General features: G+C 39.8%; 107 protein-coding genes, 1 tRNA gene and 4 pseudogenes (2 of these 112 only partly in view). 55 read left to right on the plus strand and 57 right to left on the minus strand.

The annotated features are described in order from the left end of the window. A protein-coding gene (locus VCM39_RS15630; RefSeq protein ID WP_221648614.1) for an FAD:protein FMN transferase crosses the window boundary here: on the plus strand, nt 1-157 show its 3' end. 851 nt of this gene lie to the left of the window's left edge; 157 of the gene's 1,008 nt are visible here — the last part of the coding sequence; its start codon lies beyond the left edge, outside the window; it ends in the stop codon at nt 155-157. A gap of 246 nt (nt 158-403) precedes the next feature. Here the strand turns inward: VCM39_RS15630 and VCM39_RS15635 are convergent, their stop codons facing one another. Beyond that, nucleotides 404-775 carry a DMT family protein gene (locus VCM39_RS15635; protein WP_002562057.1) on the minus strand — a complete coding sequence of 124 codons (372 nt, stop codon included), beginning with the start codon at nt 773-775 and terminating at the stop codon, nt 404-406. A 21-nt stretch (nt 776-796) separates the two neighbouring features. Continuing rightward, the gene (locus VCM39_RS15640; protein ID WP_221648615.1) at nt 797-1,543 is read right to left on the minus strand and encodes an ATP-binding protein; all 747 of its coding nucleotides are present in this window, start codon (nt 1,541-1,543) and stop codon (nt 797-799) included. A 136-nt stretch (nt 1,544-1,679) separates the two neighbouring features. Between VCM39_RS15640 and VCM39_RS15645 the strand changes: the two genes are divergently transcribed. The 5 genes from VCM39_RS15645 (at nt 1,680) to VCM39_RS15665 (ending at nt 6,133) form a co-directional block, all read left to right on the plus strand. Continuing rightward, nucleotides 1,680-3,110, plus strand: coding sequence for a tetratricopeptide repeat protein (locus VCM39_RS15645; RefSeq protein ID WP_322932884.1), 1,431 nt, complete (start codon nt 1,680-1,682; stop codon nt 3,108-3,110). Nucleotides 3,111-3,117: 7 nt separating this feature from the next. Further along, nucleotides 3,118-3,588 carry an NfeD family protein gene (locus VCM39_RS15650; RefSeq protein ID WP_002562060.1) on the plus strand — a complete coding sequence of 157 codons (471 nt, stop codon included), beginning with the start codon at nt 3,118-3,120 and terminating at the stop codon, nt 3,586-3,588. A gap of 24 nt (nt 3,589-3,612) precedes the next feature. After that, nucleotides 3,613-4,614, plus strand: coding sequence for a flotillin-like protein FloA (floA, locus tag VCM39_RS15655; protein ID WP_007484590.1), 1,002 nt, complete (start codon nt 3,613-3,615; stop codon nt 4,612-4,614). 113 nt (nt 4,615-4,727) lie between these two features. Beyond that, on the plus strand, nt 4,728-5,606 hold the full coding sequence (locus VCM39_RS15660; protein ID WP_221648617.1) for a nucleoside phosphorylase: 879 nt from the start codon (nt 4,728-4,730) through the stop codon (nt 5,604-5,606). Beyond that, complete coding sequence (locus VCM39_RS15665; protein WP_221648618.1) at nt 5,606-6,133, plus strand: 3'-5' exonuclease; 528 nt, start codon at nt 5,606-5,608, stop codon at nt 6,131-6,133. Before VCM39_RS15660 ends, VCM39_RS15665 begins: the two co-directional genes overlap by 1 nt. Here the strand turns inward: VCM39_RS15665 and VCM39_RS15670 are convergent. Both VCM39_RS15670 and VCM39_RS15675 read right to left on the minus strand, forming a co-directional pair. Beyond that, nucleotides 6,117-6,767: an NAD(P)-dependent oxidoreductase gene (locus VCM39_RS15670; RefSeq protein WP_221648619.1), complete on the minus strand. Its 651-nt coding sequence runs from the start codon at nt 6,765-6,767 to the stop codon at nt 6,117-6,119. The two genes, VCM39_RS15665 and VCM39_RS15670, sit on opposite strands and share 17 nt — an antisense overlap. A gap of 86 nt (nt 6,768-6,853) precedes the next feature. Next, nucleotides 6,854-8,737, minus strand: coding sequence for an ATP-binding protein (locus VCM39_RS15675; protein WP_289293410.1), 1,884 nt, complete (start codon nt 8,735-8,737; stop codon nt 6,854-6,856). 123 nt (nt 8,738-8,860) lie between these two features. On the opposite strand from VCM39_RS15675, the gene mnmE reads away from it, so the two are divergent. After that, nucleotides 8,861-10,258 (plus strand): tRNA uridine-5-carboxymethylaminomethyl(34) synthesis GTPase MnmE, encoded by a 1,398-nt coding sequence (mnmE, locus tag VCM39_RS15680; protein WP_221648621.1) that lies wholly within the window; start codon nt 8,861-8,863, stop codon nt 10,256-10,258. A 449-nt stretch (nt 10,259-10,707) separates the two neighbouring features. Here the strand turns inward: mnmE and VCM39_RS15685 are convergent, their stop codons facing one another. The 5 genes and pseudogenes from VCM39_RS15685 to VCM39_RS15705 all read right to left on the minus strand — a co-directional run bounded on the left by VCM39_RS15685 (nt 10,708) and on the right by VCM39_RS15705 (nt 14,139). Further along, the gene (locus VCM39_RS15685) at nt 10,708-12,066 is read right to left on the minus strand and encodes an ATP-binding protein (RefSeq protein WP_322932883.1); all 1,359 of its coding nucleotides are present in this window, start codon (nt 12,064-12,066) and stop codon (nt 10,708-10,710) included. A gap of 243 nt (nt 12,067-12,309) precedes the next feature. Next, nucleotides 12,310-12,426: pseudogene (locus VCM39_RS15690) on the minus strand (type II toxin-antitoxin system HipA family toxin); the annotation flags it as partial. A 121-nt stretch (nt 12,427-12,547) separates the two neighbouring features. After that, nucleotides 12,548-13,555, minus strand: coding sequence for a type II toxin-antitoxin system HipA family toxin (locus tag VCM39_RS15695; RefSeq protein ID WP_167963295.1), 1,008 nt, complete (start codon nt 13,553-13,555; stop codon nt 12,548-12,550). Further along, nucleotides 13,552-13,875, minus strand: coding sequence for a HipA N-terminal domain-containing protein (locus VCM39_RS15700; protein ID WP_320970122.1), 324 nt, complete (start codon nt 13,873-13,875; stop codon nt 13,552-13,554). Before VCM39_RS15700 ends, VCM39_RS15695 begins: the two co-directional genes overlap by 4 nt. A gap of 3 nt (nt 13,876-13,878) precedes the next feature. After that, complete coding sequence (locus VCM39_RS15705; RefSeq protein WP_322932882.1) at nt 13,879-14,139, minus strand: helix-turn-helix domain-containing protein; 261 nt, start codon at nt 14,137-14,139, stop codon at nt 13,879-13,881. A gap of 171 nt (nt 14,140-14,310) precedes the next feature. Here VCM39_RS15705 and VCM39_RS15710 point away from each other — a divergent pair, with 171 nt between their 5' ends. After that, on the plus strand, nt 14,311-14,826 hold the full coding sequence (locus VCM39_RS15710; protein ID WP_167963291.1) for a DUF6155 family protein: 516 nt from the start codon (nt 14,311-14,313) through the stop codon (nt 14,824-14,826). A gap of 34 nt (nt 14,827-14,860) precedes the next feature. Here VCM39_RS15710 and VCM39_RS15715 read toward each other — a convergent pair whose 3' ends face one another. From VCM39_RS15715 to VCM39_RS15725, 3 genes are all read right to left on the minus strand, one after another. Beyond that, entirely contained in the window at nt 14,861-17,764 is a 2,904-nt protein-coding gene (locus VCM39_RS15715; protein WP_322932881.1) for a TOTE conflict system archaeo-eukaryotic primase domain-containing protein, read from the minus strand. A 23-nt stretch (nt 17,765-17,787) separates the two neighbouring features. Further along, on the minus strand, nt 17,788-18,600 hold the full coding sequence (locus VCM39_RS15720; protein WP_322932880.1) for a metallophosphoesterase: 813 nt from the start codon (nt 18,598-18,600) through the stop codon (nt 17,788-17,790). A gap of 225 nt (nt 18,601-18,825) precedes the next feature. Then, the gene (locus VCM39_RS15725) at nt 18,826-19,131 is read right to left on the minus strand and encodes a hypothetical protein (RefSeq protein ID WP_322932879.1); all 306 of its coding nucleotides are present in this window, start codon (nt 19,129-19,131) and stop codon (nt 18,826-18,828) included. A gap of 219 nt (nt 19,132-19,350) precedes the next feature. On the opposite strand from VCM39_RS15725, the gene VCM39_RS15730 reads away from it, so the two are divergent. Together VCM39_RS15730 and VCM39_RS15735 are read left to right on the plus strand one after the other, a co-directional pair. After that, on the plus strand, nt 19,351-20,466 hold the full coding sequence (locus tag VCM39_RS15730) for a Fic family protein (RefSeq protein ID WP_322932878.1): 1,116 nt from the start codon (nt 19,351-19,353) through the stop codon (nt 20,464-20,466). A gap of 428 nt (nt 20,467-20,894) precedes the next feature. Next, nucleotides 20,895-21,464, plus strand: a complete 570-nt coding sequence (locus tag VCM39_RS15735) for a YdeI/OmpD-associated family protein (protein ID WP_221648629.1) — start codon at nt 20,895-20,897, stop codon at nt 21,462-21,464. A gap of 290 nt (nt 21,465-21,754) precedes the next feature. Here VCM39_RS15735 and VCM39_RS15740 read toward each other — a convergent pair whose 3' ends face one another. Beyond that, nucleotides 21,755-22,561 carry a TrmH family RNA methyltransferase gene (locus VCM39_RS15740; RefSeq protein WP_289293394.1) on the minus strand — a complete coding sequence of 269 codons (807 nt, stop codon included), beginning with the start codon at nt 22,559-22,561 and terminating at the stop codon, nt 21,755-21,757. Between the two features lie 54 nt (nt 22,562-22,615). Further along, nucleotides 22,616-23,650 (minus strand): alcohol dehydrogenase, encoded by a 1,035-nt coding sequence (locus VCM39_RS15745; protein WP_407934703.1) that lies wholly within the window; start codon nt 23,648-23,650, stop codon nt 22,616-22,618. Between the two features lie 452 nt (nt 23,651-24,102). Between VCM39_RS15745 and VCM39_RS15750 the strand changes: the two genes are divergently transcribed. After that, a complete protein-coding gene (locus tag VCM39_RS15750; protein WP_221648631.1) occupies nt 24,103-25,107 on the plus strand; it encodes a beta-ketoacyl-ACP synthase III in 1,005 nt (334 codons plus the stop codon). A gap of 234 nt (nt 25,108-25,341) precedes the next feature. Here the strand turns inward: VCM39_RS15750 and VCM39_RS15755 are convergent, their stop codons facing one another. Further along, nucleotides 25,342-27,381 (minus strand): toxin-antitoxin system YwqK family antitoxin, encoded by a 2,040-nt coding sequence (locus tag VCM39_RS15755; protein WP_323673986.1) that lies wholly within the window; start codon nt 27,379-27,381, stop codon nt 25,342-25,344. 189 nt (nt 27,382-27,570) lie between these two features. Beyond that, the gene (locus VCM39_RS15760) at nt 27,571-27,807 is read right to left on the minus strand and encodes a YecH family metal-binding protein (RefSeq protein ID WP_221648632.1); all 237 of its coding nucleotides are present in this window, start codon (nt 27,805-27,807) and stop codon (nt 27,571-27,573) included. A 231-nt stretch (nt 27,808-28,038) separates the two neighbouring features. Between VCM39_RS15760 and VCM39_RS15765 the strand changes: the two genes are divergently transcribed. The 3 genes from VCM39_RS15765 to VCM39_RS15775 all read left to right on the plus strand — a co-directional run bounded on the left by VCM39_RS15765 (nt 28,039) and on the right by VCM39_RS15775 (nt 30,668). Next, a complete protein-coding gene (locus tag VCM39_RS15765) occupies nt 28,039-28,989 on the plus strand; it encodes a Dyp-type peroxidase (RefSeq protein WP_221648633.1) in 951 nt (316 codons plus the stop codon). Nucleotides 28,990-29,180: 191 nt separating this feature from the next. After that, entirely contained in the window at nt 29,181-29,618 is a 438-nt protein-coding gene (locus VCM39_RS15770; protein ID WP_221648634.1) for a DUF6078 family protein, read from the plus strand. A gap of 177 nt (nt 29,619-29,795) precedes the next feature. Then, nucleotides 29,796-30,668 (plus strand): SDR family NAD(P)-dependent oxidoreductase, encoded by an 873-nt coding sequence (locus tag VCM39_RS15775; protein WP_221648635.1) that lies wholly within the window; start codon nt 29,796-29,798, stop codon nt 30,666-30,668. Nucleotides 30,669-30,731: 63 nt separating this feature from the next. On the opposite strand, the gene VCM39_RS15780 is transcribed toward VCM39_RS15775, so the two are convergent. Then, complete coding sequence (locus VCM39_RS15780; protein WP_221648636.1) at nt 30,732-33,884, minus strand: ATP-binding protein; 3,153 nt, start codon at nt 33,882-33,884, stop codon at nt 30,732-30,734. Nucleotides 33,885-34,119: 235 nt separating this feature from the next. Here VCM39_RS15780 and VCM39_RS15785 point away from each other — a divergent pair, with 235 nt between their 5' ends. The 4 genes from VCM39_RS15785 to VCM39_RS15800 all read left to right on the plus strand — a co-directional run bounded on the left by VCM39_RS15785 (nt 34,120) and on the right by VCM39_RS15800 (nt 40,009). Continuing rightward, on the plus strand, nt 34,120-35,739 hold the full coding sequence (locus tag VCM39_RS15785; protein ID WP_221648637.1) for an RluA family pseudouridine synthase: 1,620 nt from the start codon (nt 34,120-34,122) through the stop codon (nt 35,737-35,739). 62 nt (nt 35,740-35,801) lie between these two features. After that, nucleotides 35,802-36,701 carry a GNAT family N-acetyltransferase gene (locus VCM39_RS15790; RefSeq protein WP_322932874.1) on the plus strand — a complete coding sequence of 300 codons (900 nt, stop codon included), beginning with the start codon at nt 35,802-35,804 and terminating at the stop codon, nt 36,699-36,701. 117 nt (nt 36,702-36,818) lie between these two features. Then, entirely contained in the window at nt 36,819-39,677 is a 2,859-nt protein-coding gene (locus tag VCM39_RS15795) for a hypothetical protein (RefSeq protein ID WP_322932873.1), read from the plus strand. A gap of 125 nt (nt 39,678-39,802) precedes the next feature. After that, entirely contained in the window at nt 39,803-40,009 is a 207-nt protein-coding gene (locus VCM39_RS15800) for a hypothetical protein (RefSeq protein WP_025867890.1), read from the plus strand. Here the strand turns inward: VCM39_RS15800 and VCM39_RS15805 are convergent, their stop codons facing one another. Next, the gene (locus VCM39_RS15805) at nt 40,010-41,164 is read right to left on the minus strand and encodes an HD domain-containing protein (RefSeq protein WP_322932872.1); all 1,155 of its coding nucleotides are present in this window, start codon (nt 41,162-41,164) and stop codon (nt 40,010-40,012) included. A 542-nt stretch (nt 41,165-41,706) separates the two neighbouring features. Here VCM39_RS15805 and VCM39_RS15810 point away from each other — a divergent pair. The 4 genes from VCM39_RS15810 (at nt 41,707) to VCM39_RS15825 (ending at nt 48,716) form a co-directional block, all read left to right on the plus strand. Continuing rightward, nucleotides 41,707-42,615: a DUF5655 domain-containing protein gene (locus VCM39_RS15810; protein ID WP_221648640.1), complete on the plus strand. Its 909-nt coding sequence runs from the start codon at nt 41,707-41,709 to the stop codon at nt 42,613-42,615. A 108-nt stretch (nt 42,616-42,723) separates the two neighbouring features. Beyond that, a complete protein-coding gene (locus tag VCM39_RS15815; protein WP_322932871.1) occupies nt 42,724-44,676 on the plus strand; it encodes an MrcB family domain-containing protein in 1,953 nt (650 codons plus the stop codon). Between the two features lie 14 nt (nt 44,677-44,690). After that, entirely contained in the window at nt 44,691-46,919 is a 2,229-nt protein-coding gene (locus tag VCM39_RS15820; RefSeq protein WP_221648642.1) for a restriction endonuclease-like protein, read from the plus strand. A gap of 51 nt (nt 46,920-46,970) precedes the next feature. Beyond that, complete coding sequence (locus VCM39_RS15825) at nt 46,971-48,716, plus strand: SWIM zinc finger family protein (RefSeq protein WP_322932870.1); 1,746 nt, start codon at nt 46,971-46,973, stop codon at nt 48,714-48,716. Between the two features lie 35 nt (nt 48,717-48,751). On the opposite strand, the gene VCM39_RS15830 is transcribed toward VCM39_RS15825, so the two are convergent. Further along, a complete protein-coding gene (locus tag VCM39_RS15830) occupies nt 48,752-49,534 on the minus strand; it encodes a GNAT family N-acetyltransferase (RefSeq protein WP_221648644.1) in 783 nt (260 codons plus the stop codon). Nucleotides 49,535-49,658: 124 nt separating this feature from the next. Between VCM39_RS15830 and rlmF the strand changes: the two genes are divergently transcribed. Continuing rightward, nucleotides 49,659-50,549: a 23S rRNA (adenine(1618)-N(6))-methyltransferase RlmF gene (gene rlmF, locus VCM39_RS15835; protein WP_221648645.1), complete on the plus strand. Its 891-nt coding sequence runs from the start codon at nt 49,659-49,661 to the stop codon at nt 50,547-50,549. A 313-nt stretch (nt 50,550-50,862) separates the two neighbouring features. Here the strand turns inward: rlmF and VCM39_RS15840 are convergent, their stop codons facing one another. After that, entirely contained in the window at nt 50,863-51,786 is a 924-nt protein-coding gene (locus tag VCM39_RS15840; protein ID WP_322932869.1) for a DMT family transporter, read from the minus strand. Nucleotides 51,787-51,916: 130 nt separating this feature from the next. Between VCM39_RS15840 and VCM39_RS15845 the strand changes: the two genes are divergently transcribed. The 7 genes from VCM39_RS15845 (at nt 51,917) to VCM39_RS15875 (ending at nt 56,111) form a co-directional block, all read left to right on the plus strand. Further along, a complete protein-coding gene (locus VCM39_RS15845; protein ID WP_413544844.1) occupies nt 51,917-52,168 on the plus strand; it encodes a nitrous oxide-stimulated promoter family protein in 252 nt (83 codons plus the stop codon). Nucleotides 52,169-52,233: 65 nt separating this feature from the next. Beyond that, nucleotides 52,234-53,364, plus strand: coding sequence for an AAA family ATPase (locus VCM39_RS15850; protein ID WP_322932868.1), 1,131 nt, complete (start codon nt 52,234-52,236; stop codon nt 53,362-53,364). A gap of 40 nt (nt 53,365-53,404) precedes the next feature. After that, nucleotides 53,405-53,809 (plus strand): FKBP-type peptidyl-prolyl cis-trans isomerase, encoded by a 405-nt coding sequence (locus VCM39_RS15855; RefSeq protein WP_289293294.1) that lies wholly within the window; start codon nt 53,405-53,407, stop codon nt 53,807-53,809. Nucleotides 53,810-54,225: 416 nt separating this feature from the next. Further along, nucleotides 54,226-54,957 (plus strand): SDR family NAD(P)-dependent oxidoreductase, encoded by a 732-nt coding sequence (locus VCM39_RS15860; protein ID WP_221648650.1) that lies wholly within the window; start codon nt 54,226-54,228, stop codon nt 54,955-54,957. A gap of 20 nt (nt 54,958-54,977) precedes the next feature. Beyond that, complete coding sequence (locus VCM39_RS15865; protein ID WP_221648651.1) at nt 54,978-55,256, plus strand: zinc ribbon domain-containing protein; 279 nt, start codon at nt 54,978-54,980, stop codon at nt 55,254-55,256. A 43-nt stretch (nt 55,257-55,299) separates the two neighbouring features. After that, nucleotides 55,300-55,629, plus strand: coding sequence for a hypothetical protein (locus VCM39_RS15870; protein ID WP_322932867.1), 330 nt, complete (start codon nt 55,300-55,302; stop codon nt 55,627-55,629). Beyond that, nucleotides 55,626-56,111 (plus strand): hypothetical protein, encoded by a 486-nt coding sequence (locus tag VCM39_RS15875; RefSeq protein ID WP_221648653.1) that lies wholly within the window; start codon nt 55,626-55,628, stop codon nt 56,109-56,111. The genes VCM39_RS15870 and VCM39_RS15875 overlap by 4 nt, the downstream gene beginning before the upstream one ends. Nucleotides 56,112-56,533: 422 nt before the next feature. Here the strand turns inward: VCM39_RS15875 and VCM39_RS15880 are convergent, their stop codons facing one another. Continuing rightward, nucleotides 56,534-56,809 carry a GNAT family N-acetyltransferase gene (locus VCM39_RS15880; protein ID WP_221648654.1) on the minus strand — a complete coding sequence of 92 codons (276 nt, stop codon included), beginning with the start codon at nt 56,807-56,809 and terminating at the stop codon, nt 56,534-56,536. Nucleotides 56,810-56,812: 3 nt separating this feature from the next. Next, nucleotides 56,813-58,138, minus strand: a complete 1,326-nt coding sequence (locus VCM39_RS15885) for a TIGR01777 family oxidoreductase (RefSeq protein ID WP_221648655.1) — start codon at nt 58,136-58,138, stop codon at nt 56,813-56,815. Nucleotides 58,139-58,258: 120 nt separating this feature from the next. Between VCM39_RS15885 and VCM39_RS15890 the strand changes: the two genes are divergently transcribed. The 3 genes from VCM39_RS15890 to VCM39_RS15900 all read left to right on the plus strand — a co-directional run bounded on the left by VCM39_RS15890 (nt 58,259) and on the right by VCM39_RS15900 (nt 61,135). Further along, entirely contained in the window at nt 58,259-59,113 is an 855-nt protein-coding gene (locus VCM39_RS15890) for an endonuclease VIII (protein WP_289293297.1), read from the plus strand. 91 nt (nt 59,114-59,204) lie between these two features. Further along, a complete protein-coding gene (locus VCM39_RS15895) occupies nt 59,205-60,182 on the plus strand; it encodes a lytic transglycosylase domain-containing protein (protein WP_221648657.1) in 978 nt (325 codons plus the stop codon). Between the two features lie 59 nt (nt 60,183-60,241). Then, on the plus strand, nt 60,242-61,135 hold the full coding sequence (locus tag VCM39_RS15900; RefSeq protein WP_221648658.1) for an ion transporter: 894 nt from the start codon (nt 60,242-60,244) through the stop codon (nt 61,133-61,135). Here the strand turns inward: VCM39_RS15900 and VCM39_RS15905 are convergent. Together VCM39_RS15905 and VCM39_RS15910 are read right to left on the minus strand one after the other, a co-directional pair. Further along, complete coding sequence (locus tag VCM39_RS15905) at nt 61,098-61,529, minus strand: DUF2809 domain-containing protein (protein WP_221648659.1); 432 nt, start codon at nt 61,527-61,529, stop codon at nt 61,098-61,100. The two genes, VCM39_RS15900 and VCM39_RS15905, sit on opposite strands and share 38 nt — an antisense overlap. Before the next feature lie 44 nt (nt 61,530-61,573). Then, complete coding sequence (locus tag VCM39_RS15910; RefSeq protein WP_289293298.1) at nt 61,574-62,389, minus strand: DUF4261 domain-containing protein; 816 nt, start codon at nt 62,387-62,389, stop codon at nt 61,574-61,576. 277 nt (nt 62,390-62,666) lie between these two features. On the opposite strand from VCM39_RS15910, the gene VCM39_RS15915 reads away from it, so the two are divergent. Then, the gene (locus VCM39_RS15915; RefSeq protein ID WP_195351169.1) at nt 62,667-63,335 is read left to right on the plus strand and encodes an MgtC/SapB family protein; all 669 of its coding nucleotides are present in this window, start codon (nt 62,667-62,669) and stop codon (nt 63,333-63,335) included. Between the two features lie 2 nt (nt 63,336-63,337). Here VCM39_RS15915 and VCM39_RS15920 read toward each other — a convergent pair whose 3' ends face one another. From VCM39_RS15920 to VCM39_RS15930, 3 genes are read right to left on the minus strand one after another with little or no spacing between them, the layout of a single operon-like run. Next, the gene (locus VCM39_RS15920) at nt 63,338-64,111 is read right to left on the minus strand and encodes a TIGR03915 family putative DNA repair protein (protein WP_221648661.1); all 774 of its coding nucleotides are present in this window, start codon (nt 64,109-64,111) and stop codon (nt 63,338-63,340) included. A 20-nt stretch (nt 64,112-64,131) separates the two neighbouring features. Then, a complete protein-coding gene (locus VCM39_RS15925; protein WP_221648662.1) occupies nt 64,132-65,394 on the minus strand; it encodes a putative DNA modification/repair radical SAM protein in 1,263 nt (420 codons plus the stop codon). A gap of 2 nt (nt 65,395-65,396) precedes the next feature. After that, nucleotides 65,397-66,290, minus strand: a complete 894-nt coding sequence (locus tag VCM39_RS15930; protein ID WP_221648663.1) for a helix-turn-helix transcriptional regulator — start codon at nt 66,288-66,290, stop codon at nt 65,397-65,399. Nucleotides 66,291-66,440: 150 nt separating this feature from the next. Here VCM39_RS15930 and msrB point away from each other — a divergent pair, with 150 nt between their 5' ends. Continuing rightward, nucleotides 66,441-67,544 carry a peptide-methionine (R)-S-oxide reductase MsrB gene (msrB, locus tag VCM39_RS15935; RefSeq protein ID WP_322932866.1) on the plus strand — a complete coding sequence of 368 codons (1,104 nt, stop codon included), beginning with the start codon at nt 66,441-66,443 and terminating at the stop codon, nt 67,542-67,544. A 211-nt stretch (nt 67,545-67,755) separates the two neighbouring features. Here msrB and VCM39_RS15940 read toward each other — a convergent pair whose 3' ends face one another. Further along, nucleotides 67,756-67,932 carry a histone H1 gene (locus VCM39_RS15940; RefSeq protein WP_002562150.1) on the minus strand — a complete coding sequence of 59 codons (177 nt, stop codon included), beginning with the start codon at nt 67,930-67,932 and terminating at the stop codon, nt 67,756-67,758. Nucleotides 67,933-68,082: 150 nt separating this feature from the next. Between VCM39_RS15940 and VCM39_RS15945 the strand changes: the two genes are divergently transcribed. The 3 genes from VCM39_RS15945 (at nt 68,083) to VCM39_RS15955 (ending at nt 71,829) form a co-directional block, all read left to right on the plus strand. After that, the gene (locus VCM39_RS15945) at nt 68,083-68,724 is read left to right on the plus strand and encodes a helix-turn-helix domain-containing protein (RefSeq protein WP_195450231.1); all 642 of its coding nucleotides are present in this window, start codon (nt 68,083-68,085) and stop codon (nt 68,722-68,724) included. A 159-nt stretch (nt 68,725-68,883) separates the two neighbouring features. Then, the gene (locus VCM39_RS15950) at nt 68,884-69,519 is read left to right on the plus strand and encodes a hypothetical protein (protein ID WP_002562153.1); all 636 of its coding nucleotides are present in this window, start codon (nt 68,884-68,886) and stop codon (nt 69,517-69,519) included. A 210-nt stretch (nt 69,520-69,729) separates the two neighbouring features. Beyond that, complete coding sequence (locus tag VCM39_RS15955) at nt 69,730-71,829, plus strand: KamA family radical SAM protein (RefSeq protein ID WP_289293299.1); 2,100 nt, start codon at nt 69,730-69,732, stop codon at nt 71,827-71,829. Between the two features lie 98 nt (nt 71,830-71,927). Here VCM39_RS15955 and VCM39_RS15960 read toward each other — a convergent pair whose 3' ends face one another. Beyond that, entirely contained in the window at nt 71,928-73,514 is a 1,587-nt protein-coding gene (locus VCM39_RS15960) for a SusD/RagB family nutrient-binding outer membrane lipoprotein (protein WP_323673985.1), read from the minus strand. Between the two features lie 20 nt (nt 73,515-73,534). After that, nucleotides 73,535-76,642 (minus strand): SusC/RagA family TonB-linked outer membrane protein, encoded by a 3,108-nt coding sequence (locus VCM39_RS15965; RefSeq protein ID WP_323673980.1) that lies wholly within the window; start codon nt 76,640-76,642, stop codon nt 73,535-73,537. 135 nt (nt 76,643-76,777) lie between these two features. On the opposite strand from VCM39_RS15965, the gene VCM39_RS15970 reads away from it, so the two are divergent. The 5 genes and pseudogenes from VCM39_RS15970 (at nt 76,778) to VCM39_RS15990 (ending at nt 78,872) form a co-directional block, all read left to right on the plus strand. Continuing rightward, on the plus strand, nt 76,778-77,359 hold the full coding sequence (locus VCM39_RS15970; RefSeq protein ID WP_322932863.1) for a uracil-DNA glycosylase family protein: 582 nt from the start codon (nt 76,778-76,780) through the stop codon (nt 77,357-77,359). A gap of 12 nt (nt 77,360-77,371) precedes the next feature. Then, nucleotides 77,372-77,725, plus strand: a complete 354-nt coding sequence (locus VCM39_RS15975; protein ID WP_322932862.1) for an arsenate reductase family protein — start codon at nt 77,372-77,374, stop codon at nt 77,723-77,725. Nucleotides 77,726-77,790: 65 nt separating this feature from the next. Further along, nucleotides 77,791-77,863, plus strand: a tRNA-Trp gene (locus VCM39_RS15980). Between the two features lie 277 nt (nt 77,864-78,140). After that, nucleotides 78,141-78,272: a hypothetical protein gene (locus VCM39_RS15985; protein ID WP_322932861.1), complete on the plus strand. Its 132-nt coding sequence runs from the start codon at nt 78,141-78,143 to the stop codon at nt 78,270-78,272. 34 nt (nt 78,273-78,306) lie between these two features. Beyond that, nucleotides 78,307-78,872, plus strand: a pseudogene (locus VCM39_RS15990) (ORF6N domain-containing protein). Between the two features lie 304 nt (nt 78,873-79,176). Here the strand turns inward: VCM39_RS15990 and VCM39_RS15995 are convergent. The 7 genes and pseudogenes from VCM39_RS15995 to VCM39_RS16025 form a co-directional block, all read right to left on the minus strand. Beyond that, nucleotides 79,177-80,355: an energy transducer TonB gene (locus VCM39_RS15995; RefSeq protein ID WP_322932858.1), complete on the minus strand. Its 1,179-nt coding sequence runs from the start codon at nt 80,353-80,355 to the stop codon at nt 79,177-79,179. After that, entirely contained in the window at nt 80,352-80,921 is a 570-nt protein-coding gene (locus VCM39_RS16000; RefSeq protein WP_025867424.1) for an RNA polymerase sigma factor, read from the minus strand. The genes VCM39_RS15995 and VCM39_RS16000 overlap by 4 nt, the downstream gene beginning before the upstream one ends. Nucleotides 80,922-81,120: 199 nt before the next feature. Further along, nucleotides 81,121-83,034 carry an FG-GAP-like repeat-containing protein gene (locus VCM39_RS16005; protein WP_322932857.1) on the minus strand — a complete coding sequence of 638 codons (1,914 nt, stop codon included), beginning with the start codon at nt 83,032-83,034 and terminating at the stop codon, nt 81,121-81,123. Between the two features lie 17 nt (nt 83,035-83,051). Further along, a complete protein-coding gene (locus VCM39_RS16010) occupies nt 83,052-85,328 on the minus strand; it encodes a glycoside hydrolase family 97 protein (protein ID WP_322932856.1) in 2,277 nt (758 codons plus the stop codon). A 358-nt stretch (nt 85,329-85,686) separates the two neighbouring features. Beyond that, nucleotides 85,687-86,637, minus strand: a pseudogene (locus tag VCM39_RS16015) (IS110 family transposase); the annotation flags it as partial. A gap of 338 nt (nt 86,638-86,975) precedes the next feature. Further along, nucleotides 86,976-88,547: a RagB/SusD family nutrient uptake outer membrane protein gene (locus VCM39_RS16020; RefSeq protein WP_322933992.1), complete on the minus strand. Its 1,572-nt coding sequence runs from the start codon at nt 88,545-88,547 to the stop codon at nt 86,976-86,978. 37 nt (nt 88,548-88,584) lie between these two features. After that, nucleotides 88,585-91,680 carry a SusC/RagA family TonB-linked outer membrane protein gene (locus VCM39_RS16025; RefSeq protein ID WP_221648672.1) on the minus strand — a complete coding sequence of 1,032 codons (3,096 nt, stop codon included), beginning with the start codon at nt 91,678-91,680 and terminating at the stop codon, nt 88,585-88,587. A 442-nt stretch (nt 91,681-92,122) separates the two neighbouring features. On the opposite strand from VCM39_RS16025, the gene VCM39_RS16030 reads away from it, so the two are divergent. Further along, nucleotides 92,123-93,967 (plus strand): vWA domain-containing protein, encoded by a 1,845-nt coding sequence (locus VCM39_RS16030; RefSeq protein ID WP_322933991.1) that lies wholly within the window; start codon nt 92,123-92,125, stop codon nt 93,965-93,967. Between the two features lie 133 nt (nt 93,968-94,100). On the opposite strand, the gene VCM39_RS16035 is transcribed toward VCM39_RS16030, so the two are convergent. The 6 genes from VCM39_RS16035 to VCM39_RS16060 form a co-directional block, all read right to left on the minus strand. Continuing rightward, a complete protein-coding gene (locus tag VCM39_RS16035; protein WP_195350416.1) occupies nt 94,101-94,973 on the minus strand; it encodes a pyridoxamine kinase in 873 nt (290 codons plus the stop codon). 93 nt (nt 94,974-95,066) lie between these two features. Further along, nucleotides 95,067-95,645, minus strand: a complete 579-nt coding sequence (locus VCM39_RS16040) for a LutC/YkgG family protein (protein ID WP_322933990.1) — start codon at nt 95,643-95,645, stop codon at nt 95,067-95,069. Next, nucleotides 95,642-97,027: a lactate utilization protein B gene (locus VCM39_RS16045; protein ID WP_122201308.1), complete on the minus strand. Its 1,386-nt coding sequence runs from the start codon at nt 97,025-97,027 to the stop codon at nt 95,642-95,644. Before VCM39_RS16045 ends, VCM39_RS16040 begins: the two co-directional genes overlap by 4 nt. Continuing rightward, nucleotides 97,024-97,764, minus strand: coding sequence for a (Fe-S)-binding protein (locus tag VCM39_RS16050; protein WP_221648676.1), 741 nt, complete (start codon nt 97,762-97,764; stop codon nt 97,024-97,026). Before VCM39_RS16050 ends, VCM39_RS16045 begins: the two co-directional genes overlap by 4 nt. 59 nt (nt 97,765-97,823) lie before the next feature. Continuing rightward, a complete protein-coding gene (locus VCM39_RS16055; RefSeq protein ID WP_221648677.1) occupies nt 97,824-98,369 on the minus strand; it encodes a 7-carboxy-7-deazaguanine synthase QueE in 546 nt (181 codons plus the stop codon). Then, the gene (locus tag VCM39_RS16060) at nt 98,356-98,688 is read right to left on the minus strand and encodes a 6-pyruvoyl trahydropterin synthase family protein (protein WP_221648678.1); all 333 of its coding nucleotides are present in this window, start codon (nt 98,686-98,688) and stop codon (nt 98,356-98,358) included. The genes VCM39_RS16055 and VCM39_RS16060 overlap by 14 nt, the downstream gene beginning before the upstream one ends. A gap of 114 nt (nt 98,689-98,802) precedes the next feature. Between VCM39_RS16060 and VCM39_RS16065 the strand changes: the two genes are divergently transcribed. Continuing rightward, entirely contained in the window at nt 98,803-99,165 is a 363-nt protein-coding gene (locus tag VCM39_RS16065; protein WP_221648679.1) for a YbaN family protein, read from the plus strand. Here the strand turns inward: VCM39_RS16065 and VCM39_RS16070 are convergent. Continuing rightward, nucleotides 99,132-99,698 carry a nucleosidase gene (locus tag VCM39_RS16070; RefSeq protein ID WP_221648680.1) on the minus strand — a complete coding sequence of 189 codons (567 nt, stop codon included), beginning with the start codon at nt 99,696-99,698 and terminating at the stop codon, nt 99,132-99,134. The genes VCM39_RS16065 and VCM39_RS16070 overlap by 34 nt on opposite strands. Before the next feature lie 242 nt (nt 99,699-99,940). On the opposite strand from VCM39_RS16070, the gene VCM39_RS16075 reads away from it, so the two are divergent. The 5 genes from VCM39_RS16075 to VCM39_RS16095 all read left to right on the plus strand — a co-directional run bounded on the left by VCM39_RS16075 (nt 99,941) and on the right by VCM39_RS16095 (nt 102,481). Then, nucleotides 99,941-100,249, plus strand: a complete 309-nt coding sequence (locus tag VCM39_RS16075) for a hypothetical protein (protein ID WP_322933989.1) — start codon at nt 99,941-99,943, stop codon at nt 100,247-100,249. A gap of 54 nt (nt 100,250-100,303) precedes the next feature. Beyond that, complete coding sequence (locus VCM39_RS16080) at nt 100,304-100,609, plus strand: hypothetical protein (protein ID WP_322933988.1); 306 nt, start codon at nt 100,304-100,306, stop codon at nt 100,607-100,609. Between the two features lie 41 nt (nt 100,610-100,650). Beyond that, nucleotides 100,651-101,154 (plus strand): hypothetical protein, encoded by a 504-nt coding sequence (locus VCM39_RS16085; RefSeq protein WP_322933987.1) that lies wholly within the window; start codon nt 100,651-100,653, stop codon nt 101,152-101,154. Next, on the plus strand, nt 101,096-101,647 hold the full coding sequence (locus tag VCM39_RS16090; RefSeq protein WP_322933986.1) for a hypothetical protein: 552 nt from the start codon (nt 101,096-101,098) through the stop codon (nt 101,645-101,647). Before VCM39_RS16085 ends, VCM39_RS16090 begins: the two co-directional genes overlap by 59 nt. 333 nt (nt 101,648-101,980) lie before the next feature. Then, nucleotides 101,981-102,481 (plus strand): hypothetical protein, encoded by a 501-nt coding sequence (locus VCM39_RS16095; protein WP_322933985.1) that lies wholly within the window; start codon nt 101,981-101,983, stop codon nt 102,479-102,481. Between the two features lie 39 nt (nt 102,482-102,520). On the opposite strand, the pseudogene VCM39_RS16100 reads toward VCM39_RS16095, so the two are convergent. Next, nucleotides 102,521-102,750: pseudogene (locus tag VCM39_RS16100) on the minus strand (hypothetical protein). 419 nt (nt 102,751-103,169) lie between these two features. Here VCM39_RS16100 and VCM39_RS16105 point away from each other — a divergent pair. Continuing rightward, nucleotides 103,170-103,400, plus strand: coding sequence for a hypothetical protein (locus VCM39_RS16105; RefSeq protein ID WP_322933984.1), 231 nt, complete (start codon nt 103,170-103,172; stop codon nt 103,398-103,400). Between the two features lie 137 nt (nt 103,401-103,537). Here the strand turns inward: VCM39_RS16105 and VCM39_RS16110 are convergent, their stop codons facing one another. From VCM39_RS16110 to VCM39_RS16130, 5 genes are all read right to left on the minus strand, one after another. Beyond that, nucleotides 103,538-104,047: a cupin domain-containing protein gene (locus tag VCM39_RS16110; RefSeq protein WP_221648683.1), complete on the minus strand. Its 510-nt coding sequence runs from the start codon at nt 104,045-104,047 to the stop codon at nt 103,538-103,540. Between the two features lie 116 nt (nt 104,048-104,163). After that, on the minus strand, nt 104,164-104,448 hold the full coding sequence (locus VCM39_RS16115; protein WP_002559717.1) for a winged helix-turn-helix domain-containing protein: 285 nt from the start codon (nt 104,446-104,448) through the stop codon (nt 104,164-104,166). Then, nucleotides 104,441-105,046: a hypothetical protein gene (locus tag VCM39_RS16120; RefSeq protein WP_002559716.1), complete on the minus strand. Its 606-nt coding sequence runs from the start codon at nt 105,044-105,046 to the stop codon at nt 104,441-104,443. The genes VCM39_RS16115 and VCM39_RS16120 overlap by 8 nt, the downstream gene beginning before the upstream one ends. A 13-nt stretch (nt 105,047-105,059) precedes the next feature. Beyond that, the gene (locus tag VCM39_RS16125; protein WP_221648684.1) at nt 105,060-105,839 is read right to left on the minus strand and encodes a hypothetical protein; all 780 of its coding nucleotides are present in this window, start codon (nt 105,837-105,839) and stop codon (nt 105,060-105,062) included. A 9-nt stretch (nt 105,840-105,848) separates the two neighbouring features. Beyond that, nucleotides 105,849-106,427, minus strand: coding sequence for a hypothetical protein (locus tag VCM39_RS16130; RefSeq protein WP_322933982.1), 579 nt, complete (start codon nt 106,425-106,427; stop codon nt 105,849-105,851). Nucleotides 106,428-107,046: 619 nt separating this feature from the next. Here VCM39_RS16130 and VCM39_RS16135 point away from each other — a divergent pair. The 4 genes from VCM39_RS16135 to VCM39_RS16150 all read left to right on the plus strand — a co-directional run bounded on the left by VCM39_RS16135 (nt 107,047) and on the right by VCM39_RS16150 (nt 110,115). After that, nucleotides 107,047-107,340 carry a hypothetical protein gene (locus tag VCM39_RS16135; protein ID WP_322933981.1) on the plus strand — a complete coding sequence of 98 codons (294 nt, stop codon included), beginning with the start codon at nt 107,047-107,049 and terminating at the stop codon, nt 107,338-107,340. A 12-nt stretch (nt 107,341-107,352) separates the two neighbouring features. After that, entirely contained in the window at nt 107,353-107,643 is a 291-nt protein-coding gene (locus VCM39_RS16140; protein ID WP_002559712.1) for a cell division protein ZapA, read from the plus strand. Nucleotides 107,644-107,755: 112 nt separating this feature from the next. Next, on the plus strand, nt 107,756-109,291 hold the full coding sequence (rny, locus tag VCM39_RS16145; protein WP_002559711.1) for a ribonuclease Y: 1,536 nt from the start codon (nt 107,756-107,758) through the stop codon (nt 109,289-109,291). A 71-nt stretch (nt 109,292-109,362) separates the two neighbouring features. Further along, on the plus strand, nt 109,363-110,115 hold the full coding sequence (locus tag VCM39_RS16150) for a copper homeostasis protein CutC (protein ID WP_221648688.1): 753 nt from the start codon (nt 109,363-109,365) through the stop codon (nt 110,113-110,115). 120 nt (nt 110,116-110,235) lie between these two features. Here VCM39_RS16150 and VCM39_RS16155 read toward each other — a convergent pair whose 3' ends face one another. The 7 genes from VCM39_RS16155 to VCM39_RS16185 form a co-directional block, all read right to left on the minus strand. After that, entirely contained in the window at nt 110,236-111,450 is a 1,215-nt protein-coding gene (locus VCM39_RS16155) for a sodium ion-translocating decarboxylase subunit beta (protein ID WP_221648689.1), read from the minus strand. Between the two features lie 15 nt (nt 111,451-111,465). Continuing rightward, nucleotides 111,466-111,900 (minus strand): LapA family protein, encoded by a 435-nt coding sequence (locus VCM39_RS16160; protein ID WP_289291094.1) that lies wholly within the window; start codon nt 111,898-111,900, stop codon nt 111,466-111,468. A 235-nt stretch (nt 111,901-112,135) separates the two neighbouring features. Beyond that, entirely contained in the window at nt 112,136-112,978 is an 843-nt protein-coding gene (locus tag VCM39_RS16165) for an FAD/NAD(P)-binding protein (protein WP_323674045.1), read from the minus strand. Next, nucleotides 112,971-113,984 (minus strand): 4Fe-4S dicluster domain-containing protein, encoded by a 1,014-nt coding sequence (locus tag VCM39_RS16170; protein WP_322933979.1) that lies wholly within the window; start codon nt 113,982-113,984, stop codon nt 112,971-112,973. The genes VCM39_RS16165 and VCM39_RS16170 overlap by 8 nt, the downstream gene beginning before the upstream one ends. 9 nt (nt 113,985-113,993) lie before the next feature. Further along, nucleotides 113,994-114,794, minus strand: a complete 801-nt coding sequence (locus VCM39_RS16175) for a 4Fe-4S binding protein (protein ID WP_289291099.1) — start codon at nt 114,792-114,794, stop codon at nt 113,994-113,996. Beyond that, nucleotides 114,778-115,248: a hydrogenase iron-sulfur subunit gene (locus tag VCM39_RS16180; protein WP_195350406.1), complete on the minus strand. Its 471-nt coding sequence runs from the start codon at nt 115,246-115,248 to the stop codon at nt 114,778-114,780. The genes VCM39_RS16175 and VCM39_RS16180 overlap by 17 nt, the downstream gene beginning before the upstream one ends. A 13-nt stretch (nt 115,249-115,261) precedes the next feature. Then, nucleotides 115,262-115,343: the 3' portion of a CoB--CoM heterodisulfide reductase iron-sulfur subunit A family protein gene (locus tag VCM39_RS16185; RefSeq protein ID WP_322933978.1), read on the minus strand. 1,919 nt of this gene lie beyond the right edge of the window; 82 of the gene's 2,001 nt are visible here — the last part of the coding sequence; its start codon lies beyond the right edge, outside the window — the gene reads right to left on this strand; it ends in the stop codon at nt 115,262-115,264.

Raw genomic sequence — 115,343 nt, forward strand, 5'->3', positions numbered from 1 at the left:
CGCTCTTGCCACTGCTTTTATGGTTATGGGACTAAAAGAAGCAGAAGCTTTTGCCAATGCAAATCCGGAGATTGATGCTTGTTTTATATACAGCGGTGAGAACGGAGAGTTCAAAACATTCTTCACAGAAGGGATGAAGAAGTATATAAGCAGATAGTTATTAAAAAAGCAATTACAGATACTTCAGGAAATAGATTTCGGAATAAAGAGGTATTATTTATCTACATATAACATACTGATTTTAAGCCAATAAAAGTACCCTACCTTAAGAGATGAAAGAGTGTACATTCTTAGTATATAAAGTTGTACACTCTTGTTATACTAAAGTGTACACTCTTATACTACAAATATGTACAATCTTGCAGCAATGGTTTAAAATGTTAAAGTCATATGTTAAACTGAGCTATTTCATAAAAACAAAATACACTGCTAATATCAGACAGACAAAAGCTGCTAAATGATTCCAATGCAATGACTCACCTTTAAACAAGACTGTAGTAAAAACGGTAAAAATAACCAAAGTTATCACTTCCTGTATAATTTTCAATTGCATCAAACTAAAAGGCCCTCCGTTTCCACTGAATCCCAAACGATTGGCCGGAATTTGAAAAGTATATTCAAAAAAAGCGATTGCCCAGCTAAAAGCAATAACACCAATAAGCGGAAGCGTAGCAAACCAGGAATACTCCTGTTTCATTTTCAAATGGCCATACCAGGCAAATGTCATAAATATATTGGATACTATTAATAGTAACACAGTATATAATCCTTTCATATCTATTTCTGTTTTAATCAGTTATTCTATTTTGTCGGGCAACAAATCTTCCTGTACATTCGTCATACTCCCCCATAAGCTATACCGTGCTTCTGGATTCATAGCTTCAAGCTGATGCAGTATTCCTTTCATATCGCTACGGCTTGACTGAGATTCATAAGGGCAATTTTTCACTTGCTTCTGGTAGGCGTGTAAAGCAGCCAGTTCTATTAAATCAGCCTCATGTACCAGGCACATCGGGCGTATAATTGTCATATCAAACTTCTTCATCACCAATCGTGGAGGCATCGTACTAAAAGCTCCCTGATAAGTAAGGTTCATCAACAATGTTTCCAGAATATCATCCATGTGGTGCCCTAAAGCTATCTTATTGCATCCCTGCTCTTTGGCAACCGTAAAAAGGGCTTTTCGCCTGTTCCAGGAACAAAGGAAACAAGGAGATTTACGGGTATCGGTAGAAGGATCGAACGAAGTTTCATATACCACCAAAGGTACTCCAAATGTTTCGGCATGTGCCCGCAAATATTCCAGATTACTCTGGTAAGGAATATTCTTCATCACGACGTGCACCGCTACCACCGAAAAGCGGGGTTTGAAGATACGTGCCCGCCTTCCCAACAGTTCGATCAAGGCCAGCGAATCTTTTCCTCCCGACAAACCGATAAGAATTTTATCGCCCTCCTCTATCAGGTTATATTGCACTACACCTTTATTAAACCGGCGCTCAATGCGGCGCAAAATTTGCTCTTCTTCTGTAAACTTTGTCATATCTTCAAAAATTGGCTGCAAAAGTAAGTGAAAAGAATGATTTAAAGAAGAATTAACATAATAGAATAACTTAAAAAAGGAATATTCGCGATTAATTTGTATTTTTGAACTTCTGAATAACAAGCCAAGACCCTATATGAAGAAAAAGCATATTTTATTCTTTCTTTTCTGTCTGATTCTCACAGGTATATCTGCACAGACGCTGGAGCAGGCAAAGACAATGTTTAATAAAGGACAATACGATCAAGCCAAACCTGTCTTTGAAAAATACGTCAAATCTCAAGCTGCCAATGGTAATTATAACCTATGGTACGGTGTCTGTTGTCTGAAAACCGGAGAACCGGACAAGGCGTTGAAATATCTGGAACTGGCAGTAAAAAAACGCGTTCCTACCGGCCAGCTTTATTTGGCCGAGAATTACAATGACCTGTATCGCTTTGATGAAGCTATTAAAAACTATGAAGCTTACATAGAAGATCTTACTAAGAAAAAAAGACCGATTGAAGAAGCTGAAAAATTATTGGAAAAAGCAAAATCCAACCTTCGCATGCTGAAAGGTGTGGAAGAAGTATGCGTGATTGACAGCTTTGTTGTAGATAAAGCGAACTTTCTTGATGCATATAAAATCAGCGAAGAATCGGGTAAACTGTTTTCATACAACAGCTTTTTCAAAACAGAGGGAGAACATCCGGGGACTGTTTACGAAACAGAACTCGCAAATAAAATATACTACGGCGAAAAAGATAAAAAAGGACTGCTCAATATTCTATCAAAGAATAAATTACTGAACGAATGGAGTAAAGGTATGGAGTTGCCGGGAAGTATTAATGCTTCAGGCAATACAAACTATCCATACGTACTGACAGACGGAGTAACGATCTACTATGCTTCGGACGGAGAAGGATCTATGGGTGGATATGACATTTTCGTGACGCGCTATAACACAAATACGGATACCTATCTTAGCCCCGAAAATGTAGGCATGCCTTTCAATTCGCCTTATAATGACTATATGTACGTCATCGACGAATACAACAACCTGGGATGGTTTGCCTCAGACCGTTATCAGCCGGATGGTAAGGTGTGTGTGTATGTATTCATCCCGAACGAATCAAAACAGGTGTACAATTATGAAGCAATGGACCCAAAACAAATCATAGCTCTGGCCCAACTTAAATCATTAAAAACAACCTGGAAAGACAAACAAGAGGTAAGCAATGCCAGAAAAAGACTGGAAGCTGCTATTAATCATAAGCCACAAGAACAATTTGTGGCCGACTTTGAATTCATCATTGATGATAACACAACGTATTATCACCTGGACGATTTCAAATCTCCACAGGCAAAAGAACAGTTTAAGAAATACCAGCAGAAGGAAAAAGACTATCGCCAGCAGGAAAGCAAACTGGACAGTCAGCGTCAGTGGTATGCACGTGCCAATAAAGAAGAAAAAACAAAAATGGCTCCATCTATCCTTGATCTTGAAAAACGGGTAGAACAAATGATCCGCGAACTGGACAAGGAGGCTATCGACATACGCAATACAGAAAAACAAAATCTAAAATAACAAAACTATGGATGTACTGATAATCGTTGTACTCATTATTGCCGCAGTAATACTTTTTCTGGTAGAACTGTTTGTTATCCCGGGAATTAGCGTGGCAGGCTTCGGAGCACTGGGTTGCATCATTTATGCCAATTATTATGCTTTCGCCTATATGGGTACGGGTGCAGGATTTATCACTTTGGTGGTATCAGGAATCGCATGCATCGGTTCTCTCGTATGGTTTATGCGATCAAAAACGCTGGACAAACTGGCTTTAAAAAAAGACATTACATCCAAAGTAGACCGAAGTGCCGCCAATAAAGTAAAAGTAGGTGACACAGGAATTACCACTACCCGACTGGCACAAATTGGTTATGCAGATATCGACGGTAACATCATAGAAGTAAAATCGATGGACGGGCTACTGGATGAAAAGACACCGATAGTAGTTAACCGAATCACAGACGGAACTATTTTTGTAGAAAAACAGAAATCATAATATTCACTTAATTCAAAACTCATTATGAACGTCGAACCAATGTATCTGACTATCTTACTGATAGCGGGAGGTATTATTCTCCTGGTTCTTTTCTTTCATTACGTACCATTCTTCCTTTGGCTGTCAGCCAAGGTTTCGGGAGTAAACATCTCGCTGGTACAACTTTTCTTGATGCGCATCCGTAATGTTCCGCCGTATATTATTGTACCGGGCATGATTGAAGCCCACAAAGCCGGCCTGAGTAATATTACCCGTGACGAACTTGAAGCCCATTATCTGGCCGGAGGACATGTAGAGAGAGTAGTTCATGCGTTGGTTTCCGCTTCTAAAGCAAACATCGAACTCACCTTCCAGATGGCTACGGCTATCGACCTTGCCGGACGTGATGTGTTTGAGGCTGTTCAAATGTCTGTTAATCCGAAAGTAATCGATACACCTCCTGTTACAGCTGTAGCAAAAGATGGTATCCAGCTCATAGCCAAAGCACGTGTAACCGTACGTGCCAGCATTAAGCAGCTTGTGGGTGGTGCAGGTGAAGATACAATCCTGGCCCGCGTAGGTGAAGGTATCGTTTCGTCTATCGGTTCTTCGGAAAACCACAAGTCGGTACTCGAAAATCCGGATTCTATCTCCAAATTAGTACTTCGTAAAGGTCTGGATGCAGGAACAGCTTTTGAAATCCTGTCAATTGATATTGCCGATATTGATATAGGTAAAAACATCGGTGCAGCTCTACAGATAGATCAGGCAAATGCAGATAAAAACATTGCGCAGGCAAAAGCAGAAGAACGCCGTGCGATGGCCGTAGCTACCGAACAGGAAATGAAAGCAAAAGCAGAAGAGGCACGTGCCAATGTGATTCAGGCCGAAGCGGAAGTTCCGAAGGCAATGGCAGAGGCTTTCCGTAGCGGAAACCTCGGTATTATGGATTACTATAAAATGAAAAATATCCAGGCTGATACATCCATGCGGGACAACATAGCAAAACCAATGGGTGGAAACAGTAATAAACCACTGAGCGATTAGCCTGCTCACAATAATGTACACGGAGTTCCATAGAGTTTCACTTTTAATAAACACTTTGTGGAACTCTGTGTTATTTTATTAAGAACTTGTTTATAACTAAATCTTTGAACAGCATGAAAAAGTATTTTCCTTCCTCAGAGTTGATAATCAACGAAGACGGTTCAGTATTCCATCTTCATGTAAAACCCGAACAACTGGCAGACAAAGTAATACTTGTTGGAGATCCCGGGCGAGTAGCACTCGTAGCTTCTCACTTCGACAAAAAAGAATTTGAAGTGGAAAGCCGCGAGTTTAAAACCATCACCGGAACTTATAAAGGTAAACGTATTACCGTTGTTTCCACCGGTATTGGTTGCGACAATATTGATATTGTAATGAATGAACTGGACGCATTGGCAAACATCGACTTTCAGACCCGTGAAGAAAAAGAACATCTCCGCTCACTGGAACTGGTACGTATCGGTACTTGTGGGGGCTTGCAACCCAATACTCCGGTTGGCACCTTTGTTTGTTCACAAAAATCAATTGGTTTTGATGGCCTGCTCAACTTCTACGACGGTAGAAATGCAGTCTGTGATCTCGCTTTTGAACGCGCCTTCCTGAACCATATGGGATGGTCGGGCAATATGTGTGCACCTGCCCCTTATGTGATTGATGCAAATGCGGAACTGATTGACCGTATTGCTAAAGAAGACATGGTACGTGGTGTTACAATCGCTGCCGGTGGCTTCTTCGGCCCTCAGGGACGTGAACTGCGGGTTCCTTTGGCTGATCCTAATCAAAATGATAAAATTGAAAAGTTTGAATACAATGGTTTCAAAATAACCAATTTCGAAATGGAAAGCTCTGCGCTTGCCGGATTATCCAGATTAATGGGACACAGAGCGATGACCGTTTGCATGGTAATTGCCAACCGCCTTATTAAAGAAGCGAATACGGGATATAAAAACACCATTGATACACTGATAAAAACCGTTCTTGACAGAATCTAATGAATTTATCATTTGCCGCCATCGACTTTGAGACAGCTACAGGCTATATGGAAAGTGCCTGTTCGGTAGGCATTGTCACCGTTACAGACGGAGTGATTACAGATGAGTATTATAGTCTGATCCAACCGCCCGAAAACGTATATTGGCGATCAAATATCCTTGTACATGGCATCACTCCGGATATGACCGAATCATTACCGGGGTTTCATGCCATTTATCCTGAAGTACGGAAACGGTTACAAGGTAAAACAGTTGTTGCTCACAATGAACAATTTGACCGCAATGTGTTGAAACGTACCATGCGTATGTACCAGCTTGATTATGATGAGTTATTACTGCCCGAACGTTGGGAATGTACTCTGCGTATCTATCGCTCTTTAGGCTATAAACCTGCCAATCTGAGTGCTTGCTGTCAACGGCAAAACATTGATCTCACCCATCACGAAGCCCTCTCTGATGCCCGGGCATGTGCCAGACTCTATCTAAACTTTCTGGAAAGCCATCGTCCGGTCAATACCCTATGGTAAAACGTTCCTGATGATGTGCCGGTTTCTCTAACTCGTCAATCATAGCTGCTGCATAATCCTGCACCGAAATATGACTATTACCCACTACATCTACAACCATATCATCTTTGCCTAAACGATATCTGCCTGTACGTACGCCTGGCGCCATATCAGCAGCCGGTGAGAAGAATACCCAATCTATTTCTTTTTCTTTTTTCAGGAAATTAAGATAAAAATCGCTCAAAGCTTTGACTCCCGGCAATAACTTCTCAGGAACTTCACCAGAATCGACCAGACGGAGACCCGGAGCAATAAACAACGAACCAGCACCACCTACCATCAGAAAACGGTTCACGCCTGATTTTTTTACTCCATCAATTATTGTCAGATAAACTTTAATTGTTTCATCATATATATTGGGATTATCCCATCCGGGATTAAAGGCACTGATCACAGCATCGGCTCCCTTACAGACTTCATAAACCTCATCGAGAGAAGAAACATCTGCTTTCTTGACTACTAAATGTTCATTCTCGATTTTTATCTTGTCCGGATTACGAACTACGGCCGTCACATGAAAATCACGATTCAAAGCTTCATTAAGGATAGCCGAACCTACAAAACCACTGGCCCCTATCAATACTATCTTCTTCATATTACAAATTATTTGAGTGTTCAATTTATTATTTTATCAATAGTATAACACGTTACATTTCAAATTGTTGTAATATAAAAAAGTAATCAGAGGTACTTTTCGATCGTACTTTTCAGCTGTTCTATTGAATAAGGTTTGGAGACAACCTCATTGCACCCCGCAGCAAGCGCCTGCTTCTGTTCTATATAGAAAGCATTTGCCGTCACGGCTATGATCGGAATATCAGCAGATACCGCACGGATTTTCTCTGTGGCTTTAATACCATTCATCACCGGCATACGAATATCCATCAGTATCAGATCTGGTTTCTCATGCAAGAAACGGTTCACAGCCTCTTCACCATTTGTCACCCACGAAAGAGTATAATCTTTCTTTAGCAAAGCATTGATCTGCATAAAGTTGGTTTCTACATCTTCTGCTACCAATATCCGCTTCCGTCCCTCCTGATAATCAGATTCAGTAATGGTTAAGTCTACCTGCTGGTAAGGTAAATACATAGCAAAGGTACTCCCCTCGCCTACTTCGGATTCTACATTTATTTTCCCGCCAAGACGCTCTACAAGACTCTGACAGATGGATAACCCCAACCCAGTACCTTGTACAAAATCATTCAGTTTCTCAAAACGGGTAAATATCAGGGGAAGTTTCTCTTTGGGAATTCCACATCCGGTATCACTGACAAACAGTTTCAGCCAATCTTTCTCCACACACATTCCGATTGTAATACATCCCTGCCTGGTGTTCTTAATGGCATTCGACAGAAAATTAAATAATATCTGAGTAACCCGGTTACGATCGGTTGTAATCCATATTTTCTCTTGCGGACGTGTAACTCTTAACTCAATTTCATCGCTGATTTTTAACCGGTGTACTTTCTCAACTTCATCAATCAGTGAAGTCATCTCCACCAGTTGAAAATGTATCTCTGATTTGCCGGACTCAATACGTGATAAATCGAGGATATCATTGATCAATTGGAGCAACACATTGCTATTTTTCCGAATGATACCAATGTATTCTTCTTTTTCCTCCTGAGCTTCTGTCAAAGCTATAATTTCGGCAAAGCCAACAATAGCATTCAAGGGAGTACGGATCTCATGACTCATATTAGCCAAGAAAACAGATTTCATACGATCTGCCTCTTCCGCTTTTCTTTTGGCTTCAATCAGTTCCTGGGCATGTTGCACCCGCTCTCCGATATCATGAATTAAAGCCAAGACTTTATTATCTTCAAATGGGGCGATACGAGCTTGGAAATAATGCCTGCCATCTTCAGCATCCAGCGGATACTCAATCTCTTTTAACCGCCCTTCTTTCAGGCACTCGTGTATATTACGAATAAATAAGTCACTTACTTCCGGATTGTAAATAGAACGTCCGTCAGCTCCTTTCAACACCTCTACCGGATGAAGTAACACAGTATCGGATGCCATCAGCACATCAGTGATGAAAAAGTTATCATCAAAAATAAATATAAACTCCGGCAAAGCTTCAATCACTTTCCGGTTTCTTGCTTCCAGACGTCTTATGTGCTGCTCTTTTTCACATTGCGAAGTAACATTGATAGTATAGGCTATTATCTTTTCCGGATATCCATCTTTATCTTTCTGATAAGAAAGGAAGTGGTCTTCCAGCCAAATAACTTGCCCTTTATTACCGATACAACGTACCCGTATCTGGGACGTTTTTGTTTCAGAATCGAGCATGCGGGAGAAAGCATTCCGGTAAGGAACAATGTCCTCCGGATAGGCATACCGATAGAAATCATCAATATCTTTAAAAATGATACCTGCCTCTTTTAATCCTAATATACGAAAGTAGTCATCTGTAAAACTACATTCACCTGTTGCAATATCATATTCCCACAGTGCAATTTGGTGTGCAGACAAAACAGAGGTCATTTTTTGAAATTTGTCTCTTAGTTTTTCAATATATTCTTCTTTGAAAAAAGAATCAGCTTCAGCTATCATAAAAGTACATTTTGTTTTGTTGTATGGATAGCAAAGATAAGAATAATAAAGAATAACTTGCATTAAAAGTTATTCCTTTTTTCTACAGAAAATCCTATCTTTGCCTTTCAAAATGAAAAAATAATGAATCAAGACACCATTTGTGCTATAGCCACCGCCCAAGGAGGAGCTATCGGAAGTATCCGCGTCTCTGGTCCCGATGCCATAACTATTACTGAACGTATTTTCACTCCAGCTAAAGTAGGGAAGCAACTATCTGATAAAAAGCCATATACATTAACTTTCGGACATATATACAATGAGAAAGAGATTGTGGATGAAGTACTTGTCAGCTTGTTTCGTGCCCCCCACTCCTATACTGGGGAGGACAGTACTGAAATTACGTGTCATGGCTCTACCTATATTCTTCAGCAGGTGATGCAACTGCTTATCAAAAACGGCTGTCGTATGGCTCAACCCGGAGAATATACACAAAGAGCTTTTTTGAACGGCAAGATGGACCTCAGCCAGGCAGAAGCTGTGGCAGACCTGATTGCTTCAACCTCTGCTGCTACCCACCGTTTAGCCATGAGCCAGATGCGTGGCGGCTTTAGTAAAGAATTAGCTGACCTCCGTGGAAAACTTCTCGACTTCACATCTATGATCGAACTCGAGCTGGATTTCAGTGAAGAAGATGTGGAGTTTGCAGACCGTTCCGCATTACGCCATTTAGCAGATGGGATAGAACAGGTTATCACTCGCCTGGTTCATTCGTTCAGTGTAGGAAATGCTATAAAAAATGGTGTTCCGGTAGCTATTATAGGTGAAACCAATGCAGGAAAATCGACCCTATTGAATGTTCTGTTGAATGAAGATAAAGCCATCGTCAGTGATATTCACGGCACAACCCGTGATGTCATTGAAGATACTGTAAACATAGGTGGCATCACTTTCCGCTTTATAGATACTGCCGGAATTCGTGAGACTAATGATACTATCGAGAGTTTGGGTATTGAACGTACCTTCCAGAAACTGGATCAGGCCGAAATTGTGCTTTGGATGATTGATGCAACAGACGCGAAATCACAAATGGAAGAGCTTTCAGGTAAAATTCTCCCACGTTGCCAAAATAAACATCTGATCGTAGTATTTAATAAATCTGACCTGATCAGAGAAGAACAAAAGAAAGATATAATTTCTCTTCTATCAAGTTTCTCCAAAGAAGACGTGAGTTCAATCTTTATTTCTGCAAGACAACGATCAGGTACTGACGAATTACAACAAACACTGATCGAAGCCGCCCACCTCCCAACGATCACACAAAATGATGTAATCGTCACAAATGTTCGCCATTATGAGGCTCTATCCCGTGCACTGGATGCCATACACCGAGTACAAAACGGATTGGATGCGAATATTTCCGGAGATTTTTTAGCACAGGATATACGAGAATGTATCTTCCACCTGTCGGATATAGCAGGAGAGGTAACAAACGATATGGTACTTCAAAATATATTTCAGCATTTTTGCATCGGGAAATAATTGGTGATTACCAACGATTAGCATATATTACTATTGATTGATAAGGCGTTCTGTAAAGAGCGCCTTTCTTTTTGCTCGTATTAGTGATGGTTATCGTTAATACTTGTTTTTCAGCTCATTTTTGTACCGTATTTGGGTCTCGGAGGTTTGCAACTGAAAACTGGTTGGAAAGGTCGTAGAGAAAGTTGACAATGGTTGACAATGGTTTACGATAGTTGACAGAAATCGGGAGAAATAAAGCGAAGTATAACATTAAAAATGAGCAAAAATGGCAAGTCTAACAATACGGAGTTGCCCGATCGCTTACGTTACACGAAAGAAGTAAGTATTTTTTCACACAAAGCATTTACAATTAACAGTACAAATATACAAATGAATGATAAGCCTTCTCTGCACATAATCAAACTGGAATGATTGTGTGCAAAATGGTGATTACAAGAATGAATATGCTACAAACAGAAAGTCATATAGGCAGGTAGATACACTACCCCTTCCCTTACACTTAGGTTTTTAGGATGAATCACATAGCTCCCTCCTATAGGCTGACGAAAACTCTCGTTGAACCGGGTAAGAGAACGGATGGAATATTTATCATTCGATTTCACCTCTATCGGAAATATTTTATATTTCAGTTTGCTGTGGTTCGACAGGATAAAATCTATTTCCATGTCGTTGCGATGCTTCTCTTGATTGTATCGCGTGTAGAAGTACAGTTTGTGCCCGGCAGCCACCAACATCTGGGCAATTACGTTCTCGTAGAACATACCCTCGTTCACCGACAGTTTTCCCAATAAGATTTCCCGGTAAAGTTCTCCGTCAGAGATCTCATTCTCATCAAACGTATGGCTGATAAGTAGTCCGGTATCTCCCATATAACATTTCACATATGTCCTGTCTTCATTCAGCGAAAGTCCCACGTTAGGGTCCGAGCAGTTAAAGCATTCATTGGCAATCATCGAATCGGAGAGCCAAAAGAAAGTATCATGATATTTTGGAAAGCTCGCCCCCTTTTCAATGCGATTCATCACTACACGTCTTTCGGAACGCGAAAGAAAAGCCGGAATCTGGTCAAATATACTTAGTACACTCGACCTGTAGCCAGACTTTATCTTCTTTATATCATTCCGGTACAGTGTCAGTATGTCTCTTTTTTCCATATCGGCCATTTCGAAGTTCCGGTTGTTCTCCAGATACGCCGACAGGCTTTTCGGCATACCGCCCACAATCATGTATTGGCGGAACAGCAGCATAGCCTTGGCGTGAATCCCCTGCTCCAAAGGTACCTTTTTAACAAAGCATTGGCGGATATATACCATCAATGGCTCTTCATTCATAGCCCAAGCAAACTCCTCAAAGTCCATGGGGTACATAAGCAGTGTCCTTTCTTCAGAAGGAATGGTAATATCATTTACATTCTCCTTTATGGAGATTAGCGAGCCCGTCTCTATATAGTCGAACCGTCCATCTGCGACCAGATACTTTATCGCTTGCCGAGCTTTCGGAAACTGTTGTATCTCATCAAATATGATAATGGATTCTTTTGGATAAAGCCTCACACCATATTCCGAAGAAAGAATAAGGAAAAAGGTGTCGAGATCATTCATATAATTGTTAAAGGCCGAAATAACCGAGTCACTAACTTTGTTGAAATCTATCATAAGATAGCTCCGATATTCATTCTTTGCGAACTCTTCCACAAGAGTGGATTTGCCTATCCGTCGGGCGCCTTCTATCAGAAGCGCCTTAGTGCCTGCCGCTTGCTGTTTCCAGACAAGCAGTTTGTCATATAATTTACGTTTGAATATCATACCATTCAATGTTTATCATCTCATTCATATACAAAATTAATGATTTTTTCTGCAATACGCAAATAAAAATCCATATTTACTACCTGCAATACGCACTTTTAAAAGGTGCCATTTCACCTGTAATGCGCATAAATCTATAATAAACTTGCCGTATAATAGTACTTTTAAATACAGCGAAAAATTCGGCTTTATGTATTATCCCTAATATAATGGTATTGATTACAACAGAGAAGACATAATGTAAATCAGCAATCCCCACCCATCAGGCAGACAATCATCAAAAACGCCGAAATCTCCTTCAAAAGGACGAGGTTTTGGCAAGTCAAACGGAGAAATAGAAAAATCCCGATTTGAGAGCCACTAAACAGGTATGTTTTTTGAGTTTAGAGTCGAAGATATTATTCGGGAAAAGTGATCTGTGCAGATAGAATACGATGCAGAAAACTACTTGGTTAGTAAAAAGAATGTAATTTCTAAATTCTCACTTCATATCTTTGAGCCTATTTCTACGTTGACGATAATCTGCCAAATAGGTTTCCTTGGTGCTAGGTAATAGAAATGAGGCTTCTATAAGTTGTTCGATTTGTGAGTATCGAGTAGTAAATTGAATTATTATCTCAGCCACCCGTTTTTCATTGATTCCAATACGCTTTCCAAACTCTTTGAAAGATCGCCCATTCGCCTTACCGTTAAATTTCAAGAATTCCGATTTATCTCCCTCGCGAAACAAACCGCGACTCAAAGCGAAATCACTATCATCAACATGCAGGTGCGTATTCAACAAGTCATAAGCCGGAGCCAATCGAAAATCACCTCTTGAAGTTTCGAGCACAGAGAAATTCTTCAAATGAGCATCACCGTTTGAGAACAGAAAGTTGAAAAGTACAACTTTAAAATACTTCTCAATTTCAATACGCCAAGCAGGGATATATCGCTGTATTAGCTCGGCCAGTTCTTCGTAGCTGTATTCATACTTATAGTTACTTCCACCATTTGCGGGCATCAAACCAGCCAACGAAGAAAAGTCTTCTTTGCGCAGCTTTACGCCTCCTACTCCAACATCAAAACGTTTAGTAATATAAGCTGACTCACCTGTTTGGAAAAAGCACAAGCCATTGGCAGCTGTCTCAATTCCGTAAACCTGTGAAGCAATTTGCATCGTCAGATTCTCGTTCGCGGGAATCTCCTTCACTCGTCGCAAACGACTGAGTGGGATCGGCTTTAAGATATGTGTACTTTGCTCTCCCTTTTGCGACAGACGTATCTTGCCTTTTTCAACAAGGCAAACCTCCTTATCTTGTACTCCTGAAATAGAGATATGTTCTATATTCTCTATAAACTTCTCATTATCCTCTTCGTTCTTCTCCGGAGAATCATAAGGAAGGATATGCGATACCTTTTTGCCTGCAAAAAGATTTCTCTGGGCAACAGGAGAATAGGTTTCATACCCTTCCACAAGAGTTGATGGGCAATGTGTCAGTTTCATCATTCAATCGGTTTTAGTGTTACTGCTCCTATTGTGTCGTGCGATGTGGTGGCGAGAAGAAGTCCAAAATAATCTTTCTCATCAATTTTCAACAATCGGCATTGAGCCTCTTTGTTTGCTCCTTCAGATAGTAAACTAAAGAAGAACGGAAATAGATAATCGCTCGTAAACTTTATCTCCGTTTTGGGCAATGTCAAGCTCACCTCCGGCATCAAGGTGTTGGCAAAATACTCCGATTCATACTCAAACGAATAACTCCCATTATCGTTCTCGGTTAGAGTTCCGGCTTCAATACCCTTCATATAGACTTTTGCACTTCGCATAATTTATCGATTTAGTTGTTTGACACCCACAGTAATTTCCAGTCCCAGCACATCTAAAATCTTACCCAGCACCTCAATGGTCGGGTTTGCTTGTCCACGCTCAATTTTGTATAGCGTATTAATACTGATACCTGCAATATCTGCCAAGTCAGGCTGCGTAATCATAAGTTCTTTTCTACGGAGACGTATCTGTTCCCCAATAGTGACCCGTAATGAGTTTATCTGATTATCCATATTCACACTATATTGTGATTTATACTGCAAAGATAGTGCATTTTTCTAAAAGCAACGCTTAAATCACATTTTATTATGATTTTAAAGATGCCAGGATACTATTAGTGGACAAGTTGGACTATAATCACATTATAATGTGATATACCTGATAGTATAAAAATAATGTGTATATTTGCAGAAATACGTAAAAACATAGCAATCATGTCAAAAGCTCAACTCAAAAAACACCTTTTCGCTCTGAATAAGGAGCAGATTATCGAAGTGATGCTAGAACTTTACGATGCTCGTAAGGAAGCAAAGGAATATCTGGAGTTTTACCTCAACCCAAATGAGGATGAGAAATTGGAAGAATACAAAAGAATCATCCGTGACGAGTTCTTTCCAAGACGCGGAGAGCCTAAATGCCGTTTCAATATTTGCCGCAAGGCGATATCCGATTTCAAGAAACTAAAGCCACATCCGGCTTGCCTGGCAGATCTAATGCTATATTACATCGAAACTGGATGTGAAATGACCAGTATGTACGGTGATATGTGGGAGCAATATTATACCACGTTAGAAACGAACTTCGCCAAGGCAATGGAGCTAATCGCTCAATTAGGATACACAAAGCAATTTAGTAAGCGGATTGAAAGGATGCTGAAATCAGTAGAGGATTGCGGATGGGGATTTCCTGATACCTTGTATGATATATACTATGAGTATAAAGTAGATTAGGGGTTGCAACCGGAGAAAAAAAGACTAGGCATTATCATTCATACAAGATTTTTATTACCTCTTCTGCAATAAAAGAATCCGCAATCTTTATTGCATTATCATCCTCCGCGTTGTAACCAAGATAGTTCACACTACCGTACCAAACAATGGATTTATCAATAATCGCAGCATGAAGCGACAACTTTTCTTTCATGTTTACTTGTACGCCATTTAGTAATATCTTATCCTTGTCTGAAAGTTGGCGCGTGAACACAATAACTTCTACACCCCGTGCAGAAAGATCGGCTAACAATTCAAGAATTGGAGCACGTTTCGCAAACCACAATTTAGTGGCCGATATAATGACAGACTTAGAGGCTTTTGATAAATCAGCAAAAAACAGATTCTGATAATTCTTTCCATTAAAAATAACGCCTTGACCGATACCAAAAAGATCTTTCGAATCATTCTGTTGAATCTTATACCCAACAGACGCATAGCCTTTCAACCGACGTTTGTACATCACATCGCACATAGGAACATGGATATCAATATAATCATAAACCTGAACGAGTTCCTTTCCCGGATAGTTACGATGCAAGCGACCGGCATATTGTGCTACTATCCCTTTCCACGAAATAGGTAATGCAAGAAATAAGGTATCAAGACGCGGACAGTCAAATCCCTCACCGACATATTTCCCTGTGGCTATAATCACGAGTGTCTCTTCTTTAGGTACGTTTTGCAGGTGTTCCATCTTCAACCGTTTCTCTTTCACCGATTCAGAGCCTATAAGCGTAATAACATTCTTGCAACAGTCAGCAAGCATAGCCGACAATATCACTACATGCGAAGTAAGACTGGTTAAAACAATTGGCGACCTCCCTTCATCCAATACTTTACACACATCAGCTGCTATAAGCCGGTTTCGATAATCGTCATCGACCATCCTTTGTAGTATTTGTATGTACATCGTTTTGTCGTCCGCCAATTCACGATAAGAAGTAAAACGTGGAATAAGCAGACGCTCAAATGTTTGTGAAGCCATCTGCATTTTAGCATCGGCAGAGTATCGAATGGGACCGCATTGCATAAAGATGATCGGTTGATGACCATCTTTACGGATGGGAGTTGCCGTTAATCCATACACATAACGAGCATTACAACGCTTCAAAACATGCTCAAAATTCACAGCCGAGACATGATGACACTCGTCTACTATCACCATCCCATAATCTCTTACAAATGGCCTTACCTCCTTATCGTCAAAACATGATTGTATCAATACTATATCAACCATCCCACGAAGCCTGTTTCCATTTGAATCGAGTGTACCAAAAGGAGAAAACGCAATCTTACGTCCACGCTTATGAGAAGTATGCTCCTCGACATAATCAATATCCAGAAACTCCTCCAAGCGAGATTTCCATTGTTCAAGCAACGCCTTCGTATGCACAAGAATCAATGTATTTACTTTACGCTTGGAGATCAGACCTATAGCAGTCACGGTTTTTCCAAATGCTGTCGTTCCATTTAACACACCTGTATTATGAGCCATCAAACTGGCTATAGCAGCATCTTGTTCTTCACGTAATTCTCCTTTAAACTTTACCGAGATAGATTTCCCTAGATTCGTCTCATCTTTCATGCGATAATGGACACGGTTATTCATTAATAATTCCACTACGACATCCTCGCATCCACGAGGCAATGCTACATATTCCTCTAAAATATCAGCACATGAAATGATACGGGGAATATTATAGGTGGACAATCTCATCCCCTGTTTGGCATAAAACTCCGGATTCTTGAAAGAAGCAATACGTTTAATGTGATTGAGCACCTTTCCCGAAAGTCCTACCAGAGACACATATAGCATATCCGATTTTACACAAACTACTTCTTTCGGGAAATCCTCATTTGTTATCTTTTGTGCCACGGGTGCTTCCCAAGGTTTGGATTCACTCGTTGTTGACAATTCGCCCAACTCTGAAGACAAGCCATGAAGAGCCAACACCTCATCAATAAAAGGCTCCGAAACTTTCTCCACATTCAATAAATACGCCCATTGCTCTTCAAACGGAGTAAAAGTCTCATCTACGAATACACTATTTCCATTCTTTCTGGCTTTCCCTTGAAGTGGCAGAGCGACTAAATTACCTAAACCACCTTCCGGAAGATAATCCTGACTGGGAAAAACTCTATCATAGGATTTCAAAGAAACCCTACCATCTCGATTCATCGCCTCTGTTAATATTGCATTACCTAATTTGCGCGCCTTAATAGCCACCAATGGTTCTTTAAAGAAAATCCACACATGGGCACCATTCCCAGAACGAGAACGTTCTATAGAACAAGGTATATCCCAACTTTTACAAACATCGACAAATACCAAGACATCATTCTTATAGCCATGAGCGCACTGTTTGTCATCAAAGTCTACACACAAGAAATTGCATTGATTGCCATTCAGAACAACATAGATCCCTATTACATCGCACCCGTCTGTATCCTTTCCTTCAAGATGCTTATAAATATCTTCATACTCCAAATTCTTAAAATGCCGGTTCGGACACTGTGCACACTTATATTTCTTCTTATTACAAAATTGACGATTCCACTCATTCAAACATACTGGCTGATATCCCGATTTTCCACTAGCCTTACTATACCATCTCTTTGCAAATACATCTTCCCGCCCCTTGAATAAGCTGCTGAATAAAGTGACTTTTTCTTCCAAAGACAAGCAAGATGTTACAATTAATTTCTTTTCCTGAAATACAGGTTTAGTGTCTTTAGAATCGGAATTTGTCTCTATGCTTTTCGTTTCTTCACCAACCTCTACAATGCTTTTAACCAACTCACCCAATTTCGCATTCTCTTTACGAAGCTGTTCGTTTTCAGCCACCAATTGTCTATTAATCGCAAGTAATTCTTGATATGTAGGCAATTTATCCATAGTTTACTTTAGCTTTTTTACAATCAGTACATTGAGCAGAACTCCATAATGTCGAGCATTCGAAACAATATTCCATCAATTGAGTTATGCCAACTCTGATGGAAGTGGCCATAAAACCAATGTGATACAGGGTGATGATCCCAGACGAGTTGTTCGTGTAGCTTATCCATAGCTGCCCGTTCTGCTTCTACGTCATCAAGCAGAGTATCATCGTTTTGTATCCAATGGTGAAGATTTCCTTTCGTGAATAGTTCACAGAAAGAGGGAGATGTGTGAGTAATCACCGTATCTATAGTAAATTGCGAACAAATAGCTCCCATTTTCTTTTCATCATAGAGTGGAGCTTCGTTCTTCCAATATATATTCCTTGCTAAAGCATCTGTTGCATTACCTCCTGCTTTTAAGTATTTCAACTTACCTTTCCATGTATTCATGCGGTATTGACGATCAATAGAGATAGCTCCGCCCACGCAAAGTATAGTGTGAGAGCAAGCTTGAATAATGGCATAGTCTGGCACAGCTACAAATCGTTTATATCTAAATGCACAACCGTCAAAATATGCCGGATTATCATGGTTACCACGCACAAACACAATCCAGTTGTTGGCTTCATTCATGCGCTTGACATTCCGTCTCACCATGTTCTCATAGCTTTCTCTCTTTTCAAAGCCAAATCCGCAATCACCAGCTACAATTAGCAGTGTGTCTCTCATCCGGTATTGCACACAGAGCTTAAAAACCAACTGATTAAAGTCTCCATACACATCGCCTGAAATGACGAGACCTTTTGCTTCAGGAAAGGAAAGTGTGAAGCACTCACTATCGCTTTTATTCATGCATTAAGTTTTCCTATAGTTCTTTATTTCTTCGCTCATAGCTTTATTTCGAGATATTTTTCAAGAGTCTTTGTAACACGTAGTTTGCTTGTATAGTCCATCAGGAGAATTTAATAGCATCACAAACAGAGCGTTCTTTATTATAGACTTTAATCTCATAGCCACTTACTACTTGCTCTTCAACACCTAGTTCCAATAGTGCCTCAGTGATGAAATGTAGTTCTATTAACGGGTATTCGAACAACCGTATCTTCCGTCCTCTTTTGATGGCCACATGGTAGGCCTAGGGCAAAAAGGTGGTAAGTCCATGGATATTCCATGCAGAAAACAAGCATAGGATACCATCAAGCACACGACATCAAGGTCTATCTTGGTATCGGCCAACTGTTCCATTGTAGCGTACACACCTCGCCGGATGCAGACCATATTTCCTTCACGGGCACTCTTGAGGAGCTTATAGTATGCACTACGGCTCTTTTCCTTTACTTCTGAAGAAGAGATGAATCTATTTTTACTTTCTTCTGCATTCATTTCTGCTATTCTTTTATTGCTGTATAAAAGTACTACAAATAATCAAACATACAGTATGTTTGTACAAAAATTCTGCACTTTCTTTGATCTATTGCTTCATTTTTCATATCTTTGAGCTTGCCAAACCATTTATACCCCCATAACTGTAACACTCACCAAGTCAACCTTCTAAAATTGATTTGAGACTTCAGCAAATGGGTTGAAAAATGAATAATTAAGATGGACATAGATTTTGAATCATACATCCGAGGTAGTGAACCTGACAAAAAGAAAAAGGCTTCAGCTTGGAAAACTGCTATTGGGCTTCAAGCTGTAGACGGCTTGCAAACCTCCGACTATCTGAAAAATACAGCGGTCAAGCATATTGAAGGCGATATTAATATTGATGAAGTAAAGAAACTCATCAACAGCTATTACCAGTCGAAAACGGCACGAACTCCCGAAGATGAAGAGACAGAAGAAGCGGATAAAGTGTCTGCCAATATTGCCAGAATCTTAAATGAACAGTCCTTTGCATTTTCAGTGGCAGGCTTTACATCCATTCACCGCAGACTCTTTGAAGGTATCTTTAAGTTTGCTGGTAAAATTCGTGACTATGATATAACGAAGAAAGAATGGGTACTTCGTGACGACACGGTGCTTTATGTCAACTCCGAGGATTTATGCAGAGCGTTAGAATACGACTTAGAACAGGAAAAAAACTTCTCATACAAAGGCTTATCGATGGATGATGTAGTGGCACATATTGCCAAGTTCGTATCAGGCATTTGGCAGATTCATCCATTCGGTGAGGGCAACACCCGTACTACGGCAGTCTTTACTATAAAGTATTTACGCAGCATTGGCTTTGACGTGAACAATGATTTGTTTGCCGACAAATCTTGGTTCTTTCGCAATGCATTGGTTCGTGCGAATTATAGAAATGTGCGAAAAGGGGTTGAACCGGATATGAGTTTTTTGATTTTGTTTTTCAGAAATCTGATGATGGGAGAAAATCATGAGTTAAAAAATAGATATATGATTATCAATGCCCCACAACAATCAACCGAACAAGCCGACCGTACAAGTACCGAACAAGTACCGAACAAGCTAACCGAACAACTCACCGCCCCACTTTTATCAATCGTAAAAGCTATTGGGATAGAACAATGTTCATTGAAAATGATAATGGAGAGAATAGAGTTAAAGCATCGCCCCACTTTTATTGCCAACTATTTGACACCAGCTATTCAAAATGGCTTTGTTGCTCCTCTCTACCCTAATAATCCCAAACATCCTCGACAAAAGTATCTGTTGACGGTAAAGGGGTTGGCTATTTTAAATTCAACAAAATGATATGCAACAACTAATAGGTATATACCACATTAAAAGTAGGATATATATTAAAGATAATTTCCAATAAGTATTAGAAGTAATAAAGAATATTTTTTATCTTTGCCTTTGCAAACCATTTGTAACCCCAATGCGGAAACACCCACCAAATCAACCCTCTAAAATTGATTGAAAACTTCCGCAAATGGGCGGAAAAAATGCGGTACAACACGTATATCGAAAAGTTTGAAAACCAGCACATTGAATTTCCCGGTACTTTCAATGTAATTGTAAAAATGAGGTTTGTACCGTTTAAAAGAGCAAAACGCTAACAATTAATAGTGCGAATATGCTGCATCGGGAAATAATTGGTGATTACCAACGATTAGCATAGATTACTATTGATTATATGACAGCTAAGAAACCGACTACATTATCACATATTCCTTGTTATGACAGCAGAGAATAAAATAAAGTATTTTGAGAATCGAGAAGATTGGCGAATATGGCTTGCTGAAAATTTTGAAACTGCCAATGAAATATGGTTTGTATTTCCCAGTAAATCTTCAGGCAAAAAAAGTGTTACATACAATGATGCTGTTGAAGAAGCCCTTTGTTTCGAGTGGATTGACAGTACAATAAAGTCGCTTGACAAAGAGCATAAAATTCAGCATTTCACGCCTCGAAATCCTAAAAGTACATACTCACAAGCCAACAAAGAGAGACTCAGGTGGTTGATGGAAAACAGGATGATACATCCCAAATTTGAGGATAAGATACGAAAGGCATTATCCGAACCATTTATATTTCCCAATGATATAATGGACAAGCTGAGAGAAGATAAAGGATTATGGCAAAATTATCAACGCTTTTCCGATGCATACAAACGTATCCGTATTGCATACATTGAAGCCGCAAGAAAACGACCGGAAGAATTTGAAAGGCGATTACACAACTTCATCGACAAGACGAAAGATAATAAAAGAATCACAGGCTTCGGAGGAATTGATAAATACTATTAAATCCAAACAAAATATCAGCATAGAAATTAGATCAGTGGTCATAAAAATACGATCACTTTATATGTGGTCACATTTTTGTAATGTAACCTATTAGTATATAGCAATAATCACTACCAATGAGTTATTCGACAGCTATATTCAGGTGACTAATTTCACCGTAAAATAATCTATTCCCCTCTTATAAGAAAGGCAATCAGCAAAGTATAGCTATTTGATTACTATCCTATTTGCAATAGTAATAATTTGTATCATCAGCAAATAATCAGAGATAACTTTGGAATGTACTAATCTCAAAATTGTGGAGCACGAAGCTGCCAGAAAGCTACAGCAGCCGCAGCGGCTACATTGAGCGAATCAACACCACGCGCCATGGGGATACGAACTACGTAGTCAGCCTCAGCAATCGTTTCACTCGAAAGCCCCTCCCCTTCGTTACCCATCACGATAGCCAATTTGGATTCACTCATCAAAGCAGGGTTATCAATGGAGATAGAGTTATCCGTGAGCGCCATAGCAGCCGTACGGAAACCCCATTTTCCCAAGTCACTGAGAGGACCATCCATCCAAGTCCATGGTACAAAGAAGACGGCTCCCATAGACACCCTGACCACACGGCGGTTCAACGGGTCGCAGGAATTACGCGTTAATAATACAGCATCAATTCCAAGAGCGGCCGCCGAACGGAAGATAACACCAATGTTAGCTGCATCAACAACACTGTCAATTACAACAATACGCCGGGCTTCCCGGCATACCTCTTCCATGCTACGTGGAGCAGGGCGGCGCATGGCACAGAGAACACCACGTGTCAGGACATAACCGGTCAGCGTAGCAAGCAATTCTCTGCTACCGGTATAGACAGGCACATTATCACAACGCTCAATAATTTCAGCAGCATCACCGACAATATGTTTGTGTTCACACAAAATGGCTAAAGGTTCATAGCCGGTATCCAAAGCTCGCTTGATAACCTTCGGACTTTCAACTATAAAAATCCCCTTATCAGGCTCGGTACGATTGCGTAACTGAGTTTCAGTAAGAGTGCTGAATACCTCAACTCCCGGATGAGATAAAGATGATATTTCGATAACAGGCATACTATTGCTTATAATTTTGAATTAAACATGCAATCGCTTCATTCACAAAACGATTCATTTATAAATGGCTACCTTAATAACTCCGTCCAACTTATTTTCAAATATACGATAGGCTTCCTCAATCTCCTTCAACGGAAATCTGTGCGTAATAAGAGGGGGTGTATCTATCTTACCTTCCTCAATCAGATTAAGAATCTCGGCACAGTCGCAGCCATCCACTCCACCTGTTTTAATAATCAAGTTCTTGCCATATATATCGGGCAAAGGAAGAAGTTGAGGTTTATCATAGAGAGCTACGATAGTAACAATGGCATTGGGACGGGCACACTCCCACGCCAAGCGGAAAGTATCTTCACTACCAGCTACCTCTAATACAACATCAGCACCACCATGGTCACTGTTTTGAATCACAAAGTCTTTGCAGTTTTCTGATTCCACTACCAACACATCAGGATAATGTTCACGCACGAACCGGATTCTTTCCGGAGACTTTTCACAGACAATAATACGCCGCGGCTTCTTCAACATCACACACAATAATGTACAGATTCCGGTAGGACCGGCGCCAATGATAAGAACAGTATCGTCCTCGGAAATCTCTGAGATACGGGTTGCCCAAAAACCTGTTGCAAGCACATCGCCAACAAACAAAGCCTGTTCATCACTGACTGTATCAGGAATACGGTTTAGCCCTTGGTCTGCATAAGGAACTCTGACATATTCTGCCTGACCGCCGTCAATGCGGCAACCTAAAGCCCAACCACCATTAGGGTCGGTGCAGTTGTTAACATATCCCCGCTTGCAAAAGAAACATTCTCCGCAGAAAGTCTCGACATTCACAGTTACTCTATCGCCGGGCTTGACTAAAGTGACATCAACCCCCACCTCCTCTACGATACCCACCATCTCGTGCCCAACTGTTGTCCCAGGGATGGCACGCGGCACACTACCATGTTTGATATGGAGGTCACTGGTACAAATGCTGCCAAGAGTCACTCGTATGATTGCATCCCGTGAATTTATTATTTCCGGTTTTGGCTTCTCCCGCAATTCAAATTTTCCATGTTCAACGTATGTGTAGGTAAGCATAATATCCTTTTCATTAATTAATTGTTCCATTCCATTGCAAAGATAGTGATTTCACAGTAAAACACCGACCTTATATCACAGTCAATAACATCAAATAGATCACTCACTTTCAACTATCATACCACCACTATTTCCAATCAGATAACATTTAGTAAAAGATTACAATCTTACCGAATATGATTCTATATCCATCATCATACAACCAAGGAAGATGAACCGGAAAAAAACTATATCCGGCAATTATAGCGATACAAATAGGATGCAACGAAACAAAAGTAAGCAGCCTCAGCTATTTAGTTAAAATTTGCCCAAAGTTTCCTTCGCAATGATAAAAGAACAAAGCGTTTATTGGACTACTATTGGAAATCCTCCTCTTTTCTGTATATTTACGCCCTTATTTTTAGTTCTCAAAATGAGCAAAACTATTCAAAACCTACTAAACAATAAAACCGATGCAGAAAATAAACGCAGTAATCACAGGAGTCGGAGGATATGTGCCTGATTATATCTTAACTAATGATGAAATTTCTAAGATGGTAGATACTACCGACGAATGGATTATGGGACGTATTGGTATAAAAGAAAGGCATATATTAAGAGAAGAAGGACTTGGAACTTCATATATGGCTCGCAAAGCTGCAAAACAATTGATGCAACGTACCCAATCTCACCCGGATGATATTGATCTGGTAATTGTAGCTACTACCACTCCTGATTATCGTTTACCTTCAACCGCCTCCATATTATGTGATAAACTGGAATTAAAAAATGCTTTTGCCTTTGATGTACAGGCTGTTTGCAGCGGATTCCTTTATGCATTGGAAACCGGAGCGAATTTTATACGTTCAGGAATATACAAAAAGGTTATTATAGTAGGAGCTGATAAAATGTCGTCGATAGTAGATTATACGGATCGTGCAACCTGCCCGATCTTTGCCGACGGTGCAGCCGCCTTTATGCTTGAGCCAACCACTGAGGAGCTGGGTGTTATAGATTCTGTTTTGAGAACAGATGGCAAAGGGTTGCCTTTTCTACATATTAAAGCAGGTGGGTCCGTATGTGCCTCCTCCTACTATACGCTGGATAACCATATGCATTATATCTATCAGGAAGGACGTACGGTATTCAAATATGCCGTAGCAAATATGTCGGATGCCTGTGAAGCTATTATTACAAGAAACAACCTGAATAAAGGTGAAATCGATTGGGTGATCCCACATCAAGCCAATCAGCGCATAATAAATGCTGTTACACAACGCCTGGATATGCCGGAAGAGAAAGTTATGGTAAATATAGAACGCTACGGTAATACAAGTGCCGCTACACTTCCTCTTTGCATATGGGATTATGAAAATAAACTCAAAAAAGGTGATAATCTGATTTTTACAGCATTCGGAGCAGGTTTTGCCTGGGGAGCCATTTATGTTAAGTGGGGATATGACGGCACAAGAAGATAATCTAGCGTTATTTAAGGCCTGTCTCTAATTTGATCAGAAATGAACTAAACTCACCACAAGTTTCATAGAATTCACAGAGTAGTATTTATCTGATGAAACGCGGATTAACACAAATGAACGCAGATTAAAAGACTGTAGTTCTTTATCTTTGATTTGTTTCCCTTTGCGAAAATCTACGTTAATCTGCGTTTCGATAAAAATTTAAAACTCTGTATTACTTTGTGGTGAAATCATTCAATATTTCTCTTTACGTTCAAACTCACCTTCTTCGGTATAATATTTCCATGTACCTTTGGGTTGGTTATTTGCATATTTCCCCCGGAATTTCAGCTTACCATTTTCATAATATTCACGATAACGCCCATGCCGTTTCCCTTCCTTGACTTCCGCTTCACTTTTCAATGCACCGTCGGGATAAAATTCCCGCAAGATATTTCCTTCAAACTTCTCGACATAAAAACGTTTTAGTTCGCTCATCTGTTCTTTCTCAGTGTCAGCATCTTCATTCATTTCTTCATCTTCTTCATCGGTGACAACTGCAACAACTTCTTCGGGTTGATACGGTTTATAATCCATCACATATTGCAAAGAGGCCGATTGGCTATTCCCTACAATCTGCATAGACCAGCAAGGAAACGAAAACAAAACATCTTTATTAGCCTGTATCTCATTCCACGTAGTAGCATTCATCATCGGTTTCAACTGAGAATAGAATTTATGCATATCCGTATATAGGAAAATGGTAGAATTTGAACTCAAATACGAAAACGCATTTTTAAATCCCGGATTATTTTTCAGTAGATTCTTTTGTTCGTAATCCTCTACAAAGGAGAGCAAAGATGAAGCCTTGTTACTGAAAACAACATAATCATCTACATACGTATAATATGGCTTTTCAAATTTATCAAATAATCCTCCAAAGAACAATCGGAAGAAGCCTTTCATTTCCACATAGTTAATTTCAAAATCCTTATAATTAACCGTTTTAATCTTAACCGGAGTACGTCGCTTAATCTTCTTTTCAATAAACTCCATGTTCTTACGGGCATCTTTCATGTTTTTAGCCCTGATAGCCAAAATTAATTCCGGTTCGTGCCCCAGCAAGCCTGGCTCGGATTGGGTAATGGCAAACTCTCCGGACATCCAACTCAGAAAATTCTCTTCCAAAGAGATACCAAATAATCCTTCGATCTTTTTACGGGAGCTTTCATAAGAACTATACAGCTGCTTATCATGGAGAGAAAGGGCGTTTTCTAACTCCTTGACAAAGGTTACAGGGTTATTGAAACCAATATTAGTATAAAGAGCCGTTCGCCCAGACAGAATCTCATGCGCTTTCATTTTGTGCCTTCCCGAATTCAGTAAAGCAGTTACATAAGGATCGGCTGTGTCTTTCCGGAATGTATACCCTTTTACCTCCATCCGGTCTTTATCCGTATTAAAAAAGAGTCCTGCAAAATTCATAGAGTTACTGAACATATCAACATACTCATTTTTGGCTCCCAGATAAATATTCATAAATTGTGGCAGATGTGCATAGTTTACAAAAACTCGGATAAGTCCTTTACCGGAAACCAGCTTTTCTGCTTCAATAAAAGCATGATCGAGTCCTATTTTAGGTTTACTACGTGAGTCAATGGCCGATTCAACAAGTCCGGACGTATAAGAAGCCACAAAATGATTATCTACAAAAGCACAATAAAAAATATCACGTGTATCCGGATCACGCATTTCGAGAATGTTAATGCCACTATATTGCCGGTTAGTAACCGTATTACCCGTCATTGCCAGCACCGTTTCAATCTGATCCTTTAATAAATCCATCTTAGATGCTTTCTGCATATCCAATATGATCAGAAAATCCCAGTCGGTTGCACGAACTTTATGGAGTGAAATAAGCATATCCCGTTTACCCACAAGTGACAGCAATACTTTGTTACTTTTAACTATTGAATCAAGCATTTCGACACTCTTTGTGACCTCTTCAAAAGATTTTGCTTTCTTCAGACATTTCCATGTTTCGCTTCCGCTGAATTTTTCCCAGTCGTTTACCGGAGCTGATGATTGAATGATAAACGCAGCGTCCTCCGGAACAAGATAGATTTGCTGAATATTATGATCGGGCGAGACAAATAGATGGACTATAGAATATACAATATATACTACCAATGCCAATCCTACCGTAACTAAAGTTCTTTTTACGATTTTTTGCGTGCTCTTTTTCTTTTCGGGTTCAGAATATTGTTCTTGCTGCCCGTTGTCCAATTCATTCATCATTAATATATTATTGACTTGATTGGACAAAACTACTAAAAAAAGACGAAAGATGAAATTATAGATACAGAAATACCGGGAAAACAATGTACATTTCAAAATTTTCCCGATATTTGCATTACATGAGTTCAGTGACTCAAAGATTGCGAAAGTATATAAAGTATATTTGGAATATTACTTTAATAAAGACTATTTATGATCGCAGACCTTACTTATATCGACAGTGAAACCATCTTCAGAAGGCATAAATTTGCCTTTTCTTTTAAGAAATTCTATCAATTCGTCAATATTCATATCGTCAGCAGAACAAGCGTAAAAATGTTGGTCTTTGCCAAACTTATTAATAATGGCTTCTTTTAAAGTGATTTCCGAATAACTGTTGCCTTCCATCATATGGAGGACTTCATGAGCATGTAACTGTTCCATAACTAATTTATTTTTGGGCAAAGATAACAGGATACACAGTTTAAAAGTAGTAACCTATGTTACAAAACCCAATATAAGTGAAGCAAAATAGTATTTTTTAAGATTATAAATACAGTTCTATAGATTTATAAGTTACCCAATAAGTAGAACAAACTTGTAACTATGGAGTTATATTAATAAAACAACTGTATCAAAATCAACTACAATAATAATAACTAATTAAAAAGAAGTATGAACACATATCAAAATTCATTTGATGGAAATATCCCGCAAGATGTAACTGCAAGACCGGGAGAGAACGCTATATTCATTGTCTACAGTCTAAAACACTCGGCAGATACAATCGAAAAAGTAAAAGATGTATGTGCCAACTTTTCTGCAATGATACGCAGCATGCGTAATCGTTTCCCTGATATGCAATTCAGTTGTACGATAGGTTTCGGAGCTGATGCATGGAGCCAATTATTTCCAGAAAAAGCCAAACCTAAAGAATTAAGTACCTTCAAAGAAATAAAAGGGGATAAATATACAGCAGTATCTACTCCAGGAGATATCTTACTACACATCCGAGCCAGACAAATGGGGTTATGCTTTGAATTTGCCTCTATTATTGATGAAAAGTTGAAAGGAGTTGTCGAATCTGTTGACGAAACTCATGGGTTCAGATACATGGACGGAAAAGCAATTATCGGTTTTGTAGATGGTACAGAATCTCCCGCCGTAGACGAAAATCCCTACTATTTTGCAGCCATTGGTAATGAAGATCCAGATTTTGCAGGAGGTAGTTACGTGTTTGTACAAAAGTACATTCATGACATGATTGCCTGGAATGCACTCCCGGTAGAAGCACAGGAAAAGGTTATCGGCCGTCACAAGTTCAATGATGTTGAATTGTCGGACGAGGAAAAACCGGAGAATGCCCACAATGCAGTTACTAACATTGGAGACGATTTGAAAATAGTACGAGCCAATATGCCATTTGCCAATACCTCAAAAGGAGAATACGGAACCTACTTTATTGGTTACGCCAGTACGTTCAGTACTACCCGGAAAATGCTGGAGAATATGTTTATAGGCAGTCCTGTTGGTAATACCGACCGCCTGCTGGATTTCAGTACACCGGTAACAGGGACACTCTTTTTCGCTCCCTCATACGATTTGCTTTCCGAACTTGGCGAGTGATTATTCCGGCATTATTGATTTTATAATAAGAACAAAGAGGATATTTATTTTTAAGTATCCTCTTTGTTCTTCATAACACAGTCCTATCGTTTTATTCATAATGATTCTCTGTCAGTTCTTTGTAGTTATAGAACTTTTGAGTACCTTTGTTAAGAAAGTCACTCAAATAAATTTACTTATCAAGAATATATATGAAAACCAATTTTGATTATAACTCAGTACCCGGTAACTTCACTCATTGCCTCAATAAGCAATGCTCACATGCAGCAGACTGTCTACGCCATCAGGTAGCGCTCCATATCCCATCTAAACGGGATACTATCAACATAGTGAATCCGGCATACGCAACTATTAACGGTGGAGAAAACTGTTCTTTTTTTAAGGTGGACCAGTTATTGCGTTATGCATCAGGTATCATACATTTACTGGATAAAGTTCCGCATAGTGATGCAGTCGTCATCAAACAACAGATGCTTGAACACTTCGGACGAAATGCTTATTACCGCTTCAGACGTAAAGAACAACTTATCACTCCCTCTGAACAAAAATACATCCGACAGTTATTCCGCAAAAAAGGGATAATGGATGAACCTGTATATGATGAATACGTAGAACAATATGAATGGTAAAACGAAATTTATTCTCAACCTATATGAAACAACTGTTTCAACATATTGAGAAAAGTTTCTCAATATGTTGAGAATAAATTCTCAATAGGTTGAAACTAGTTTCTCAACGTATTGAAATAGAATGAAACACTTTAAAAGCCCCTTTACTATATTTACTCATTGGAAGAAAGAACAGATATGGCAGATAATTATATAGAAAAGCAGTACGAACAATACGAAGCAAGAAAAGCAGCTTGGGAGAGAGCCCGGAAATATGGCAAGCCAACAAGTACAATGAACCGGAATAAACAGGTTAAGCCAGTCATGGAGAAGAAAAAAAAACGAGTATTCGTGACCGGAGGTGCCACAGGGATTGGTAAAGCTATTGTAATGGCATTTTGTACTGCAGAAAGCTACCAGGTGGCGTTCTGCGATAAAAATGAGACAGCAGGGCAACAAACTGCAAAAGAGACCGGAGCGACATTTTATCAGGTGGATATAAGTGAAAAAGAAGCACTCGAACATTGCATGCAACGCATTTTTATGCTCTGGGGCGATATTGATATTATTATCAATAATGCAGGTATCAGCGAATTTTCTCCCATTACCGAAACAAACATAGAAGATTTCGACAAGATACTCTCTGTCAACCTGCGTCCGGCATTTATCACATCTCGCCTGCTGGCTATCCACCGTAAAGCTCAAACCTCCTCGAATCCATTCGGACGAATCATTAATATTTGTTCCACCCGTTATTTAATGAGCGAACCAGGCAGTGAAGCTTATGCAGCATCCAAAGGTGGCATCTATTCACTTACCCACGCACTGGCACTCTCACTCTCTGAATGGCATATAACCGTCAATTCCATTGCTCCGGGTTGGATACAGAATCATAATTACGAACAACTTCGCCCGGAAGATCATGCACAACATCCTTCGGGACGCGTAGGAAAACCAGAAGATATTGCCCGGATGTGCCTGTTCTTAAGCCAGGAAGAGAATGACTTCATCAATGGTGAAAACATTACTATCGACGGAGGAATGACCAAAAAGATGATTTATATGGAATAAAAACATTCCACAACTTTTATTCTCCACTGAACGATATTAAACCTAGGCAGAAAAGAGTTTCAGCTACAATAGTACAATTCTTTTCTGCATTATGTCTTTTATCTGTGCCCGTAACTGGCGGGCATTAATCGGTTTGGGCATATATCCGTCGAAACCACTTTCCATCACACGTTGTTCATCCGAAGCATATGCAAATGCAGTAATAGCGATGATAGGTACTTTAGCCGAATATTTACGAATTTCCTGTGCAGCTTCATAGCCATCCATCACAGGCATATTGATATCCATCAGGATGATTTGCGGATCTTCTTTTCTAAACATATCTACCGCCTCTTGTCCATCCCAGGCATGAATCAACTGATAATCATTCTTCAGAATCGATTCAAAAAGCTTGTAATTACTATCATTATCTTCGGCAATCAGGATAGTCAGTTTATCCTTTTCCACAGATATAGGCTGATATTCCTTCTTTTCGCTTATTTCCTCCTGTCCCGCAGGCTTATAGGGCAATGTAAACCAAAAAGTTGACCCGTTACCTTCTTCAGATTCAACGCCAATACAACCTCCCATATGATTTACCAATGTCTGACAGATAGACAACCCCAGTCCTGTTCCCTGTGCAAAATTATTCAGCTTCACAAAACGCCCGAAAATACTCTCCTGCTTATCTCTCGGAATACCGCATCCGGTATCGGACACATAGAAGTATAACTCTTTTCCCTGCAATTCATAGCCAAAGCGAACGCTCCCTTCCGATGTGAATTTTATCGCATTTGTTATCAGATTGATTAACAATTGTGAAAGCCTGTTTTTCTCTATATGAACAGGGCATATATCCAATGACGGCACAAACTCCAGACAAACAGTATCCGATTTTAACCTCAACTGCAATACACTCTCCAGCTCCTTCATCACACTATTCAGTTCTACATTAGAATAATGAAACTCTAATGTTCCTGCTTCTATCTTCGACAAATCCAGAATATCACTGATTAGCTGTAGCAATAACTCATTATTATTCTCAATAATGCTGACATACTCCTGCTTTTCCTGTTCTTCTTCCGTAGAGGCCAGTATTCCCGAAAAACCGACAATTGCATTCAGCGGAGTACGGATTTCATGGCTCATATTGGCAAGGAAAGCAGATTTCAGGCGATTGGATTCTTCTGCACGGTTCTTTGCAGTAGTCAGTTCCAACTCCATCTTCTTACGATTGGTTATGACCTGTGACGAACCGATTAGTGTGACCGGGTTTCCTTCTTCATCACGTTCTTGCACGGCTGCCTGTGCTTCCACCCAATCTATCTTGTGCACATGGTTTTCTACATTTACCACCCTATACTCCTCTTTCACTTTATCCGATTTACCTTCTATCAGATCGTGATATGCCTGTTCTACCCTCTTACGGTCCTTTTTGTATATCTTCGAGAAGTATTGTGAATCGGGTACTGCCAACTGCTCTTCGGGCACATCACTTTCCACTGTACTCAATTCTATCGGCCTGTTGATATCACATAAAATAGTTTTGCTTATCAAATCCCACTTCCAGGGAACAATATTCGCCACATCAAGTGCCATCGCCAACTTATTGTTTGTAGTGCTCAGCTTCTGCTGTGCTTTATGCAAATCCGTACTATCCATACAAAATACATCGATTATCCCAGAATTACGAGTTCCTTTCAGCACCACATCATAAAATGTATCAATCTTCTTAAAATAATAAGGGAATGTGATTGCCCTGTTCTCAGTCAGTGCCTTCTGAGTAAAATGTAAAAACTCAGGAAGAGATTCGGGAAACAATTCACTTGCCTTCTTACCGACCGCATCTTCCCGACGAAAGAAGTTATTCTCAAAATGAGAATTTACATTCCGGTATATCATATCAACCGGAACTCCGGCCTTATTCAGCACCAATTCCTCCTGCATATAGAGTATAGGCATATTATTTACCAGATTCTTATAATCGGCCATCGTATCTATTTCTTTTTGCTGAATTTCTCTGAGTCTTTTTAATGTACGAATACGGAATGTAAAAAATAAAATGAGTACAAGAATACAAAATGAAGCCCCCAGAATGAAGTAATGATATTGTTCCCAAAAAGTAAGAGGTTTATTGAGAAAGTGCGTGTTTTCAGGACACAAAGAAGGCGATATATCCTTTCGCAGTAAGGCTTTGTAATTAATAACCGGCACGCCATCCACAGAACGATAAAAAGGAATATTACGCGGTTGTCTGCCTTCAAGCACTTCTGACAAAATACGTATAAGCTCTTTATCATAACGTTCCCAGTCGTGCACATAGCCACCAACCATTCCACCGTCGGCAGTAACGCCAATTGTATTAAGAACAAACAAAGGGGCAGCCACTGTAGTGATCACTTTATGAGCATTTGTAACAAGCGAAGTATTACCTGCAAATGTACGCTTATAATACCATGAAGAAAATAATATTCCAGTAGTCTTTGCATTAACACGATACAACGAATCAACCAACAGATTTATAGGTAGTATCTGAGGAGATAAATATTCATATTCAACAGAAGGATATTTCTCTTTTATAACCTCTCTGACTTCGACCTCATTGATTACATTAATAAAACGTTCATCTCCTATAAAAATAAACTTTTTCATATCAGGAATCATTTGAGATATCAACTCCACATTTTTCTCTATATACAAATCCGAATACAAAAGAACCAAATTATACGGGTCTGCCAACTGAGTAATGGGAATACGTTCTGCTTGTGGAATTACTTTCTTATGCAAATAATATTTGTCGGGGCCTGTATAATCTTTTTCGGCACAAAGCACCATCGGGATATCTCCCCATACTCTTTTAAAATCTTCTTTTAACAATAGAGCAGGATCCCCCAGTAACAGTAGCAGACGTGGAGGATAAGCACCGTATCTTTCAAAAAGAGCCGATTTGAATTCTTCCAGATCGGTCGCATCATCATCTATCAGCATCATATTCATATGCTCGGTATAAACAGCCAACTGAGGATCTTCTGCCACAAACCGAGTAGTTGCCGAAATCATACGACTACTCCAGGAGGTTGCTTCTGTGTATGCATTGATAACAAGAATATAACCTTTCTTGTAGGCTGTATCGTTCTGGGCAATTATTAAATTTACAGATAGCAGGCATAAAAAAAGAAGAAGGCATCGTTTGATTACGACCACAGGAAAAGATTTAATGCAAGAAATAAGTATCATAAAAAATTAATATATCAGTTTGTCAGCTTATGCAGCGACAAAATTATCAAAAAAGAAATGAACGATGCAATATTCTTCCAACAAAAGCACTATACAATATACATTTTATTAATAATAAACACCAATCCAAACTAATATGCAAAGTTTACCGTATTTTATTCGATGATACTTGCAATACTGCTTAAATAGAATTTATTTTGCAAAGCGTTATAACAACCCGGAAACAAGAAACCATATGCTGCATCCTTTCATTCACAAAGTTACCCACTTGCCCCTGCCGGAGCAATTTACATATCCGTTTCATTATACGCCACATCCGCTCTGCCTGATAGCCACAGAAGAAGTACAGTACTATATCAAAACCCAGAAACAATGGGAACAGGAATTGCAGCAAGGAAAAATGTTCGGAGTATTAGTGGCACAAACCCCTGATGGTGAGATAGGCTATCTGGCAGCTTTCTCCGGAAACCTTGCCGGCAAAAACCTACACTCCTACTTCGTACCTCCTGTATATGATTTACTCCAACCCGACGGATTTTTCAGAATAGAAGAAGAAAAAATCTCTGCCATCAACATTCAGATCAGACAGTTGCAGGAAGATAATTATTATCTGGCACTCAAACAGAAACTGAGCGAAGAAAACATTCTGAACCGACAAGCTATAACTCAGGCTAAGGCAGCTTTGAAAGCAGCCAAAGAAGCACGTGAACTTCGACGTATAAACAATCCCGATGAGGCAGAACAAGCAGCTATGATACGCGAAAGCCAGCATCAGAAAGCAGAGTTCAAACGACTGGAAAAGCATTGGAAAGTTCGCATTACTGCCCTGCAAAAGGAAACAGATGATTATACAGCAAAAATAGAAGCTCTCAAAAACGAACGCAAAATGCGGTCGGCAGCCCTGCAACAAAAGCTTTTTGAACAATTCAAAATGCTGAATGCCAACGGAGAAATAAAAGATCTATGTACTATCTTCAAACAGACCATACAGAAGACGCCTCCTGCCGGTGCCGGCGAATGTGCTGCTCCCAAACTATTACAATATGCCTATCTGCACCAACTCAAACCCATTGCCATGGCCGAATTCTGGTGGGGCAACTCTCCAAAAGCAGAGATACGCCACCATGGTTACTACTATCCAGCCTGCAAAGGAAAGTGTGAACCTATTCTGAAGCATATGTTACAAGGGCTGAATGTAGAGCCCAATCCATTATCGAACGATCTTCACAAGAAGACAACACTCGAAGTTCTTTTTGAAGATGAGCAGTTGCTTGTTGTCAACAAACCCGCCGGCATGCTTTCCGTGCCCGGAAAAGGAGAAATAAATTCTGTCTATCAACACCTGAGAACCCAATATCCTGATGCTACAGGCCCAATGATTGTACACCGTCTGGATATGGCTACTTCGGGAGTGCTGCTTGTTGCCAAAACCAAAGAGACACATCAGAATCTGCAGGCACAGTTCAAAAATCGTACAGTAAAGAAGCGTTATATTGCTTTACTGGACGGAATCATCGCACCGGATGAAGGCATTCTGAATCTTCCACTCTGTCCGGATCCTCTCGACAGACCCCGGCAGATAGTAAATAAAGAGTATGGTAAAACCGCCATCACCAAATATCAGGTTCTCGAACGCAATGAATCTCAAACACGTATAGCTTTCTATCCACTCACCGGACGGACGCATCAATTACGTGTTCATGCCGCCCACCCGCTTGGTCTTAACTGCCCTATTACGGGAGACGAGCTCTATGGAAAGCAAGCAGACCGGCTTTATCTGCATGCCGAATACCTGGAGTTTGTACATCCGGTTTCCGGAGAGATCATTCGTATTGAAAGAAAAGCGGATTTCTAACATTTTTTGATCTGGCAGGAAACCTCTATATTTACGCCACGTATTTATAAACGAAGACAATTATGGTAAATCAAGCTAATACACAAGAATACGATATCCTCCTCCAAATATGGGAAAGAGCAGTCCGAAGTTCTCACCACTTTCTATCCGAAGAAGATATACGGTTTTATAAGCCCTTAGTACGCCATGAATATTTTCCGGCGGTACAACTCTACACGATCCGTAATCATTCCGGACAGATAACCGCTTTCATGGGATTGAGTGACAGCCTCATCGAAATGTTGTTTGTAGATCCTGATGAACAGGGACATGGATATGGCAAACAATTAATAGAATTTGCAATACGCCAAAAACAGATACATAAAGTAGATGTGAACGAGCAGAACGGGCAGGCACTCCGATTCTATCAGAACAGAGGGTTTGAAATCATCAGTCGGGACGATCTGGACAGTACGGGAAAACCATTCCCAATTCTGCATATGCAACTGAAAAACATCCGGTTAAGAAAAGCAGAGCCTGAAGACATTTGTGCCATGCATGCTACGTTTGAACAAAGTGTTCTCAACACCTGTTCGCTGCACTACACCGCTCCACAAATCCGTGCATGGCTTGAAAGAGCAACCCCGGAACGTTGGAGGGAACTACTTCAAAGTGATTTGTATTTCATACTCGCCGAAGAGACGAAACACTTCCAGACAGTTGGTTTCACCTCTATCAATGCCAACGGCTATCTGCACAGTATGTTTGTTCACCCGCAATTCCAGCATCAGGGCATAGCTTCTCTCCTTTTACGTCAAGCAGAAGAGTATGCTCGTCTCCATCAGGCAGTGTCTATCCACTCAGAAGTCAGTATTACCGCTCACCTTTTTTTTGAAAAACAAGGATATATAACAGAAAAAGAGCAGATAGTATCTATAGGCGATATTAAAATGACTAATTTTGTGATGTATAAGAGTTTGTAAGTTTGCGAGTTTGTGAGTCACAATATGAGAGTATACAACTAAAAAACTCATAAACTAAAGAACTAAAAAACTTATTTTTTATAGTTTTGTGTCCTGATAATCCAATAAAGACTTTAAATGTCAAAATTAAAATACCTGCCTCTTCTCTTTGTCTGCCTGCTGGCCTCATCCGGTTTGCATGCCCAATTCATGGACTATGGTTCAGACCCCGCCCGGTTCAAATGGAATATAGTCCGATTGCCTCATTATAACCTGGTTTATCCGCAAGGAACAGACTCCATGGCCTACCGCTATGCCCTCTACCTGGAAAATGCTTATCCGCACATACAAAAAACAATCGGAAAACCCATAAAGGCTAAGTTTCCCGTTATCCTGCACCCTGCCAATATGATATCCAACGGCATGGTATCGTGGGCTCCCCGCCGTATGGAGCTCATCACTACTCCATCTTCTGATTTAGGTATTCAAAGGTGGGATAAACATCTGGTATTACACGAATCCCGGCACGTATTCCAGACAGGAAAAGTAATGCGTGGCATTTTCAAGCCATTCTATTATCTGATAGGCGAACAGGCTGCGGGAGTTGCTGCATTCTTCCTACCTGTGTGGTTTCTCGAAGGAGATGCCGTAGGTACAGAAACAGCCATGTCCAACGGAGGCAGAGGACGATTGCCCGAATTCAATATGGCTTACCGGGCACAAATGCTAGGAGGAAACAAATTCTACTCTTTTGATAAATGGCTGTTAGGTTCATACAAAAACTACACCGGTACATATTATGCACTGGGATATGATATGACTTCCTATGCCCGTCAGCGTTATGGAAGTGATATTTGGGATAAAAGTACAACCCGGTATACCGGTAATATACTTTTTGAAGGATCATTTAAACACTACACGGGAAGTAGTTTCAAACGACTCTATCACGACACATTCGACTTTTTAAGGGAAGGATGGAAAAAACAGGATACGGCTGTCATTGTTCCGGCATATCTGTCACCCGACAATAAAACCTACACATCTTACAGGTATCCTTTGGCTATCAATGACTCTGTTGTGATAGCTGTCAAATCGGGACTGAAAGATATTAATTCTTTAGTAGCCATCAGCAATGGAAAAGAAAAACGGTTGAGCTATATAGGCAGTATCAACAGCCGGTTAGATTTCCACAACAATCGTATCTACTGGACAGAAATAGTTCCGGGTATCCGCTGGACCCATGAAAACTATTCCGTACTGAAATACTACGATCTGGATAAAGACCGGATAAAAACGGTTGCTCCCCGCCAACGTTACCTCGCTCCTTCTATTGATAAAAACGGACAGATAGCCGCAGTTTCGCGAAGCACAATTGCCGGAAAGAATCAGCTTGTATTAGTCAACCTGGAAGATGGAAAAGAACTCCGGTCTTTTGACGTTCCGGAGAATGCGTTCATCAAGGAACTGACATTCGGAGCGGATGACAAGATTACTGCAATAACCGTTACGGATGCAGGAATCACTCTATTTCAATTTGATCCTTCCTCCGGTATGTGGAAAGAACTACTACAAACCACCTCTGTCAATATCACTTCACCAATCTGGAAGGACGGAAAAATCTATTTTGAATCGGGCGCCAACGGTACTAACAATATATATTGCTTTAACCCGGCAGATAATCAGGTATATCGCCTGACTAATGCACGATTCGGGGCATTCGATCCCTCATTTTCCGGATCGGACCATCGCTTATTCTTTGCCGACTATCAGGCAAATGGATACCGGATTGCTTCACTACCTGCAGACAGCCTGTTGTTTGAAAAGACCGATTTCGGGAAACCCGCTTCTATGCCTTTCACAGAGACACTGGCCGCACAAGAACAATTCAACCTTGACTCTGCACGCCTGGAGGCCGTCGATTTTAAACCGGAGCGTTATCGGAAAGGAGTACATACATTCAAAATCCATAGTTGGGCCCCATTCTATTATGATGTGGCAGAAGCGATGAATACCAGTGCTTCGGATCTCAGCACAATTGTTAAGCCCGGGGCTACAATCATGTCTCAGAATACGCTGAATACTGCCATCATGCAGGCAGGCTGGTATTATCACAAAGGGTATCATCACGGAAAATTATCTTTTACCTATCAAGGATGGTTCCCGGTCATCGACCTTGCTGCCGATTATGGCGACAAGGCTTTTAATATGGCCTGGAAAAAGAATGAAAAGGGACAGGCTGTGACCCAAGGATATTATACCAACCGCAATCTGCTGGAAGCTGAAGCTCGTGTCTATCTCCCCTTTAATCTGACACGAAATCAACGGATCAGAGGTATACAGCCAGCATTCACTTACTATTTTACCAATAATAAGTACCAGGAATACAGTACGCAGAAGTTTCGTAACTTTCAATACATCCTGCCGGAAGTCCTGTTCTATAATTACAGACGAAAGGCCCAGCGGGATATTCTTCCCCGGAACGGTTACCAGCTTCGGTTACAGTACCTGATGACACCCTTCAATACAGAAAATTATGGAAGTCTGTATGCTGCCCGGCTTACTACTTACTGGCCCGGCATTGTACGCAACCATGGCTTAATGCTCCGCTTCGGCTATCAGTATCAAGACCTGGACAACAAAGCATTGTATCTTCCCAAACACTTATTGGAAAAGCCACGCGGATATAATTTTCAATATCAAACCCAGCAACAATGGGCTTTCAAAGCTGATTATGCTCTTCCTCTCCTGTCACCGGATCTAAGTATCGGACCATTGATTTACATCCGCCGATTACGTGCTAACCTCTTCTACGATCTGTCACGCAATCAAGCCAGTCGTAAAAGTGCATGGACTACACAAAGTTCTTACGGAGCCGATCTTATATTCGACTGGAATGTATTGCGCATGAGCTATCCACTTACTACCGGAGTACGATTAATTAAACCGATTGATTATGGAAACTTCCAGGCTGAAATGTTGTTTTCAGTTAGTTTCTAACGGATATTCTTTTTGAAAGAGTAAAGTTAACCTCAACGACAGGAATCTACTTAAAGAAAATTAATGAAGCAATCCTGCAAAGATTAATAACCTATCTTTGCAGGCGTAAACCATAAGATAACAAAATGAGAAAATTACTTTGTCCCCAGTGTAAAATCGCTGGCATGTATGTTAAAAATGAACAAGGCGAACGCCTGTTAGTATATATTACCCAAGAAGGAACAGTGGTTCCCAAAGATGCAGAAGCTTCAACAGAAGGATTTGATATGACAGAAATATATTGCCTGGGATGTTCCTGGCACGGTTCTCCCAAGCGTCTGACTAAATTTTAATCACTTTCTTTTAGCTATAACTCTACAAGGCAAACCGCTCATCTCTGCAAAATTCATAGGATATGTATTGGCTATAAATTCAGCAGACTTCTCATCGCCAACCAATAACTGTCCCAAACGGCAGAGATTTTCTATGATAAAAACTCCTTTATCAGCACAATACTGGTCTTTAGGTGTATGCTCTTTCCCTCTTCTCACACCGGCAAAATCAATTCCTATTATAGAAATATGTCTGTCCAACAATCTCTCTATCAGTTCATCCGACAATTGCGGATGTTCTGAGAAATAGGCTTTACTACCATAACTTTCCCTTTCAATATATCCGCTATAAAAAGAAACAAACATATCGGGCCTCACTTTAGAAAGATCAATATCCTGCACCTCTATATCCCTGCCGGATATGGAACTCACATCAAAAACGATAGCTTTTCGTTCCGTATAGTTCAAAGGGAATTCTTTATTCATCACATCAAAATGAGTGCCTAAATGTCCTGTGAAAGCCTTGTTCTCATTACCCTGTGCATCTTTTATCATCTTCGGAGTGACCTTCAGTGTCAAATCAACCAATCTACTATTGTTACCTTCCCCCTGTTCAGGTACATTTTCAATCTTCCGAACCGAATCATTATAGAGTTCCTGCTTCAACCGTCTCAAATAAGGAGAAAACGCTACATTCTCTGCTCCATACTCCAAGTTGGCAGTATATTCCAAAGGAATCCAGGTAGAAATATCAGCTTCATTGTGTTGAAAGATAGCTTCCATTTTATCCAAGGCCTTATATATCTTTGCTTCCAGCGTTGCAAGTTCCCCCATCTCCCGAAACAACGGTAATAATTTATCCCGATAAAAAGGAGGTAGCGTATCAAACAACTCTTCAATCTTACGGTCTTCAACCTCTTCATCTTTCTGCGTTTTATAGAAAGCAGGAATATCTCCTGTAATAGCCTCGCCCAAATCATGAAGAATACACATCTGAATCACTTTATTCATATCAGCCTCAGGAAATTCATCCTGTACAAAATATGCCAGTAAAGTGAGTCGCCAGCTATGCTCAGCTACGCTCTCATGGCGATAGGTTGATGTCCACGAATGGCGTGTATTACACTTTAGTCTCTCGGCAATAGCCATAAAGTTGATAAGTTCTCTGGGCTCCATACGCATTTCTGTCTTTAGAAGGAACAAAAGTAACGTTTTTATGAGGTACAACAATAATTACTCCTATAAAATCACTTTTTTTATACTTCCTATTGAACAAAAAAAATCCCTTTGCGTTTATATTATGCAAATCAGCCTGAAGCTCTTTATGCATATGTGAATATCCATATCGCAGCATTCGCATGCCTCCCCGGCATAGACAGGTAAGATTGCATAGTAGTTTTGTCGTGTTTTATTTTGTGTTTGTGTTGTGACGGTGCTGCGATGTGAATCGGGGTACCGTTTTTTTATATGCTTTCCGTGAAAGTCCTCTTCTCTCAATAATGCTATATCTATCTTTAATATAAAAACGGACAAGCAAAAGAAAACGAATAAAATGTTTCATAACAGAAAAAATTCATAATATCGTATTTTCAACTCTCTTCTCACGATTAATCAGAAAAAAACTCTCACATCCTTTTATCAATAAAATCTTATACCTATATTTGTAATTTTAAGAAAACTAATCTCTAATATATAATTTCAGAAAATAGGATAAAGCTATGCCTTTATATAAAAACACCTCTACACAGTTATCCAATCTAAAAGAAAAACCTTTCAAATTGGAGCGTGAAATACAGCGATTATTTGAAAATAATCTATCTGCCATCATGGGACTTGAATTAGTAAAATCGGAATTTACGATCAAGAATAAACGTATTGATACGTTGGGATTTGATCCGCAGAGTAAGGGGTTTGTCATCATTGAGTACAAGCGAGAACGAAATAGTAGTGTTTTTGACCAAGGGCTTACTTATTTAAGTTTAATGCTCGCCAATAAAGCTGATTTTATACTAGAATATAACGAGAATAAACAAAGGAGTCTAAAAAGAACGGATGTGGATTGGTCGCAATCGCGCGTAGCATTTGTTACGCCAAGCTTTACTGAAAATCAAAAAGAGGCTGTAAACTTCAAAGACTTGGCTATCGAACTTTGGGAGATAAAACGATATGAAGGTGAACTCATTTTTATCAATCCCATCCACAAAACAAATGCTACAGAGAGTATCATGCCAATTTTACAAAGAAGCCCAAAGTATCAACAGATCTCTAATGAAATAAAAGCGTACACTGAAACAGAACATCTACAAGGAAAATCGGACCACATTGTAGAACTATATGAGAAATATAAAAACGCAATCCTTAATCTCTCAACAGATATTGAGGTAAAGCCACAGAAACTTTATGTTGCTTTTAAAAAGAACAATAGTAATTTTTGTGATATAGAAGTACAAAAGAATAGTTTGAAAATATTTATCAACATGAGCAAAGGCAAACTTGATGATAGTAAATCATTGGCGCATGATGTATCTACTGTAGGGCACTGGGGAAATGGAGACTATATGATAAAAATAGAGAGTGATGTGAATCTGGAATATATAATGAGTTTAGTAAAACAAGCCATTGTATAAAATAAGAAAATAACACACAGTACAATAATGAATAAGAGTTAGTTCTCCAAAAGTATGTCTGTTATTACTAAGATTATTACGTAAATTAAGGTCAACAATAAAAGAGCTATGGATTTCGACAAAGTCACCAAAGAAGCAGTAATACATGCTATATCAGATATTGATAAAAATGGCATTCCTAAAAATGCAAATTCATCTACGTACGACGTCCTATATGATAATAAAAGATATCCTCTCAAACTGATAATGGAATATGCATATAAACATTCTACGGGGACACAAATCAGCAGAAAAGATTTTGAAGGTGGAAATAAAACTATTTGTTTCAATAGGTTAAGAGAATTAGGATTTACCATTGTTTCTAAAAAAAATGACTTTAATTTCTATGACACCCTAATCAAGTTTATAGAACAGTCTAAGACCAATAACTTAAAGACTCAAGGTTACAGAAATGAGATAGAAGATTTGTCTATTGCAATCAGTTTTGGAAAAGGGAATATTGCCCGGATACCATGGATTTCATTTTTATATGATGGACAAACAACTAGCCATGGAATTTACCCTGTATATCTTTATTATAAAGAATATGATATACTTATTTTAGCATATGGTTTAAGTGAAACTATTCCACCAGAAATTAATTGGAGTTTCGATACACCACCTGAAACTATTTCTGACTTTTTCCAGAAAAAAGGAATTAAACCTAAACGTTATGGAAGTTCCTATATATTCAAGAGTTATAATATTAATGATTTAGATCCAACAATTATTAATGAAGACTTATTGGGAATCATACAATTCTATAAAAAACAAATGATTATACAGACAGAAACACCTAATACTAAAATGCAAAAGATTAATCTTCAGACCCACATAGACTATCATTCTATTCCAACTCACTTACGGCAATATATCACCGCTATCAAATCGAAGCCTTTTGTTCTACTTGCTGGAATCTCAGGTACAGGCAAATCTCGCATCATTAGACAATTGGCCTATGCAACTAGCAACGAAGATCCCGAAAAGACACAAAAACCGTTTAATTATGAAATTATATCAGTACGTCCTAACTGGCATGATTCCTGCGAACTATTAGGATATGTGACACGCGTATCTGGTCATCCTGAATATATAGTAACCGATTTTTTGAGATTTATAGCAAAAGCTTGGTTCTATGAGGAAACTCCCTTTTTTCTCTGTCTAGATGAAATGAATCTTGCCCCTGTAGAACAATATTTTGCTGAGTACTTAAGTGTGATAGAAAGTAGAAAATTAAGAGATAACAAAATAGTAACAGACACCTTAATTCCCCCTTTGATCACTTGGGATAAAACTGACCAGAAAACAAATGTATCAGATCAAATATTGAAGGAACTATTTCATAACTTCTGGACTAACGAAGGATGGAACGATTCTGCTGTAGCTACTAAAATAGAGAAACTGAAAAAACAATTTAAAGAACAGGGTATTTCGATTCCTCAAAACTTGATTGTGATGGGAACTGTTAATATGGATGAAACGACTTATAGCTTTAGCCGCAAAGTACTAGATCGTGCCATGACTATTGAAATGAATAATGTAGATTTAAAAAGTGGTCTCAGTAGAACAAAGGATACTATAATTCCTATCCCTGCAAAAGCATTTTTACCCGAAGCTGTTGAAGGATATGATGTATATGAAAATAATATAGAAGTATGCGATTCGATCATCGAATATCTCAAACAAATAAATAAGAAATTAGAAGAAAGTCCATTCCAAATAGCTTATCGCACACGCAATGAATTTCTGCTCTATATATTGGCTAACCTACCTTATCAAGGAACAAACACACAGGAACAGTGTATCGCTCGTGCACTTGATGAAATTACTTGTATGAAAATACTAAGTCGTATCGAAGGAGATAAGAACAAGATAGGTACAATACTTGATGATTTATACGATATCATACAAAAACAAATTGAAAAAGGAGGAATCAAACCAGAAGATTCTATCTCCTTGAAAAAGATAAAGAGAATGAAAAACAAGCTAGAAATGGCTTATTATTGCGATTTCTGGAGTTAATCTCTAAATACAAAATGGAAGAACTGCTTAGATTAGATCATCCCGACTATGAACTAATGGTTTATTGTCCTTCTTATAATAAAACATATAAGAAAGCACAGACTTGCATGCGAGTAGGACAAAATGATGAGGCACTTTACTCTATATATAAATGGGATAATAATGCCTCTTTGCAAATTAATGGAGAGCAGTTGAAGCAAGAGAAAAAATACCGTTCTATCTTTTTTGAAAATACTGATTATCAATTTTGGATAAGTTTTAAAAAGAAAGAAGTTGAAGATGCTTGGATTAATACTCCCTTAAAAAGTATTCAGGACAACTTTATGTTTAATCAGAATAATCGAGTACTTTTTGGACACCTAAACTATGGCAATGATATCGGTAAAGCAGAAATCAATATAGATTATAAACTAAAGAATGGGAAAATAAAACATTCACAACTCTGTTATGATGTTCTTTCCATTAAACTAAACTATCATAAAGATCTAAAGAAGATTATAAACGATATTGAAAAAGAATATCGAATGCTATCTATCGACTTTTTAAAGAAAACATATCATACTTTCGGAGTTGATAATACAGGAGAAACTCCAGATATTATTTGGTGGAATCTATTTAAAGATATTCAACATAACTTCATACAGGCAGTAAAAAGTATCATTGATAAGCCAAGGAATCAACTTGTACAACGAGAACTTTATTTAAGAGCTGATCAATTAAAACATCTAAGTCCACAACATGAAATGCAATTGGCAGAGCATCGCCAAAATCGAACCCATCTATATCGTACCGAAGTACCTTCAATTAGTATAAATACAGTAGAAAACCGTTTTCTGAAATATTGCGTAAACGTCATCTTAGAAAAATTCTCTGATTTAAAAAATAGAATTATTAAGGGATACAAGCAATTATCAGAAAAATATATTGCTAGTCTGAATGATCAAGAACATGAACTAAAGAGATTGGCTCATCATCCTTTATTTAGAACAGTAGGTGAATTTCATGGATTTACACAAGAGTCATTAGTTTTAAAGCAAGCTACTGGTTATTCTGAAGTTTATCATGATTGGATATTGCTTAGTTGTGGATATGATTTAAAAGAGGGAGCAAACAGTCTAGAACTAAAAGATATAGCCAAACTATATGAGATATGGTGTTTCATTGAACTTAAAAATATAGTCAAAGAATTACTTGGAAATGAGGTAGAAACCAATTATTCAAAAAAGCCAGAAAAGAAATTCATCACTCAACTAGGAAAGGGAGAATTATCAAAGGTAATATTTTCCAAGCATAATATTGAATTAGCCGAAATTTGCTATAATCCCAAAAACAATATTGAGAATCAAGATCAACAAGTAACTATCATTCCACATACTGCATCGTATACTGTATCTCAGCAACCAGATATTATACTGCAACTTACTAGACGTGATATAAAACAAGGTATAAAATTAACTTACCTATTTGATGCCAAATACAGAATAGAAAACACTAAAAATAATGTGGACACTCCACCAGACGATGCTATCAATCAATTACATCGCTATAGAGACGCTATTTTTTATAAGGATACAACTACAAATCAACTAAAAAAAGAAGTCATTGGAGGATATATTCTTTTCCCTGGAAATGGAGAAGATAGTGCTGTTGAAAAAATGAATTTTTATAAATCCATTGAAAAAGTAAATATAGGTGCATTTCCTTTACGCCCACAAGATAATGAGAGTAAAGAACTACTAAGAAAGTTTCTCAAAAAATTAATTTGGGAATGTCCAACCTATCAGATTCTAGAACAGACTTTTTCTCATAAAGAGATGATGTTAACTTTTAGTAAACCCGGAAGTATTTTATTAGTACCCATTTCTAAGGGACACTCCTATTTCAAAGATTTTAAAGAACGAAATACAGAAATACATTATTATTTTGGAAAGATCAAGATGGGAGGTGTTTATGAACATTTGAATTTTCAGAAATATGATTATTTTGTCCCAATAATCGAGGGAAAAATTAGAGACATGTATCGGATTGAATACGCATCTATAAGACATCGCAATGACATCCCAGGTATCAAAACAAAAGAAAATGTAAGTCCTACAGATTTTAGAGTTTACATGAAACTGACCTCTCCATCCTATTTAACAGGAGTGAAGCAGTTCGTTCCTATCCGATACTCCAATATTGATTATAAACTTTTCTTCAAAGAATATGATTCAATAACAGAGGTTATCAAAGAAATCTTATAGATTCAATCAAATAACAGAGCGATACGCTCTCAACTTAAAATTAGAATTATTATGATGACACTATCCAATTTTGAGAACTTTGTACCTCCACATATATGGATGCGAGGAGAGGAATACTTTGAAAGTGGTACAGTTACCGAACTGGAAGAAACAGAACCGGGTGAATGGATTGCGCAAGTAGAAGGAACGAAGGATTATGAAGTAGAGGTTTCTATAGAAGGCAAAGAATTTGTATATTGGGATTGTGATTGTCCGTATGATGGTGATATTTGCAAGCATGTAGTAGCCGTAATATTAGCAATTCGTGAAAACAAATCCAAAGAAAAACGTTTCCTGTCTGCTAAAGAAGTAAAGATCATGGAGAAACAAAAGAAAATATCGAAAGACACTAACGTAAAAGACATATTATCTTTCATTTCACCGAAGCAATTATCTAACTTCATATTGGAATATGCTTCCGGACATCCTGAATGCAAACAGGCGTTAATAGAAAAATTTCTCCCTGCACGGAACACAACGAATAAAACAAGTCTGGATTACCGGACAGAAATACAACAATGTTTCAACGTACCTTATAGAGAAACCGAAAATAGATACGGAAGATATCACGGACCAGAGACTGATTGGAACAAAGTGTCCTGTTACCTGGACGGTTATCTGAAAAAAGCAGAATTACTATGTGAACGACATAATTTTGCGGATGCTGCTTCAATTGCTTTGCAAATTTTACAATCTATTGGTGAAAACTATATAGAACAAGAATTACTGTATCATGACGGAATGGCTATTATTAATTTCTGTGACAGTTCAGGAAAAATACTAATGAATATAATCAAACACTCTGATGCATCCGCTACATTAAAAAAAGAAATTCTGAAGGAAGTCAGACTAATAGAAAAATTATCAGCTTACAGGGAGTATGACATTTATGATATAGAACAATTACTGGAACTGATAACATTAGAGACACAAACGAAAGAGGAGGCTTTATCATATGTGAATCAATTAATTGAAGAAAGAAAAGACAGTTGGGAACTTTATAAACTAATTGAACGTAAAGTCGATATTTTACGTGCACTGCATCGTGAAGAAGAGGCACAAGCCACCATAAAGTTTTATCTCTACCTACCGGAAATCAGGAAACAGGAAGTAGAACGCTACATTGAAAACCAACAATATGATGAAACGATAAAAACACTGAATGAGGGAATACAAATAGCGCAAAAGAAAGGAGAGTTGGGAACGATAAAAGAATGGCTGGAATATAAACTGTCGATTTACGAGCAGACAGAAAATATTCCAGACCTTATAGATGCATGTAAAGAGCTGTTTATATTAGAAAACGGTGATCTTGCCTATTATCGCAAACTGAAAAAGTACGTGGCAAAAGAAAAATGGAAAACATTTTTAAATGCAATGATGAAGCAAACGAAATTCATCAAATATTATTTTGGGGGACAATGTAATGAAGCAGATATCTACGCAGAAGAAGAAGATTATGAAAGTCTGCTAAATTTGTTGTCCGACACATCCCACAGATCAATAGAGGCATTGCTCCATTATGCCCACCATCTGACAGAAATCTACTCCGGTGAAATTCTGCAACTTCTCCATAAAAGTATTTGCAAATATGCAGAAGAGAATGTAGGCAGAAACCATTATGAATACATTGCCCGAATTCTGAAAGAAACGATAAAACTGAAAGGTGGTAAAGCACTGGTACAGGAGATTGTTGAAGAATTCAGAGTTACCTATAAACGACGCCCAAGTATGATGGAAGTTTTAAGAAACTTCTGAGAAGGAATTTGTCCATCGCAAATAAAGAGACACAATCATCCAGGTTGTGTCTCTATCTTTATTACTTTATCAAACCGCTTATCAATACACGCACTCAGATCGGTCGTGACAAACTTCCCATTATAAAAAAGAGAAAATATTGTGGCCGGTGTAGGAGCTGTCTGTGCTTGTTCCAGAGTTTGTAACTTCACTATTTTCAATGGGATTCCCTTACTTTCAGCTACGTTTACCAAGGAATTACGAACATGATATTCCGCAAACGGACAACGATTGGTATAATAAACGACTACCCCATCTTTATCCTCACATTCTCCGGTTGACACACACACTTTAAACGAAGGGTTCAATGCATCCGGATTTATCTTCAGGACTAAAAGACTAAATCCGTAAGGAAGTTTATCTACAGTCTCAAACCCTTGTTTCAAGAGCCATTTTGTATCACTCATAAAATGAAATTTAGATGTACCGGCTACGGTAACCAGACCATGTTTTCCCTGTTCTTTTGCATCGTCAATGGCCGATTGCAGCAAAGCCTTACCATACCCTTTTCCCTTGTATTGTCCTGACACCCAGAAACAGTTTATCATTAAATAACCGGGAGCATCAACAGGTATCCATGCTTTTTCGGCAGGCACATATTCTATAAACACTTTAGCACGCTCATCAAGGCGTCTGAAAACAAATCCATTATCAAACTCTCTTTTCAACCACTCTTTTTTCAACTCATAACTTTCTTTACATTTTTTATCAGAGAAGGCACAACAAATATGCTCAGTCTCTATGTTTTCCTTTGTTAGAGTAAGATATTTCGTTTCCATATTTATTCTATTTTATTGGTATATGCAAAAATACGCAATTCATAATAACATAGCATCATCCTACTTCGCCAATTTAATAAATTATTCCATAATAATAAAACAGATTCTCCGTATCTTTGCCGCCATGACAGAAAGAAACGAATTACATAAAAGAAACAGGCACAACGGGCAGTATGATTTTTCGAAACTGACAGAAAATTATCCACCGCTCAAGAAGTTTGTTTCACCCAATCCATACGGAACATTAAGTATCAACTTTTTCAATCCGCAGGCAGTAAAGGCTCTTAATAAAGCATTACTAATAAGTTATTACGGAATCCGGTACTGGGATATTCCAAAAGGATATTTATGCCCTCCCATTCCCGGCAGAGCAGACTATATCCATTACATTGCCGATTTACTTAACTCCGGAAATCCATTAGAGGAAGTACCCAAATACAGATGTCTGGATATTGGTGTAGGTGCCAATTGTATTTATCCGATCATTGGTTGTACTGAATATGGATGGACATTTGTCGGTTCGGATATTGATCCTGTCTCAATAGAGAATGCCAGGAAGATTGTTACCTGCAATCCGGTATTAGTCCATAAGATAGAATTACGATTACAAAAGGACAACCGGAGTATTTTCAAAGGAATAATACAACCGGATGAATATTTCGATGTGACCATATGTAATCCCCCGTTTCACAGTTCTAAAGAAGAAGCGGAAGAAGGAACACTACGCAAGCTTAGCAGTTTGAAAGGAAAAAAAGTATCCAAAGCCCAACTAAATTTTGGCGGCAATGCAAATGAACTTTGGTGCAAAGGTGGAGAACTCCGCTTTCTTTTGGATATGATTATCGAAAGCCGGAAATATCAGAGGAACTGTGGCTGGTTCACCAGTTTAGTTTCTAAAGAGAAGAATCTGGACAAACTATATACCCGACTAAAATTAGAAGATGTAGCTGAATACAAAACGATCCGGATGCAGCAAGGAACAAAAAGCAGCAGGATATTGGCGTGGAGATTTTAACAGGGAAGTAACTATATAAAAAAGCTGATTTTCATTAACGTTGTTAACAAGAAAATTAACATTCAGTTTTCTATCGACAAGAGTGTACAGTTTGGTAGCATAAGAGTGTACAATATTATATGATAAAAGTGTACAATTAACACATCCTTTATTGTACACTTTTGCAATGGAGATATGTACGCCTCTCTCCTATTGATTCTCAACTATTTACAAGACAATTATTATACAAGGATTTATCTTCCCCTATACATTCTGACAAAACAAACTTCCTGTTTTATCAACTATAAAGAAACACTCTAAAATCAGCCATTGATTATCGGCGATGTAGCAACTGTATAAACAGATGATTTATCTTCTCCATAACAGATTTACCTACAACAATAAAAGTTACGGCAACAAGAATCATCAGAATCCCCAGCATCAGACGAGGTGTGAGTCGCTCACCAAATATCATTACACCGAAAAAAAGAGCAGTTACCGGTTCGAGTGCCCCCATAATAGCTGTAGAGGTAGAACCAATGCTATGTATTGATATGGCAGTACAGATCAGAGAGATAACCGTAGGCAAAAAAGCCATTGCAAGAATATTCCCCCAGGCCGGAAGAGAAGGAATAGCCTGTAACTCTGTACAAAAGTTGGAACGAACAATATAGATAGAAAGTCCGAAAAGTAAGGCATAAAAAGTTAGCTTAGCTGTAGACATCAGTTTAAGGGTAGAGTGATTGACTCCTACAATATAAACAGCATATGACAACGAAGAGAGAATAACCAGCAGCATACCTATCAAACTAAGAGTTTCGCCACCATCCCCTTTGTAAAGCATACCAATACCCGAAAGTGCCATCAAGATACAAAAGACAGTCAACAGAGATATCCTTTCACGAAAAAACAGAAACATAATGACGGCAACCATCAACGGATAAACAAACAGAATAGTAGAAGCAATGCCCGCATCCATATGCTTGTAACTCATAAACAGAAGCAAAGAAGAGGCGGAAAAGAGTAAACCTCCCACCACCAACGGAAGTATTTCGTTCTTCTTCAAAGCAAATGATTGCCCTTGTATCTTCATCAGGATACCAAGAATAAGGACGGCAAAACCGTAACGATAAAACAATACCGAGTCCACACTCATCCCTTCTTTATATAACGGGAGAGTAAACAACGGATTCATGCCGTATGTAGCTGCCGCCACGGCTCCACAAACAAATCCTTTCGCTTTGCTGTTAATATTCATAGCAATCCTCTTATTTTCGGGGTGCAAAGATACGTATCTTTTAGATATGTTGGTTACATTTGTAGCCATCTAACAAATAATAAATTTGAGTAAGAATCGTATTGACCGGGAGAAACGAATCGTAGAGTTAATGATCCGACTCTATTGCCGGAAAAAAGAAAAGAATAAATACCTTTGCATTCAGTGCGAAGAGTTGTTGCGTTATGCCCATGCAAGACTGGACCATTGTCCGTTCGGAGAGAATAAAAGTTCGTGCAAACAGTGTACCGTACACTGCTATAAGCCTGTTATGCGTGAACGGATGCGACAAGTGATGCGTTTCTCCGGACCAAGAATGCTCCTTTATACACCATGGGAGGCCATAAAACATCTATTTCAATAAGATTATTATTATCTTTGCATTATTACTTTATAATAATTATCTTTGCATAATAAAGAAACAAAGTTATGCCAATCATCAGAAATCCTTTTATTACAAGTGGATATATATCCCCTGCTTACTTTTGCGACCGGAAGAAAGAGAGTGAAATCCTCATCCGGGAAGTAACTAACGGAAACAATATAGCTATTATCTCCACCCGTAGAATGGGAAAAACCGGATTAATCCAACATTGTTTTCAAAATAAAGAGATTCAAAAACACTATTATACATTCTTCATAGATATCTATGCCAGCAAATCCTTACGCGATTTTGTATTCGCTCTCAGCAAAGAGATTCTGGAAGGATTAAAGCCCGCCGGAAAGAAAGCACTACAGGCTTTTTGGGAGAGTGTCAAGTCTTTACAGACAAGCCTGACTTTTGATATTAACGGTACTCCTTCTCTAAACCTCGGATTAGGAGATATACAAGCTCCTCCAACTACGCTTGACGAAATATTTCAGTATCTGAATCGTGCCGAAAAACCCTGTCTTGTTGCCATTGACGAGTTTCAGCAGATAGCCGGATATGCAGAAGACAATATAGAAGCAACGCTGCGCACCTATGTTCAACGTTGTAATAACGCACACTTTATCTTCGCCGGAAGCCAACGGCATGTGATGGGTAACATGTTTCTTACCGCTTCGCGACCGTTTTATCAAAGTGTTTCGATAATGCATCTGGAAAGTATCCCTTTGACAGATTACACATTATTCGCCCAACGGCATTTCAATGAAGCCGGAAAGAGTATTACCAATGAAACCATCGAAACCATCTACCATCAGTTTGACGGTATCACCTGGTACATGCAAAAAGTGCTTCATACCCTCTATGATATGACAGCCCTAGGCACGATCTGTGAAGTAAAAATGGTGAGTGAAGCGATACGTCAAATTATAGATTCATTCAAATATACTTATTCCGAGATACTCTTCCGTTTACCGGAAAAGCAAAAAGAGTTACTCATTGCCATCACTAAAGAAGGAAAAGCCCAGGCAATCACATCGGGAGCATTTATAAAAAAATACAAATTATCTTCGTCAAGCTCCGTACAGTCTGCACTAAAAGGACTATTGGAAAAGGATTTTGTGACACAGGAACTGGGAACTTACCAGATTTATGATCAGTTTTTAGGAATATGGCTAAAAGAAAATTACTAAAGAGTTTTGTTTTTAATGACAGATTAACCAGATATAAATTATGAGTCTTAAACATAAAGAGTATAAAGAAGCAAACGAACGTTTTCTGAAAGAGAATCTCACCGAAGAAGAAGTAATGGAACTTCCCTGCGGAGTGCAGTATAAAATTCTGTTAAAGGGAAATGGCCCCGTGCCAACAGCCAAAAGTACCGTAAAAGTACACTACCGGGGGACCCTCATTGATGGAAAAGTATTTGATGACTCCTTTGCCCGCAAACGCCCTGAAATCTTCCGGGTGAAAGATGTCATTGAAGGTTGGCAGGAAGCACTGAAAGTAATGCCCACCGGTTCGCGTTGGATCATTTATATCCCTTACGAGTTAGGATATGGTACACGGGCCTGTGGAAATATCCCTGCTTACTCAACATTGATTTTTGAAGTAGAACTGCAAGGAGTCAAAGGATAAACCTCTTGCTCCTTGGAAAGATTATCTATTTTTCCAAAATCCCGGATAGAACAGTAACAGTACACTGACTGCTTTTGTTCTCAATACGTATATTCCCTGATAATACTCTACCATAAACAGATAAACATATCAGTATCAATGATATATTTTCTTCATAATGTAAAACAGTTCATCCACCATCCTACCAAAATGAAAAAGAAGCTTTCCAAAATGGGAAAAAGGCCATTTCATTATGATATTATATTCATTTTAGGGAAAGAGATGGATAGGTTACATTAGAAATAAATTTCTATATTTGCATTATTCAGTCCAAAGGTGGATTAAAAAGTCAGACTTTTAATATATCAGACTATTTTTCAAAAGTTTTATCTACCTTTGCTTCTGCCAATCAAAATACTAATCTTACAAACAAGGGAATGAAAAAAGCAATTATCATTGGAGCCACCTCCGGTATCGGACAAGAAGTAGCCAAAGGGTTACTGCTACAAGGATGGAAAGTAGGCGTGGCAGGGAGACGCCACTCTTCGCTGGAAGCATTTCGAACAATTGCGCCAGATAACATAGAAACCGAAGTATTGGATATAACTAAAGATGATGCCACCGAAAAGTTGCACAAACTAATCGAGAAATTGGGAGGTATGGATTTATTTTTACTCAGTTCGGGCATAGGACATCAGAATATGGAATTGAATCCGGACATCGAGCTGCAAACAGTTAGTACTAATGTAGAAGGATTCACGCGAATGGTTACTGCTGCCTTCCAATATTTCCACTTACATAGTGGGGGGCATCTGGCAGTTATCAGTTCCATAGCCGGAACAAAAGGGTTGGGAGTTGCACCTGCTTACTCTGCTACAAAGCGATTTCAAAACACATACATTGATGCCCTTGAACAGCTTGCACACATGCAAAAGCTAAATATTTATTTCACGGATATCCGGCCTGGGTTTGTATCTACCGCCTTATTAAATGACGGTAAGAAATATCCACTGTTAATGAATCCCAGAAAAGTGGCTACTCACATTATACGGGCACTCAATCGTAAGCAACGGGTGGTAGTCGTTGACTGGCGGTATGCCCTTATCGTATTCTTCTGGCGAATGATACCACGCTGGATATGGAAACGATTATCGATAAAAACCAAATAACTTAAATACAAAAACTAATTATGGAACAGAAATTTTGCCAAAGCTGTGGCATGCCACTGAATGACACCGCCGTACTGGGAACAGAAGTAGATGGTAGCAAGAATGAAGAATATTGCTGTTATTGCTATGCTGACGGACACTTCACTACAGATTGTACCATGGACGAGATGATTAATCATTGCGCCCAGTTTGTAGATGAATTCAACAATGACTCTGAAATAAAGATGACGAAAGAAGAAGCAATTGCAAATATGAAACAGTTCTTCCCACAACTGAAGCGTTGGAAAGCAAATAAATAATCGTCATTTATTTCACAATTATAATTTAACTATTGGCAGAGAAGTGAGAACAGTTAATATTGTAAATGAATTTGGAGGAGGAATATATTCTAAAACAGATAATACAATAGTTATAGCTCCAAGTGTAGGTACTGTAAATGTTACATTAGATCAAATGCAATTTGTAAATGGAGGAATAGGGTTTCCAACACAAAATGTCCTGCAAAATACCACTTCTACCTTGTTTCATGAAATCGGAGAACGGAATACATCTAATATCAATTTTAGGGGAGGTGTAATTGATTATGAAAACTATACAAGGAAGGTAATAGGACTTCCTGTTAGACCTTATGATTTAAATCATAGTAAAACGGTGAAAACTAACTATCGATGAAAACCTGTATTTATTTAATAATAATTTGTTTGAGTTTCCCATGTCATTTAAAAGCTCAAACAAATATTGCTGGACATGAAAAATATGACTCTTACAACCAGTACATTTATGTAGATAATTTAGATCAAAGATTAATTCCTGAAATCTTTAATACTACATATTATTCCAAACTAAAAGAAACAGATTATAGAGTTGATTCCCAAAAAATAGATACAATCCAACAAAAAAGGGAAATATATGTGTATACCAAATATGCAAAAGAGGGTTATTTATTTGTAAATAATAAAATTATGGATAAAATCAAAGAGTTGGATTGTTGTTTGAATGGGGTGAAAGTATCGTACATGTATAATGACAAGATTATATCCACAGAAAGCGATGTAAATAGGATTCTTAAATTGAAGCCAAAAAATATGGAAATCTCCGCTATTTTGTACGATAAAAAAATAAAAACTATATCTGTGTATCTTAAATCAAAATAGTTTTAGTAAGATACGGCGTTTTGTAGAAGGAATCTTTTATTTATCCGAACACAAAGGTATATTCCAAGAATAAGACGTCAAGGTTGAAATAAATTTTATCGGAAATCTTTCTTTCTCGTACCTCGAAAGAGTATTTCCAATAAAAGCCTTGCCTTATTTATTCTTTCCATAAGAGAGGTGTTTATCAGATAAAATATATCTGAGATTTCAAAAAAATCACCTACTTTTATCTCCGAGTTATTTGACAGTATAGCACCGCAAAACGCTGAAATACGCACGGCTACTAACTCGTTACCTCTGAATTTCAAATACTCCGCTAAAAGTTTATTCTTCAATTGGTTATGTCAAACCGATAAAAATCTAAAACAAAAGGTGAAGCCAAAGCCTCACCTTATTATTAGAGAGTTAAATAAATGTTATCTTTATACTGCTCCTTTTGCCATCTCCGGATGACGTTGTAACCATGCAACAGCATATGAGCAGGTGGCCTTGGGCTTCAATCCGTTAGCAACGGCATAATCATATGCAGCCTTCACCAGCGCGGCAGCTATCCCTTGTCCTTCCAGTGGACGTGGAACGATTGTATGAATAATATCCAGACCTCCGTTCAACAGACGGTATTGTACAAAAGCTGTACGACCTTCTACTTCAGTCTTAAACAGCTTCTGTTCGGGCTGATGTTCTATTTTATATTCCATAATCTAATCTATTTTAAGTGTACTTTGGTTAATCCATATTAATAAGTTTATATCATATCCTCGCTGTAACGCAACAGTCAACAACCGTTTCTTTACCTCTTCGGGCAATTGAGGTGTCCGGCTTAATATCCACAAATACTTATCGGAACTGCTACCGATGAGAGCGTAGTTGTACCCTTCCTTATCCAGTTCTAATATATAATAATCAGAATAAAACCACAGAAAGAATGAAACTTTAAGTTTTCCGGGATGAGTAATATCAGGTATCTTTGCACGTCCTATAGCACGCTTGTACCTACCTCTGCCATGAGCATCTTGTTTGTATCCGGCATTTTCCACCCGGATACTTCCATCGGGAAGTAGCGTATAAGTAGCTGTCACCTCAGACATCCCACGTTCAAAACGATGATCGTAACGGGCTATTTCATACCAGCGCCCCATATAACGAGGCAAATCAAGTTCATTGACGGTACTATGGTCTATCCCCTGAAACAGCTGTTCCACCACAGCATCACTAAATTTAAATCCTGCTTCCAGTAGTTTTCCGGGACGTACATATTGCCCGGTTATAAGTGAAGTCGCACCTTCGCCATACATCAGTTGCACACATATATGAGGTACAATAATCGTCCCCCAGGCATGGTAGGCTTTGCCCAGTGCACGGGCAAAAGCATATTGCGTAATCTCTTGCGGAGATACAAAATTAAAAGTTCCCCGTAACGCATCATTCTCGATAATAAAAGCCATGGCGCGGCAAAGATCATTAATACTAATCCACGGAAAAGGTTGTGTGCCCGGACCTATAGCAGCAGCCAATTTCATCTTTAAAGGACGCAACATTTGCTCCATAGCTCCTCCGTCCGGAGAGAGGACAACTCCAAAACGGGCTATCACAAGCCGCATTTCCGGGGGACAGCGTTTGGCTTCTTTTTCCCAGGCATAACAAAGATCAGCAAGAAATCCACTCCCCCGCGTATTGGTATATTCATCAAAAGTTCCCTCCAACGGATAATATCCTACGGCAGAAGCCGAAATCATAAGCTGAGGTTTCCGGCGTACTGCTCCCAAAGCACGAATGATGCGATGTGTTACATTGATCCTGCTATCATACAGCTCCCGTTTATACTCTGGTGTCCACCGCCTGCTGATAGGTGCACCGGCCAGGTTAATGACTACGTCACAATGAGACAATGCCTGCACCAGATACCCTAACGTACCCTCCCGGAACATAGGCCGCCCCAAAGGAACTACCCGGTGTCCCTGCTCCGTGAGAAATGCTGTAAGATGCCTGCCAATAAAGCCACTGGCTCCGCTGATTGCTATATTCATGTGACGTAAACTGTTTTTAATGTATAGTACAAAAACGTATTAAAAGCGGGAAAAGTTCTTTGAAGCTCGTAAAATGAGAGTATCTTTGCAGTAATTCATAAATCATAATTCATAAATCCCATGATCGAAGCTCCCGAAGCCCGTTATCTGTCCGAGCAACTGAACCGGACTGTAAGAGGAAAGAAGATTACCGATGTGTTTGCGCAATACACACCCCATAAATTCGCGTGGTTTTATGGCAACCCGGAAGAGTATCCCGAACGACTTGCCGGGAAAACAATTGATGAAATCAATCCCCGTGGCGGAATGATTGAGATAAAAGCCGGAGAGATGTTACTGATTCTTACGGATGGCGTCAACCTGCGTTACTTTGCCCCCGGAGAAAGGCTTCCCGCCAAACACCAGCTACTCATTGGTTTCGAAGACGAGAGTTGCCTGGTAGCTTCTGTACGAATGTATGGTGGTTTGTGGTGTTTTCCCAACGAAGGATTCGATGCTCCTATATCTGCCTATTACGAAGCGGCGAAAAATAAACCGCAGGTGATGTCAGAAGAGTTCAGCAAAGAATATTTCATGGAGCTGATAAACGCCGAAGATGCACAGAAAAAAACGGCAAAAGCTTTTCTGGCTACCGAACAAACCATACCCGGATTAGGCAACGGAGTATTACAGGACATCCTGTACAATGCCCGTATCCACCCTAAAACTAAGATCAACGCTCTGTCTACGGAGAAAAGAGAAAACCTTTACGATAAGGTAAAGTCTACGCTCCACGAGATTTATGAACAAGGAGGACGCAGTACGGAAACAGATATTTTTGGAAAAAACGGAGGATATATACCACATCTGTCTAAAGACACAGCAGGTACCGCCTGCCCCCGTTGCGGAGAAACGATAAAGAAAGAAAACTATCTGGGTGGCAGTATCTACTATTGCAGTGGCTGCCAAGTGAACAATAATGTGCCAATGTGCTAATATGCCAATGTGCCAATTGGCTGCGCAATATTTTACGAAGATATGCCGAATGGTAATTGGCACATTGGCATATTTATTTTAATTATTAATTATGAAGTCAACTCGTATTACTCAAATATTAAGTATCATGCTGGCACTTTGTGCCGGTGCAACCTTGCCTATTCTCATTGGTAGTACACAACTGACAGAACCACACTCTGTGAAGTCTGAAGTACCCTATTGTGTCAGCCCTCCCAGTGTTCCTGAACAGGCTACCTTTGACGGTGAAACAATTGACCTTCGCCGCTATGACCGCCGCGAGCGTATGGATCGTGAAATGATGTCTTTCACCTATATGCACTCCACTACCATGTTAATGTTGAAACGCGCCAACCGCTATTTCCCGATCGTCGAGCCTATCTTAAAAGCCAATGGTATCCCCGATGACTTCAAATACCTCATGGTGATTGAAAGCAGCCTCAACCCCATTGCCCGTTCTCCGTCAGGGGCAGCCGGATTATGGCAATTCATGCCTGCCACCGGACGTGAATTTGGACTGGAGGTGAACGATAACATCGACGAACGTTACAACATCGAAAAAGCAACCATTGCCGCATGCAAGTATTTCAAACAGGCTTATGCCAAATACGGTGACTGGATGGCTGTTTCTGCGGCCTATAATGCAGGGCAGGGACGTATTTCGTCGCAGTTGGACAAGCAACTTGCAGATCATGCCATGGACCTTTGGCTGGTGGAAGAAACTTCCCGATATATGTTCCGTCTACTGGCAGCCAAAGAGATATTCAGCAATCCGCAACGCTTTGGTTTCTTGCTAAAACGGGAACACTTGTATCCACCTATTCCATACAAGAAAGTGACTATCACCAGTGCCATAGACAACCTGGACGAGTATGCCCAAAAGAACGGACTCACCTATGCACAATTGCGTGATGCAAATCCCTGGTTGCGTGAGCATTCACTGAGAAACAAAACAGGTCGTACATACGTTCTACATCTACCCACGCAAGAGGGAATGAACTACAATCCTAAAAAAACAATTCCGCACAATCCCAAATGGGTAATTGATTAACGCTGTGCTTTCCGTACGGGGAAGTGCGGTAAACAATGGAAAGTTTATATTGTTAAATTATGACAGTAAGAGAGCGATTTACACGTTTTTTACATAATAAGCCACTGAAACATAAGTTATATGTTATCATCTTTGAATCGGATACTCCAGCAGGAAAAATGTTCGATGTGGCGCTCATTGTATGTATTGCACTCAGTATTCTATTGGCCATTCTCGAAAGTCTGCAAGGAATTCCTTCCTGGCTTTCAACTCCGTTTATTATATTCGAATATCTGTTTACGGCTTTCTTTACTTTCGAATACGTTACGCGTATTTACTGTTCACCACAACCTAAAAAGTACATTTTCAGTTTCTTCGGTATCATCGACCTATTGGCAACCCTACCACTATATCTTGCCTTTTTCCTGCCGGGAGCACGTTATCTACTGGTTATCCGGGCATTCCGTATTATTCGGGTGTTTCGTATATTCAAGCTTTTCACTTTCTGGATGGAAGGAGAACGATTGCTCACTTCACTCAAAGAGAGCAGTAAGAAAATAGCAGTGTTCTTTCTTTTTGTAGTAATACTTGTGATCTCTATCGGCACACTGATGTATATGATTGAAGGTACTCAGCCGGATACACAATTCAACAATATACCCAATAGCATCTACTGGGCTATTGTCACTATGACCACAGTAGGATATGGAGATATTACTCCGGTTACACCTTTGGGTAAGTTGCTCTCTGCTTGCGTTATGCTGATTGGTTACACTATCATCGCCGTACCAACCGGCATTGTGTCCGTTTCAATGATGAAAGAATATAAGAAGCTGAAAGATATACAATGTCCCAATTGTCATAAAACGGGACACGATGAAAATGCTGTATACTGCAAACATTGCGGATATCCACTTTACAAAGAGAAAAGTACACCTAAAGATACCAGTGAGTCCGGTTCTTATAACCAATGAGCGATTGGGTCTCTCTTCTGTGCCGTACTATCCTACGTTCAATATACTCTATCAGCAAAAGTGCCAGACAACCTATCGCATAACAAAGAATATCTTTCCAATCGAAAGTTGATCCAAGTACAATTCTAGCCAATCCGTTTTCAGATAACCCCATCACATCTGCAAGCTGGAAGAACTGAAGTATTTCAATAAAACAAGCAAATGCAAAAACATATACCGGTAACCAGCGCAAAGACCGGGGAATAAAGATCCGAATAAAACAATAAATCAGTACGACTACCAGAATATCACCCACATAAGGACGAACAAAGGTATCGTGAACATATACGCCAATAATAATTTCTATTATCAGTATCGCGAGAAAACAGAGGGCATAAATAATTCTTTTCTTCATAATCAATCGTGTAAACCCAGCTACACCAATAGCCTGTTTAAATTTTACTCAAGAGCAATTTTCAGACTGAAACCATCTACCGACACTCCTTCCGAACGAGTTATAGCCAGCTTTTGTTCTTCAGACATTCCAATCGTTTCACCATCTCTCAGAGTTACATCACTTTCTAAAATATAATATACTACATCATACAAAAACTCACTTAACTCTTCCGGACTCATTCTACTATCTAATATTTCCAATTCGTCTTTACCAAAGGCAGTCATCCCATACGTATAAATACCCGGCCCCTGTTTTCCTCTTGTAAAACCAAAATAAATCCAGTTCAGAATGGGCAACGTATCCTCTTTCATTACAGTTGACGCTTCTATATAAAACCCTGGCTCAAACACAGTACCCGAAGCGTAAAAACCAATTGCATTCTCCAGCTTCAAACAAGAAGAGGCTCCTTTAACAAACAGTTCCCCCGCTTCAACGACAGGCACATTCCGCCTCAGTACAGCTATACACAGTTGGGCCACATGTGTTTTCGTCACTTCAACAGCTTCCGGCCACAGATAGTTGTTTTCGGCATTATACTCAGCTTCTTTATCGGGAACCGGAGCATCAAAATAGCTAAGACAAAGCATCATATCATCAACCTCAAACACCAGTGCGGATCCTTCTTTAGTAACTTTTCCCCAATCAACATCTTTCCAGTCGACCTTCAGGTTCTTTTTTATTCTTTCAAAATCACACTCTTTGGTATTCAATAAGACAAAACCGACCAAAGTGCCAGTATTTCTACCTTCTTCAGCATCTCCATATTTAACAACCTTCTGCGTCATGGATTCTAAGATGTCTTCTTCTTGTTTGTTCATATGCCTTAATTATAGATTTATATGCCTTAAAGCCCGGTTCAGCATAGAATACATATATTCTCTTTGCGAAGATACTGATTTTAAGTATAACAGATAATCAAATACTATAAAATCTACAGTAAATGACCTCTTTATCACAAAAACTCATCCTGAACTCTAAAATAACACTAAATAAATGACAACGAAAGAGAAAACAGTTGTATCTTTAAGAGCCTGTAAAGATGGTTATACATAAACATCAGAGAGCGTACTTGAAAACAGAAAGGAGAGTAAAAGTATGGCATTAAATTTTGATTTTGTATTAAGATTGTTAGTAGCCGGTATATTGGGTGCCATCATCGGACTGGACAGAGAGTATCGTGCCAAAGAAGCAGGTTATCGTACCCACTTTCTTGTATCGCTGGGCAGCGCTTTGATAATGATTGTTTCTCAATATGGCTTTCAGGATATTATAAAAGAGAGTAGTGTTACTCTGGATCCAAGTCGTGTAGCAGCACAGGTAGTCAGTGGAATTGGTTTTATCGGTGCCGGTACCATTATTTTTCAGAAGCAAATAGTGCGGGGGCTGACCACTGCCGCCGGATTATGGGCTACAGCAGGAATCGGTCTGGCTGTAGGTGCAGGTATGTATGTGATAGGAATTGCTGCAATGTTGCTAACACTCGTCGGGCTCGAAGCACTGAGTTATATATTCAAAAGTGTAGGCATGAAAAGCTCCATGATCACTTTCTCTACAGAAAACAAGAATATACTAAAGTTAATTGCAGATAAGTTCAACTCCAAAGATTACCGGATTGTATCCTATCAGATGGATACCATAGGACACGGAGAAGCATCTCTCTACCAAGTGACAATGGTAATAAAATCGAAACGTAACTATGACGAAGGACATCTGTTGTCACTTATACAGGAATTTCCGGAAGTGACAGTAGAAAGAATAGAGTAAAACTACTTTTGCTTTTCTGTCAGATACTTCCAGTAACGTACCGGCATATCTTGTTTGTGCTTCCTCGGGTTGAGCCGTTCTTTTATCGTAATAGATTTAAAATAAGTTTTCCATAGCTGCTGAAAAAGTTTTTCATCCTTATCCATCAGGCTCTCGTCCAACATACCGGTAATGAGATGGGAAGCACTACTATCATCATCAAAAGTAATCTCTTCTACGGTTTTCAGGTCATAATAAAAACCGTAACGGCGCTTCATATCATAGATCAACCACTTCTGATCGGCAAAACGATCTCTGAAGTGCTCTATGGTAAGTGGTAACGCATTATGCTGAGGTTCAAAAGCAGCAAAAAAAGTACCATCCACAGCCTTCTGAAAACGAACGAACTGAAGCATACGTAGCCGCTCCCAATCTACCTTTTTCCATATTTTTGCAAGTTCCAGTACATCCGGGTCTCCAAAATTAGTTTCAATGGAACGGGGTGCATCAATTGCTTTACGAATATAGCGGAACAGCAACATGTCTACCTCCGGAAGTTCTGAAAGCCAGCACCAGGTAATAGATGACAGAGCAGAAACCGAGAGTTTCTTTTGTAATCCACGCCACACACGTCCGGATTTCTCTTCATCGGTATGTACAGTAAAAGATTCATTATAAAACAGAGGTAAAGTATCTCCTTCGGACAGTAACATATCCGGAAAAGTTTTACGATAATAAGCATCAAAAACAGCTGTCAGTAAACCTTCAAAAGTTTTATCATATATAAATAAATTCATAGGCCGGTTTGTAATCAGAGTTAATCAGAAAAAGTAAATGTCAGTTGATTCTCATCTATCTTCTTCCTGGGTTTGGGAAGCAACAGGCTACGCACAGTATGTGGGGTCATTTCATTGACAGTCTTCATCGGAAGCTCACTACAAGTAATAAAATACTGCGCCTTCTTCATCACTACACCTATCTTTTTAAGCTGATAGAATCCTAACTTTGAATAACGCCGCGAAGCAATAATCAACTTTGCAGACTTTACTCCAATGCCCGGTACACGAAGTATCATTTCATAATCTGCCCTGTTTATGTCTATCGGAAACTGTTCGGGATGACGCAATGCCCACGAAAGCTTCGGATCTATTTCAAGATCAAGATCAGGATAAGCATCATCTACAATTTCATCAACTTTAAACTGATAAAATCGCATTAACCAGTCTGCCTGATACAACCGGTTTTCACGGACAAGAGGTGGTTGTTTCAAAGCCGGCAAACGGGTATCATAGGTATTGACGGAAACATAACCGGAATAATAAACCCGTTTCATGGTGGGACGCTGATACAAAGCAGAAGAGAGGAAGAGAATGTCTTTATCTGTTTCAGCAGTAGCTCCAACTATCATCTGTGTACTCTGCCCCGCTGGGGCAAAACGAGGGGCATACCTGAATTTCTTCCGTTCTTCACTACTTTCCAGTACCCCCTGTTGAATATACAACATAGGAGCAAATACACTCTTATGGTCTTTCTCCGGAGCAAGCAACTTTAAATTCTCTTCTTTAGGTATTTCAACATTCACACTCAAACGATCAGCATAACGTCCGGCTTCAGTCACCAGTTCACGACTGGCTCCGGGGATACTTTTCAAATGGATATATCCATTGAATCGATGCACTTCACGCAGGTCTTTGGCTACCCGTACCAGACGTTCCATCGTATAATCGGGATTGCGTACAACCCCCGAACTAAGAAATAAACCCTCTATATAATTACGGCGATAAAACTCAATGGTCAAGTCAACCAACTCAGAAACAGAAAGAGTAGCACGTGGCAAGTCATTACTACGCCGGTTGATACAATAGGCACAATCATAAATACAATAATTGGTAAGCATTACCTTCAATAAAGAGATGCATCGCCCGTCTTCGGCAAAACTATGGCATATCCCCCACCCTCCTACAGTATTACCAAGCATTCCCGGTTTGTTGGCACGCACTGTTCCACTGGAAGCACAAGACACATCATATTTGGCAGACTCCGCCAATATCCTCAGCTTTTCGAGTACGTTTGCATTCATAATCAGTACAATTTTTGCATCTTTTCTATTTCAGCCTTCATCAAATCACGCAAACTTTGAGGTTCAAGAACCTCCACCGTCGATCCTTTAGACAACAACTCCTGAATAAAATCATAAGTATGCGATATATACATTTCAAAATCAGTATAAGTATCTGTCGTTATTATCTCTTGCTGACTGGGATGCAAAGGTAGGTTACGCAGATAAGGAGCCTGCTCGGCAACAACCCGCAAAACAGTACGTTGCGGTTGTTGTGCCTCATCACGAATGATACCGAAACAATTCTGAAAATAATCCTGTGGAGTGAATTTCCGGGGAAAGCGGAACGTATCATTCCCTGTCCTTACCGACTTAATCCTATCTAAAGAATAAGAACGGAAAGCTTCATACTTCCGGTTGACTCCTATCAGATACCAGCGATGACGGAACAGTTTCAGGAAGTAAGGTTCCAGACAAACCTCTTTCGGTTGCCCCCAGTTATAAGCCTGATACTCCATGTGAAGCACAAACCCTGCCCTCATAGCATCTATTATGACATCCATATATTGCAGTCCCAAAGGAGCCTCCTCAAAAACAATCCGGTTCTTCATATCCACATTTTCCTGCAAAATATTGTTTAATGAAAAGCTGTTGAGCAACCACATTTTGAGCTTATCTCCCAACATTCCCTCGGCATCAGCTATATAATAAGTATTTGTACACTTATCACATTCTATATTAATGTCGAACATCTCTTCGATAGCCTGCCGGTGATTATGAAAAGTACGCAAAGGAATATCCGTACGAGTACTATCTCCTGCCCGCCAGCGACGATTGATCTCAGCAAACGTAATGCGCCCGCTCCGATAGATCGTATCTACCAGCCAGATGAGTTTATTGAATTGTTGCTTAGCCATATCTGCTTTTATTTATATCTGCTGCAAAATTGAAGATAGTTTGTGCCAAAAATAAGCATAATAAAGAGAAGATATAGTGAAATAACTAAAAAAGAGTTGAATGATACAAGTGAAACACACCACTATTTTGTTATATACTATATGAAAAGTATGAAAACAATCGTTATAACTATACTGCTCTTCATGGGCTGTTCGCTGACAGGTAATGCACAGAGCGTGCAGAGTACTAAACTCAAAAAACAGGAGAATAACAATATGAAAGATCAAAAGGAAATATATTTTGCCGGTGGTTGTTTCTGGGGTACAGAACATTTTCTGAAACAAATCAGGGGTGTAGAGAGCACTCAGGCAGGTTATGCAAACGGAAATATTGCCAACCCCACATACCAACAGGTGTGTAGCGGAAATACCAATTTCGCCGAAACGGTAAAGGTAACCTATAATCCACAGGAAGTAGAGCTTCCTTTACTAATAGATTTATACTTTAAAACAATAGACCCCACCAGTGTCAACCGGCAGGGAAACGATCGCGGATCACAGTATCGTACAGGTATTTATTACACGGATAAAGCTGATCTGCCGATTATACAAACTGCTGTAGAAGCATTGGCAAAGAACTATTCAAAGCCACTCGCTATTGAAATAAAACCATTATCCAACTTTTATCAGGCAGAAGATTATCACCAGGATTATCTGGATAAAAATCCGGGAGGGTATTGCCATATCGACCCGGCTTTGTTTGGACTGGCCAAAAAAGCGAATGCTCCCAAAACGACAGCAAAACCTGTTTACAAGAAACCGGATGACGCCACACTTCGTGCCAAGCTCACCAACGAGCAATATGCCGTAACACAAAAAAGTGCTACCGAGCCAGCCTTTCATAATGAATATTGGGATGAGAAACGACCCGGTATCTATGTAGATATCACTACCGGCGAACCATTGTTTATATCTACTGATAAATTTGATTCAGGATGTGGTTGGCCCAGTTTCACAAAACCAATAGATAAAACATTGGTGAAGGAAAACATGGATACCTCTCATGGCATGAGACGTATAGAGGTACGCAGCAAGACCGGAGATGCACATTTAGGACATGTTTTCACAGACGGTCCTGCAGATAAAGGAGGGCTACGTTATTGTATCAACAGTGCTTCCCTGCGTTTCATCCCCAAAGAAAAGATGAAAGAAGAAGGGTATGGCGAATATCTGAAACTGCTTCCCGCAGGGGGAGGTACGGCAAGCGGTGGTTAATTGAAACACAACTCTGAATATAGTTCACCACAGAGTCTCACAGAGTGACACGGAGTTTTAATTATTTTTTTTAATCAGATAAATAACACTCAGTGGAACTCTGTGCGACTCTGTGGTGAATTTCAGTCATAAACGCCCACTCCCAACAGCTATAAAATAAAAAAGCCAGTCCTCACAAGGTCTGGCTTCGCATTTCTCTTTATTCAAAAAATTACTTTTTTGATTCTTCCAAAGACACTTTACGGAATTCTTTCATTGCTTTTTCAATTTCCAATGAAGCCTTACGTGCACGTGTTCCAGCAGCTTTATTACCGTTTTCGATCTGTGCATTTGCATCCTTGTTGAAATCAGCTACAAGAGCTGCGATTTTTTCTACTAATTCTTTCATGATCCTTTTTATATTTTCTTCGTTAATAATGATTGGCAAAAATACATTCTTTCCCGAAATAAACACATAAAAACAATATTTTTTTTGAAATAATCCGCGAAAAATCATCTAAAAAAGGCGGTTTCGGCTTTTTTCTTTACTTTTGCAGCCATGAAACCACTTACAGATACCGAATACATACATATTTTAATAGCTGAGGGAGAGCACCAGCAACAGGATTTTAAATTTGAAATTTCGGATGCCCGCAAAATAGCCAGAACATTGTCGGCCTTTTCCAATACCGATGGCGGGCGTTTACTCATCGGCGTTAAGGACAATGGAAAAATAGCCGGTGTACGTTCAGACGAAGAGAAATATATGATAGAAGCAGCGGCTCAACTCTACTGTCTGCCCGAAGTTCACTACTCCATGCAAACATTTCATGCCGAAGGACGTTCTATATTAGTGGTACAAATAGATGAAAGTGCCCAAAAGCCGGTATATGCAAAAGATGAAACCGGCAAACCACTGGCTTATATTCGTATAAAAGATGAAAATATACTGGCTACTCCGGTACATCTGCGTGTATGGGAACAAAGTGATAATCCGGTAGGAGAACTGATACAATACACCGAACGGGAGCAACTGTTGCTTGATCTGCTCGAAGCGAACACCTCACTTTCATTAAATCGATACTGCCGCCTGGCAAATATCCCGCGTCGTGCTGCCGAACATTTGCTGGCTAAATTTATCCGGTTTGATATAATAGAACCGATATTTGAGAATCATAAATTTTACTTCAGACTGAAATAGATAAGATGAAAGATATAGAAAAGGATATTGAATGTTGGTAGACGGTTTAATTACGAATTTTAAGTGATGAATGATGTAATAGTTGGTGTAAATCAACTTATTTAGTACTTTTGCAATCGCAAACTCGAATTCATAATTCAAAATTTATAATTAATATATATGAGCATATTTGCTAACTTATTCAAGAAAAAAGCCGAAGCCGACGGAAAGGCTGTAGGTAATGTAGAAGATTTCGTGTCATTGACACGCGTATATTTCCAATCGGTAATTGCTGTAAGTCTTGGTATCACCAATATCCGTTTTCTCCCGGATGTAGCGCAATTCAAACGCCTGTTCAAAATACCCACTCAGGGAGGAAAACTGGGATTAGGCGAAAAAGCAGCAGCCCGTAAAATGTTAATGGAAGATTATGGAATCAGCGAATCATTTTTCAAAGAAATCGATTCTTCAATAAAAAAGAACTGCCGTACACAAAACGACATACAGGCCTATTTATTTATGTATCAGGGTTTCTCTAATGACCTGATGATGTTAATGGGTAACCTTATGCAGTGGAAATTCCGTATGCCGTCTGTATTTAAAAAGACGCTTCGCAACATGACAGCAAAAACCGTACACGATGTGTGTACCAAAACAGTATGGAAAGCAGATGACGTACACAAAACAGCGACTTCCGTACGACAGTACAAAGAACGTCTCGGCTACTCCGAACAATGGATGACAGAATATGTCTATAACATTATCTTATTGGCCAAGAAAGAGCCTAAACGTAAGAACGAAGATGTCAAAGCATAAATGTTACGAAACAAAAAATAATCGTAAAAGAATGCAGCTATAGAAAAGCGGAAGTCACGTACTTCCGCTTTTTTTTGTATATTTATGCCTAATAATGCGCCAATAAATGACTCGTTTCGTTAAATATACCGATTTATCCGGGAATATTTAGCGTAGATGTTTGGTGCATGTACATTGACATATTGACCACCAATAAAAGAAAAATCGCTTATGAAACAAAAGAAAATGCTAACCCTCACTCTTTCACAACTGAAACAACTATACCAACAGGAGTTACCGGAACTCTGCCAACTGGCCGGTCAAAGTATTAACGATAAAGACTTTAGAAACAGCCTCGAAAGATTCCTGTCACTCCATCCGCAAGCTGAAAGTAACCCGGGTAAGCAAATTCGACTCCTTATCAATTACGACGGAACAAATATCCACGAACTCTCCACAGGACAGGACATGCCTGTACAGACTCTTTCAGTACTCCACCAGTTTCTCATCGGGCAACTGGAAAATACAGATCTGGTAACAGACTTATTCATAGACTTATTCTATCTCTTCAAAAGACTGGATGCCCCCGAAATGCCCCTCCCCTCTCCACAACGGATAAAAAGCCGTACCGAACGCTGGGTCACCGGACTGGATGAAGAAGTCATGGAACTCCGTGCACAAAACAAAGAACGAATGCTGCACGTACTGATACAGAAGATTGAAAACCGTAAATCCGGTTCCACCCGTTTCAAATTTGACGAAGGACTGAGCTATGACGAGAAGTATCAACTCGTCAGCCAATGGTGGAACGACTTCCGTTTTCACTTGTCAATGGCCATAAAAAGCCCTTCCGAATTAAACCGCCTACTGGGAAATTCACTTTCCAGCGAAACGATGTATCTGCTTTCGCGTGCACGTAAAAAAGGAATGCCCTTCTTTGCTACTCCTTATTACCTATCACTACTTGATATTACCGGAGACGGATACAATGACGAAGCAATCCGCAGTTATATTCTTTATTCCCCCCGTCTGGTAGAGACATATGGCAATATCCGTGCCTGGGAAAAAGAAGACATAGTAGAAGCCGGAAAGCCCAATGCAGCCGGATGGTTACTTCCGGACGGGCACAATATTCATCGCCGTTATCCGGAAGTTGCTATCCTGATACCGGATACCATGGGACGGGCTTGCGGCGGATTGTGTGCTTCTTGCCAGCGTATGTACGATTTCCAGAGCGAGCGTCTGAATTTTGAATTCGACAGCCTGCGCCCCAAAGAATCCTGGGATAAAAAGCTACGCCGCCTGATGAGTTATTTCGAAGAAGACACGCAACTGCGTGATATCCTTATCACAGGTGGAGATGCACTAATGAGCCAAAACAAAACATTACGAAACATTCTGGAAGCTGTATACCGGATGGCCGCCCGCAAACGGAAAGCTAATCAGGAACGTCCGGAGGGAGAAAAGTATGCCGAACTACAACGTGTACGTCTCGGTTCGCGCTTGCCAGCCTATCTTCCGATGCGTATCAATGACGAGCTCGTTGAGATTCTTCGTGAGTTTAAAGAAAAGGCTTCAGCTATTGGTGTGAAGCAATTCATCATCCAAACACACTTCCAGACACCATTGGAGGTCACTCCGGAAGCACGGGAAGCCATCAGCAAGATACTTTCTGCCGGGTGGCTTATCACCAACCAGTTAGTTTATACCGTAGCAGCTTCCCGGCGAGGACATACAACAAGACTGCGTCAGATACTCAACTCCCTTGGAGTCGTTTGTTATTATACCTTCTCAGTGAAAGGCTTCAATGAAAACTACGCTGTATTTACCCCCAACAGCCGCTCCTTGCAGGAACAGCATGAAGAAAAGATATACGGTCAGCTGACACCGGAGCAAGCTACAGAACTGTACACCCTACTCGAAAAAGGAGAAGACACAGCAACTCGTATCCGTCGCTTCATGAGGAAACACCACCTGCCTTTCCTGGCTACCGACCGAAGTGTACTCAACCTCCCTGCCATAGGCAAGAGTATGACGTTCAACATGGTAGGTCTTACTGAAGACGGAAAACGTATTCTCCGCTTCGACCATGACCGCACACGCCACCATAGTCCGATCATCGATAAAATGGGAGAAATTTATATTGTAGAAAATAAATCGCTTGCCGCTTATCTAAGACAATTGGGTAAGATGGGAGAAGATCCCGAAGACTACGCCAGCATATGGAGCTACACAGAAGGTGAAACAGAGCCCCGGTTTAGTTTATACGAATATCCGGAGTTTGAGTTTCAAACCACTGACAGAATGAGTAATCTGGAAGTAGAAGGATAAGCTACCCAACTACAAAAATAAAAAACCTCCGGAGCAATGGGCTCCGAAGGTTATCCACTATAAATGGCAATATTCTTTCATAGTCATAACAAACTAACTTACCAATTACGCCCGGTATCCCACCAAAGACGCGTACCTCCATTGTCTTCTCCGCCCAACGCATCCACTAACTTACGGTATTGTTCTCCGTCCTCCGTCTCTAATGAACCGGGAAAGTTCAGACGACGAACCATTGTTTCCGTATCAATACAATGATTCCGGCTATTATTAAATCTTACAGGGAAAAGACGCGGATAACCTGTCCGACGCTGTTCTGCCCATGCCTCACAACCTTCGGGAAACATAGCCAACCATTTTTGAGTAATGATCTTTTCCAGTTTAACCTCCCGATCTGCACTTTCTATCCAGCGTGGAGACACCTGACAACGAGCCTTTATATTATTATCGGGATCATACGTATCAACAAAATCAGCAGCCCGATTATCACTGTTCAGATAATCGTCTGTCGCAGTCAGATTGTACTGGCGGAAAGAGGAAGCCACTCCTTGCTTATAGCATTCTCCCGCATCCTCTGATGTCCAGCCACGCAATGCCGCCTCCGCACGAAGAAACCACACCTCGGCGGCAGTCATTAAAACCGCATCTGTAGACTGATCTACCGTCAGCTTCGACAAAGTGTTATAACGATTGTGGGCAAAACAAGTCCCCTGACGAATGCCGCGATACTCTCCCTTTAAATCCGGAGCCGTACAATGTTCAAAATAAAATTCCCGCCGGGGGTCAACGTAACCATTCATTATAGATTCTATAGAGGCATTCATATAAGTCTCATTCCACACACGGTTGAGTTCACCAAGTGGATTGGAGTATCCACTACCGGTAGAGACAGACGCCAATTCGGTAGCATACTCAAAAACGCCATACGCATTATCTAAAGCTTTCAAGAACTCCGAGCGGGCTTTCAACGGACTCACCACAGCTAAACGCATGGCAAGCCTCATCCGCAAAGAGTTGGCAAACTTAATCCAGGAGCTATATTTCCCATCAAGCAGAATATCAAAACGGGCAAACTCTGCAGCTTCCGGCATTCGTTCTATGTAATCAGAAAGAACGGTAACCGCCGTATCCAGTTCATGGAAGAACTCATCATATACTTCCTCCTGCGTATCGGGCTGATAATTGTTTTCCGGATTTGCAAAATTGGTATATACTACAGGGCCATAATAATCTGTCACACGATGCATCACCTCTACTTTCAGAATCTTTGTAATACCAAAGAATGCCGGCTGCCCTGTACGGGTATGGATTTCCGACTGATAAATCTGAGGAAAGATATAAGCATACGTATGTCCCCACATCGCACTATTCCAACCGTCCTGCATATTATAATCGGAATTATGGCTACCTCCATTCAGGGGCTTGGCATCGTGCATATATCCACAGAACATATCAGCATTAAGATTCTGCGTCAATTGAAAGGGCCAGTTCTTGCCTTTGCCATAATCATAATTAAAATAAATACCCTGCTGAATAATGCCCAGACGAATACCATGATCATTGTTATCCGCTTTCAAATCTTCATCGGTAATGCCTGCCAAATCGGTATTGTACTCTCTGAATTGGGAAGTACAGGATATCAGTATCGACCCTATAAACAAAGACAGAAGAATCATATTCTTTTTCATCATTTTACCCCTCCCCTGCTTTAAAATTCACATTTAATACTGAATCCCCAACTACGTGTCGTGGGCATTCCATAGACTTCGATTCCCTGGTTATCATTTCCGGTAGAAAGTACCAGATCGGGATCAAAAGGCGCTTTCTTGTAAATAAAAAAAAGATTGCGCCCTACAAAAGAGAGCTGTATATCTTTGAAAACTTTCGTTTTAGCTATCCATCCGGCAGGCAACTGATAGTTTAGAGAAAGTTCTCGCAGACGCACGTTTGTGGCATCATACATATAGTATTCCGTCACACCCGCACGTCCGCCAACTACGTTCTTGTAGAATCCCTTTACATTCTCTACACGATGTCCCTCCAGCACGATATATCCATCGTCCCTGGCGTCGGCCGTAGTTTTGGAAACTCCATACATATCCATATCGGCCTGGGTTTGTGAAAGAATATCTCCACCATACCGGCAGTCTATCAAAAAATAAAGGCTGACCCCTTTGTAAGAAAGAGTATGGCTCCACCCCATCGAAAAGAGAGGATTGGCATTGCCTACCTTCACCGTATTTCCGTCTCCCTCAACCTGAGGCAATCCTTTATTTTCGCCCCCGGCCTCGTAAACGATATTTCCACTGCCATCACGAACAAAAGCTTTTCCGTAAATATCGCCGATAGAACCACCTTTCACTAACTTCATGGCATAACTCGACGAAAAACTGGTAGGACCGTAAACAAACTCCTTTAACTGTTCATGCAGTTCGATAATCCGGTTCTTATTGGAAGAGAAATTGAGTGTTGTTTTCCAGATGAAGTCCCGCTTCATCACAGGTGCGGCATCCAGTGTCAGCTCCCAGCCCTCATTCTGTATATTACCGGCATTGACATACCGATAGGCATATTTATCTCCGGATAAAGCCGGCAGCTTGAAGAATTGATTGCGAGTATTGGTACGGTAATAAGTGGCATTAATGCCCAGACGATTACTAAGGAAACGCCACTCGGTACCTACTTCCACAGAGTATGTCATTTCAGGCTCCATCTCTTTAAAAGGAGCCGCATCACTGGCCTGCACTTCACCGCCGGCAGTAACGTGTGAAACCGGATTGGTGATAAACAGTGGGATATCATTACCCACTTTACTGTATGTACCGCGCACTTTACCAAAAGAAACCCATTCCGGCAAAGCTATCAGTTTATTCAGAATAAGAGAAGCACCAACAGAGGGATAGAAAAACCCCGTCCGCTCATGCCGGGTGTAAGCCAGAGTAGAAGCCCAGTCATTACGGGCGGTCACATCTACAAAAAGGCTCTCTCTGTATCCCACCTGTGCTGTAGCAAATACCGACTGCAACTGCCTGTGAGCATCAATCTTCTGATCGAGGCTGGCCGAACCGTTCATAATAATATTGGCCAGATTAAAGACATTGGGAAACTTCAAGGAAGCCGTCTTAGAGTCGTAACGGACAGAATTTACGATCTTGTCATTAATGCTGGCACCCATAGCGGCATCCAGTGAGATGTCACCCCACTTCTTCTTTGCCGTTGCCATCACATCTCCATAAAGCAGTACCTCCTGATAATCCATTTCAATATAGCGACCATTCACTCCCGCCAATGCCGGAGCTGTAGAAGCATAAAACTTCTGCCGCAATTTGTCATTTGCGTAATCCATAGTACCACGTGCCTGGATATCGAGCCAGTCATTCACCTTCACACGAGCAGACAAAGACGTAATAATTCTGGAACGGGTGTCTTTACTCTGGATACGATTGACAATCCAATAAGGGTTTTGCTCAAAATCTTCAAAAGACGTATGCCAATTCTGTACATTGAGCTTACGATCTTCATCATATACTTCAAAATGATCTTTATAATAAGACAGATCTTCGCCACGAGGAAAGCGATACAATCCCACCAGGGGATTCATATAAAAACCTCCGGTAACAGGTTTGTTCTTTACTACCTGGCGCATCACATTCACACTGCCATCCAGTTTCAACCGGCCATTGAACAAAGAGGAGGTTTCGCGGAAATTCAGATTGTGTTTGGAAAGCTGATTTTTATCTATAATGCCCCTTCCGCTGGTATTGGCATAAGAGAAATAATTTTGTAACTTCTCGTTTCCATGGCTCACAGATATAGAAGTAATGGAAGTAAAACCGGTACGAAAGAAATTCTTCAGGTTGTCCTGATCCGGCAGTTCGGCCTTTGCTCCCCAGCTATCTACATCATCACTCACCCCATAGCGGTTTTGCATTTCAGGAAGACTAAAAGCATTATCAACGGTCAGGCTGGTAGAGAAAGATACTTTATGAACTCCGGACTCGCTACCTTTTTTAGTGGTTATCAATATTACCCCATTAGCAGCCTGACTACCATATAAAGCTGCAGCCGGAGCACCTTTCAGAATCGTTATACTCTCTACATCCTCGGGATTCAGATTAGAAATGCCGTCGCCTCCGTCACGATTGCCGGCATTGGCTGTACCTCCAATAGCCGAATAGGCTTGTTCGGAAGTAGAGTTGAGCATCGGAACACCATCTATTACATATAAAGGCTGATTATCACTGACTACAGAACGTATACCACGAATACTGACCTTAGCTGATGCACCCGGTCCTGAGGAATTCTTACTAATTTGCACACCTGCTGCTTTTCCTGCCAGTGCAGTAATCATATTAGGGTCCTTCACCCGGTTCAGTTCATCACTTTTGAGCTGCATAGCCGAATATGAGAGAGAAGATTCCTTCTTTTCAATGCCAAGTGCAGTGACAATAATAGGATCAAGCATCACGGCATCTTCTTTGAGTAGTATCTCAAATTCAGTTTGTCCTCGTACAGGCACTTCCTTAGTCTCACATCCCACAAAGGAAATTTGCAGAACAGCATCCTGTTCTACTACTAAAGAAAATTCACCCTCTGCATTAGTAATGGTTCCATCGGGCTCCCCTTTCACTTTTACAGTAGCTCCAATCAAAATTTCTCCTTTGGAATCGACGACGTGTCCTTTTATCTTTTTTCTTGAAGAAAACTGGTCTGTGTGTTTATCATATTCTATATTAATAGCATTACACTCTTCTATTCCCAAAGGAGGTAAGAGCATTAAAAACAGGTATAAAAGAGTCCTTTTAGTAAGTAACATGTTCATTTCAAATAGATTGTGCTTATACAAAAGTACACAATAAATTCTAAAAAAATATTTTTTAGGTAACGTTTAAACAAAAGAGTTCTCAGAAATAGGTATTATCACTATTTTTGTTGCAAATAAACTGTAAATATGGAAATAGAGATAGAAAATCATCCCCTGGAACCGTTTTTACCTCCGCATGCAAAATTGTTAATGCTGGGCAGTTTTCCGCCACAAAAGAAAAGATGGTCTATGGATTTTTATTATCCAAATTTAAACAATGATATGTGGAGAATTGTGGGACTCCTGTTCTTTGACAACAAAGATCATTTTCTGAATGAGTCAAAGAAAGCTTTTTGTCGTGAACAAATCATTGATTTTCTCAATAAAAAGGGGATTGCCTTATTCGATACAGCTTCTGCCATACGACGTTTGCAGGATAATGCTTCCGACAAATTCTTAGAGGTGGTTCAGTCTACTGACATAGCTGCTATGCTCCGACAATTACCGGAATGCAAAGCCATCGTAACCACCGGGCAAAAGGCTACAGATACCCTCCGCATGCAATTCAATGTAGAGGAACCCAAAGTAGGCGACTTTTCTGAGTTTGTGTTTGAAAACCGCCCGATACGGCTCTACCGGATGCCCTCTTCTTCCCGTGCTTACCCATTAGCATTGGATAAGAAAGCAGCTGCTTACCGTATCATGTACCAAGATTTACAAATGCTTTAAAATAATAGAAATATGAAACCAATCTTTTTGCAATACCCAGCGTGTAGCACTTGCCAAAAGGCAAAAAAGTGGCTGACTGAAAATAATATTGAGTACACCAACCGTCTCATCGTAGAAAACAACCCCACCGTAGAAGAGCTGAAAGCATGGATTCCACTTAGTGGACTGCCGGTAAAAAAGTTTTTCAACACCAGCGGACTGGTCTATAAAGAGCTGAATCTCAAAGAGAAGCTTACCACAATGAGCGAAGAAGAACAGATAGCCTTGCTGGCTTCCAATGGTAAACTGGTGAAACGTCCATTGGTAGTGACTGATCATTTTGTATTAGTGGGATTCAAACCCGATGAATGGGAAAAACTAAAATAGTTGAAAACTTCTTTGCAGAAGTACTTGCAGATTCGGAAGATTATTCTACCTTTGCACCCGCAAACACGGGAGTAGCTCAGTTGGTAGAGCACCGGTCTCCAAAACCGGGTGTCGGGAGTTCGAGCCTCTCCTCCCGTGCATGATTAAATAGCTGTAAGTTTTTTGACTTACGGCTATTTTTCGTTTATAGGTCGGGCAAAGGTCGGACGGTAAAAGCATAATCCATACTCATTAGTTTCATCCACTTCGCAAGGGTTCAACGGAAGGCCATGTATTTCGAGAAGGAAGGAACGGACGTACGAAAAGAGGGTAACACACCGTATTGGACGGGTGCAAAATAGGAAAATGATGCGTCAGGAGGTAATTTTTTGTTCTATGTTTGAGTTTGAGTGGTTAGGGTATAGTTATAATAACAATGCGGAAGTTGACAGGAAAACGGAGGTGGAAGAGGACGGGAGACGGAAAAGGAGCGTTGGTAACATTTGCGCCGGATGTTGTTCGACAAGAGAAAAAGGATGGTAATAATATAGGAGAAATGAAGAATTAACTCTACTTTTGTGATACAAAAAATAAAATAGGACATGGATGAATTACTAATTATTCAAAATAAAATATACGAGATACGAGGTCAGAAGGTGATGTTGGACTTCGATTTGGCAGAGATGTACGATACAGAGACAAAGTATTTGAAACGTTCTCTGTAAAAAACAACCTCCGTCGCTTCCCCAGCAATTTCATGTTTGAACTGACTAAGGAAGAATGGGAAGATTTGAGGTGCAGAATTAGCACCTCAAAGAGGGGAGGTACCCGGTATATGCCCTACGCATTCACCGAACATGGTGTCGCCCAACTCTCTTCCGTACTCAACAGTAACATTGCAATAGATGTAAACATACAGATTATACGCGCCTTTATTGCTGTCCGCCAATTGATAGCCAATCCTCCGGTAGACCGTATTTCAGAGTTACAGGTGGAAGTTAAAGAACTCAAACAATACCTCGAAGAAGTTTTTGCCGACTACAATGACATCAACGACGATACCCGGATGCAAATAGAGCTAATCAACCAAACACTGGCAGAACTGCAAACCAAAAAGGCGTGGGACGAAAGACCACGTAACCCGATTGGATTCATTAAGACTAAATAATAGCCTTTTCTTACCCTGCCATTGGCATACAAATACCTTCTATGCAATATGATAAATGGCAAATTGGTTGACTTTACTTCCGATGAATTAAATACATTATTCTTGGCTTTATCAGAACTTGGAACTAAGTTGAATAATACTTCCCAGTCAATCGCGAGACCTGGATGACAACGATAGGGGATATTTCGATATTCTCTACTAAATGGAAAAGAGTTTTCACGAGTTGAGAGCTCTTTTTTTATGCTCTGATTATAAAACAGCCTCGAATGATGGAATCTTTTCCAGTTCTTCCAAAACACTTTCTTTAGAATTTAATATTCAGTGTTACTTCTTTATCTCCCGCCAACCAGTCCGGCCCGTCTTCTACAAGACGTATTGCTTCTTTATCAGCAGAAGCACATAGACTGTTCTTTATTTTTATATTCACCGGACGGCCCTTTTTATCCACACGGAAAGTCAGTACTACTTCCCCTTTTGCCTTTGCGCATTCTTCATCTGTCGGACGGATCCTATTCTTTTTCAGGTACTTCTTATATGCTTTGAACCCTATCACAGGAACAGGCTCCGGCATGGTCAATGGCTCAACACTTACTACCGAACCTGTGAGATTCTTTTTTCTTTCAGTGCCATACCCCACTACCACAACTTCATTTAATGCCTCTTTGCTTTCATTCATGGCAATCAACATTTCTTTGCCGGTATCTGCAGGAAGAGTTATCGGTTCATAACCGATATAGTTGACCGCAATCTCTTTGTTTCCGTCTGTATCTAATGTAAAGTTTCCATTTACATCCGAAACCGTACCCTTAACGGTTCCTTTTACAAGAATATTAGCTCCCATAAGAGGTTCTCCGTTTTCATCAGTCACACGTCCTTTTATCCCACCGACCTTTAGGCCTTCTACCCTATCCTGCAACTTCCGGGCAAGATTATTATCGTCTGCAGCGATTGTAGTATCAGCCAGTTTTAATTCTTCTGAAAGGGCCACACTCATCTCTACTTCTACCGCAGATTGCTCTTTCACTTCGGGAGCAATGGTTTTGGCAGTAACAGCTGGTTTCACTTTTCGTTCCTGACTGATGAGTGGACTCATCGAATCCTTTTTCAGTGTCTTCGCCAACTTCACCTCTGCCTCAGCAGGTATCTGTGAAGGCGTTTGCAAAATAGTATCCCGTTGCAATTGTTCCAGAGCCATGAGAGTTTCTTCCGGTAATTTATCTTTTTGGAACAGGAAATAACCACCCAAACAAACACCTAACAGGAGACTGGCAGCCACACTCCAGGCAAAAGCATGATTCTGCTTCCTTTTCACCCTCATTGTAATCCGGCGGCGAAGTAACTCTATCTGTTGCTCCTGACTTTCCCCTGCGCCGTCGTAACCATCCATAGCGTCGGCAAGAAAAGGATCTCGCATCGCTTCCTTTTGCAGGCGATGAGCTTCTTTTCCTTTGCGGGTTCCTCGTATGTAGTCTAATAGCTTCATTGGGTCTGGTTCTTTATACAAATCTTTAAATTACGTTTTCCATTCTGGATATAGCTTTTCACGTTATTCAGTGTAAAGCCCGTTTGCTCTACAATATCGGCATAAGACATTTCTTCCATAAAAAAATGCATGATGCTGATACGCTGAAATTCGGGAAGCTTTTCAAGACAATGCTTCAGGGCATTTAGTTGTTCTTCCGAAGTATCTTCTTCAGATAAAAGATGCAGAAATTCATCAGATTCCACAAGGTTAATCGTATAATCGAGAGGAATTTCTTTATTTTCTTTTCTCAGTATTTGTAGACAGTGGTTCTTTGCTACCCGATATAGCCAGGGTTTGAAAACCTTTATTTCATAATGGGGTACTTTGGGAAGCAGATCTTCAAAAAGTTGCATTACTGCATCCTGTGCACGTGCTTCGTCGGTCAGATACTTGAGACAAAGACCATATAATAACGGAATATATCGGTTGTAAAGTTCACCAAAATATTCTGTTTTACCAGACGTGGCATACTGATGTAATAGCTCTTCGTCGGTCAGTTTTAATATGTTCTTTTTAAAAAACAGGACTTCTTTTTGGGCAAAGTTAAAAAAAATAAGTAAACGTAGGGATATATGGAAGGATTAAGTAATCAATCCACCACAGAGCACACTGAGTAATTATATAGTTCATTTTAAATAATTAAGCCCCTGCATACTCTGCAGTGAAATACAAAAAAAGGCTACCGAAATATCCGATAGCCTTCTTACCCTGTTCGTTATCCTTTTACCAAACAATCACCTTTTCTGTTATTGTTTCATTAGCTAATGTAATCTTTACAAGATAAATCCCTTTCGGCAGATTTACAGTTGTATTATTCAATGATACTGATTCTGAATATACATTACCTCCATCCATGGAATAAACATTGATTATACCGTTCAGATCACTGGCAGCAGTAATACGGATGGCGTCTCCCTCGCTCATAACCTTTACAGAGGTCTTCTCCGGTTCGTTTGTTATTCCGGTTCCTGCACCAAAAATAGCAAATGGGCCACCTACTTTAGCATTATCAACCGCTTGTACTCCCCATGTATACTCGCCAGTCAGTCCTGTTACCTTATATAACACTCTCTTGCTGATTAATCCGGAAACTTCGGCTACTTTCAACCGTCCGGTAGTAATATCAGCCGGAATTGTCATTCTGATAACATCTCCCTGCTTGATATACAAATTATATTTCAGAGCACTGGCCGGAGTTACATCATCAGCCGGGGCATCCCATGAGAACATTACAATGCCATTGGAACCCGACACTGCTTTCAAATTGGTAGGTGCACCGGGAGCCTTATTTGCAGTAATTCCTTCGCCTAAATTATTCTTCATCAGGCGGGTATGTGATCCTCCCACATCACCATAACCCACAAGAAATGCATCCAAATTACCATCATTGTCAAAATCTACCAGATTGGCTGTTCCACCCCTTTGTGCTTTTGCACCAGCATACACTAACGGAGAAGCAGTAAACATAGGAGCATCCAGTTTGCCTCCATTGTTCAAATAAACCATATCAGTCTCCTCTGTAGCATTCATATACAGGATATCGCTAAAACCGTCATTGTTAACATCTCCTGCATCGACAGAAAGCGCCTGTCTGCTATTTGGCAACCCCGTTGTAGCAGCACCATATTTGGTAAATCCTCCTACTGAATTGATATACACGTCACCGCGCCAGTTCCAGCTCACAGCTTCGTCCCATCTAACTCCGGGAACCATAAAATCCTGTTTTCCATCATTATTATAATCAATCCAGACAGGATTGCCTTCTTCTATACCTTCAAATTCAATGGGTTCGGCAAAAGTTCCATCACCATTGTTTTTGTAGACTGCACCATTATAACTGCCATGATAACCATAGTCGGCATCATACTTGTCAACGTCAATTCCTTCACCCGAAACAATCAGATCCAAGAATCCATCACCATCATAGTCAGCCCAGGCAGCCCCACCACCAGATAACTGAACAAAGGGTTTAGCCGCACTGCTACCCATTTTGTTTTTTACCGGCTTGTCAATACGTTCAAAATTCTCCCCATTTACATTTCTGTATAAGTATGAGATTCCGGTATTCTTGTCACCTTCGCTTGTACGCCCCTGAATATAAAGATCCGTCCAGCCGTCACCGTCATAATCAGCAGCTACTACATATCGGTTAGAACGATTTTCCTTTCCGTTATTAATCAAAGGGAATAGCCCTGTAAAGACCTCTTCAAAACCGGCATCTCCTCCTTTATTTTTCCATAAACCAGCATAGTATTCTCCATTACTTTTCTTTCCGGCCAGAAACAAATCCAGATTTCCATCATTATTATAGTCGAACCAGGTGGCACTGGATGTCCTCAAACCCGGAAAATTATGCGCAACTTGCTCAAATTGCTTTCCGCCTTTATTTTTATAAAGTAATGTTTGCTCTCCTTGTGAAGTTACACCGGCTATAATCACATCCAGAAAACCATCGTTGTTATAATCTCCCCAGGCAGCAGCAGCTTCATACACCATAGGAATACTCTCTGTTCCACCGTCTACTACAACAGGATTAATGATCTCAGAAAATGAAGCATGTTTCACCTGAGCAAAAGCAGAGGTACAGGCAAGTCCGACCAATGCACATGTGCATCTAAAAATTTCTACGTTTTTCATAATACATTTGTTTTTCATTAATAGATAAAAGTTGTCGAGGCCAATGCAGCTTCTGTCTTCACAGAAACTACATATACTCCTCTATTGAAGCCCGAAAGATCTATCTGCTCAGAATAAGAACCATCCTTAAAATTCTTCGCAAATAAAACCTGTCCGGAGATATTGTTTATTTTCACTGCCTCAATTATTTTCTTTGTCTTTACATGAAGCGTATCGGATTCTTTCTCCACATACACAGTGAGAGGATTCTCCTGATTGACCTTTGCAATACCCGAACCGGAGGAATGGAGCAAGCGAATGGCAAAACCGCCTCCTTTGGCCATGTTGATAGAAAGTTTAGTATCTTTAGTGATTTCCATCTTTTCACAAACATACTCTTTGGGCTGTTCACCCGATGCAGGAACATCCTTAAAGATGTCAGCCTGATAAGAGGCACCAGCTTCCAGAAAACTGAAATCAATTTCTACCGTTCTTGGAGTCCAATCGGTCATACCACCTACATACCAGTCTTTTCCCTTTTGTTTAGCCATCAGAATATAATCTCCCAATTTGGCATCCAATGGTACTGTTTTATCCCAGATTGTAGGAACTGTTGACAAGAAACTAAGTATATCCGGATATTTATTGTATTCTGTTGGAGAGTCACATAAATATCCCACCCACTGGTCATAGATGACATACATTGACAGTTCGTGAGCTCTGGTACCCATACTCATTGGTGGAGTGTTGTCCTTGTCAATAGGTTTGAACTCCTCCTGAGTTACATTTCTCATAGACCCCGGAGTATAATCTTCGGGACCAGCCAATGAACGTATAAAAGGAAATTGTGTATGATATTCAGGCGTCAGAGTGCTTTCCCAGAAATTACACTCAGCACCACGGACAGCCTCAAAATTCAGGATGTTGGGATAAGTACGATTGATCCCGGTTGGAACCGGACAACCATGGAACAGGGCAACCATTTGATTGTCTGCCAGGCGTTGTGCAAACTCCCGTCCCCAACGCATAGCAATCTGATCACTGCGTTCAAAGAAATCGATCTTTGCTCCGGAAACACCATAGTCTTTCATCTTCTTAATCCAGTCCTGCGGATTCTCTCTAACACAACTTGCCCATGTCCAAACCAAAATTTTCACATTCTTCTGTTTAGCATAAAGGCATAATGTACGTATATAATCTTCAGACCAACCGGCATCAAGTGTCATATATTCAATACCATGCTGAGAAGCCCAATCAACATAATATTTATATAATTGAAAAGACAGATTCTTATTTCCTGATGGAAAATCGACTCCTTCTAAAACGGCTTTGTGCCACCATTCCCAAGCACTTTTACCCGGCTGTATCCAAGAAGTATCCGTCAAACGGCAAGGTTCTGCCAACATATACACCAATTCATTGTTAAGCAGAGATTTGTCATCATCAGAAACAATAATAACTCTCCAGGGGAATGTGCGGCTTCCTTCTGTTTTTGCAATATAGTTTTCTCTTGAAATAACCAGATGATTAGAATACCAGTAGCTGGAATTTGAAGGATCAGAATCCATAACCTCTTTAGGGTATTGAGCCCACTTTCCACGCATGGAATTCACGCCGTTTTGCTCCATATACAATCCCGGATAATCATATGTGTCAGATTCCGTTACAACAATCTTGTAAGGAGTATCAGGATACGAAAACAGTACGGGAGATACAGAAAAGCGATTGTTCGTGATATCAGTCGGTGCATTATAAGTTTTATAGAGCCGTTCAAAATTTCTATATCCCTGATGAATCTGGTGTACTTTCCCTTGCTGATCTTTTTCTCCGGAATAATTAGTATCGCACTCCGGGAAATAGATTGTCGGGGTTGAAGTAAAATTGAACACAGCATCTTCACTATTGATAATAATCTCTCCACCCAGACGGGTGATAAAGCGATACGCTATTCCCTCATCGTAAGCCCTCACCAAAAGGTCATAGTTTTCATTAAATGATATTAACAGCTCATTATAAGCCTCTCTCAGAGTTTTATTTTTTCCGGCTACAACATCAATTGTTTGATCCACATGATTGGTCGTTGTACTTTTTACCGTTCCTCCTCCCACAATTGTTCCGTTAGAAAGATTCAATCCTATGGATGAGGGAGCGATCAACTGCTTATCGCCATGCCATACCTCATAGGTCGTACCATTATCTACCCGTAGCTTTATTTTCAACGTGCCGTTAGGCGAGGTCGTTTCATATTCTTCTGCCTGCACACCGAAGGTGCAAAAGAACAAAAACAATAAAGATAAAATTGATTTTCTATTCATACTTCTATGTTGTATTCCTAATAATTGAATACTTTTTTATTTGTTATTAACTTTATAAATCAATTAGTTATCTCTTTTCTCTCATTTTTCAAGAAACAATACCCTACCAGACTAAGATGAAAATCCTACTCTATCAACCACTAATCACTTCTATCGTTCCTCGTGGCTTTCTCTTAAATAAAAGCCCTATTAGACAAACTTCTATGAGTTTAACTGCACAGCGGCAGGCAACAATTTACTTCTTCAGAATAATAGGATGGACGCAACAAACTATTAAGAGATGCAGCTCAAGACTCATCAAATATGAAAAAGGAGTCGTCCAAACTGAAATTTGCCTAACAGGCTTTTATAGGGTATACTAACAACATCTGTCATATTCATATTTCTTCCCTTTTTTCAGCACATTCAAAATTCTGCTTGATAATTTACGGGCGATACGTATAATCGCTTCTTGTGGTTTCATGCGTTTGCAATATTCACCATAGGCGGCTGCCATGACACTGTCATGCCGTATGATTATCCAAGAACTTTCCACCAACATGGGACCGATCTTTTTATTTCCCCTGAATGTTTTCTCGCCGTTACAGGATTTCTCTCCACTGCTATGCATGGTGGGGATAAGTCCTAGATAAGAAGCGAACTTACGCTGGTTGTTAAAGCGGGATATGTCATCTATTTCCGTGAGCAGACACATGGCGGTATTCACTCCTATGCCGGGAATAGAAATAAGAAGGGAATAACGGCCGGCGTACAACGGACTACCGGCTAAATCACGAAGCAGGCGGTTTGCCTTAAGCAGGCTTTGCCTGAATAAGGCAACCTGTTCCAATAACAAATCAAGTCCGATACGGCTGGAGGACAATAAAACCACATCTTCACGTAGCCAAGACATAAAACGTTTAGACCAATGCGTATTAGGACTGGCAAAACAATCGGGCAACTGAACACCATTATTATAAAGCAAATGCTTTACACGCGATTTATAACCACCGAGTTGTTGTTTGAGGGTTTTACGTATGCGTACAACACTACGATTGTCCAGATTTTCTTTCCTGCGAATGTAGATACCTTTAAGTGTGCCGGCCTTTAAAGCTTTGGCAAGCTTCTCCGAATCCACAGGATCAGACTTCATCACATTCTCGTATTGAGTAGTAGGAACATCAGCCGCATGAATGACCATGCAAGAAATGCCATACTCCTGGAGAGCGTAATAAGTCGAGAAGCCACTAAATCCAGACTCGTAAACGGCTTGATAATTTCCGTTAGGATAATGTTTCTTCAAATGTTCAAAGAGCTCTTTGGCAGAAGACTTTTGAGAATGTTTCTTTTTATAACCCGATTAGGTGAGAATAGTCACGCTCCAAGTCTTCAAATGCACATCAATTCCGATATAGATATTTTGTCCATCGAAATTTATTCCTTTACTTTGTACCATAGGTGTAATAGTTTTAATTACTGATTATTTGTTGATTGTCAATTTCACAAATGTAGTAATTCAATTATTACGCCTATTCTGTTTAAAACAAATCTTCGGTCGGGGAACGCCCAGCGGCAAGGGGCGGGACCACCCGTCCCGACGAGCGTTGGTTTTCAGTGTTTACAAACATAGTAACTATTTTGTGCATTAAATGGTCATTAATTATAGATTTAATATCCCGGATTCTGATCTTCTTCACTGATATCATCATTGTTTTTAATCTCTGTATCCGGTATAGGATAGCGCATGTGGAAATCTTTAATCGTTCCCGACTTCTTAGCCCAGGAATTACGTTCTTTGACCAACTCTACAAATTTACCGGTACGAATCAAATCCATACGTCTCCAACCTTCAAAGCAAAGTTCACGGATGCGTTCATTCATAATTTGTGTACGGAATTCATCCTGACCATAATTCCAGGCCATTTCATTAGGCAGGGTCCCACCCCAGGCACGGGCTCGTACCTGATTTACAATCGTATTTGCCTGTCCGATTTCTCCAAGTTCATTTAGACATTCGGCATAACACAACAAAACATCAGCATAACGCAACACAATAAAATTCTTGCCGGAATACCATTCGTTAGCCAAATTCCCGTTGAACTGGTCCGTACGTTCGTCTTCATACTTCTTGATATGTGGATCTAATTCGTCAGCTCCCCACGAAACCTCAGTAGGTGTAATGCCCAGATAGGTAAAATCATAGCGTATACTTTCATCTCTGCGCAAATCACCTTCTTCCCAAATACCTCCTTCGGATTTTGATTTATAAGCATATTCTGTAGGTAATGCCACATCATAGCCGGCAAAATAACACCCCTCGCCAAATGTAGCAACTACTGTACGAGACCCCATATCAAACTGCCAATGATTAATACGGTTCACATTGTCATAATCTAACTCAAAGATCGATTCAGGTGAATTGAACTCTAATTTCTCATCGAAAAGATTTGCAAAATCAGGATCCAGCTGATAACGGTTCATCATTGCTTCAAAACTCTCTTTCGCCAGTTTGAAATCTCTCATTCCTGTCTCTAGGGGAACTGACATGTACGCTTTACCCAACATGGCATAGGCTGCGCCGGAAGTCGCACGTGTTTTATCACCGGATTCTGTATACTTTTCTTTCAAGGATGTTGAAGCAAACGTAAAATCATCAAAGATTTGCTTCCAGACCTTTTCCAATGGTTGGCGGGCTGAATTTTCCATCTTTGCAATATCAACTACCGGAATTTCTCCCCAATACATAGTAAGTTCCATCATCACCATAGCCCGTATGAAACAAGACTCACCCTTCAGACGCTTAATTCTGTCTAAAGTATCTTCATCCTGAGTTGTTTCGGACAATACATCAAGCGCATAAATCGCATTAGCGGCAGAAATAACAATCGGCCATCTTCTTGACCACATCTTATCTACCTGTGTAGACATCGAATTGAGTAAACCGTTGTAAAGATCCAGACTTGCCTGTGCAGCATCATCCATCTGCACGATACCCTGCTTGCTCTCATCCAAGCCTAAAAGTGAGAAAGTCAGTCCTTCGCGCCCGGATTTCGAGTCACGAAATGCTGTATACAAACCATCTACAGTTGGTGCTATATTTTCCAGATTAGAAAAAGCCTCCTGCTCTGTCAAGGATGTTTTAGGCTCCTGATTCAGGAAATCGGAACAAGAAAACATTGTTAAAGAACCTGCCAATATCCAGGCCGTTGCCAATTTATTTATTTTTATTACGTTTTTCATAACTAAACTATATTTTAAATACCTGTGTGAAGACTATTTACAATGAAACACTCAAGCCAAAAACAAACATTCTTGTAGGAGGATACCAATCTCCGGTTTCCGGATCATAGCCTTTATAAGAGGTCCAGCAGAACACATTGGAAATGGTTGAATAAACCCGTAAATTTCCAATCTTCATCTTTTCCACAATTGTCTTAGGGAATGTATATGCTAGACTCAATGTAGACAAACGTAAGTATGAAGCATTCTGTACGGAGAAATCCATCTGACTGGCGGAGAATGTGTTATAGTACATTGTTTCGGTATCCGTAGGGTCATTATAGATAGGACGGGGGAATTTTGCATCTGTGTTTTCCGGACTCCAACGATCAACCAAATCAACAGAAGCAACTCCTGTACCCCGGCTTGTGATTAATGATTCATAGTAAGGACTTAGTTTCTTGGCTCCGTAAGAGTAGTTGAAGACAGCATTCAGCGTAATTCCTTTATAAGATAAGTCTGTAGAAAAACCGCCATAAAACTTAGGATCAGGAGAACCTACAATCACACGGTCTTTATCATCAATCACTTTATCATCATTCACATCCAGCGGATAGAGATCTCCGGGATTAACCTGACGTCCTGAGAAATCAATATTCTTCAAACGATCCATATCTATCACCTGAGCAATACCACCAGTTCTCCAGATGTAGATTGTATTACGGGATTCACCTAAGAACAGATTACCCTCTTTCTGCATGTTACGATTATCATCAATTTTGTAAATAGCATCATTGTTTCCATAAAGCTGCGTAACCTTGTTCTTATCAGCAGAAATATTTGCAGAAAAATTCCACAAGAAATCTCTGGTTTCAATCAATTTAGCATTCATTGAAAACTCAATACCCTTATTTTCAATAGCTCCGATATTTTCTACAGCCGAGCTAAAGCCGGAAGTTAATGGCAGGGAACGTGTCATCAGCAAATCCTTATTCTTTATCACGAATGCATCCAATGATGCAGTAATACGTCCGTTCAGGAATCCCATATCCACTCCCACATTAAACTGCCTCTGAGATTCCCAGGTAATATCTTTTGTTCCCCGGCGTCCTTTAGGTACATAAGTTACTTTGCCATCTTCTAATTTGGCATCGTAAAGTGTATAAAATGCAAAATCATCAATATTCTGATTACCTACCAAACCATATCCCAAACGTAGTTTCAACTGGCTAAGCACATCTTGTTCCTTCATAAAGTTCTCCTCTGCTATATTCCATGCTGCAGAGAAAGAAGGGAACAGCCCCCAGCGTTTACCTTCGGCAAACTTAGAAGAACCGTCATAACGGGCCGTTGCAGTCAGATAATACTTACTTGCATAATTATAATTGGCACGTACTACATATGACATCAAGGTAGATGTAACAAAGTCAGATCCGATAGAACGTTCGTCTGTTTTATAGGAAGATCCTATATTATAATAAGAGAACTTATCAGTACCAAAACCTTTACCGGTTGCATACGTATAATCACGATTCGTTTGAGTAGCACTGGTACTAAAGAGAGCATTAATCTTATGTTCGCCAAATGCACGGTCATAAGAGATAGAGTTATCCCATTGCCAAGTCATTCTTTGATCACGTGTATGTTCGGCCTGACCATCTTGTGAATAACGAATAGATTCCTGAATATCCTTCGGAGTGTATTTGAAACGATCTTCCTGAAAATAGTCAATAGAGAATGAAGTACGAATATTCAGTCCTTTAATAGGATTGATATTCAAGAAATTAGTAGAAGATAACCGATTACGTCTACGGTTATTTTCTATTTTTAAGGTACGAATCGGATTGAAGTAATTGTCATCCTGTACTCCACCATAGTTCAACGTATAAATCTCAGAATTAATAGGTAACATCGGATTCGCACCACGAGCTTTATCATAAACACCATCATCTGAGAAAATATCAGAATCAGTATGTGTAAATGCTGTATTGGTACCAACTTTTAACCAGGATTTTATCGCATAATCTGAATTAATACGTCCACTATATCTTTTATCTCCAAGATTTTCAACCATTCCGGTTTTATTAGAATAGCCTAAACTAAAATAATAAGCACCTTTTTCGGAAGCTCCGCTAAAGCTCAATGCATGATTTTGTTCTACACCAGTACGGGTCACCGCATCCAGCCAATTATAATTATCATTATTATTATAAGCATCAAACTCATATTGAGCAAAAACATATCCTCCTGATCCGTCTTTTGAATAAGGTTTCATTACCCGATTATTCAGAAATGCATTGATTTCATCTTCAGTTGCTCCCGGATGACGTGCAGTAAAGGAGTTCATCGCTGCATCTTTTCTCAACTCAAAAAGGTCTTTTGTTCCCATAGTCTTGGGAAGTTTAGCATCTGTCTGGAAACCTACCCAACCATCATAAGTAACTTTTCCGATACCGTTTTTACCTTTTTTAGTTGTAACTAAAATCACACCATTGGACGCACGGGAACCATACAAAGCTGTAGCAGATGCATCTTTCAATACCTCAATAGAAGCAACGTCATTCAAGTTGACTGAATTAAACCCACCTCCGAAGTTATCCATAACCTGGCCATCTATTACATAGATAGGGTCAGTACTTCCATTAATAGTATTAATACCACGGATTTTAATCGTTGCGTCATCACCAGGTTTAGCAGCATTGGAAATAAATACACCAGCAACACGTCCTTGCAATGCCTGATTAATGTTAGTAACCGGTTTCTCTTCCAATACTTTGGCGCTCACACTTGAGACAGCACCAGTCAAATCACTCTTCTTCAGAATAGTACCAACCACTACTACTTCTTCCAAATCCTGAGCATCTGCTTTCAAAGAGACATTTATTAATGATCTGTTTTTTACAGCAACCTCTTTCGTTTCATATCCAAGGTAACTGAATACCAATGTAGCATCAGCTGCTACGGAAAGTGAATACTTTCCATCCAGGTCTGTAATAGTACCTTGAGTAGTACCTTTTACAGAAACACTTGCTCCCATTAGCACTTCAGAATCAGGAAATCCTGTAACAGTCCCTTCAACTGTCACTTTTTGAGCAGCTAATAGAGTACAACAAAATAACAGGGAGAAAAACCAAATTAATCTGTTTCTTTTCATAATACATTAAGATTAATAATTAAATGAATTTTATATTAATATCCTGTCATCGGCTACCAAACAAATACATAGCCAATAAATAGAATTAGATCAGACTGTTATCAAATCGTAGTTTTATACTTTGCTGTTTCTCAATAAACTATTGATAACATAAAATCTATTTCACATATGCAAAATTAGGCGAACGCAGAGGAGTATACAATGGAGAAATATACTATAAACATGGACAATCTTACGATAAATAAAAAAAAGAAAGTATAAGTATTCTCAACTCTATAATATAGATGTAATATATGGGTTCATCAATCATTCGCGTCCATCCAAGGAATCTTTTTTAGAAATAAATTAAAAAAAAGAAGAAGACATTTATGGAATCTTTCCACTAATAGCATCTATAGAGTAAAACATCGGATTTATGTATCACATTAAAACAATAAAAGGTATGAAAACAAATCAATTAAAAGCAATGATGCTGGGATTGCTGATAGCAGTCATTTCTTTGGGAACAGTAAATGCACAGGTACTTATAATAAAAGGTAAAGTGACCGATGCTGCAGACGGTTTTGGCATTACAGGATGCACAGTACTGGTAAAAGGAACTACGCGTAGTACAATAACCAATGTAGACGGTGAATATACAATCCGTGCCAACAAAGGTGAAAAGCTGATATTCTCCTACATTGGTTATGAAACACAAACAGTGAAAGTAACTTCTGAACGGCTGAATATCACCATGCAGGCAAATAGCCAAATACTTGAAGAGTGTGTAGTGGTAGGTTATGGCATGCAGAAACAGGTAAGCATGTGTGGTGCTGTATCAAACATTATGCCTGGAATAATGACAAGAAGGGCCTATGCCTACGATATGAATACGGAAGAATATAAAAACATTGAAGAAAACGGTTTCAAGAAAGTAAACGAAAATCCATTATCAACTTTTTCTATCGATGTAGATGCCGCCTCCTACAGTAATATGCGCCGTTATCTAAACAGAGGTGAACTACCGCCTGCTGATGCTATCCGCACAGAAGAGTTGATAAACTATTTCTCATATAATTATCCCCAACCTACGGGTAAAGACCCGGTAAAAATTACTACTGAGGTAGGTTCTTGTCCATGGAATAAAAACCACCGCTTAGTACGCATCGGGTTAAAAGCTAAAGAAATTCCTACCGAAAAGCTTCCGGTATCCAATCTCGTTTTCTTAATTGATGTATCGGGATCCATGTACGGACCACAGCGGCTGGGATTAGTTCAGTCTTCTCTCAAACTATTAGTAAACAATTTGCGCGATGCAGATAGAGTGGCTATCGTTGTTTATTCCGGTTCAGCAGGAGAGCGTTTGCCGTCAACCAGCGGAAGTGATAAGCAGAAAATCCGTGAAGCGATTGATGAATTGACTGCCGGAGGTTCTACAGCCGGAGGCGAAGGTATAAAACTTGCGTATAAAATTGCGAAAAAGAATTTTGTGAAGGGAGGAAACAATCGTATTATACTTTGTACGGACGGCGATTTTAATGTAGGGTTATCTTCTAACGAAGGTCTGGAAAATCTGATTGAACAGGAAAGAAAAAGTGGTGTATATCTCACTGTTTTAGGTTACGGCATGGGTAACTATAAAGATAGTAAAATGCAGATACTTGCTGAAAAAGGAAATGGGAATCATGCCTATATTGATAATCTGCAAGAAGCCAACAGGGTATTGGTAAATGAGTTTGGAGCTACTATGCATACAGTAGCCAAAGATGTAAAATTACAAATAGAATTTAATCCATCTCAAGTGCAAGCATACCGCCTCATCGGTTACGAGAGCCGCCTATTGAAAGATGAAGATTTTAATAATGACGCAAAAGATGCCGGTGAAATGGGAACCGGACATACAGTAACTGCTTTTTATGAAGTAGTACCCGTAGGTGTGGAAAGTAATTTCGTGAACAAGGTGGATGATTTGAAGTATCAGAAGAAGGTAAAACCTGCTCTCCAGCCAGCAACTGGTTCAAAAGAACTACTTACAGTCAAATTGCGCTATAAAGCACCGGACGAAGATATCAGCAAGAAATTAGAACTCCCACTTGTTGATAATAAGGGAAACAATGTATCCTCTGATTTCCGTTTTGCTGCGGCAGTAGCCATGTTCGGGCAGTTACTTCGCGATTCTGACTTTAAAGGAGATGCAACATATGCACAGGTTATCGCAATGGCAAAAACAGCATTGGATAATGATGAAAAAGGGTATCGGAGGGAATTCCTCAGACTGGTAGAAACAGCAGATGGATTGAAGCAATAAAGTATCAATAAGAGCGAACGCAGATTAACGCTAATTTTCGCAAATTCAATCTTTGCGTAAATTAGCGTTAATCTGCGTTTCTAAAGTTACATATTAATAACTTTATGAGACTTTTAAATCATCTACTTCCTTGTCAAATAAGCTCATAACTACTACTCTGAATAGGCATATCAAGATTATGTAATACTTTTTCCAGAAGAATACCTTCACGATTATCGTACTCGTAACCAAATGTAGCACGGATACCCTGAAGGATAAATTGTGTAGCACGATCAAGAGCAATAGGCAGGCTGTCACCTTGTAATAAAGCTCCAGTAATAACACTGGTGAAAGTATCTCCCGTTCCCGGATAATGGGCCGGTAGATAAGGACAGGTTATTTTCCAAAAACGATTCCCGGAACGATTATAGGCATATACAGACGTCTTATGGATATCGTTCAGCACAGGGACGCTGGTAATAATCACTACCTCCGGTCCCTGATCTGAAAGTTGGCGGAGATAAGATTTCAGCTCTTCATCTGTATTCTGTTCTTTATATGGTAAATCAAGCAAATAAAATAATTCAGTAAGATTAGGAGTGATGACATCAGCTTTAGTTATCAGCTGGCGCATCTCCTTTATCATAGAATCATGAAAGTTGGCATACAGTTTACCATTGTCACCCAAAACAGGATCTACTACCACAAGACTCTCCGGTTGACGAAAATCGTCAATGAAGTCCGACACAATTTGTATCTGAAGCGGAGAGCCGAGATAGCCCGTATAAAAAGCATCAAACTGCATACCCAGTTTTTTCCATTCAGAAATAATCTTAGGCATCTCTTCCGTCAAATCAAGGAATGAGAAATTGGGATATTGCGTATGACTTGATAATACAGCCGTAGGCAACGGACATACCTGAAAACCCATAGACGAAAGAATGGGAATAACAATTGTAAGAGATACCCTTCCAACTCCCGAAAGGTCATGAACAGCAACTACTTTCTTTACTTTATTTGCATACATAGATACTAATTTTTCAATGTGATAATATGCCAATGTGCCGATTGGCCGCGCTATCAACAGACGATAAATCATGCCGCATGGCACATTGGTACATTATTTAAGAATAACCAGCACATCTCTTGCCCCATGTGCTCCCATCACCAAAGCCTGCTCTATATCAGCTGTCTTGGAAGGACCGGAGATAAATGTACCGAATTCATATTTTTCATTTTTTACTATTTCATAAGCTTCATGCATATTGCTGACAATCCGGTTACGGTCAAGAATTATCACCAGTTTTTCTGCTATAAAGTAAAGGGCTTTATACTTTACTGTCTGGGGTATCCATACAGCAGCATTTTCAGCAACACCCAATTCTCCTGCTACTACAGCTATGTCCGTACCATCCAGATCTTGTGCACGATCTAATTCATCAGGATTGAATGTAGCACAAGTCACTTCATCTAAATCCGAAGCAATACGTGTAGCCTCAGGATAGGTCCGGCGGATGACAGCATTGACATCTTCTTCTTTTCCCAGAAGCATCGCCTCACCACCTACTGCACGAGTCATTTCACAAAATTCAGTTACCACATCAGGATAGACCGTTGTCTTTATTTGCCACTTCGGATAGTCAAAACGCTTTTGCGTATTCTTGCGAATATTGGCTAATATTTCTTCTCTGCTACTCATTTCGTATCCTCCTTTCCTTGTACTTTATTCTTCTTCCACATCTCATTGAATGACTCACCGGCAAATTTCGGAAGTTCACGCCCTTTCCCCCATGCATCGAGATCATTATACTTGATGAAACGTGGTAAATGATTGACCACCGGAGCTGCCCACAAAGCTGCATTAAACAACACAGGCCGATCCATCAATGCCTTCATTCCGCCAGACATGATCTTCTTTCCGGTATCTGCCTTTCCAATTTTATCGAGTATCTGACGCCATTTGTAAATTTGCTCGGCAAGGTCTACCTTTACCGGACAAACATCAGAACAAGACATACAGAGTGAACAGGCCGAAAGATTATCATAATACTTCTCCGGATTGTGTGCCATCCCCAGATTGATACCGATAGGACCGGGAATAAAATACGTATACGAATAACCACCACTACGACGGTATACCGGACAGGTATTCATACAAGCACCACAACGAATACAGTTCAATGTCTTGATATGATCGGGATGAGCAAGAATCTCACTACGTCCATTATCCACAATGATAATATGATATTCACCCCCTTCACGAGGTTTACGATAATGCGAAGTATAAGTAGTCACAGGCTGTCCGGTAGCCGAACGAGCCAATAACCGGGTAAATACTCCCAATGACTCCATATCAGGAACTATCTTTTCAAGACCGAATGCAGCAATATTCAGTGTAGGACAAGAGGTTCCCATATCAGCATTCCCCTCGTTAGTACATACCACAATATCTCCGGTAGAAGCTACGGCGAAGTTGGCTCCTGTCATGGCAGCCTCCGCATTCAGAAATATATTTCGCAGATTCTTACGCGCAGCATGTGTCAGATAAGTAGGGTCAAAATTGCCTTTCTCCGTCCCCATCTCCTTCTCAAAGAGCTCACCTACCTGTTCACGTTTAATATGAATGGCAGGCAACACGATATGACTCGGTGGCAAATGCATCAATTGCAGAATACGTTCACCAAGATCGGATTCCACAACATCAATACCTCTCTCTATAAGGAAAGGGTTGAGTTCGCACTCTTCGGCAAGCATGGATTTACTTTTCACAAAACGGTGTACCCCATGACTATTAAGAATCTCATAAACAATAGCACAGTATTCATCGGCATCTTTCGCCCAATGAACGATAGCACCATTGGCAGTCGCATTCTTCTCAAACTCTACCAGAAGCTCGTCAAGGTGGCTATTAGAATAAAGTTTCAGCTCACATGCCTTTTCCCGCAAATCTTCCCACTCGGGGACCTCTTTGCTCATCTTATCTCGTTTGGCACGAACCATCCAAAGGGTTTCATTGTGCCACGCTGCCATTACAGGATTCTCTAAGAATTTCTCGGCAGCCTTTGCATGTTTGGTACTCATAATTGCGACGCTAAGATTTCTACTACGTGAATAATTTTAACAGGCAGTTTATCACGTTCGATAACGCCTTGCATATGCATCAGACAAGAACTATCGGCTCCGGTAATATATTCCGCTCCGGTTTCCATATGGTGCCTTATCTTATCACGGCCCATACAGACAGATACGGCCTGCTCTTCGACAGCAAACATACCACCGAAACCACAGCATTCATCTACATGACTGGGCTCAAAGATTTCTATTCCTTCAACCAGCTGAAGGAGATCGCGCAGTTTATTAAAGTAAGGAATATTCAGCTCGCTCGGAGCAGATAACATGAGTTCGCGCACACCATGACAACTATTATGGATACTCACTTTATGCGGAAAACGGGCTTTCAGTTTTTCGGGCTTAATCACATCATGAATAAAAGCACAAAGATCATAAATTTTGCCAGCACTTTCACACTGATGCCCTTCCTTCGCCAGGATACCCGGATGATTCAATTTGACAAAAGCCACACAACTCCCGGAAGGACCTACAATGTAATCGTACTGTTTAAACAGATCATCAAAACGAAGCGCCAGTTTAGAGGCTTCGTCCTCAAACCCCGCATTTGCCATCGGTTGTCCACAGCATGTCTGATCTAACGGATAATCAACATCTACCCCCAAACTCTTCAGAAGTTTATACGATGCCACCCCCACATCAGGATAAATAGCATTAATGTAACAAGGAATAAATAAACCTACTTTCATAATTAGTCAGTTATTAGTTATGAGCTATGAATTACGAGCCGATAACTTGTAACTCATGGCTACTGAATATCTATCAGTTTGTGCGTTTGCAGGCTTAGTCTCCATTTGGGATGTCGCATCACGCAGTCCACCGTCAATGCGGTGTTACTACAAGAACAAGGTTGGAGGAAAAAATGTTCGGCGGGAAGTAACTCATAAACGTCAATATTTTGTCCTTCATAGACAACTTTCACTTCATCTATCTTGTTTAAGCTTAATTTTACACCCTGCTTGGGCGAACAAGTTATCCAGTCGATAGAATCCGGCAGCGGACGAGTACCATTCGTTTCAATACAAACGTACTTCCCTGCCTGATGTAAAAGATCAATAAAATTATCATCAATCCACAGAGAAGGTTCACCTCCGGTAAGTATCACCATAACTGCCGGATATCTTTTCACTTCAGCTATGATTTCTTCATCCGTCATCATCGTACCTTCTTCATGGCGGGTATCACAAAAGCTACACTTCAAATTGCATCCGGAGAAACGGACAAAAACAGCAGGGGTACCTGTATGATACCCCTCACCTTGCAGACTATAAAAAATTTCATTAATCTTTCTCATAGATAGCCGTGTTTGATTCAGATTCCTGTACTTCTACCTTAAAACAATGCGGAACTCGTTCACAAACCCAACGGGCTATATTCTCAGCGGTAGTATTAAAAGGAAGTACTTCATTCAGATTCTGGTGATCCAGCTTTTCTTTTACAGCCTTCTTGATATGGCTAAAATCCACTACCATCCCATCGGCATTGAGTTCCGCAGAGCGACAGTAGACTGTGATAACCCAATTGTGACCATGAAGATTCTCACATTTGCTGCTGTATGAAAGGTTCAGGCTGTGCGCAGCCGACACTTCCAGGCGTTTAATTACTGTATACATCGTCATATATATTTAAAAAGTCCTGCATCTAATGTCACCTCGATGCAGGGGCAAAGGTAATACAAAATCATATTTCCATTCTGCAAACATCGTTATTTTTTCTACATTTGCAGAATGAAAACTATCTGTATCATTTTAGGAACTGTATCACTGGCACTGGGCATTCTGGGTATTTTTCTACCACTGCTCCCCACAACCCCTTTCCTGTTGCTTACTGCGGCACTCTATTTCAAAGGGTCACCACGTTTGTATCAATGGTTACTGAATCAGAAACACCTCGGCCCTTATATTCGTAATTTTCGCGAAAACAAGGCAATACCGTTACGGGCAAAAATCATCTCATTACTACTAATGTGGGGCACTATGCTTTATTGCATCTTTTTCCTCATCCCATTGGTATGGGTTAAGATACTACTATTTCTGATTGCTTCAGGAGTTACCTATCATATACTTTCTTTCAAAACATTAAAGAAATGAGATAATCCGGTACGGGCATCAGCCAGTTTGTCTTCCCAATGTTTTACAGAGTTCTGTCCAATCACGTCCGATACATATTTCACTGAAATAAAAGGGATCTCTTTGGAAGTACAAACAAACGCCTGTGCATAGGCTTCCATATCAACCACATCTCCTTCAATATCGGTCAATTCGGTAAGAAAACTATCACCGGTATTACAGGTAGCCGATTCAGTCCAATGCCGACAGAAACCTTTCTGCTCAAGCAATGCAGAGGTATCCAACTCATAACTTAATCCCAATCCTGCAAGTTTATGCATATCCCGATCAATGAAATGGCGGCAAACAAATACATCTCCTACCTGATGATTGATTGTCCCTGCTGTACCCATATTTATCACAATATCCGGCTCTACCTGACGAATTGCTTCGGCCAGATGAAAAGCTGCTTTTACTTTACCAATACCGGTACGCACATAATACACTTCCACATCGGGCCATTTGATCTCTGCAAATTCGCCTTGTACGGCGTAGGTTACTAATATTTTCAACATATACTATTTTTCAAATTGATTATTTGGAATAACGTGACACCACGATATTCATACAAATATAAAAGAATAATCTTGGGCGTACAAATAATTCAGAAGATATAGTATGGAAAGCCTTAAAATTAAGAATGAATTACTGGTAGATTTTTCATAAAAAGCAAGATCGGCTACGTTGTTTTATTCCAATAATTTCTAAAATTAAAATATATTTCTTAACTTGCAACCGTTAGCATTATTCACTTATTATGAGAAATCTATTTCTCCTTTCAGCCATACTGTGTAATTGTTATGTGTATTCTCAATTACCAGTGATTCCCGTCCCTCAAGTCGGTAGTTTAGGAACTTATGGGACAGATATGAACACACAGCCCCGTTCTGTACAAAGCAATCCTTTTGCAAACAGTCACCAAGCAAGCCCTTATGATCCGAATGAAGTAATACGCCAAAGACAAAGAACTCGGCAAGAGATAGATTATGCAATAACCCAAATGCGTGAGATTGAAGAGAAGCAAAACACAGCACTTTATCTTATCCATAAAGGTTTCCCATCCTAGGCCAATGAACCCGGAACGGAATACTTTCGCAATGCCTACAAAGAGTTGAATAGAATGTTATGCGACTCCACCCCATTAAATCTGGAACGTGCCGTATTCTTTGTAGAGAACGCATATTTGGACAACAAATTGAACATGGATGATTTCCAAAAGAACATCAGAGAAAAAGTGAATTATTGTAAATGGCGAATAAAGCAGTTAAATCTCAACCCCAAGGATGGACTGGCCAAAAACATGGCTATATTCTGTCTGCTTACAGATACTCTTGATATCAAGCAACCGGGAACAGAAAAAACAATCACCAGCTACCCGCTAAAATATAATTTAGATGATTATGGAAGAATTCTCTGCCCACTATAAGAAAAATGATCAAATAATTATATGAAACGAATTGCACGGATATGAAAAAGATCTCATTAATAATTACAGTATTAATTGTGGCTTGCTTCTCAGCACAAGCCCAACAAGCGGAAGGCAATCCTTTTGCCCGGCTTGGCTATAAAGCCGATGTATATACATTTGGTGAAACAAAAGAGTTTCATGATCTGGATGTAGTTGTAGAAATTGGGGAGGTACTGTTTAACACAGAGACGAATAAAGTTGTCGGGGTTATTGAAGACAATGATTCTTTAATTGAACTTAAGCCGGAACTACAGAGCATGTCGATAGATCCGCATTGCGAGAAATATTACTCGATCAGTCCGTATGCATATTGTATGAATAATCCGGTTAATGCTATTGATCCGGATGGAAAATTAGTACTATTCATCAATGGCATGCACAATGGAGATGGAGGTCAGTCCAAATATTGGGAAGGAATGGATAAGTTAGTAATGGATCATTTGAATGATTACAACAAATTATATTTTGATGGATCTATGGGGGGGAGCAGAAGGGTTATTTAATGGTATTATGTCCGACAAAATACTGGGTCCACATAAACTAAAAAGCATAAATGCCAAAGATAGATACACCGCTGGATACAATGAAGGTGCCGCTTTCGCTTCATATATTTTAGATCAACTAACAGATGGAGAAACAATAAAGGTTATTACACATAGCATGGGAGCAGCTTATGCAAAAGGAATGATACAAGCACTCATTGACAAAGGTATTGATCCATCTCTTTTTGCATTTGAAGCAGATTTTGCTCCGTTTCAACCAACAAAGCAGGTTGCAGTCAACGGTATTAATACTTTCCAATTCACCAATAAAAATGATCAAGTAGCAAATAATAGATTATTAGGAAGTCCTTTTGGGAAAATAGAAGGAGCTTCAATATTGTCAGTAGACAATGATAAAAACAAAGGACATGGATTCTCAAATTTCATCCAATCAATTCTTAGCTTACCTACAGGTAAATATAATATAATAAATGGACAAATTATACCAGAATAGTATACATATGAAAACAAAAAAACATCATCCTCTTAAGATTCTAACAGGCGCATTATTATTCTATTGGATTATCACTTTTATCACAATGTTTTATTTAGAATCGAAACATCCGGGAGGAGAACAATTCTTATTAAGAATATTCGCTATAGGAATGAATTATTTTCCATTTTGGGGAATAGCAGTAAGTATATCACTTATATTTTATCACAAAGAATGGGCTGTAAAAAGATGGTATATATTGTTGATTATAATTTTATTATTTATATATTTATTCGTCTTTTCTTGGTGGTATATCATCTTTCATCCATTATGATAATGTAATCAAAGATGAGCATGAAAATATTAATAACTACATTTACTATCATATTTGCTATGTTGATAAATTTTAGATGTACCAACAATCAGCGCAAACAGGAAGCAATATTAAAACAAAATAATTTTTTGCTTTCTGATACTATTAATCAATTTAGTAGTGATAGTATTTTCACTAAACCCATTAAATTAGCTATAAATGAATACATTAAGTATATAGATAGCCTAAACTTAAAAACACCTATCGAAGATTTAATTTCAGTTTTATATTTTTATTCTAAATCAAACGAAGAATACCTTTTAATGACCGCCGAACCATATTATACAAAAGAGTATATAAAAGGTTATACTTACATTGGCAAATGTATATTTGTCTATTATGGCATGGAAGATATCGCACAGAAATACATTAACACAAATAAATTCATTCCTTATCGGGATACAATACCCCGTTTTCGTGCATACGAGGACGTCTCAGGAAGTTATTGTGATGCATTCGGAACAATTTATCAAATGAATTGACAGATATACGAGGATTAAGAACCGAATTTAACGAATTATCTATTTTACAGGCTCATAATTAATCTCAGCTTCTTCATCCGTCCGTTCTACCTTTATAATCACAGGTCGTAGCCCATCATTGCACGAACAAATAGCAACTCCTTCTTTAGTTACCAAAACACTTGTCCTTCCTTCATCATCGGACATTTTGTAAAATCCGGACCGGCATATTCTTTAGCCAGTTCTTCATTAAGAGTTGTTTTTAAAATCGTTATCTTACAGCGTTTCATATTTATTCCCATTTACTATTGTATTCTACATAGAGAAAAACAGTTCGTTATTTCCACAAAGACAGTGAAATTAATTTCTTATTTTAGAAATTATAATTTTAACAATCAGATAAAAGGCATTATAAATAAAACAGTTTATCACACATCAGATAACGGATATATCCGAATGCATCATTCTTTTTGGACTATATTGGATTGGGTGCGTTTTTTTTATGCCCCAATTAAAACTTTAAAAGAAGTATATATGGGGCACATTTTTTATTTATCTAAAGAAAGCAACAAGACGACATAATTTCAAACTTACACATGAAAATCTCAGAGAGGGAACGTTCCAGATTAACTGACAAAGATGCAATTCGAGCAATGTGCTGGAAAGAATTATTCGACAGAATAGACAATTCTCAGAAACAAACAATACCATGAAAAAAAGGATTTATGATAATGAGTACCCATGTCCCTGCTCTGCAAAAAAAGATATGGAAACGTCTGAAGATGTTTATACATTTCTACAAAATCTCTATGAAAGATTAGACACTTTTGATTGGAACAAATTCGGCCTTGCAGATTTAGAATGCGCATATTGTAATGTTACAGAAAATTTTCTGGAACTAATACTTGATCGCATTCGTCTATTTATAAAGGACACATAAAGAATTATCTCAATTTAATCTGATCCTAACCTATCTTTAGAGAAATCGCCGTTCACTCACGTTATTTCAAGTTGTGAGGAACGGCGGTTGTTTTTTAGTACATTGTTATATCAGAATGCTTCACGCTTGTGCATGTCTCATATTACGTAGTTAGTTTCCATTTCCTCCCACTTACTTTTAATATTCTCTTCTCCATCAAAATAACCTAATTGAATATCCTTATCAAATATCTCTCCCGATGGAACAAGATATATCTTATTTGAGTCCGGATATTCACACACATCGTATCCCAAGAAAGTTCGTATATCCAAATAAACGCAAGGTTCTGTAGTGTGATTATACAGTTGATGCGCCCCTGTTTCACCCTTTTCAAAAAACACAAGATCTCCCTTGTTCACAACTTCCAGACCTTTAGGAGTTCTCAGAGTAGCAGCACCCGAAATTATCATAAATAACTCTTCTGCAAATCTATGATAATGATATGCCGAACAATATTGCCCGGGATTTAACCGACGCAAATCAAAGTTTAAATTTTGAGGTTCTACTCCTTTACTCATCCTGGAGATATCAGTAAATAATCTGAAGTTATCTATTCTGTTTTCATTCTCTTTAAACTCTCTCTCGGTTGATTTCAGAATTGTTGCCATAAGTTATTTCTTTATTAAATTATTAATCTGTATGTGGGGATTAATTCAAATCTGAAAATAATAAACTATTACATTAATAACTATATTGTATCAGTACAACTTCCGTTAGAAATTATTTACTTTATAATATAGCTCTTCAACGCCTCCACATACTCTTCAAAAGCATCTACCCCTTGCGGCGTAATTTTACAGATAGTACACGGCATCTTCCCTTTAAAAGTCTTTGTCACTTCCACATAACCCGCTTTGTTCAGTTTATCAATCTGTACACTCAGATTCCCTGCCGTAGCTCCTGTCTGCTGACGGATATAGACAAAGTCCGCTTCCTCTACAGAAATAAGCAACGACATCACCGCCAGGCGAAGTTCGGAATGGAGTAACGGATTCAGTTCTTTAAACATTGTTTCTCTTTGCTTTATGATTGACAATATGTCCCGGAATGATCATCACCACTACAATAGCAAGGGCAAAAGCAAAAACCTGAGGTAAAGGACCTTCTACGATGGTGTTAATATTAAAAAGCATACCCAAAGAAATAGCGATACCAAAAGCGGCACAGTTATAGAATGACTTTTCCTGAATGACAGAGCCTGTTATGCCTGCACCAACGGATAACACAAGTAACAGCAGAGGTAATATAGCAATGTTGTTTCCATAATTCAAGGCCAACAGAGCAATAATGGCACAAGTTCCCCCCACTATTTGCCATACATTAGAAATCACTTTATCGACATAACTCATAGTTCTTTTCCCATCTCTCCGGGACATCCACCAGATATACAAACATCCTATTACCGGAATGACACTTCCAAGCCAGAACCAACTCTGACTTCCTGTGAAATAAAGTAATACAAAAATTGCAATAGAAACGGCAAGCGTTAAATATCCCCAGAACAAAAAGGAGTTACCACTTCCTACTACCAAACCTTTTTTACTATTTTGAATCATCTGTGCTATCAGCGCCAGGCTCTCTTGTTCATTCAATTTCTTATCTTCCATTTTTCTTAACTATTTATTTCAACCGTTTGCTACTCAACAATGCATATAAAGAAACAAGCAACAAAGGTAAATGATACATTCCTAAATAAAAACCCGCAGGGGAAGCAAATTGCCCTATATTATAAACTCCGATAATGAGTCCTACCATTGCTGTCACCCTGTAAGTAGTCATATTAATTCGGGGACGACATAGCGTAAGCAATGTCAGAAACACAGGAGTCATTGGGCAAAAAGCCAGCGATGCATAGCCCGAAAAGAGATAGGCCGGATTAAAATCCGGTTTCACATTCAACAAATCCATAGGAAACCATAAGCAGAAAAAAGCTACAGGAATCAGCCATGATGTTCTCCAATTGAGATTGGAGAAATCATACTCATTCTCCCCCTTCCAGCAATCCCGAAACCAGACAAAAGCAACAAATGACATCATTACCAGATTAACCGTTACCACGCTGACTCCATATTTATTGGTAATGGCTATGCTCTGAATAACTGCATACAACAAATAACAGGCCCCCACATAAGCCGAGAAAAAACGCCCGATTCTATTTCTAAAAAACAGCAAGGCTACAATCAATGCAAGTGCCATCCACTGAAATATAAAGGAATAAGGATAAAAGCGGTTTATCAAAGCATGTCCCAGTGTAGTAAAAATAATCTGCCCCATCTCTTCAAAGCGAAAACCTTTAGTGGCTATCGGCATTAATATAAACTGCAAGACTATCAGTACCAGAAAGAATTTCCAGGAAGTGCAAAAACGCTCGAAACGTGTCGAAGTATCTTTCATAATCATTTTCCCTTCTTATTTCCTTATATTTGCACTGTAATTTATCATATGTCCGGGAATAATCATCATAAAGATGAAAGCAGGAGCAAAAGCAAGTATCTGATTTACACCTGTTACCCAAATGCATCCCAAAGAAGATAGCACCCCCAGCAGACCACCTATCAGTGCTATTTTAGAGTGTATCAGCATTCCGGTCAATATCACTCCCATTCCCATAAGCAAAAGAATAATAAACAAAATAGGAAGAGGATAGACAATAGAAACACAAGATACCAAAAAACCAGCACTCCCAAATACAATCCAGATATAGCTTACAACCCGATCTATATAAGTCTTTACAGCCGATTCATTCTTTCTGCTCACCCAAAGAGTGCCAGGAAATCCGATAGCCGGCAAAAGAAACCATAAATATTGCCACTCATACTTTCCGGTCGACGCAACCATATACCATACCAGTAATGAAATAATCACTGTTCCATACCCCCATATCAAAAAAGGAGTACCACCGTCCTTTTCAACTCTTGTCCGCGTGTTTTGAATCATTTGAGAAATAAGCTCTAAACTTTCTTTCTCATTCAGTTTTTTGTTTTCCATATATCTTATGTCCTTTAAATTATTCAACTACCTGTTGTACTCAAAACTATAATATAAGGCTACGATAACCATAGCACACCAAACTCCCAATATTTTCAAAATAATGTCTTCCATCGTATTTTCTGATTTAATAAACGAATTAAATACATTGCACCAAAGATTTAAATCCGATGCAAACATAAGTAGTTTATTTTATAAACCAAACTATTTAATAAATTAATTTATAGAAATATTAGTTCATCCAATTTCAGTAACAATAAAGAGGGCGATTAAGTATAGGTTTAAACTACACTCAATAACATACTTTATTAGCAACTGTATACCAGTTTATTACAAGTATAGCTCGTGTAGTAAGAAAGTAAAACACCCGGATGTTATACACTACAACATGGGGATGTTTTCAATAAGAACATCCCCATGTTTTGATAGCAGACTTCAGAAGTTAATGATAGCAGGATATAAAGAACGAACCACTAAAAAGTATGCACTTTGTCTCTACTTAACTCCGATAGTAAACATCCATCTAATAGCTATTTTCGCCCCAAACGACTAATTTCTGCAGAAAAGTTTTTGTAATCTCAGACTTAATTGTATTTTTGTGTACAATTTTGGTGTAGTAATGACAGAAGAAGCAAAAAAGCTATTAAGTACCTTTGAAGCGAGACTACGGCATTTAATCTATCTTCACGATGAATTAAAGCGTGAAAATGCTGAACTTAAGCAACTTCTCGAAGAGGAGAAGAAAAAAAATGAAAGGATACTGGCTGAATATAAAGAATTGGAAACAAGCTACACGAACCTAAAAACAGCTACGGCAATCAGCCTTAACGGCAGCGATGTAAAAGAGACAAAGCTGCGATTGTCTAAATTAGTGCGTGAAGTCGACAAATGCATCGCTCTGTTGAATGAATAAAAGAAGAGATGTATGAACGATAAAATAAAGATAAACCTGCAAATTGCAGACTCATATTATCCTATCACAATCAATCGTGACGAGGAAGAATTGATGAGAGAAGCAGCCAAACAGGTAAATATCAAGCTCAATGCTTATCGGGAGCATTACAAAAGCCTGGAACCTGAGAAATTAATAGCTATGGTAGCCTATCAGTTTTCACAGGAGAATCTAAAACTAAGGCAACGTAACGATACCGGTCCGTATACAGAGAAGATAGAAGAATTGACGGAAATGCTCGAAGAGTATTTCAAGGGTGAGTGAAAACACGCCCTATCAACAAATTTATAGAAAACCCACGCACTGCAAGATACTCGGGAGAAAGAATTTCCTCGTATTTGCGGTGCGTTTTTATTTATACTTAAATTAAATTACAATGTTAGTAACAATAGTAGCATCCATTGCTTGCTTCATCGTAGGTGGCATATTGTCATACGTATTATTCCGATACGGACTAAAGGCCAAATACGATAACGTCTTGAAAGAGGCGGAAACCGAAGCGGAAGTGATAAAGAAAAACAAATTGCTGGAAGTTAAGGAGAAATTCCTCAACAAAAAGGCAGATCTGGAAAAAGAAGTAGCGCAACGTAACCAAAAAATTCAGCAGGCTGAAAATAAACTGAAACAGCGCGAAATGGTATTAAGTCAACGTCAGGAAGAGATTCAGCGTAAGAAAGCAGAAGCTGACGCCGTAAGAGAAAATCTGGAAGCTCAACTGGGAATTGTTGATAAGAAGAAAGAAGAACTGGACAAACTGCAACATCAGGAGATAGAAAAGCTGGAAGCACTTTCCGGTTTGTCTGCCGAAGAAGCAAAAGAACGCCTGGTAGAATCTTTGAAAGAAGAGGCCAAAACACAGGCACAGTCCTATATCAATGATATCATGGACGATGCCAAGCTGACAGCCAGTAAAGAAGCAAAACGCATTGTGATACAGTCTATTCAGAGGGTAGCTACGGAAACAGCTATTGAAAACTCTGTAACCGTATTCCACATTGAATCTGACGAAATCAAAGGACGTATTATCGGTCGCGAAGGACGTAATATCCGTGCACTGGAAGCTGCTACAGGTGTAGAAATCGTAGTAGATGATACTCCGGAAGCAATCGTTCTTTCTGCATTTGACCCTGTACGTCGTGAGATAGCCCGCCTTGCTTTGCACCAGTTGGTAACCGACGGACGTATCCATCCTGCACGTATTGAAGAGGTAGTATCCAAAGTACGCAAACAGGTTGAAGAAGAAATCATCGAAACCGGTAAACGTACCACTATTGACCTCGGTATCCACGGATTACATCCGGAATTGATCCGTATCATCGGTAAGATGAAATACCGCTCTTCTTATGGTCAGAACTTGCTGCAACACGCTCGCGAAACCGCGAATCTCTGTGCTGTAATGGCCTCTGAATTAGGCTTGAACCCCAAAAAAGCAAAACGTGCCGGATTGTTGCACGATATTGGTAAAGTGCCTGATGAAGAACCAGAATTGCCGCACGCATTACTTGGTATGAAGTTAGCCGAGAAATTCAAAGAGAAACCGGATATCTGCAATGCTATCGGTGCTCACCATGACGAAACGGAAATGACAAGCTTGCTCGCTCCGATCGTACAGGTGTGTGATGCTATCTCCGGTGCACGTCCGGGAGCACGCCGCGAAATTGTAGAAGCGTACATCAAACGTCTCAACGACCTGGAGCAATTGGCTATGGCTTATCCGGGAGTAACAAAGACTTATGCCATCCAAGCGGGACGCGAACTTCGCGTTATCGTAGGTGCAGATAAGATTGACGATAAGCAAACAGAAAGCCTGTCGGGTGAAATTGCGAAGAAGATACAGGACGAAATGACTTATCCGGGACAGGTGAAGATTACCGTAATCCGTGAAACACGTGCGGTTAGCTTTGCTAAATAAAAAAACGAATAAAGAAGAATATCAAGATAAGGGCGAAGCAATTCGCCCTTTTTTAATAACGTTTTCCTGCTATGAGAAAGTATAAATTCGAAATATGTACCAACTCGGTAGAGAGTTGCCTGGCTGCACAGCAAGGTGGAGCAGACCGCGTAGAGTTGTGTGCCGGAATACCGGAAGGAGGAACAACGCCTTCGTATGGTGAAATTGTTGTTGCACGGGAACTATTGCATATCAAACTCCACGTAATAATCCGTCCTCGGGGAGGTGATTTTCTCTATTCACCCTTAGAAGTGAAAACGATGTTGAGGGATATAGAAATGGTAAAGAAAACAGGTGCAGATGGTATTGTATTGGGCTGTCTGACACCAGACGGAGAAGTTGACATGCCTTTAATGAAGGAGTTGGTAGCAGCTGCTGACGGGTTATCGGTTACCTTTCACCGGGCTTTCGATGTATGCCGTAATCCACAGAAAGCATTGGAAGAAATTATAGAATCAGGTTGTAACCGCATACTGACTTCCGGACAACAAGCAACCGCAGAAGCCGGGATTCCTTTATTAAAAGAGCTCCGGAGACAAGCTGCCGGACGGATTATCCTACTTGCCGGCTGTGGTGTAAACGAAAAAAACATAGCACGTATTGCCTCAGAAACAGGAATTGAAGAATTCCACTTCTCGGCACGTGAAACAGTGATCAGTGGCATGCAATACCAAAACCCTACCGTTTCAATGGGAGGAACAGTACAAATTGACGAATACACCAAACAGATAACTACCGCAGAAAGGGTGGAAAAGACGATAAAAGCAGTGAGTAGTGATAAGTGATTAGTGATTAGTGATTAGTACCATGCGGCAATACGATGGCGCAGTTTACTTATCACTACTCGCTTATCACTAATCACTAACTACTAATCACTAATCACTTATCACTAATCCCCCCCTATCTTACAAGTATGGTATAATCGTTATATAGATACCAGTTATGATAGCAGAGGTGATGACGCCGGAGATATTGGCTCCTAAAGCATCACCAAGAATAAAAGAGTTAGGATTGTCTTTACTTACTATCTTCTGTGCTACTTTTGCAGTTGTCGGCACACAGCTTACAGCAGCAATACCAATCACCGGATTATAATTACCCTTTTTGATAAAGTACATAACATACCCTCCCAAGATACCTCCTATACCAGAGAAAAGCAGGGCGATAACACCTAAAACCAGCAATTTCAGAATCTTTGGATCAAGTAGCAAATGGGCATCACAAAGTACCCCCAGTAACAATCCAAGCATAAAAGTAGAACCATACAGTAACGGACCACTCACAAAGTCATAAATATGCTTCATCCCGGACTCACGCACAGCCACACCTATAAATAAAGAGAAAAACAAAGGAGATGCTACCGGAAATAAGAAACACAACACTGCGCACAGAATAGCAGAGAAAGCCAGTTTTACTTTTGCATCGTAATTTTTAGGGGCCTTCTTTGTAGTCATCTTAATAGCACGCAGACGTTTGGGAACCATTAGTTTTACTAAATAAGGATACCCACCATACGTCAACCCCAAATAGAGATAAGCTACTACTGTGATAGGAACAAACAGATGCTTTGCGAGTGCCAGTGAAGTAAAGAGCACCATTGGTCCGTCTGCTCCGCCAACCATAGCTACCGAAGCACTCTCCTTAAGTGTCAGTCCCAAAGCAGAAGCAATAGGAACGGTTAGGAAAGTACCCAGCTCAGCACACAATGCCAGAAATATACTTGCAAATGGTTTCTGGAGCAGAAAACCTACATCAAGCAACGTACCGATACCCATAAACACAAAACAGGCTATCAATCCATTACTGAAAGTCAATGTATAAACCGGTTGCAAAAAGTCAATCTGCATGGTATTCATCAACTCATCTGTATCTGAGAGCATCGGATCGAGAAATAAGTTTCCCAATGTACCGTCCGGCATTATCAGCGTACCACAGTTGATAGCTACCATTCCCAATCCCATCGGTATCATTACCATCGGTTCCAGCACACCTTTCCAGCCCAGATAAATAAGCAGAAAACCTAAAGCGACAAGAAACACACGGGCACTTGCGAGTAGCCAGCCACTCTCCATCATTGTTCCCACTCCTTGGAACAAGCTCATAAAGTCTATATTTTCCATGATATGATAAGTTTATTATTTGGTATTGGCAGATGATTTCTTACTGTTATCTTTATGCTGTTGGAGCATTTCTTCTCGTTTTTCAAGATAAACGATGTGGGTATCTTCAGGGTAATAATACTCCAACAGATTATCATCGGATGCACCCGGACTTACCCCATGATAATATCCGTGGTAACGAATGATATCCCGATTAATACCACGACTGTAATCTTCCCGTTTATCGCCCGAACCATCCTGTTCAGCTATGGCATTGTGCCACAACAAACGCTCCACATTCTGACGTACTTTCTTTAAACGCCGCAATCGTTGGAGTTCTACCTGATGAGAGCTATAGAAATCGAGTGAATCGGCTGCACTTGCAATAAGTTTTATCACTGCAGCTACAAAAAAGCCTATGACGAACGTAAGTCCCATCATGGCAAAAGTGGCTAATAATAATTTTAACATAGTAATATATTTTAAGTTATTAGTTCGTTTCAGAGTAAAGAAGAGGCGCCCAATGGTAAACCATTATTTAGACACACATGAAATTCTTTTAATTCCATTGGGCTTTCCTCATTCATCCACATAAGGGCAATCGGCTGATGCACTGCCTGAATCACTTCGGTTACATCTTGTCCTTATATGATGCTTATCCCGTTATCACAACGGAACTACAATATCTTTTATCCCCGGATATCAACTAATATTCGGGAGGTATATCATTCAATTCTGCTTTCGTGAATACCGGGCCGTCCTTACAAACATAAAGTTTTCCGACATTACAACGTCCGCACTTACCTACACCACACTTCATTCTATTTTCCAAGGTGGTATAAATGTTCTCGTCTTTAAAACCTAACTTCTCCAATACCGGAAAAGTGAATTTAATCATCACCGGAGGACCACAGACAATAGCCACCGTATTCTCACTATCGGGAGCTGCTGCTTCCAGAACCGAAGGAACGAAACCAATCTTACCTTTCCAGTCGGATGTTTCGCCTCCCGGATCAACCGTAGTAATCAGATTGACATCCGGACGGTTCTCCCACTCCTTCAGCTCTTCTTTATATACCAGATCGTTGACAGACTTTGCACCATAAACAATCGTAATATCTTTAAAATTCTCCCGCGTATCCAAAGCGTTCCAGATGACGCAACGCATAGGAGGAAGTGCAATACCACCGGCTACGAACAGCAGATTCTTACCCTTCCATTCATCTATGGGGAATGTATTTCCGAAAGGTCCCCGAAAGCCCACCGTTACTCCTTCTTCAAGTTTAGATAACCCGGTAGTCACCCTTCCCGCCTGGCGGAAAGTACATTCTATATATCCCTCACGCGTAGGAGAAGAGGCAATACAAAAGGTAGACTCTCCTTCACCAAAAGCAGAATACTCACCAAACTGTCCGGCTTTGAAGTGAAAGTTTCGCCCTTCCTCTTCATCCTTAAATCTCAACCGGAAAGTTTTGACTCCCGGAGCTTCCCGGGTTATCTTTTCCACCACTATCAAGTGTGGAAGATATATGTTTGACTGCTCATTCATGATTGGCAATAGAAATTAAATGTTCAAGTATATTCATATCTACAGGACAGGCACGGGAACAACGTCCACACCCTGTACAACCTGTTTCGTGTATCCTCTCGGGCATATAAGAAAACTTGTGTAATATCCGCTGACGCCAACGGGTACTTTGCGTAGGACGCGGATTATGCCCGGAGGTATGTTGTGTAAAGAGAGAAAAGCCACATGAATCCCAACAACGGATACGTCTGCCGGATGATCCTTTGGCATCTTCCTGAATATCAAAACAGGCACAAGTAGGACATACAAAAGCGCAGGCTCCGCATCCTAAACAACGTTCCGACTGTTGTTTCCAAACCGGACTATCAAAGGCATCAGTAAGTTTCTCACGAATTGCTTCGGGAGTGAAATGTGTTGTAACGGTAGCTAAATATTTATCTTTATCGATATCACCGACAGGTTCAAATTCTACAATATAGAGTTTTGCCAGTGCCTTTCCTTTCATTGTCAATATCTCCACAAAAGCACTTCCATCAGGCAGGAGTGTTACCTGTATATCACTTCCGTTGGTATTTCCCGGTCCTCCGTTCACCGAAGTACAAAAACAGGACTCATCACAACGGGAGCAACTAAAGCTGATCAGCGTAGTTTTAGCACGCCGTGCATTATAAAGTTTATCTTTATAATCCCAGTTAAATATCCCGGAAAGCGGGGCAAAGCCGGCAGCATCACAGGGACGGATTTTCCATAACACCGTTTCAGGGAGAGCATCGGGATTAGAATCTTTCAGCGTAGTATCTTTGCCTTCTTTATGATAAGAGAACAACACTTCGGCTGTCGGAAAAACAACCCGTTTGACCGATTGAGTGGTCTGTACATAGTCTGTTGCCACCTCGTCCGGTGAAGTAATTTGCCGGAAGTCAATTTTATCTCCCTGCTGTACGGGAGCCAGTACACGCATTCCTTTTTTCAGCATCTGGTTCAGCCACTGTTCAAGGCTATTCTTACTTATATGTAGATTTTCCATGACTGCAATTTAATGTATAAAGTTCTCCTTATCCCCCACATTGAATGTAGAGAGTACATTCCCATTCTGAGCAGTTTGTCCGGGAGTAAGTCCGAACTCACTTCCGATATCCTCCATCATCTTATGAGTCAGAAGATGTATCGGAATACCTACCGGACAGGCTTCACCACAAGCACCACAACCAGTACAACGTCCGGCAAGGTGCATAGCACGATTTATCTGCCATTCAAAATTCCCTATCGGAGCAGCCCAGGGTTGAATCCATTGAGGACAATTCACCTCAACAATACAACGTGTACAATAACACAAAGGACAGGCTGCCCGACAGGCATAGCATTTGAAACATTGAGAAAGTTCCTGCATCCAGAAAGCCCAACGTTCCTCACGGGTCATCCCCTCCAGTTTGAGAATCATTTCCTGTTCCTTCTGTTCCATTGCATATTGAAACTGAACCAGGTATTCGCTCATTGCATCAAAACCTGAAAATTCGATCACTTCCCCCTTCTGATTCACCGTAAGAAAAACAAAATTATCTTCTTTCAACTGGTGTTCTACTGAGAGTTGAACAATACTGCGCAATACCGGAATAGTGGTTACTACTGCTACTTTTCCGGTTCCCAACAGTTCCGGTTTAGTCAGATATACAGCCAGGTTATTTATGCAACGACTATCATAAATGAGGCGTTGTGCATCTTCGGCACTTTCACAAAAAAAAGGACGGGGTTTCTTATTTCCCTCTTCATAACCTATCACTTTGGTTACAATACCTTCGGACAGCAATGCTGCCGCTTTTTCAGTTAACGCACTCATTGATAGTCTCCTCTCCCAAATAGTTTGTAACTTTCTGATACTCTTTATAAGGTCCCAGTTCACGTATTTCTGCTACTGTACTATTCACCAGATCCGCCCACTTGGCTCCTTCGGCAGCCGACACCCAGGAATAACGGATACGACGTACATCAATGCCCAGAAAATCCAGCAATCCACGGAATACAATCCAGCGACGACGGGCATGGAAGTTACCGGAAGTATAGTGGCAATCATTAGGATGACAACCGGAGACGATAATTCCATCGGCACCTCCTGCAAAGGCTTTCAGCAGCAGCATAAAGTCGATGCGCCCTGTACATGGGAAACGTACTATTTCCACATTTGTGGCATATTTCAAACGGCTTGTTCCCGTGAGGTCTGCTCCGGCATACGTACACCAGTTGCAGACAAAGGCAACAATCCGGGGTTCAAATTCAGTTTTATTTTCGTTCATAGCCTGTTCTTTTTTAGTTTTGCAGCAATGCCATCACTTCGGCATAAACCTGTTCATTGGAATACCCTTGTATATCTATTGATTTGGAGCGGCAG

This window comes from Bacteroides mucinivorans, assembly GCF_034654355.2.
Lineage (GTDB): Bacteria > Bacteroidota > Bacteroidia > Bacteroidales > Bacteroidaceae > Bacteroides > Bacteroides nordii.

Bases quoted from the DNA above. Each gene is read 5' to 3' on its own strand.
- VCM39_RS15635 (WP_002562057.1), bottom strand. From the start codon at position 775: ATGAAAGGATTATATACTGTGTTACTATTAATAGTATCCAATATATTT.
- VCM39_RS15640 (WP_221648615.1), bottom strand. From the start codon at position 1,543: ATGACAAAGTTTACAGAAGAAGAGCAAATTTTGCGCCGCATTGAGCGC.
- VCM39_RS15645 (WP_322932884.1), top strand. From the start codon at position 1,680: ATGAAGAAAAAGCATATTTTATTCTTTCTTTTCTGTCTGATTCTCACA.
- VCM39_RS15650 (WP_002562060.1), top strand. From the start codon at position 3,118: ATGGATGTACTGATAATCGTTGTACTCATTATTGCCGCAGTAATACTT.
- floA (WP_007484590.1), top strand. From the start codon at position 3,613: ATGAACGTCGAACCAATGTATCTGACTATCTTACTGATAGCGGGAGGT.
- VCM39_RS15660 (WP_221648617.1), top strand. From the start codon at position 4,728: ATGAAAAAGTATTTTCCTTCCTCAGAGTTGATAATCAACGAAGACGGT.
- VCM39_RS15665 (WP_221648618.1), top strand. From the start codon at position 5,606: ATGAATTTATCATTTGCCGCCATCGACTTTGAGACAGCTACAGGCTAT.
- VCM39_RS15670 (WP_221648619.1), bottom strand. From the start codon at position 6,767: ATGAAGAAGATAGTATTGATAGGGGCCAGTGGTTTTGTAGGTTCGGCT.
- VCM39_RS15675 (WP_289293410.1), bottom strand. From the start codon at position 8,737: ATGATAGCTGAAGCTGATTCTTTTTTCAAAGAAGAATATATTGAAAAA.
- mnmE (WP_221648621.1), top strand. From the start codon at position 8,861: ATGAATCAAGACACCATTTGTGCTATAGCCACCGCCCAAGGAGGAGCT.
- VCM39_RS15685 (WP_322932883.1), bottom strand. From the start codon at position 12,066: ATGATATTCAAACGTAAATTATATGACAAACTGCTTGTCTGGAAACAG.
- VCM39_RS15695 (WP_167963295.1), bottom strand. From the start codon at position 13,555: ATGATGAAACTGACACATTGCCCATCAACTCTTGTGGAAGGGTATGAA.
- VCM39_RS15700 (WP_320970122.1), bottom strand. From the start codon at position 13,875: ATGCGAAGTGCAAAAGTCTATATGAAGGGTATTGAAGCCGGAACTCTA.
- VCM39_RS15710 (WP_167963291.1), top strand. From the start codon at position 14,311: ATGTCAAAAGCTCAACTCAAAAAACACCTTTTCGCTCTGAATAAGGAG.
- VCM39_RS15715 (WP_322932881.1), bottom strand. From the start codon at position 17,764: ATGGATAAATTGCCTACATATCAAGAATTACTTGCGATTAATAGACAA.
- VCM39_RS15720 (WP_322932880.1), bottom strand. From the start codon at position 18,600: ATGAATAAAAGCGATAGTGAGTGCTTCACACTTTCCTTTCCTGAAGCA.
- VCM39_RS15725 (WP_322932879.1), bottom strand. From the start codon at position 19,131: ATGAATGCAGAAGAAAGTAAAAATAGATTCATCTCTTCTTCAGAAGTA.
- VCM39_RS15730 (WP_322932878.1), top strand. From the start codon at position 19,351: ATGGACATAGATTTTGAATCATACATCCGAGGTAGTGAACCTGACAAA.
- VCM39_RS15735 (WP_221648629.1), top strand. From the start codon at position 20,895: ATGACAGCAGAGAATAAAATAAAGTATTTTGAGAATCGAGAAGATTGG.
- VCM39_RS15740 (WP_289293394.1), bottom strand. From the start codon at position 22,561: ATGCCTGTTATCGAAATATCATCTTTATCTCATCCGGGAGTTGAGGTA.
- VCM39_RS15745 (WP_407934703.1), bottom strand. From the start codon at position 23,650: ATGCTTACCTACACATACGTTGAACATGGAAAATTTGAATTGCGGGAG.
- VCM39_RS15750 (WP_221648631.1), top strand. From the start codon at position 24,103: ATGCAGAAAATAAACGCAGTAATCACAGGAGTCGGAGGATATGTGCCT.
- VCM39_RS15755 (WP_323673986.1), bottom strand. From the start codon at position 27,381: ATGAATGAATTGGACAACGGGCAGCAAGAACAATATTCTGAACCCGAA.
- VCM39_RS15760 (WP_221648632.1), bottom strand. From the start codon at position 27,807: ATGGAACAGTTACATGCTCATGAAGTCCTCCATATGATGGAAGGCAAC.
- VCM39_RS15765 (WP_221648633.1), top strand. From the start codon at position 28,039: ATGAACACATATCAAAATTCATTTGATGGAAATATCCCGCAAGATGTA.
- VCM39_RS15770 (WP_221648634.1), top strand. From the start codon at position 29,181: ATGAAAACCAATTTTGATTATAACTCAGTACCCGGTAACTTCACTCAT.
- VCM39_RS15775 (WP_221648635.1), top strand. From the start codon at position 29,796: ATGGCAGATAATTATATAGAAAAGCAGTACGAACAATACGAAGCAAGA.
- VCM39_RS15780 (WP_221648636.1), bottom strand. From the start codon at position 33,884: ATGATACTTATTTCTTGCATTAAATCTTTTCCTGTGGTCGTAATCAAA.
- VCM39_RS15785 (WP_221648637.1), top strand. From the start codon at position 34,120: ATGCTGCATCCTTTCATTCACAAAGTTACCCACTTGCCCCTGCCGGAG.
- VCM39_RS15790 (WP_322932874.1), top strand. From the start codon at position 35,802: ATGGTAAATCAAGCTAATACACAAGAATACGATATCCTCCTCCAAATA.
- VCM39_RS15795 (WP_322932873.1), top strand. From the start codon at position 36,819: ATGTCAAAATTAAAATACCTGCCTCTTCTCTTTGTCTGCCTGCTGGCC.
- VCM39_RS15800 (WP_025867890.1), top strand. From the start codon at position 39,803: ATGAGAAAATTACTTTGTCCCCAGTGTAAAATCGCTGGCATGTATGTT.
- VCM39_RS15805 (WP_322932872.1), bottom strand. From the start codon at position 41,164: ATGGAGCCCAGAGAACTTATCAACTTTATGGCTATTGCCGAGAGACTA.
- VCM39_RS15810 (WP_221648640.1), top strand. From the start codon at position 41,707: ATGCCTTTATATAAAAACACCTCTACACAGTTATCCAATCTAAAAGAA.
- VCM39_RS15815 (WP_322932871.1), top strand. From the start codon at position 42,724: ATGGATTTCGACAAAGTCACCAAAGAAGCAGTAATACATGCTATATCA.
- VCM39_RS15820 (WP_221648642.1), top strand. From the start codon at position 44,691: ATGGAAGAACTGCTTAGATTAGATCATCCCGACTATGAACTAATGGTT.
- VCM39_RS15825 (WP_322932870.1), top strand. From the start codon at position 46,971: ATGATGACACTATCCAATTTTGAGAACTTTGTACCTCCACATATATGG.
- VCM39_RS15830 (WP_221648644.1), bottom strand. From the start codon at position 49,534: ATGGAAACGAAATATCTTACTCTAACAAAGGAAAACATAGAGACTGAG.
- rlmF (WP_221648645.1), top strand. From the start codon at position 49,659: ATGACAGAAAGAAACGAATTACATAAAAGAAACAGGCACAACGGGCAG.
- VCM39_RS15840 (WP_322932869.1), bottom strand. From the start codon at position 51,786: ATGAATATTAACAGCAAAGCGAAAGGATTTGTTTGTGGAGCCGTGGCG.
- VCM39_RS15845 (WP_413544844.1), top strand. From the start codon at position 51,917: ATGATCCGACTCTATTGCCGGAAAAAAGAAAAGAATAAATACCTTTGC.
- VCM39_RS15850 (WP_322932868.1), top strand. From the start codon at position 52,234: ATGCCAATCATCAGAAATCCTTTTATTACAAGTGGATATATATCCCCT.
- VCM39_RS15855 (WP_289293294.1), top strand. From the start codon at position 53,405: ATGAGTCTTAAACATAAAGAGTATAAAGAAGCAAACGAACGTTTTCTG.
- VCM39_RS15860 (WP_221648650.1), top strand. From the start codon at position 54,226: ATGAAAAAAGCAATTATCATTGGAGCCACCTCCGGTATCGGACAAGAA.
- VCM39_RS15865 (WP_221648651.1), top strand. From the start codon at position 54,978: ATGGAACAGAAATTTTGCCAAAGCTGTGGCATGCCACTGAATGACACC.
- VCM39_RS15875 (WP_221648653.1), top strand. From the start codon at position 55,626: ATGAAAACCTGTATTTATTTAATAATAATTTGTTTGAGTTTCCCATGT.
- VCM39_RS15880 (WP_221648654.1), bottom strand. From the start codon at position 56,809: ATGGAATATAAAATAGAACATCAGCCCGAACAGAAGCTGTTTAAGACT.
- VCM39_RS15885 (WP_221648655.1), bottom strand. From the start codon at position 58,138: ATGAATATAGCAATCAGCGGAGCCAGTGGCTTTATTGGCAGGCATCTT.
- VCM39_RS15890 (WP_289293297.1), top strand. From the start codon at position 58,259: ATGATCGAAGCTCCCGAAGCCCGTTATCTGTCCGAGCAACTGAACCGG.
- VCM39_RS15895 (WP_221648657.1), top strand. From the start codon at position 59,205: ATGAAGTCAACTCGTATTACTCAAATATTAAGTATCATGCTGGCACTT.
- VCM39_RS15900 (WP_221648658.1), top strand. From the start codon at position 60,242: ATGACAGTAAGAGAGCGATTTACACGTTTTTTACATAATAAGCCACTG.
- VCM39_RS15905 (WP_221648659.1), bottom strand. From the start codon at position 61,529: ATGAAGAAAAGAATTATTTATGCCCTCTGTTTTCTCGCGATACTGATA.
- VCM39_RS15910 (WP_289293298.1), bottom strand. From the start codon at position 62,389: ATGAACAAACAAGAAGAAGACATCTTAGAATCCATGACGCAGAAGGTT.
- VCM39_RS15915 (WP_195351169.1), top strand. From the start codon at position 62,667: ATGGCATTAAATTTTGATTTTGTATTAAGATTGTTAGTAGCCGGTATA.
- VCM39_RS15920 (WP_221648661.1), bottom strand. From the start codon at position 64,111: ATGAATTTATTTATATATGATAAAACTTTTGAAGGTTTACTGACAGCT.
- VCM39_RS15925 (WP_221648662.1), bottom strand. From the start codon at position 65,394: ATGAATGCAAACGTACTCGAAAAGCTGAGGATATTGGCGGAGTCTGCC.
- VCM39_RS15930 (WP_221648663.1), bottom strand. From the start codon at position 66,290: ATGGCTAAGCAACAATTCAATAAACTCATCTGGCTGGTAGATACGATC.
- msrB (WP_322932866.1), top strand. From the start codon at position 66,441: ATGAAAACAATCGTTATAACTATACTGCTCTTCATGGGCTGTTCGCTG.
- VCM39_RS15940 (WP_002562150.1), bottom strand. From the start codon at position 67,932: ATGAAAGAATTAGTAGAAAAAATCGCAGCTCTTGTAGCTGATTTCAAC.
- VCM39_RS15945 (WP_195450231.1), top strand. From the start codon at position 68,083: ATGAAACCACTTACAGATACCGAATACATACATATTTTAATAGCTGAG.
- VCM39_RS15950 (WP_002562153.1), top strand. From the start codon at position 68,884: ATGAGCATATTTGCTAACTTATTCAAGAAAAAAGCCGAAGCCGACGGA.
- VCM39_RS15955 (WP_289293299.1), top strand. From the start codon at position 69,730: ATGAAACAAAAGAAAATGCTAACCCTCACTCTTTCACAACTGAAACAA.
- VCM39_RS15960 (WP_323673985.1), bottom strand. From the start codon at position 73,514: ATGAAAAAGAATATGATTCTTCTGTCTTTGTTTATAGGGTCGATACTG.
- VCM39_RS15965 (WP_323673980.1), bottom strand. From the start codon at position 76,642: ATGTTACTTACTAAAAGGACTCTTTTATACCTGTTTTTAATGCTCTTA.
- VCM39_RS15970 (WP_322932863.1), top strand. From the start codon at position 76,778: ATGGAAATAGAGATAGAAAATCATCCCCTGGAACCGTTTTTACCTCCG.
- VCM39_RS15975 (WP_322932862.1), top strand. From the start codon at position 77,372: ATGAAACCAATCTTTTTGCAATACCCAGCGTGTAGCACTTGCCAAAAG.
- VCM39_RS15985 (WP_322932861.1), top strand. From the start codon at position 78,141: ATGCGGAAGTTGACAGGAAAACGGAGGTGGAAGAGGACGGGAGACGGA.
- VCM39_RS15995 (WP_322932858.1), bottom strand. From the start codon at position 80,355: ATGAAGCTATTAGACTACATACGAGGAACCCGCAAAGGAAAAGAAGCT.
- VCM39_RS16005 (WP_322932857.1), bottom strand. From the start codon at position 83,034: ATGAAAAACGTAGAAATTTTTAGATGCACATGTGCATTGGTCGGACTT.
- VCM39_RS16010 (WP_322932856.1), bottom strand. From the start codon at position 85,328: ATGAATAGAAAATCAATTTTATCTTTATTGTTTTTGTTCTTTTGCACC.
- VCM39_RS16020 (WP_322933992.1), bottom strand. From the start codon at position 88,547: ATGAAAAACGTAATAAAAATAAATAAATTGGCAACGGCCTGGATATTG.
- VCM39_RS16025 (WP_221648672.1), bottom strand. From the start codon at position 91,680: ATGAAAAGAAACAGATTAATTTGGTTTTTCTCCCTGTTATTTTGTTGT.
- VCM39_RS16030 (WP_322933991.1), top strand. From the start codon at position 92,123: ATGAAAACAAATCAATTAAAAGCAATGATGCTGGGATTGCTGATAGCA.
- VCM39_RS16035 (WP_195350416.1), bottom strand. From the start codon at position 94,973: ATGTATGCAAATAAAGTAAAGAAAGTAGTTGCTGTTCATGACCTTTCG.
- VCM39_RS16040 (WP_322933990.1), bottom strand. From the start codon at position 95,645: ATGAGTAGCAGAGAAGAAATATTAGCCAATATTCGCAAGAATACGCAA.
- VCM39_RS16045 (WP_122201308.1), bottom strand. From the start codon at position 97,027: ATGAGTACCAAACATGCAAAGGCTGCCGAGAAATTCTTAGAGAATCCT.
- VCM39_RS16050 (WP_221648676.1), bottom strand. From the start codon at position 97,764: ATGAAAGTAGGTTTATTTATTCCTTGTTACATTAATGCTATTTATCCT.
- VCM39_RS16055 (WP_221648677.1), bottom strand. From the start codon at position 98,369: ATGAGAAAGATTAATGAAATTTTTTATAGTCTGCAAGGTGAGGGGTAT.
- VCM39_RS16060 (WP_221648678.1), bottom strand. From the start codon at position 98,688: ATGTATACAGTAATTAAACGCCTGGAAGTGTCGGCTGCGCACAGCCTG.
- VCM39_RS16065 (WP_221648679.1), top strand. From the start codon at position 98,803: ATGAAAACTATCTGTATCATTTTAGGAACTGTATCACTGGCACTGGGC.
- VCM39_RS16070 (WP_221648680.1), bottom strand. From the start codon at position 99,698: ATGTTGAAAATATTAGTAACCTACGCCGTACAAGGCGAATTTGCAGAG.
- VCM39_RS16075 (WP_322933989.1), top strand. From the start codon at position 99,941: ATGAGAAATCTATTTCTCCTTTCAGCCATACTGTGTAATTGTTATGTG.
- VCM39_RS16080 (WP_322933988.1), top strand. From the start codon at position 100,304: ATGTTATGCGACTCCACCCCATTAAATCTGGAACGTGCCGTATTCTTT.
- VCM39_RS16085 (WP_322933987.1), top strand. From the start codon at position 100,651: ATGAAAAAGATCTCATTAATAATTACAGTATTAATTGTGGCTTGCTTC.
- VCM39_RS16090 (WP_322933986.1), top strand. From the start codon at position 101,096: ATGATTACAACAAATTATATTTTGATGGATCTATGGGGGGGAGCAGAA.
- VCM39_RS16095 (WP_322933985.1), top strand. From the start codon at position 101,981: ATGAAAATATTAATAACTACATTTACTATCATATTTGCTATGTTGATA.
- VCM39_RS16105 (WP_322933984.1), top strand. From the start codon at position 103,170: ATGAAAAAAAGGATTTATGATAATGAGTACCCATGTCCCTGCTCTGCA.
- VCM39_RS16110 (WP_221648683.1), bottom strand. From the start codon at position 104,047: ATGGCAACAATTCTGAAATCAACCGAGAGAGAGTTTAAAGAGAATGAA.
- VCM39_RS16115 (WP_002559717.1), bottom strand. From the start codon at position 104,448: ATGTTTAAAGAACTGAATCCGTTACTCCATTCCGAACTTCGCCTGGCG.
- VCM39_RS16120 (WP_002559716.1), bottom strand. From the start codon at position 105,046: ATGGAAGATAAGAAATTGAATGAACAAGAGAGCCTGGCGCTGATAGCA.
- VCM39_RS16125 (WP_221648684.1), bottom strand. From the start codon at position 105,839: ATGATTATGAAAGATACTTCGACACGTTTCGAGCGTTTTTGCACTTCC.
- VCM39_RS16130 (WP_322933982.1), bottom strand. From the start codon at position 106,427: ATGGAAAACAAAAAACTGAATGAGAAAGAAAGTTTAGAGCTTATTTCT.
- VCM39_RS16135 (WP_322933981.1), top strand. From the start codon at position 107,047: ATGACAGAAGAAGCAAAAAAGCTATTAAGTACCTTTGAAGCGAGACTA.
- VCM39_RS16140 (WP_002559712.1), top strand. From the start codon at position 107,353: ATGAACGATAAAATAAAGATAAACCTGCAAATTGCAGACTCATATTAT.
- rny (WP_002559711.1), top strand. From the start codon at position 107,756: ATGTTAGTAACAATAGTAGCATCCATTGCTTGCTTCATCGTAGGTGGC.
- VCM39_RS16150 (WP_221648688.1), top strand. From the start codon at position 109,363: ATGAGAAAGTATAAATTCGAAATATGTACCAACTCGGTAGAGAGTTGC.
- VCM39_RS16155 (WP_221648689.1), bottom strand. From the start codon at position 111,450: ATGGAAAATATAGACTTTATGAGCTTGTTCCAAGGAGTGGGAACAATG.
- VCM39_RS16160 (WP_289291094.1), bottom strand. From the start codon at position 111,900: ATGTTAAAATTATTATTAGCCACTTTTGCCATGATGGGACTTACGTTC.
- VCM39_RS16165 (WP_323674045.1), bottom strand. From the start codon at position 112,978: ATGAATGAGCAGTCAAACATATATCTTCCACACTTGATAGTGGTGGAA.
- VCM39_RS16170 (WP_322933979.1), bottom strand. From the start codon at position 113,984: ATGGAAAATCTACATATAAGTAAGAATAGCCTTGAACAGTGGCTGAAC.
- VCM39_RS16175 (WP_289291099.1), bottom strand. From the start codon at position 114,794: ATGAGTGCGTTAACTGAAAAAGCGGCAGCATTGCTGTCCGAAGGTATT.
- VCM39_RS16180 (WP_195350406.1), bottom strand. From the start codon at position 115,248: ATGAACGAAAATAAAACTGAATTTGAACCCCGGATTGTTGCCTTTGTC.